This is a genomic window from Algimonas porphyrae (genome assembly GCF_041429795.1).
GTDB lineage: Bacteria > Pseudomonadota > Alphaproteobacteria > Caulobacterales > Maricaulaceae > Litorimonas > Litorimonas porphyrae.
This window is the reverse complement of record NZ_CP163424.1, coordinates 732,236-845,487: the sequence shown is the minus strand read 5'-3', so window position 1 is coordinate 845,487 and position 113,252 is coordinate 732,236. Positions and strand designations below refer to the sequence as shown.

Annotated in this window: 115 protein-coding genes and 1 tRNA gene (2 of these 116 running past the window's edge); 67 read left to right on the top strand and 49 right to left on the bottom strand. The window is 59.7% G+C overall.

The genetic code is table 11. The annotated features are described in order from the left end of the window. Together AB6B39_RS04210 and AB6B39_RS04205 are read right to left on the bottom strand one after the other, a co-directional pair. Positions 1–39, bottom strand: partial view of a hypothetical protein gene (locus AB6B39_RS04210; protein WP_284373294.1) — the 5' portion only. It extends 90 nt beyond the left edge of the window; only the first 39 of its 129 coding nucleotides appear in the window; it begins with the start codon at positions 37–39; its stop codon lies beyond the left edge, outside the window. Further along, entirely contained in the window at positions 39–221 is a 183-nt protein-coding gene (locus tag AB6B39_RS04205; RefSeq protein ID WP_371398694.1) for a hypothetical protein, read from the bottom strand. Before AB6B39_RS04205 ends, AB6B39_RS04210 begins: the two co-directional genes overlap by 1 nt. Before the next feature lie 245 nt (positions 222–466). Between AB6B39_RS04205 and AB6B39_RS04200 the strand changes: the two genes are divergently transcribed. Together AB6B39_RS04200 and katG are read left to right on the top strand one after the other, a co-directional pair. Beyond that, positions 467–1,585: a sigma 54-interacting transcriptional regulator gene (locus tag AB6B39_RS04200; RefSeq protein WP_284373298.1), complete on the top strand. Its 1,119-nt coding sequence runs from the start codon at positions 467–469 to the stop codon at positions 1,583–1,585. A 387-nt stretch (positions 1,586–1,972) separates the two neighbouring features. Beyond that, positions 1,973–4,132 carry a catalase/peroxidase HPI gene (gene katG / locus AB6B39_RS04195; RefSeq protein WP_348520197.1) on the top strand — a complete coding sequence of 720 codons (2,160 nt, stop codon included), beginning with the start codon at positions 1,973–1,975 and terminating at the stop codon, positions 4,130–4,132. Between the two features lie 98 nt (positions 4,133–4,230). On the opposite strand, the gene AB6B39_RS04190 is transcribed toward katG, so the two are convergent. From AB6B39_RS04190 to AB6B39_RS04170, 5 genes are all read right to left on the bottom strand, one after another. Beyond that, positions 4,231–4,491 (bottom strand): hypothetical protein, encoded by a 261-nt coding sequence (locus AB6B39_RS04190; protein WP_284373302.1) that lies wholly within the window; start codon positions 4,489–4,491, stop codon positions 4,231–4,233. A gap of 65 nt (positions 4,492–4,556) precedes the next feature. After that, positions 4,557–5,678 carry an MBL fold metallo-hydrolase gene (locus AB6B39_RS04185; RefSeq protein WP_284373304.1) on the bottom strand — a complete coding sequence of 374 codons (1,122 nt, stop codon included), beginning with the start codon at positions 5,676–5,678 and terminating at the stop codon, positions 4,557–4,559. A gap of 76 nt (positions 5,679–5,754) precedes the next feature. After that, positions 5,755–6,432, bottom strand: a complete 678-nt coding sequence (locus AB6B39_RS04180; protein ID WP_284373307.1) for a hypothetical protein — start codon at positions 6,430–6,432, stop codon at positions 5,755–5,757. Next, on the bottom strand, positions 6,429–7,373 hold the full coding sequence (locus AB6B39_RS04175; RefSeq protein ID WP_284373309.1) for a tetratricopeptide repeat protein: 945 nt from the start codon (positions 7,371–7,373) through the stop codon (positions 6,429–6,431). The genes AB6B39_RS04180 and AB6B39_RS04175 overlap by 4 nt, the downstream gene beginning before the upstream one ends. A 10-nt stretch (positions 7,374–7,383) precedes the next feature. After that, positions 7,384–8,094 carry a MerR family transcriptional regulator gene (locus AB6B39_RS04170; RefSeq protein ID WP_284373311.1) on the bottom strand — a complete coding sequence of 237 codons (711 nt, stop codon included), beginning with the start codon at positions 8,092–8,094 and terminating at the stop codon, positions 7,384–7,386. A gap of 195 nt (positions 8,095–8,289) precedes the next feature. On the opposite strand from AB6B39_RS04170, the gene AB6B39_RS04165 reads away from it, so the two are divergent. Next, a complete protein-coding gene (locus AB6B39_RS04165) occupies positions 8,290–8,697 on the top strand; it encodes a nuclear transport factor 2 family protein (protein WP_284373313.1) in 408 nt (135 codons plus the stop codon). 20 nt (positions 8,698–8,717) lie between these two features. Here the strand turns inward: AB6B39_RS04165 and AB6B39_RS04160 are convergent, their stop codons facing one another. After that, positions 8,718–9,932, bottom strand: a complete 1,215-nt coding sequence (locus tag AB6B39_RS04160) for a vWA domain-containing protein (RefSeq protein WP_284373315.1) — start codon at positions 9,930–9,932, stop codon at positions 8,718–8,720. Between the two features lie 248 nt (positions 9,933–10,180). On the opposite strand from AB6B39_RS04160, the gene AB6B39_RS04155 reads away from it, so the two are divergent. The 3 genes from AB6B39_RS04155 (at position 10,181) to AB6B39_RS04145 (ending at position 16,785) form a co-directional block, all read left to right on the top strand. Next, positions 10,181–11,773, top strand: a complete 1,593-nt coding sequence (locus tag AB6B39_RS04155) for a carboxyl transferase domain-containing protein (protein WP_284373317.1) — start codon at positions 10,181–10,183, stop codon at positions 11,771–11,773. A gap of 98 nt (positions 11,774–11,871) precedes the next feature. Continuing rightward, a complete protein-coding gene (locus AB6B39_RS04150) occupies positions 11,872–13,692 on the top strand; it encodes an acetyl/propionyl/methylcrotonyl-CoA carboxylase subunit alpha (RefSeq protein WP_284373320.1) in 1,821 nt (606 codons plus the stop codon). Between the two features lie 441 nt (positions 13,693–14,133). Then, positions 14,134–16,785 (top strand): DUF4175 family protein, encoded by a 2,652-nt coding sequence (locus tag AB6B39_RS04145; protein WP_284373322.1) that lies wholly within the window; start codon positions 14,134–14,136, stop codon positions 16,783–16,785. A gap of 29 nt (positions 16,786–16,814) precedes the next feature. Here the strand turns inward: AB6B39_RS04145 and AB6B39_RS04140 are convergent, their stop codons facing one another. Further along, the gene (locus AB6B39_RS04140) at positions 16,815–17,420 is read right to left on the bottom strand and encodes an SH3 domain-containing protein (RefSeq protein ID WP_284373325.1); all 606 of its coding nucleotides are present in this window, start codon (positions 17,418–17,420) and stop codon (positions 16,815–16,817) included. Positions 17,421–17,533: 113 nt separating this feature from the next. Between AB6B39_RS04140 and AB6B39_RS04135 the strand changes: the two genes are divergently transcribed. The 3 genes from AB6B39_RS04135 (at position 17,534) to AB6B39_RS04125 (ending at position 21,294) form a co-directional block, all read left to right on the top strand. Further along, positions 17,534–18,553, top strand: coding sequence for a 2-hydroxyacid dehydrogenase (locus AB6B39_RS04135; RefSeq protein ID WP_284373327.1), 1,020 nt, complete (start codon positions 17,534–17,536; stop codon positions 18,551–18,553). A 9-nt stretch (positions 18,554–18,562) separates the two neighbouring features. Beyond that, positions 18,563–19,519 (top strand): MBL fold metallo-hydrolase, encoded by a 957-nt coding sequence (locus AB6B39_RS04130; protein WP_284373329.1) that lies wholly within the window; start codon positions 18,563–18,565, stop codon positions 19,517–19,519. 92 nt (positions 19,520–19,611) lie between these two features. Then, a complete protein-coding gene (locus AB6B39_RS04125) occupies positions 19,612–21,294 on the top strand; it encodes an alkaline phosphatase D family protein (protein ID WP_284373331.1) in 1,683 nt (560 codons plus the stop codon). On the opposite strand, the gene AB6B39_RS04120 is transcribed toward AB6B39_RS04125, so the two are convergent. Continuing rightward, complete coding sequence (locus tag AB6B39_RS04120; RefSeq protein WP_284373334.1) at positions 21,291–21,752, bottom strand: Lrp/AsnC family transcriptional regulator; 462 nt, start codon at positions 21,750–21,752, stop codon at positions 21,291–21,293. The genes AB6B39_RS04125 and AB6B39_RS04120 overlap by 4 nt on opposite strands. 107 nt (positions 21,753–21,859) lie before the next feature. Between AB6B39_RS04120 and AB6B39_RS04115 the strand changes: the two genes are divergently transcribed. Both AB6B39_RS04115 and AB6B39_RS04110 read left to right on the top strand, forming a co-directional pair. After that, a complete protein-coding gene (locus tag AB6B39_RS04115; protein ID WP_284373336.1) occupies positions 21,860–23,098 on the top strand; it encodes a methionine gamma-lyase in 1,239 nt (412 codons plus the stop codon). 75 nt (positions 23,099–23,173) lie between these two features. Next, on the top strand, positions 23,174–23,572 hold the full coding sequence (locus AB6B39_RS04110) for a hypothetical protein (RefSeq protein ID WP_284373338.1): 399 nt from the start codon (positions 23,174–23,176) through the stop codon (positions 23,570–23,572). A 70-nt stretch (positions 23,573–23,642) separates the two neighbouring features. Here the strand turns inward: AB6B39_RS04110 and AB6B39_RS04105 are convergent, their stop codons facing one another. Then, on the bottom strand, positions 23,643–24,212 hold the full coding sequence (locus AB6B39_RS04105) for a TlpA family protein disulfide reductase (protein WP_284373341.1): 570 nt from the start codon (positions 24,210–24,212) through the stop codon (positions 23,643–23,645). A 105-nt stretch (positions 24,213–24,317) separates the two neighbouring features. Between AB6B39_RS04105 and AB6B39_RS04100 the strand changes: the two genes are divergently transcribed. The 11 genes from AB6B39_RS04100 to AB6B39_RS04050 all read left to right on the top strand — a co-directional run bounded on the left by AB6B39_RS04100 (position 24,318) and on the right by AB6B39_RS04050 (position 37,938). Continuing rightward, positions 24,318–25,358 (top strand): helix-turn-helix transcriptional regulator, encoded by a 1,041-nt coding sequence (locus AB6B39_RS04100; RefSeq protein WP_284373343.1) that lies wholly within the window; start codon positions 24,318–24,320, stop codon positions 25,356–25,358. Positions 25,359–25,447: 89 nt separating this feature from the next. After that, the gene (locus tag AB6B39_RS04095) at positions 25,448–27,331 is read left to right on the top strand and encodes an amidohydrolase family protein (protein WP_284373345.1); all 1,884 of its coding nucleotides are present in this window, start codon (positions 25,448–25,450) and stop codon (positions 27,329–27,331) included. Positions 27,332–27,408: 77 nt separating this feature from the next. Then, the gene (argH, locus tag AB6B39_RS04090; protein WP_284373348.1) at positions 27,409–28,839 is read left to right on the top strand and encodes an argininosuccinate lyase; all 1,431 of its coding nucleotides are present in this window, start codon (positions 27,409–27,411) and stop codon (positions 28,837–28,839) included. Beyond that, entirely contained in the window at positions 28,836–30,026 is a 1,191-nt protein-coding gene (locus AB6B39_RS04085; RefSeq protein ID WP_284373349.1) for a hypothetical protein, read from the top strand. The genes argH and AB6B39_RS04085 overlap by 4 nt, the downstream gene beginning before the upstream one ends. 9 nt (positions 30,027–30,035) lie before the next feature. Beyond that, a complete protein-coding gene (locus tag AB6B39_RS04080; protein WP_284373352.1) occupies positions 30,036–30,875 on the top strand; it encodes a mechanosensitive ion channel family protein in 840 nt (279 codons plus the stop codon). 121 nt (positions 30,876–30,996) lie between these two features. After that, a complete protein-coding gene (locus tag AB6B39_RS04075) occupies positions 30,997–32,085 on the top strand; it encodes a hypothetical protein (protein WP_284373354.1) in 1,089 nt (362 codons plus the stop codon). 11 nt (positions 32,086–32,096) lie between these two features. Further along, complete coding sequence (locus AB6B39_RS04070; RefSeq protein ID WP_284373356.1) at positions 32,097–33,221, top strand: hypothetical protein; 1,125 nt, start codon at positions 32,097–32,099, stop codon at positions 33,219–33,221. Between the two features lie 17 nt (positions 33,222–33,238). Next, positions 33,239–35,182 (top strand): AAA family ATPase, encoded by a 1,944-nt coding sequence (locus AB6B39_RS04065; protein ID WP_284373358.1) that lies wholly within the window; start codon positions 33,239–33,241, stop codon positions 35,180–35,182. Positions 35,183–35,474: 292 nt separating this feature from the next. After that, on the top strand, positions 35,475–36,968 hold the full coding sequence (locus AB6B39_RS04060; RefSeq protein WP_284373360.1) for a DUF6638 family protein: 1,494 nt from the start codon (positions 35,475–35,477) through the stop codon (positions 36,966–36,968). Further along, positions 36,969–37,247 (top strand): hypothetical protein, encoded by a 279-nt coding sequence (locus AB6B39_RS04055; RefSeq protein ID WP_284373363.1) that lies wholly within the window; start codon positions 36,969–36,971, stop codon positions 37,245–37,247. Positions 37,248–37,278: 31 nt separating this feature from the next. Next, positions 37,279–37,938, top strand: coding sequence for a DUF1523 family protein (locus AB6B39_RS04050; RefSeq protein WP_284373365.1), 660 nt, complete (start codon positions 37,279–37,281; stop codon positions 37,936–37,938). Here AB6B39_RS04050 and AB6B39_RS04045 read toward each other — a convergent pair. Further along, positions 37,935–38,675 (bottom strand): M50 family metallopeptidase, encoded by a 741-nt coding sequence (locus AB6B39_RS04045; RefSeq protein WP_284373367.1) that lies wholly within the window; start codon positions 38,673–38,675, stop codon positions 37,935–37,937. The two genes, AB6B39_RS04050 and AB6B39_RS04045, sit on opposite strands and share 4 nt — an antisense overlap. Positions 38,676–38,734: 59 nt before the next feature. After that, positions 38,735–39,376: a helix-turn-helix domain-containing protein gene (locus AB6B39_RS04040; protein WP_284373369.1), complete on the bottom strand. Its 642-nt coding sequence runs from the start codon at positions 39,374–39,376 to the stop codon at positions 38,735–38,737. Positions 39,377–39,549: 173 nt separating this feature from the next. Here AB6B39_RS04040 and AB6B39_RS04035 point away from each other — a divergent pair, with 173 nt between their 5' ends. The 3 genes from AB6B39_RS04035 (at position 39,550) to AB6B39_RS04025 (ending at position 40,916) form a co-directional block, all read left to right on the top strand. Further along, positions 39,550–39,867, top strand: a complete 318-nt coding sequence (locus tag AB6B39_RS04035; RefSeq protein ID WP_284373371.1) for an ArsR/SmtB family transcription factor — start codon at positions 39,550–39,552, stop codon at positions 39,865–39,867. Next, positions 39,854–40,402: an SRPBCC family protein gene (locus tag AB6B39_RS04030; RefSeq protein ID WP_284373373.1), complete on the top strand. Its 549-nt coding sequence runs from the start codon at positions 39,854–39,856 to the stop codon at positions 40,400–40,402. The genes AB6B39_RS04035 and AB6B39_RS04030 overlap by 14 nt, the downstream gene beginning before the upstream one ends. A gap of 61 nt (positions 40,403–40,463) precedes the next feature. After that, positions 40,464–40,916 carry a hypothetical protein gene (locus AB6B39_RS04025; protein WP_284373375.1) on the top strand — a complete coding sequence of 151 codons (453 nt, stop codon included), beginning with the start codon at positions 40,464–40,466 and terminating at the stop codon, positions 40,914–40,916. Between the two features lie 60 nt (positions 40,917–40,976). On the opposite strand, the gene AB6B39_RS04020 is transcribed toward AB6B39_RS04025, so the two are convergent. Then, positions 40,977–41,561, bottom strand: coding sequence for a response regulator transcription factor (locus tag AB6B39_RS04020; protein ID WP_284373377.1), 585 nt, complete (start codon positions 41,559–41,561; stop codon positions 40,977–40,979). Continuing rightward, a complete protein-coding gene (locus AB6B39_RS04015) occupies positions 41,558–42,703 on the bottom strand; it encodes a PAS domain-containing sensor histidine kinase (protein WP_284373379.1) in 1,146 nt (381 codons plus the stop codon). The genes AB6B39_RS04020 and AB6B39_RS04015 overlap by 4 nt, the downstream gene beginning before the upstream one ends. A 112-nt stretch (positions 42,704–42,815) precedes the next feature. Here AB6B39_RS04015 and AB6B39_RS04010 point away from each other — a divergent pair, with 112 nt between their 5' ends. After that, positions 42,816–43,199, top strand: coding sequence for a hypothetical protein (locus AB6B39_RS04010; RefSeq protein WP_284373381.1), 384 nt, complete (start codon positions 42,816–42,818; stop codon positions 43,197–43,199). Next, the gene (locus AB6B39_RS04005; protein ID WP_284373383.1) at positions 43,196–43,462 is read left to right on the top strand and encodes a hypothetical protein; all 267 of its coding nucleotides are present in this window, start codon (positions 43,196–43,198) and stop codon (positions 43,460–43,462) included. Before AB6B39_RS04010 ends, AB6B39_RS04005 begins: the two co-directional genes overlap by 4 nt. Before the next feature lie 53 nt (positions 43,463–43,515). Here the strand turns inward: AB6B39_RS04005 and ccoS are convergent, their stop codons facing one another. The 10 genes from ccoS to AB6B39_RS03955 form a co-directional block, all read right to left on the bottom strand. Continuing rightward, the gene (gene ccoS / locus AB6B39_RS04000; RefSeq protein ID WP_284373385.1) at positions 43,516–43,668 is read right to left on the bottom strand and encodes a cbb3-type cytochrome oxidase assembly protein CcoS; all 153 of its coding nucleotides are present in this window, start codon (positions 43,666–43,668) and stop codon (positions 43,516–43,518) included. Beyond that, the gene (locus tag AB6B39_RS03995) at positions 43,665–45,872 is read right to left on the bottom strand and encodes a heavy metal translocating P-type ATPase (RefSeq protein WP_284373387.1); all 2,208 of its coding nucleotides are present in this window, start codon (positions 45,870–45,872) and stop codon (positions 43,665–43,667) included. The genes ccoS and AB6B39_RS03995 overlap by 4 nt, the downstream gene beginning before the upstream one ends. Then, positions 45,869–46,381, bottom strand: coding sequence for a FixH family protein (locus AB6B39_RS03990; RefSeq protein WP_284373389.1), 513 nt, complete (start codon positions 46,379–46,381; stop codon positions 45,869–45,871). The genes AB6B39_RS03995 and AB6B39_RS03990 overlap by 4 nt, the downstream gene beginning before the upstream one ends. Positions 46,382–46,390: 9 nt before the next feature. After that, positions 46,391–47,887 carry a cytochrome c oxidase accessory protein CcoG gene (gene ccoG, locus AB6B39_RS03985; RefSeq protein WP_284373391.1) on the bottom strand — a complete coding sequence of 499 codons (1,497 nt, stop codon included), beginning with the start codon at positions 47,885–47,887 and terminating at the stop codon, positions 46,391–46,393. An 11-nt stretch (positions 47,888–47,898) separates the two neighbouring features. Then, positions 47,899–48,993, bottom strand: coding sequence for a cytochrome-c oxidase, cbb3-type subunit III (ccoP, locus tag AB6B39_RS03980; RefSeq protein WP_284373393.1), 1,095 nt, complete (start codon positions 48,991–48,993; stop codon positions 47,899–47,901). Then, positions 48,983–49,174 (bottom strand): cbb3-type cytochrome c oxidase subunit 3, encoded by a 192-nt coding sequence (locus tag AB6B39_RS03975; RefSeq protein WP_284373394.1) that lies wholly within the window; start codon positions 49,172–49,174, stop codon positions 48,983–48,985. Before AB6B39_RS03975 ends, ccoP begins: the two co-directional genes overlap by 11 nt. Next, positions 49,171–49,908, bottom strand: a complete 738-nt coding sequence (ccoO, locus tag AB6B39_RS03970; protein ID WP_284373395.1) for a cytochrome-c oxidase, cbb3-type subunit II — start codon at positions 49,906–49,908, stop codon at positions 49,171–49,173. Before ccoO ends, AB6B39_RS03975 begins: the two co-directional genes overlap by 4 nt. A 5-nt stretch (positions 49,909–49,913) precedes the next feature. Beyond that, on the bottom strand, positions 49,914–51,617 hold the full coding sequence (gene ccoN, locus AB6B39_RS03965; RefSeq protein ID WP_284373396.1) for a cytochrome-c oxidase, cbb3-type subunit I: 1,704 nt from the start codon (positions 51,615–51,617) through the stop codon (positions 49,914–49,916). 190 nt (positions 51,618–51,807) lie between these two features. Beyond that, positions 51,808–53,166, bottom strand: a complete 1,359-nt coding sequence (hemN, locus tag AB6B39_RS03960; RefSeq protein WP_284373397.1) for an oxygen-independent coproporphyrinogen III oxidase — start codon at positions 53,164–53,166, stop codon at positions 51,808–51,810. Positions 53,167–53,193: 27 nt separating this feature from the next. Next, positions 53,194–54,129: a hypothetical protein gene (locus tag AB6B39_RS03955; RefSeq protein ID WP_284373398.1), complete on the bottom strand. Its 936-nt coding sequence runs from the start codon at positions 54,127–54,129 to the stop codon at positions 53,194–53,196. 145 nt (positions 54,130–54,274) lie between these two features. Between AB6B39_RS03955 and hemA the strand changes: the two genes are divergently transcribed. After that, the gene (gene hemA, locus AB6B39_RS03950) at positions 54,275–55,504 is read left to right on the top strand and encodes a 5-aminolevulinate synthase (protein ID WP_284373399.1); all 1,230 of its coding nucleotides are present in this window, start codon (positions 54,275–54,277) and stop codon (positions 55,502–55,504) included. Between the two features lie 6 nt (positions 55,505–55,510). Here hemA and AB6B39_RS03945 read toward each other — a convergent pair whose 3' ends face one another. The 4 genes from AB6B39_RS03945 to AB6B39_RS03930 form a co-directional block, all read right to left on the bottom strand. Further along, the gene (locus AB6B39_RS03945; RefSeq protein ID WP_371398693.1) at positions 55,511–56,272 is read right to left on the bottom strand and encodes an ABC transporter ATP-binding protein; all 762 of its coding nucleotides are present in this window, start codon (positions 56,270–56,272) and stop codon (positions 55,511–55,513) included. Next, positions 56,265–57,251, bottom strand: a complete 987-nt coding sequence (locus AB6B39_RS03940; protein WP_284373401.1) for a FecCD family ABC transporter permease — start codon at positions 57,249–57,251, stop codon at positions 56,265–56,267. The genes AB6B39_RS03945 and AB6B39_RS03940 overlap by 8 nt, the downstream gene beginning before the upstream one ends. Beyond that, complete coding sequence (locus AB6B39_RS03935) at positions 57,248–58,015, bottom strand: ABC transporter substrate-binding protein (RefSeq protein WP_284373402.1); 768 nt, start codon at positions 58,013–58,015, stop codon at positions 57,248–57,250. The genes AB6B39_RS03940 and AB6B39_RS03935 overlap by 4 nt, the downstream gene beginning before the upstream one ends. A gap of 97 nt (positions 58,016–58,112) precedes the next feature. After that, positions 58,113–60,689, bottom strand: a complete 2,577-nt coding sequence (locus tag AB6B39_RS03930; RefSeq protein ID WP_284373403.1) for a DUF305 domain-containing protein — start codon at positions 60,687–60,689, stop codon at positions 58,113–58,115. A gap of 207 nt (positions 60,690–60,896) precedes the next feature. Between AB6B39_RS03930 and AB6B39_RS03925 the strand changes: the two genes are divergently transcribed. Together AB6B39_RS03925 and AB6B39_RS03920 are read left to right on the top strand one after the other, a co-directional pair. Further along, positions 60,897–61,292 carry a thiol-disulfide oxidoreductase DCC family protein gene (locus tag AB6B39_RS03925; RefSeq protein WP_371398692.1) on the top strand — a complete coding sequence of 132 codons (396 nt, stop codon included), beginning with the start codon at positions 60,897–60,899 and terminating at the stop codon, positions 61,290–61,292. Positions 61,293–61,413: 121 nt separating this feature from the next. After that, entirely contained in the window at positions 61,414–62,421 is a 1,008-nt protein-coding gene (locus tag AB6B39_RS03920) for an SDR family oxidoreductase (protein WP_284373405.1), read from the top strand. Between the two features lie 34 nt (positions 62,422–62,455). On the opposite strand, the gene AB6B39_RS03915 is transcribed toward AB6B39_RS03920, so the two are convergent. Both AB6B39_RS03915 and AB6B39_RS03910 read right to left on the bottom strand, forming a co-directional pair. Then, a tRNA-Leu gene (locus AB6B39_RS03915) sits at positions 62,456–62,541 on the bottom strand. Positions 62,542–62,597: 56 nt separating this feature from the next. Beyond that, on the bottom strand, positions 62,598–64,073 hold the full coding sequence (locus tag AB6B39_RS03910; protein ID WP_284373406.1) for an MATE family efflux transporter: 1,476 nt from the start codon (positions 64,071–64,073) through the stop codon (positions 62,598–62,600). Between the two features lie 126 nt (positions 64,074–64,199). Here AB6B39_RS03910 and AB6B39_RS03905 point away from each other — a divergent pair, with 126 nt between their 5' ends. Continuing rightward, on the top strand, positions 64,200–65,558 hold the full coding sequence (locus AB6B39_RS03905; RefSeq protein WP_284373407.1) for a ferritin-like domain-containing protein: 1,359 nt from the start codon (positions 64,200–64,202) through the stop codon (positions 65,556–65,558). Continuing rightward, entirely contained in the window at positions 65,555–66,250 is a 696-nt protein-coding gene (locus tag AB6B39_RS03900) for a CDGSH iron-sulfur domain-containing protein (protein WP_284373408.1), read from the top strand. Before AB6B39_RS03905 ends, AB6B39_RS03900 begins: the two co-directional genes overlap by 4 nt. Positions 66,251–66,252: 2 nt before the next feature. Here the strand turns inward: AB6B39_RS03900 and AB6B39_RS03895 are convergent, their stop codons facing one another. Further along, a complete protein-coding gene (locus tag AB6B39_RS03895; RefSeq protein WP_284373409.1) occupies positions 66,253–67,308 on the bottom strand; it encodes a bifunctional transcriptional activator/DNA repair enzyme AdaA in 1,056 nt (351 codons plus the stop codon). A gap of 85 nt (positions 67,309–67,393) precedes the next feature. Between AB6B39_RS03895 and AB6B39_RS03890 the strand changes: the two genes are divergently transcribed. Next, positions 67,394–68,020: a ribonuclease D gene (locus AB6B39_RS03890; protein ID WP_284373411.1), complete on the top strand. Its 627-nt coding sequence runs from the start codon at positions 67,394–67,396 to the stop codon at positions 68,018–68,020. A gap of 628 nt (positions 68,021–68,648) precedes the next feature. On the opposite strand, the gene AB6B39_RS03885 is transcribed toward AB6B39_RS03890, so the two are convergent. Continuing rightward, positions 68,649–68,918, bottom strand: a complete 270-nt coding sequence (locus AB6B39_RS03885) for a hypothetical protein (RefSeq protein ID WP_284373412.1) — start codon at positions 68,916–68,918, stop codon at positions 68,649–68,651. Continuing rightward, complete coding sequence (locus AB6B39_RS03880; RefSeq protein WP_284373414.1) at positions 68,915–70,210, bottom strand: Y-family DNA polymerase; 1,296 nt, start codon at positions 70,208–70,210, stop codon at positions 68,915–68,917. The genes AB6B39_RS03885 and AB6B39_RS03880 overlap by 4 nt, the downstream gene beginning before the upstream one ends. Positions 70,211–70,370: 160 nt before the next feature. On the opposite strand from AB6B39_RS03880, the gene AB6B39_RS03875 reads away from it, so the two are divergent. From AB6B39_RS03875 to lptB, 4 genes are all read left to right on the top strand, one after another. After that, entirely contained in the window at positions 70,371–71,744 is a 1,374-nt protein-coding gene (locus AB6B39_RS03875; protein WP_284373416.1) for a DUF1254 domain-containing protein, read from the top strand. Positions 71,745–71,836: 92 nt separating this feature from the next. Continuing rightward, positions 71,837–73,039, top strand: a complete 1,203-nt coding sequence (gene lptC / locus AB6B39_RS03870) for an LPS export ABC transporter periplasmic protein LptC (RefSeq protein WP_284373417.1) — start codon at positions 71,837–71,839, stop codon at positions 73,037–73,039. A gap of 23 nt (positions 73,040–73,062) precedes the next feature. Beyond that, positions 73,063–73,626 carry an LptA/OstA family protein gene (locus tag AB6B39_RS03865; RefSeq protein WP_284373419.1) on the top strand — a complete coding sequence of 188 codons (564 nt, stop codon included), beginning with the start codon at positions 73,063–73,065 and terminating at the stop codon, positions 73,624–73,626. A 2-nt stretch (positions 73,627–73,628) separates the two neighbouring features. Further along, positions 73,629–74,435, top strand: coding sequence for an LPS export ABC transporter ATP-binding protein (gene lptB / locus AB6B39_RS03860; protein WP_284373421.1), 807 nt, complete (start codon positions 73,629–73,631; stop codon positions 74,433–74,435). A 60-nt stretch (positions 74,436–74,495) separates the two neighbouring features. On the opposite strand, the gene gspM is transcribed toward lptB, so the two are convergent. The 12 genes from gspM to AB6B39_RS03800 all read right to left on the bottom strand — a co-directional run bounded on the left by gspM (position 74,496) and on the right by AB6B39_RS03800 (position 84,834). Further along, a complete protein-coding gene (gene gspM / locus AB6B39_RS03855; RefSeq protein ID WP_284373424.1) occupies positions 74,496–74,957 on the bottom strand; it encodes a type II secretion system protein GspM in 462 nt (153 codons plus the stop codon). Then, positions 74,954–76,006, bottom strand: a complete 1,053-nt coding sequence (gspL, locus tag AB6B39_RS03850; protein WP_284373427.1) for a type II secretion system protein GspL — start codon at positions 76,004–76,006, stop codon at positions 74,954–74,956. The genes gspM and gspL overlap by 4 nt, the downstream gene beginning before the upstream one ends. Then, positions 76,003–77,061 carry a type II secretion system minor pseudopilin GspK gene (gene gspK / locus AB6B39_RS03845; protein WP_284373429.1) on the bottom strand — a complete coding sequence of 353 codons (1,059 nt, stop codon included), beginning with the start codon at positions 77,059–77,061 and terminating at the stop codon, positions 76,003–76,005. Before gspK ends, gspL begins: the two co-directional genes overlap by 4 nt. Further along, positions 77,054–77,680: a type II secretion system minor pseudopilin GspJ gene (gene gspJ, locus AB6B39_RS03840; protein ID WP_284373431.1), complete on the bottom strand. Its 627-nt coding sequence runs from the start codon at positions 77,678–77,680 to the stop codon at positions 77,054–77,056. The genes gspK and gspJ overlap by 8 nt, the downstream gene beginning before the upstream one ends. Further along, on the bottom strand, positions 77,677–78,087 hold the full coding sequence (gspI, locus tag AB6B39_RS03835) for a type II secretion system minor pseudopilin GspI (RefSeq protein WP_284373433.1): 411 nt from the start codon (positions 78,085–78,087) through the stop codon (positions 77,677–77,679). Before gspI ends, gspJ begins: the two co-directional genes overlap by 4 nt. Next, positions 78,084–78,581 (bottom strand): prepilin-type N-terminal cleavage/methylation domain-containing protein, encoded by a 498-nt coding sequence (locus tag AB6B39_RS03830; protein ID WP_284373435.1) that lies wholly within the window; start codon positions 78,579–78,581, stop codon positions 78,084–78,086. Before AB6B39_RS03830 ends, gspI begins: the two co-directional genes overlap by 4 nt. Then, complete coding sequence (gene gspG, locus AB6B39_RS03825) at positions 78,556–79,005, bottom strand: type II secretion system major pseudopilin GspG (protein ID WP_284373437.1); 450 nt, start codon at positions 79,003–79,005, stop codon at positions 78,556–78,558. The genes AB6B39_RS03830 and gspG overlap by 26 nt, the downstream gene beginning before the upstream one ends. 8 nt (positions 79,006–79,013) lie before the next feature. Further along, on the bottom strand, positions 79,014–80,231 hold the full coding sequence (locus AB6B39_RS03820) for a type II secretion system F family protein (RefSeq protein ID WP_284373439.1): 1,218 nt from the start codon (positions 80,229–80,231) through the stop codon (positions 79,014–79,016). A gap of 3 nt (positions 80,232–80,234) precedes the next feature. Next, the gene (gene gspE, locus AB6B39_RS03815; RefSeq protein ID WP_284373441.1) at positions 80,235–81,719 is read right to left on the bottom strand and encodes a type II secretion system ATPase GspE; all 1,485 of its coding nucleotides are present in this window, start codon (positions 81,717–81,719) and stop codon (positions 80,235–80,237) included. A gap of 84 nt (positions 81,720–81,803) precedes the next feature. Then, positions 81,804–83,240 carry a dihydrolipoyl dehydrogenase family protein gene (locus AB6B39_RS03810; RefSeq protein ID WP_284373444.1) on the bottom strand — a complete coding sequence of 479 codons (1,437 nt, stop codon included), beginning with the start codon at positions 83,238–83,240 and terminating at the stop codon, positions 81,804–81,806. Positions 83,241–83,243: 3 nt separating this feature from the next. Then, positions 83,244–84,017, bottom strand: coding sequence for a TVP38/TMEM64 family protein (locus tag AB6B39_RS03805; protein WP_284373446.1), 774 nt, complete (start codon positions 84,015–84,017; stop codon positions 83,244–83,246). Between the two features lie 10 nt (positions 84,018–84,027). Beyond that, positions 84,028–84,834 (bottom strand): DUF547 domain-containing protein, encoded by an 807-nt coding sequence (locus AB6B39_RS03800; protein ID WP_284373447.1) that lies wholly within the window; start codon positions 84,832–84,834, stop codon positions 84,028–84,030. 269 nt (positions 84,835–85,103) lie between these two features. On the opposite strand from AB6B39_RS03800, the gene AB6B39_RS03795 reads away from it, so the two are divergent. The 27 genes from AB6B39_RS03795 (at position 85,104) to AB6B39_RS03665 (ending at position 108,789) form a co-directional block, all read left to right on the top strand. Continuing rightward, a complete protein-coding gene (locus AB6B39_RS03795; protein ID WP_284373449.1) occupies positions 85,104–87,164 on the top strand; it encodes an alpha/beta hydrolase family protein in 2,061 nt (686 codons plus the stop codon). A 171-nt stretch (positions 87,165–87,335) separates the two neighbouring features. Continuing rightward, positions 87,336–88,103, top strand: a complete 768-nt coding sequence (locus AB6B39_RS03790; RefSeq protein WP_284373451.1) for a hypothetical protein — start codon at positions 87,336–87,338, stop codon at positions 88,101–88,103. Next, a complete protein-coding gene (locus AB6B39_RS03785; RefSeq protein WP_284373454.1) occupies positions 88,100–88,852 on the top strand; it encodes a hypothetical protein in 753 nt (250 codons plus the stop codon). The genes AB6B39_RS03790 and AB6B39_RS03785 overlap by 4 nt, the downstream gene beginning before the upstream one ends. Further along, on the top strand, positions 88,849–89,616 hold the full coding sequence (locus AB6B39_RS03780; protein WP_284373456.1) for a hypothetical protein: 768 nt from the start codon (positions 88,849–88,851) through the stop codon (positions 89,614–89,616). Before AB6B39_RS03785 ends, AB6B39_RS03780 begins: the two co-directional genes overlap by 4 nt. Next, a complete protein-coding gene (locus AB6B39_RS03775; protein WP_284373458.1) occupies positions 89,613–90,374 on the top strand; it encodes a DUF6090 family protein in 762 nt (253 codons plus the stop codon). The genes AB6B39_RS03780 and AB6B39_RS03775 overlap by 4 nt, the downstream gene beginning before the upstream one ends. Beyond that, on the top strand, positions 90,371–91,141 hold the full coding sequence (locus tag AB6B39_RS03770; protein ID WP_284373460.1) for a DUF6090 family protein: 771 nt from the start codon (positions 90,371–90,373) through the stop codon (positions 91,139–91,141). The genes AB6B39_RS03775 and AB6B39_RS03770 overlap by 4 nt, the downstream gene beginning before the upstream one ends. Before the next feature lie 99 nt (positions 91,142–91,240). After that, positions 91,241–92,605 (top strand): amidohydrolase family protein, encoded by a 1,365-nt coding sequence (locus tag AB6B39_RS03765; RefSeq protein ID WP_284373462.1) that lies wholly within the window; start codon positions 91,241–91,243, stop codon positions 92,603–92,605. Next, entirely contained in the window at positions 92,580–93,764 is a 1,185-nt protein-coding gene (locus tag AB6B39_RS03760; RefSeq protein ID WP_284373465.1) for a dipeptidase, read from the top strand. Before AB6B39_RS03765 ends, AB6B39_RS03760 begins: the two co-directional genes overlap by 26 nt. Before the next feature lie 90 nt (positions 93,765–93,854). Then, positions 93,855–94,607, top strand: a complete 753-nt coding sequence (locus tag AB6B39_RS03755; protein WP_284373467.1) for a hypothetical protein — start codon at positions 93,855–93,857, stop codon at positions 94,605–94,607. Then, complete coding sequence (locus AB6B39_RS03750; RefSeq protein WP_284373468.1) at positions 94,604–95,338, top strand: hypothetical protein; 735 nt, start codon at positions 94,604–94,606, stop codon at positions 95,336–95,338. Before AB6B39_RS03755 ends, AB6B39_RS03750 begins: the two co-directional genes overlap by 4 nt. Beyond that, the gene (locus tag AB6B39_RS03745) at positions 95,335–96,105 is read left to right on the top strand and encodes a hypothetical protein (RefSeq protein ID WP_284373470.1); all 771 of its coding nucleotides are present in this window, start codon (positions 95,335–95,337) and stop codon (positions 96,103–96,105) included. Before AB6B39_RS03750 ends, AB6B39_RS03745 begins: the two co-directional genes overlap by 4 nt. Continuing rightward, a complete protein-coding gene (locus AB6B39_RS03740) occupies positions 96,105–96,875 on the top strand; it encodes a hypothetical protein (RefSeq protein ID WP_284373472.1) in 771 nt (256 codons plus the stop codon). Before AB6B39_RS03745 ends, AB6B39_RS03740 begins: the two co-directional genes overlap by 1 nt. Next, positions 96,872–97,603, top strand: a complete 732-nt coding sequence (locus AB6B39_RS03735; protein ID WP_284373474.1) for a hypothetical protein — start codon at positions 96,872–96,874, stop codon at positions 97,601–97,603. The genes AB6B39_RS03740 and AB6B39_RS03735 overlap by 4 nt, the downstream gene beginning before the upstream one ends. After that, positions 97,603–98,373 (top strand): hypothetical protein, encoded by a 771-nt coding sequence (locus AB6B39_RS03730; RefSeq protein WP_284373476.1) that lies wholly within the window; start codon positions 97,603–97,605, stop codon positions 98,371–98,373. The genes AB6B39_RS03735 and AB6B39_RS03730 overlap by 1 nt, the downstream gene beginning before the upstream one ends. Beyond that, the gene (locus AB6B39_RS03725) at positions 98,370–99,137 is read left to right on the top strand and encodes a hypothetical protein (RefSeq protein ID WP_284373478.1); all 768 of its coding nucleotides are present in this window, start codon (positions 98,370–98,372) and stop codon (positions 99,135–99,137) included. Before AB6B39_RS03730 ends, AB6B39_RS03725 begins: the two co-directional genes overlap by 4 nt. Continuing rightward, entirely contained in the window at positions 99,134–99,907 is a 774-nt protein-coding gene (locus tag AB6B39_RS03720) for a hypothetical protein (RefSeq protein ID WP_284373480.1), read from the top strand. The genes AB6B39_RS03725 and AB6B39_RS03720 overlap by 4 nt, the downstream gene beginning before the upstream one ends. Continuing rightward, the gene (locus tag AB6B39_RS03715) at positions 99,904–100,647 is read left to right on the top strand and encodes a hypothetical protein (RefSeq protein WP_284373482.1); all 744 of its coding nucleotides are present in this window, start codon (positions 99,904–99,906) and stop codon (positions 100,645–100,647) included. Before AB6B39_RS03720 ends, AB6B39_RS03715 begins: the two co-directional genes overlap by 4 nt. Then, positions 100,644–101,408, top strand: a complete 765-nt coding sequence (locus AB6B39_RS03710) for a hypothetical protein (RefSeq protein ID WP_284373484.1) — start codon at positions 100,644–100,646, stop codon at positions 101,406–101,408. The genes AB6B39_RS03715 and AB6B39_RS03710 overlap by 4 nt, the downstream gene beginning before the upstream one ends. Next, on the top strand, positions 101,405–102,148 hold the full coding sequence (locus tag AB6B39_RS03705) for a hypothetical protein (protein WP_284373488.1): 744 nt from the start codon (positions 101,405–101,407) through the stop codon (positions 102,146–102,148). The genes AB6B39_RS03710 and AB6B39_RS03705 overlap by 4 nt, the downstream gene beginning before the upstream one ends. Then, entirely contained in the window at positions 102,145–102,879 is a 735-nt protein-coding gene (locus tag AB6B39_RS03700) for a hypothetical protein (RefSeq protein WP_284373490.1), read from the top strand. The genes AB6B39_RS03705 and AB6B39_RS03700 overlap by 4 nt, the downstream gene beginning before the upstream one ends. A gap of 161 nt (positions 102,880–103,040) precedes the next feature. Continuing rightward, entirely contained in the window at positions 103,041–103,175 is a 135-nt protein-coding gene (rpmH, locus tag AB6B39_RS03695) for a 50S ribosomal protein L34 (protein ID WP_189495645.1), read from the top strand. Between the two features lie 27 nt (positions 103,176–103,202). Next, positions 103,203–103,592, top strand: coding sequence for a ribonuclease P protein component (gene rnpA / locus AB6B39_RS03690; protein ID WP_284373498.1), 390 nt, complete (start codon positions 103,203–103,205; stop codon positions 103,590–103,592). 60 nt (positions 103,593–103,652) lie between these two features. Continuing rightward, entirely contained in the window at positions 103,653–105,416 is a 1,764-nt protein-coding gene (gene yidC / locus AB6B39_RS03685; RefSeq protein ID WP_284373500.1) for a membrane protein insertase YidC, read from the top strand. Further along, positions 105,416–106,081 (top strand): ribosome biogenesis GTP-binding protein YihA/YsxC, encoded by a 666-nt coding sequence (gene yihA, locus AB6B39_RS03680; protein WP_284373502.1) that lies wholly within the window; start codon positions 105,416–105,418, stop codon positions 106,079–106,081. Before yidC ends, yihA begins: the two co-directional genes overlap by 1 nt. A gap of 8 nt (positions 106,082–106,089) precedes the next feature. Next, the gene (gene argB, locus AB6B39_RS03675) at positions 106,090–106,974 is read left to right on the top strand and encodes an acetylglutamate kinase (protein ID WP_284373504.1); all 885 of its coding nucleotides are present in this window, start codon (positions 106,090–106,092) and stop codon (positions 106,972–106,974) included. Between the two features lie 19 nt (positions 106,975–106,993). Then, complete coding sequence (locus AB6B39_RS03670) at positions 106,994–108,061, top strand: DUF1036 domain-containing protein (protein ID WP_284373506.1); 1,068 nt, start codon at positions 106,994–106,996, stop codon at positions 108,059–108,061. Between the two features lie 20 nt (positions 108,062–108,081). Then, positions 108,082–108,789, top strand: coding sequence for a pyrimidine 5'-nucleotidase (locus tag AB6B39_RS03665; RefSeq protein WP_284373508.1), 708 nt, complete (start codon positions 108,082–108,084; stop codon positions 108,787–108,789). A gap of 8 nt (positions 108,790–108,797) precedes the next feature. Here the strand turns inward: AB6B39_RS03665 and AB6B39_RS03660 are convergent, their stop codons facing one another. After that, positions 108,798–109,424 carry a helix-turn-helix transcriptional regulator gene (locus tag AB6B39_RS03660; protein ID WP_284373510.1) on the bottom strand — a complete coding sequence of 209 codons (627 nt, stop codon included), beginning with the start codon at positions 109,422–109,424 and terminating at the stop codon, positions 108,798–108,800. Positions 109,425–109,557: 133 nt separating this feature from the next. Between AB6B39_RS03660 and AB6B39_RS03655 the strand changes: the two genes are divergently transcribed. Beyond that, the gene (locus AB6B39_RS03655; protein ID WP_284373512.1) at positions 109,558–109,848 is read left to right on the top strand and encodes a hypothetical protein; all 291 of its coding nucleotides are present in this window, start codon (positions 109,558–109,560) and stop codon (positions 109,846–109,848) included. Between the two features lie 25 nt (positions 109,849–109,873). Here the strand turns inward: AB6B39_RS03655 and AB6B39_RS03650 are convergent, their stop codons facing one another. Beyond that, positions 109,874–110,653 carry an SDR family oxidoreductase gene (locus AB6B39_RS03650; protein ID WP_284373514.1) on the bottom strand — a complete coding sequence of 260 codons (780 nt, stop codon included), beginning with the start codon at positions 110,651–110,653 and terminating at the stop codon, positions 109,874–109,876. A gap of 134 nt (positions 110,654–110,787) precedes the next feature. Next, positions 110,788–112,143 (bottom strand): ammonium transporter, encoded by a 1,356-nt coding sequence (locus tag AB6B39_RS03645; RefSeq protein ID WP_371398756.1) that lies wholly within the window; start codon positions 112,141–112,143, stop codon positions 110,788–110,790. A gap of 164 nt (positions 112,144–112,307) precedes the next feature. Between AB6B39_RS03645 and AB6B39_RS03640 the strand changes: the two genes are divergently transcribed. Both AB6B39_RS03640 and AB6B39_RS03635 read left to right on the top strand, forming a co-directional pair. Beyond that, positions 112,308–112,661 carry a DUF952 domain-containing protein gene (locus AB6B39_RS03640; protein ID WP_284373518.1) on the top strand — a complete coding sequence of 118 codons (354 nt, stop codon included), beginning with the start codon at positions 112,308–112,310 and terminating at the stop codon, positions 112,659–112,661. A 21-nt stretch (positions 112,662–112,682) separates the two neighbouring features. Further along, positions 112,683–113,252, top strand: partial view of a quinone-dependent dihydroorotate dehydrogenase gene (locus tag AB6B39_RS03635; RefSeq protein ID WP_284373520.1) — the 5' portion only. 489 nt of this gene lie beyond the right edge of the window; the window shows 570 of its 1,059 coding nt (coding positions 1–570); its start codon is at positions 112,683–112,685; the stop codon falls past the right edge of the window.

Below are 113,252 nucleotides of genomic sequence, written 5' to 3'. Positions count from 1 at the left end.
GCCCTTGACGCGCCAGCTATCCTGTTCGCGGTAATCCATTACAGGATCTCCTCATAACAGGCTGTGGCACCGTGCATCGGCATGTAGCCGTAGCTGCCTCCGGTCCGGACGCTCATTGCGGCAAAGCCGCGACGGCGGCGAGCCCGGCGTACGGAGCGCGACGGAGCCGCGTTCCCGTTGATGGCATTCAGATCATTGTCGATGGTGCGGTAGGTCATCATCGTCTCCTTTCTTCGTCTCTTTCTCTTCGTTGTGACCCGGTGATCCGGGCCGCTTGTCTTGCGAAGTTTTCGTCTCCGCTTCGATGATTTGAAAATGGCTTAAACCCGCCGCTCTGTCACGAAAAACTAAACTATTGAAAAAATTGAACTTTTGAAATTTCTTATCGCAAAACGGCAAATGACTTGGTGAAAAATACAAGAAATTTAGCTAGATTTACTACATTGTTTGGCCTATTTATCCAAATATGCCGATCCGGTCCCAACCCATAGGTCAAAGCGAATCTTTCATGGTCCTGATGGACCGCGTATCCGATCTGGCCGCGATGGACCGACCGGTTCTGATCGCGGGCGAACGCGGGACGGGCAAGGAACTGATCGCATCGCGCCTGCATTTCCTGTCGCCGCGCTGGGAACAGGTGAATGTGCGCGTCAATTGCGCGGCCTTCACGCCCGAAGAGCTCGACCGGGAATTATTCGGACAGACCTTTATGGATGGACGGGCCGATACAAATGGCCGCGTCTATGAAGCCAATTCAGGCACATTGTTTCTCGACGCAGTGGAAACCCTGCCAATCCATCTGCAGGAAAAGCTGATGCGCACGATTGAGCATGGCCAGATTCAGGCCACGGGCGAACTGCATGAAGAAGATGTCGATGTGCGGATCGTCGCTGCGACATCGACCGATCTGCCAAGCCGGGTCGCGCAGGGACTGTTCCGTGCGGACCTGCTCGACCGCTTGGCATTTCATGTCATCACCCTGCCGCCCTTGCGGCGGCGACCGGACGACATTTCTCCACTGATTGAGCATTTCGGGCGTATTGCAGCGCGCGACCTGGGCGCAGATCAGTTTCCCGGCTTCACAGCCGAATTGCAGGAACAGCTGCGCAACCATCCCTTTCCCGGCAACGTGCGGGAGCTGAAACTGATGGTGGAACGCAGCACGGTGCAAGCATTCCTCGCGGATGAGAGCCTGAGCGAACCGATCGACAGGGTCGATCTGGACCCTTTCGACAGCCCCTACCGACTAAGTCCAACCGCGCACTCTATAATGTCCGGGCCTATAACATCCGGGCTGAACCCACCCCAGCTGCCAAGCGCGCCCCTCATCCCTGCACCGCAAATGGGCGCAGCCCCGGCACCGATCATCTCGGCGGTGCCCGCTGCCGGGCATGCAACGGAGGTCGAACCGGAGAGGAACGAGGTAGCATCCGGCTTTTCCGAGCGGGTTCTGGCTTTTGAACGGCGATTGCTGGACGAGGCGATGCGCGCGACGAATGATCATCAGGGGCAGGCCGCCAAACGGCTGGACCTGTCCTATCACCAGTTTCGCGGGCTACTGCGAAAACATGGGATGAAGAAGTAGACTGACGCTTCGCGGCATAAGAGGTCTGGCCCCGCCTACCAAAAGGCGGAGCCAGACCAAGCGCTCGCCGACAGCCGTATGATCACCCCCATGACCATACAGATCCGTCAGTATCGCGCCTAGCGATCAAGGCGTCCCACATAGCCGCCCGTTCTGCCGAAACCCGACTGACGGGGCGGCCATGAATGCTGAATGAACAAAGTGAGGTATTGATAGGTTTTGACGATGATACAAGTTGGAACGAACGATTGGACGAATGATACAGACTTCGGTAGACAGATCCCAATCGCCGACTTCGCGCCCCCCTCCGCGCGTTGACAAGAGCGTCAGGTACGCCCCGAACATCCATCTACCCAAGGAATACGCCCGATGAACGACATGTCTCCAATGAGCGGCAAGTGCCCTGTCATGCATGGCGGTGCGACACGCAGCACCGCGACCTCCACCAAGGACTGGTGGCCCGAAGCCCTGAACGTCGAAATCCTGCATCAGCATGATGCCCGGTCCAATCCGATGGACCCCGATTTTGATTATCGCGAGACGGTCAAGACGCTCAATGTCGATGCTCTGAAAGCCGACCTGCATGCGTTGATGACGGACAGTCAGGACTGGTGGCCCGCCGACTGGGGCCATTATGGCGGCTTGATGATCCGCATGTCCTGGCATGCTGCCGGAACTTACCGCACATCTGACGGTCGCGGGGGCGGCTCGACCGGCAACCTTCGCTTTGCGCCGCTCAATAGCTGGCCGGATAACGGCAATCTCGACAAGGCACGCCGCCTGCTCTGGCCGATCAAGAAGAAGTACGGCAATGCTGTCTCCTGGGCCGACCTGATGCTGCTGGCCGGAACCATCGCCTATGAAAATATGGGCTTGAAGACATTCGGCTTCGGCTTTGGTCGCGAGGACATCTGGGCGCCAGAAATCGACGTCAACTGGGGCGAAGAGCAGGAATGGCTGGCCCCGTCGGAAAATCGCTATGTCAATCTGGAAGATCCGGAAACGCTCGGCCCGAATCTGGCTGCCGTGCATATGGGTCTTATCTACGTCAATCCGGAAGGCGTGAACGGCAATCCGGACCCGGCCCGGACCGCGCAGCATATTCGCGTCACCTTCGCCCGCATGGCGATGAATGACGAAGAAACCGCCGCCCTGACGGCGGGTGGACACACGGTCGGCAAGGCCCATGGCAATGGCGATGCGGGCGGTCTGGGCCGGGAGCCCGAAGGCGGCGAGATTCACGATCAAGGCTTTGGCTGGATGAATCCGAATGCTGACGGCAAAGCTGGCAGCCACGTCACATCGGGCGTTGAAGGTGCTTGGACAACTGAGCCGACCAAATTTGATATGGGCTATTTCGACATGCTGTTCGGTCACGAATGGGAACTGACGACCTCACCTGCTGGTGCCAAGCAGTGGAAGCCCGTCAACATCGAAGATGTCGACATGCCGATCGATCCCGACGACGGCACGACCCGCACCATGCCCGTCATGACAGACGCCGACATGGCGATGAAGGTCGATCCGGTCTACCGCGAAATCTGCGAACGCTTCATGGCGGACGAAGACTATTTCCGCGACACGTTCGCCCGCGCCTGGTTCAAGCTGACGCACCGCGACATGGGTCCGAAAGCCAACTATATCGGACCCGACGTGCCGGACGAAGATCTTATCTGGCAGGACCCGATCCCGGCCGGTCCGACCGGCTATGATGTGGACGCACTCAAGGCGAAGATCGCCGCGACGGACCTCACCCCTGTCGAGATGATCAACACGGCCTGGGACAGTGCCCGCACCTATCGCGGATCCGACAAGCGCGGCGGTGCCAATGGCGCGCGCATCCGCCTGGCCCCGCAACGCGACTGGGAAGGCAATGAGCCGGAGCGGCTGAACCGCGTCCTCGCCGCCCTCGAGCCGATCGCGGCTGAGACCGGCGCGTCTATCGCCGATGTCATCGTTCTGGCAGGCAATGTCGGTATTGAACAGGCTGCAAAAGCGGGCGGCTTCAATGTCGAGGTTCCGTTCGCGGCGGGTCGCGGCGATGCAACCGCTGCCATGACAGATGCTGAGAGCTTTGACGTTCTGGAACCGCTAGCGGACGGGTTCCGTAACTTCGCCAAGGACGGCTACGCCTCCAAAGCCGACGAAATGTTTCTAGACCGCGCCCAGCTCATGGGTCTGACGGCCCCGGAACTGGTCGTCCTGCTCGGCGGCATGCGTGTCCTGGGCACCAATTATGGCGGGGCACAGCACGGCGTGTTCACAGACCGCGAAGGCGCGCTGTCGACCGATTTCTTCGTCAATCTGACGGATATGTCCAATAGCTGGCATCCCGTGGGTGACGATCTGTATGAAATCCGCGACCGTCAGAGCGGCGACGTCAAATGGACGGCCACACGCGCCGACCTTGTTTTTGGCTCCAATTCGATCCTGCGCGCCTATGCCGAAGTCTACGCCCAGGACGACAATCAGGAGAAGTTCGCCAAGGACTTCGTCTCCGCCTGGAACAAGGTCATGATGAATGACCGGTTCGACCTGATCGACTAGACTGCGCCCATCGACCCGAGCGCAAAGGCCGCGTCGCTGCAAAGTGGCGCGGCCTTTTCCATCAAGCAGGACAATCTGAGGTCAGCGCCTTGAGCAAACTACGCGAGGGCATTCAATATTCTGCCCGCGATCCAGGTGATGCCGTAAACGCCCGCTGGCAGCCAAGCTGGTAATACCCAGCTGACGAAGAACGCCTCGAAAGCGGGGCCATCCTCTCTGGCTTCGCGCGCGAAGCTTTTCCATTCGCCATAGCTCCAGACCGGAAAATGGAATGCCAAATAGAGGAGCGGAATACTGACAAGAAGTATGTTCGGCGACAGCCCTTTGAAACCCCCAAAAAAAGCCAGGCCCAAGCTCATGAGAATCATGGCGATCGGGAAGATAGGCGTGAAGTACTTTATGCTTGAAAGTCCCCTGCCGTAATTTATCTGGCTGCAGGCGCCTTCGCTTTATAAATAAACTGTCCTGCATCGTTGAGCCGGCGCGAGACCAGACCGCGCCCTTTGAGGCAGTTCAGATGAGCGACGCTTTCGCCGACGGCCATGATGCGGTTGCTGTCATTGATCGGCCGGCGGAACAGGACGGAATAGACTTCCGTGGCGCGTTTCGGATCGCGGCAATGTTCATACAGACGGTCCAGCGCCTTTTCGTGATGCTCGATCAGCTTATTGAGCCGCTTATGCGCGCCTCGGAAGGGAATGCCATGGGCCGGGCCGATCAGTGTGTCTTCGGGCAATTCGGCGATCAGCTTGTGGCAAGAGGAAATCCAGTCATCCAGCGGATTGCCTTCCGGTTCAGTCGGCCAGACGGATACATTGGAACTGATATTGGGGAGCAGCTGATCACCCGTCAGGCACAGGCCGAGCTCTTCGCAATAGAGGCAGGCATGTTCCGGCGAATGGCCCGATCCGATGATAACACGCCACATCTTGCCATTGATCAGCCCCCATTCGCCGTCCGTCAGCCGGTCATAAGCATGCGGCAATTCGCTGACCGCCTTGCCGAAGCCGCCAAACCGTTTCTTGTAAAGCTCGATCTGCTCCGGCGTGAAACCGGCCTTCTGGTAGAATTTGATCCCCGCCGAGGGGGCCGGATGGCCCGTATCGGCAACCAGAAGGCGACAAAGAAAATACTCGCCCCGTGTCATCAGTAATGGCGCGCCGAACTTGCGGCAGATCCAGCCCGCCAGCCCGGTATGATCCGGGTGAAGATGGGTACAGATGACCCGGTTGACCGGGCGACCGCCCATCAGGTCCCGGAAATGGCCCTCCCACTGGCGCTTGCTCTCCGCCATGGCAATGCCCGTATCGACCACGACCCAGCCGTCCCCGTCACGCAGCGCATAGAGATTGATATGGTCGAGCCCCGCCATTGGGAGAGAGAAGCGCAGCCAGAACACACCGTCGGCCAGCTCTCGCACCTCGCCCGGCTGCGGGGCTTCGTCGGTGACGAAGTCGAGCATGCGCGAGGAGCGATCTGTCGGTAGCAGCGATGCATCCTGGGGACTGGCGGGCGTCTTGGCTTTGAGAATGGCAGGCTTTTTCATGGGTCTGTCTTAGTCCGAAACCGCCAATGCCGTCCATCGGCAGTCTTGCCTGCGATCCATGCAGGGATAGACTCCGTCAGACTATTGCGTGTTCACCTGCTTTGGAGCGCGAAATCCAGGGATAGAGCATCAGCGCGATCAGGACCGGGGCGAGTATGTTGAGCGGCACAGCGAACATATCCGTCAGGCCGTGGACGGGGCCTGTCCATTCCAGACCCGTCACCACGACCAGATAGAGACCGAAGATAAACGCAAATTGCGTATTCTGTCGCGTCCAGGAAACAGGATCATGGCGATCAGCCCGAACGCCACCTGACACGGCCCAAAGGAAGACAAGGGCGAATGCACACCCCGTGACCAACGGAGATACCCAGGTCAGATCCCATTGCACGCCGCCCGTATCGCCGTAAAAAATGTTCCGTTTGTCAGCAATGAGTGGAAGGTAAAGCGCATTGGCGAAGGGCAGAGCGTGCCAGACGATCAGAAGGGCCGCGAACGGAGCCTTCGGATTGCGAAACCCCATCCACAGGATCGTTACGCCCAGAATGGCCTGATAGACCAGAAAGAGCCAATCCCCTTCCCAACCCACACCGCGATACATGGTGTTGAACCACTCCACGCCCCAAGCATAGCTGTTCTGACCGGATAGGGTGCGCATCATGGGGAGCCATGTCGTCCATAGGCTCAACGCCGTCATGAACAGGATAATATTCCGCATCATGACGGGACGCGATGAAATGAGCAAACGGATCATGGGGTAGGGTCTGCTTCCCCGGCTATCCGCGCCAGACCTGCGAGCGCGCGCTCATTGTCCGGATCACCGCTCAAAGCCTGCTGGAAGGCGGGGTCGGCACCCTCAACATCGCCCTGTTCAAGCCGGGCGCTGCCCAGCAAGGCGTAAGCATGCGCGACCGGCGACAGGCGTTTTTCATCAAGGCTGGGCCTGCGGGCGATATACTCTGTCAGCATGCGCTCTGCCGCCGCCAGGTCGTCGACAGCATAGACGCGCGCGGCAGCCTGCAGGTAAAGCCGTTCCATGACGAGCCAGTCATCGGGCATGTCCGGCTCCGGCCATTGGTCCAGAAGGGTCCGCGCCTTATCGGTCTTGTCCGCCAGGATAAGCCGTCTGACATATTCCGACCGGACGGCATGATCCTGCGGCGTCAGGGCGAGAACGTCGCTCAGCGCCGCCATGATGACATCGGTATCCCCCTCGGCTTTGGCGGCCATGACCTGCATTTGCGCAGCCCGAACCGGATCGAGCGACCTCAACTCAGCAATGCGTAAAGCCGCTTTGTCCCGACTGCCGCCAGCAATGGATGGGGCGTTGATCAAAAAGCCGATTTCGTCAGTCCGGGCATCCAGATTATCAGGCTCTATGGCGAGGGCGTCAGCCAGTGCGCGACGATAGGTTCTGGCCGCCGACAGCGCTTTGAGGCCGCCCGCATCGTTCAGCCGCGCCCGGTAGACAGACGCCAGAGCCATATGCGCCGCTGCGCAGCCATCGGCCCGGTCTGTCAGCGCCTTGGCCTGCTTTTTCGCCTGTTTGAGATCACCTTGCGTGATCAGGGCCTCAATCGCTTGGCGCTCAGTTTCGACGCCCTGACAGTCATCTGCCAAAGCCGGGCTCGTCAGCACAACCAGGATACTGAGGGCCAATATCAATCGCTGACTCTGTATTACTCGTCGGCTCATAGCTATTCTCTCATTTCCGGTGGTGAGGCATTTCAGCGGGGCCCAATCCACGCGCCGCAATGTCGCGCAATCTGAAGCGCGCGAACAGATAGGCATGCCAGAGATTGGCAAATTCCTGCATGCGATAGCTGATCTGCGCGGTCTGCTCCGCATCCGCGCCCCCGGACGCCAGATCGCGTACATCCATTTCCAGCGCGGACACCTGTCGGATCAATGCGGCCATCGCAGCCATTCTGTCGATCAGATCCGGGACCGCGCTCATGAACGGCTTGACGGTCAGAACCAGCTGCCGATCGATATCGTTGAAGGTTGGCGCTGAAGCGTGAAAAATCGGCACTAGAATACCCGCGTCCATGAGGTGCCGGATGAACGATGGCGCGACATCTGCCGCCGCAGCCATATCCTCGATTGTATTATATTGCCGGTCTGAGGAAGCCCCGGACCCAACGGACCGATGCAAAGACAGGGCAACTTCGGGTTCGACACCTTTCCGGACCAGCTCCAGAATGCGCTTCAGCTGCGCAAGAGGCAATTCCGGTGCAACCCGCTTGATCCGCTCAATCGCCCTCAATCCTTGCAGATGGATGTCGCTGTAGAGCGCGGAATTTGCCGTCGGCCGAACGGGTTCGGGTAACAAGCCCTCGCGCACATAATAACGTATGGCGCTGGCCGGTAATTGGCAGGCGCCCTCCAGATCTCTCATCCGAAAAGTATTTTCCATAAGTAAAAACTATCACTTATCACTTTATAGTCAAGCAGTGATCAAATTCGGCTGCTCGCTGGAACGATTTCTCCACCGTGCGAGTGTGATCATCAGGGCGCACCCCCGGCATCAGGAACCCGCTCAATCGCCCGAATAAGCTTGCGCCCAAAGGCAAGTTCAATAAACTCGGGATCAACAGGGGCAGGACATATCATGACACAGACAAGCGTTAATCTCGCGCTCGTGAAGACGGTCTATGAGGGCTTTGCGGCGGGCGACATGCCGCGCGTTCTCGGCACGATGGCGGACGACATCGTCTGGAACGAAGCACAGGGCAATCCCTATGCCGACCAGAACCCCTATGTCGGCCCGGAGGCGATCCTGACAGGCCTGTTTGCACGTTTGGGCGGGGACTGGGAGAATTTTACGGCCACGCCGTCAGAATTCATCCTGTCCGATGATACGGTCATCGTGTTCGGAACCTATACGGGCCGCTTTATTGCGACTGGCAAGGCGATGAATGCGCCTTTTGTCCATCGCTACACCGTTCGGGACGGCAAGATCGCAGCCATGCAGCAATATACGGATACGGCTGCCCATGTGGAGGCAATGGGCGCGTAGACCGCCTCTGGTTCGGCGATTTATCGGCTGAGCCGGATATCCGATTTGACCATTTCGCCGATCATGGCGAAGCGATCTGAAATATTGCCGGACGTCGCCTCCATGAAGAGGTCGGGTGAGGAGGCGCAATTCCGCATGGCTGAGCGCGCCCGCGTGCTGCTCGTATCATAGAGCACGGTAATGACCGTGACACCGTTCGACGCCGCCGCGTCGCAGATCGACTGCAAATTGCTGGCGGCCTGATCCATCGTCAGACGGTCCCCCGGGCCATAGCTGGGACGGGTCTGTTCTCCATCGCTCAGCATGACGATGAATTTCTGCTTGCCGCCGCTGAATTCAGACGCGGCAAATGGCGGGTTGGGCGAAATGAGCTGATAGCCGATTTCGGCACCGAGCGAGGTATTCGTCCCGCGATGCGGACGCATGGCCAGAAGCTGCGCGATCACGGCGGCATGATTATCCGTCAGCGGCTGTACAACCAGCGAGCGCGGCACATATTGCCCGCAATCCGTCCCGCCCGCGCCCCATTTGCTGCGGGCCGATCCGTTCGGTGTCTTGTCGCTCACCACGAAGGGCCAGCGGCGGCTGATGGTGCAGCCGACCCAAGGCACGCCCCGGACACCCCCGACGGCATACTGACCATCCAGTGTCATGAAGACTTCCTCCGCGAAAGGCACGAGACCGAACTCGATCTCCGCATCATCACTCGCGCTCAGATCCCGGACGAGATTGACCGCCGCCGTGCGCATGGCCACATATTTGCTGTTCATCGAGCTGGAATAATCGAGCACCAGAACGATCTCGGCATCGACCACGCCGCCTTCCGCCATCGCTTCGGAGAGCGCCGTGACAGGCAGCGTATCAAAGCCGAACATGTGCATCATGACGGGCTGATAGGTCATTTCCCCGGTGCCGATGACGAGGCCGCTTTTGTCGATGTTCAAGGTAATATCCGTCGGGATGCCCGTCAGGTTGGCGATATTCGCCTCTGCGACGCGTTCGCCGTGAAGCCGGCGCGCGTCATCGGACTCGCTATCGAATGAAGCGGCTGCGAGAACACCACTGTCGACCGCATTCTGCAATTGCGACTTCAGCGTCCCCATGCGCGTATAGTCGATCGCCGCGCCGATCGCGCCCAGCAACAGCAGCGCAGCAACCGCCGTCATGCTGGCGACATTGCCCTTATCCGATGACCGGTAATCGGTCCGGGTCTGGCTGAGCCATTGTCTGATCATGTAAAGTCCGCGCCCTTCCGGAAGACAAACGCAATGCGTCCTCCACTCCGGCACACAATAGACAGACAGTCTTCACGAAGCGTTCGCGGTAATGGTTAAGCGGGCGTGAAGCCGGACCAGGCGCGTATCCAAAAGAGACGATGACAACAGAGGCGCATGTCCGCATTTCGCGGCTTCGTGGCACAGTCTGCCATAGGCTTTGCAAATCCCGCATTGCCTTGCCCCTGCGCGCCCCCTAGTCAGCGCCCATGCCTGTCATTCAGTCCAAGATCGATACGACCTCGCCGGAGTTTGCCGAAAACCGTGCGGCCATGGAGGCCCTGACCGATGATCTGCAACGTCTGGTCGCCCATTACGCGCAGGGCGGTTCCGAACGCGCGAAGGAAAAACACGTCTCGCGCGGCAAGCTGTTACCGCGCGAGCGCGTCGAACGGCTGCTCGATCCGGGGTCGCCTTTCCTGGAGCTGTCGCAGCTCGCCGGCCATGACATGTATGAATTCGAGGTGCCGGGCGCGGGCATCATTACCGGTATCGGTCGGGTGTCAGGCCGTGAATGTATCGTCATCTGCAACGACCCGACCGTAAAGGGCGGGACTTATTTTTCCATGACCGGCAAGAAGCAGCAACGCGCGCAGGATATTGCGCGCGAAAACCGCCTGCCCGTCATCTACCTTGTGGACTCCGGCGGCGGCTACCTGCCGCGCCAGGCCGAAATGTTCGCTGACCGCTTCCACTTCGGCCGATCCTTCTACAATCAGGCGCAGATGAGCCGCGAAGGTATCGCGCAGATCGCCTGCGTCATGGGCAGCTGTACGGCGGGCGGTGCCTATGTGCCCGCCATGGCGGATGAGAGCATCATCGTCGCCAATCAGGGCACGATCTTCCTCGGTGGACCGCCACTGGTGAAGGCCGCCACGGGCGAAGAGATCGACGCGGAAAGCCTGGGCGGCGGCATGCTCCACGCCAGCCAGTCCGGCGTAGTGGACCATCTGGCCGCCAATGATGATCACGCGCTGGCCATTGTGCGCGATATTATTGCAACGCTTGAGCCGGTCGAGCCGCACTTCCTGCCGACGGGCGAGGGCGACGATCCACTCTACCCGGCACACGAGCTGGGCGGCGTCGTCCCCGCCGACATTCGCAGGCCCTATGACTGCCGCGAGATCATCGCGCGCATCGTCGATGGCTCGCGCTTTACCGAATTCAAGGCACTCTATGGTCCGACGCTGGTCTGCGGCTTTGCCGAAATCCACGGCTATCCGGTCGGCATTCTCGGCAATAATGGCGTGCTGTTCTCGGAGTCCGCCATGAAGGGCGCGCATTTCATCGAGCTCTGCTGCCAACGGAAAATCCCGCTCCTGTTCCTGCAGAACATCACCGGATTCATGGTCGGATCCAAGGCGGAAGCAGGCGGTATCGCCAAGCACGGAGCCAAGATGGTTCACGCCGTCGCCAATGCGCAGGTGCCGAAATTCACCGTCGTCGTCGGCGGCAGCTACGGTGCGGGCAATTACGGCATGTGCGGACGCGCCTATGAACCGCGCCTCATGTTCATGTGGCCCAATGCCCGCATCTCCGTGATGGGCGGCGAACAGGCCGCCAATGTCCTGGCCGATGTCGCACGCGGCTCAGGCGACTGGGACGCCGACCAGCGCGAAGCCTTCATGAAACCGATCAGAGACAAGTATGAGGCGGAAGGCCACCCCTATTATGCCAGCGCGCGCATCTGGGATGACGGCATCATCGCGCCGGAAGACACGCGGACGGTGCTGGGTCTGGGGCTCGCAGCTACTGCTAACGCGCCAGTGCCGGATATGAGCTTCGGCGTGTTTAGAATGTGAGGCGACATTTTTGATCCGGGGGATCAAAATTTCGCCGAAGCGCGCGTCCGCGCGGCAAAAGACTCAATCTTTCTCCGTATGAGAAAGAAAGGATCGAGATGAAAAAGATCGAAAAGATATTGATCGCCAATCGTGGCGAGATCGCCTGCCGCGTGATCCGCACGGCGCGCGAGATGGGCATCGCCACGGTTGCGGTCTATTCCGACGCCGACCGCGACGCGCTGCATGTGCGCACCGCCGATGAAGCCGTGCACATCGGCCCGGCCCCGGCTGCCGAGAGCTATCTCGTCATCGACAAGATTATCGACGCCGCGACCAAGATGGGCGCGGACGCGATCCATCCCGGCTATGGCTTCCTGTCGGAAAATCCCGCCTTCGTCCGCGCCTGCGAAAAAGCGGGCGTCACCTTTATCGGCCCGTCCGCGGAAGCCATGGAAGCGATGGGGCTGAAAGATGCCGCCAAGGCGCTAATGATCGAAGCGGGAGTTCCCGTCACGCCGGGTTATCAGGGCGAAAATCAGGACCCGGATGTCCTCGCCGGCCAAGCGTCCGAGATTGGCTATCCTGTGCTGATCAAGGCCGTCGCGGGCGGCGGCGGCAAGGGCATGCGCAAAGTCGACAAGGCCAGCGACTTCAAGGACGCGCTGGCCTCCTGTCAGCGCGAAGCAACCGCCTCTTTCGGTAATGATCATGTTCTGATCGAGAAATACATCCTATCGCCTCGCCATATCGAAGTGCAAATTTTTGGCGACAGGCACGGGCACGTCATCCATCTGTTCGAGCGCGACTGCTCGCTGCAGCGCCGCCACCAGAAAGTCATCGAAGAAGCCCCGGCCCCCGGCATGACGGAAGACGTCCGCGTCGCCATGACCAGCGCCGCCATCCGCGCCGCCGAAGCGGTCGATTATGTCGGTGCTGGTACGGTTGAATTCATCGTAGACGGATCGGGGGAGCTTCGTACTGACGGCTTCTGGTTCATGGAAATGAACACCCGCCTGCAAGTGGAACATCCGGTAACGGAAGAAATTACCGGGCTCGATCTGGTCGAATGGCAGATTCGCGTGGCTCAGGGTGAGGCGCTGCCCGCACAGGACACGATCACGCTGGAGGGGCACGCCATCGAGGCACGGCTTTACGCCGAGGATCCCGACACGGATTTCACTCCAAGCGTCGGTCGTCTGCACCATTTCCGCCTGCCGGGCGATGACGTACGGGTCGATACGGGATTCGAGCCCGGCGACATGGTGTCCCGTCATTATGACCCGATGATCGCCAAACTGATCGTTCATGCCCCGAGCCGCGAACAGGCGATCGACCATCTGCGCCGTGCCACGAGCAGAACATCGACCCACCCCGTCAAGACCAACGCAGCGTTTCTGCAGGCCCTGCTCAGGACGGACCGCTTCCGCGCGGGTGATGTCGACACGGACTTCATTGCCGATCATGATCTGAGCAGTCGGGCCCTGCGTTTGGAGAAACTGGCCAAACGGGTCGGCCCGAAGGAAACAGGCGGGCCGTTCGGCTCCGTCTCTGGCTGGCGGCTCAACGGGCCCACGCGACAACGCATGCATGCCTATGTCGACGGTGTCGTTACCGAGCTCCCCTTGCGGCCCGGCAAAGCGAAAGCCGGGATCGTACGTGTCGGCGACAGGGCCGTGAAAGTCGGCATGCCGTCCGACCTGCTCGACGCCGCTCTCGGGGCCGACACGGTCAGCGCCCCCATGCCCGGGAAGGTGATCTCCATCCTTGTCGCACCAGGCGACGCCGTCACAGCGGACCAGCCGCTCGTCATTCTCGAAGCGATGAAAATGGAAATGACCCTCAAATCCCCACGCGACGGCATCGTCGCCGAAGTTACGGCCAAAGCGGCCCAACTTGTCGATGACGGAGAGGCACTGGTCCGTCTGGAAGAGAGCTAAGCCCCTTTTTTTCGCTGAGCGTCCACCCTCTTTGCGGCCACGTCAACCTTGCGCCGTCTGTAGTTGGCATGAGGGAGCCTGATCTCGGTGCTGCGGGCGGTGGAATGCGCCTTTGAGCGGGTCGCCCGTCGTTACGGGCTGTTCGTGAGACCGTTCCAGCCGATACACTGATCCTGAACAGACCCGCTTGCGAGTGTGCTTGGCTTTCGCGACGAAACGACACTCTCCTTTTGCTCCGATCACGGGGCAAAGCCTGCGCCTCGTGTCATTCCTGACGATGAGGGTTCAGATCCAGTCTGATGCCGGATACCGCCTCCGGTTGGAGAAGGGCGTCTGCCTGCAAACCAAATCGTTCCCGGCATTTATCGCCGGGGACAAGTAGGCAGGTGTGACTGAAATTTTATGGGACAAGTCTGACCGGGCTGGGCTAGGGATTTTCTCGTGCCGACTGTCTCGCCGGAATTGCCGCCTCGATTGACCCGCCTTGCCCGGCTGGCGCGCGCTCGGCTGATCTGGGAATGTTACGCGCCCACACTGGCTCTGTCTGCACTGGCTTTGTCCCTGTTCATCGCGGCGAGCATTCTCGGCCTATGGGAAGTAGTTGGCGATCCTTTGCGGGCCCTCGCCTTGCTGGTCGTGCTGGTTCTGATCGGGCGCGGCGCGGTTGCGGCATCGCGCCTGCCCATACCGACCCGGTCCGATGCGCTGCGGCGGCTGGAAGCCACCGCCGGTCTGTCGCATCGTCCACTCGATACGTTGCAAGATCAGGCCGTTCTAGCCCCCGATCTGTGGCCCGCCCATCGGGAACGCGCTCGCGATCAATCTGCAGCGATCCGGCGCATCGGGCGCACGCCAGCGCTCTCCCCGATCGACCGGTATGGTTTGCGTTTTGTGGCGCCGATCCTGATGATTCTGGCCCTGTTTCTGGCTTGGGGATTCGGCACGGAGCGGCTGCGCCGGTCAATCATGCCGACCATATTGCCGCCAACTAACCCTTATAGTGTCACCTTTGAAGCCTGGATCGATCCACCGGATTATACAGGCCGCCCGCCCATCTATGCGCAAGGCGACCTGACCCTCCAGGCACCGGTCGGATCGATGCTGGTGGTGCGCGCATCCGGCGCACGCGGCCTGCCCCGTCCCCGCTTTACCGGGCCGAATGGGGCGCGCTTCCTGACCCCGGAACGGCTCGGCCGGAACGGGACGGAAGTCCGCACGCTGATTGACGGGTCCGGGACGCTGGACTGGCGGATCGGACCGCGACTGAAACGCTTCACCATCGATGCCACACCGGATGCACCGCCCGTGATCGATTCGACCAACCCCCCCGAGACCGACAAGCGCGACCGCCTCGTCCTCGTCATGGACGCCGTCGATGATTACGGGGTGGACCGCGTCCTGCTGGAAATGGTCGAACTGACGGACGGCATGAATGCCGAAACAGCGTTTGACGGGCCCACTACAACCGTCGACACGGACACGCCGCCGTTCGCCCAGGCATCCGACCGGTCCCTGAAACTGGATCTGACCCGTCACCCGCTGGCAGGTCGGAAAGTCATCGCACGACTGGTCGCCGTCGATGGAGCCGGACAGCACGGCGTCAGCGAGCCATTCTACACGACGGTGCCGGACAAGATTTTCGTCGAACCGCTGGCCAAGGCGATCATCGAACATCGCGGCCTGCTGCTCGCCGGTGCGGGGGACTATGCCCCTCCGCCGCCTGGCCATCCCGACATGGACGCGTCGGACGGCAGCTTCGACACCTATCAGGATGAGTGGCGCATGGGCCGCGCCCCGGCTCCCATACAGCGCGCAGCCTTGCTGATCGAAGCCGTCACGGTCGCGCCCGATCCGGCCCTGTTCAACGACCCTGTCGTCTATATCGGACTGCGCCATGCCGGGAAATCGATCCGCTATGCCCGCTCGGCAGAGGCGCTGAACGGCCTGCCGGATCATCTGTGGAAGCTGGCCATCCGGGCGGAATTCGGCGTCCTGGGCACGGCCCTGCAGGAAATGCAGGAGGCCCAGCAGGCGCTGAACGAAGGCATTGCGCGCCGTGCCCCGCAACGCGAAATTGATGCGCTGTTCACCCGCTATAATCAGGCTGTGGACGCCTATATGGAAGAGCTGCGCCGAAATGCGACTATTGCCGATAGTGAAGGCGGTGGCGGCGACGGGCCGGCCCTTGGATCGGTCGACCAGATCCAGGAACTGCTCGACGCGATCGAGGAAGCCAACCGTATTGGCGACACGGAAGGCGCGCGCCGGGCCCTGACGCAACTGGCCGAACTGCTTGAAAATCTGCAGCTGCAACTCTCACCGGGCGGCGGCGGCGAAGGCGGCGAGCCCTCCGGCGATAGCGAGATGAGCGAAGAAATGCGGCAACAGCTCGAAGAACTGGCCGAGAGCCTTGGCGAGCAGCGCGAATTGCAGGACGAAACCCGTCAGGCCGAACGCGACGAATTCCGCGAACAGATCGGCGAAACGCCCACAGGCGAAAGCCAGTCCCCCGAAGCGCTGGCACAGCGCCAAGCCGAAATCGAAGCGATGATCGAGGGGCTGCAGGACCGTCTGGGCGATGAGTCCGGCGACCAGCCGGGATCACAGCCGGGCGATGCGCTCCAGGATGAGGGCGGCGCTGGTGAACAACAAGGTGGACAGGAACAGGGCGGCGATACGCCCGGTGAGGGAGAGGCGGAGCAAGGCGGACAGGGCTTTGGCGCCGATGAGAATGCCGACGAGGCCTTTGGCCGCGCGCGCGATGCCATGCGCGACTCCGAAGCTGCGCTGGGTCGCGGCGATTTGCGCGGATCGCGTCAGGCGCAAGCCGAGGCGATCGACGCGCTGCGATCGGCGGGGGATGCCTTGGCCCGACAGCTGGAGAATGACGCAAGTGCGGATGGCGAGGCGACGGATCCGCTGGGCCGCCAGACCGGCACGCTCGATTCTGACAATGCCGAAGCCGACATTGATCCGCGCGACAATGCGGAGCGGTCGCGCGAAATCATCGAGGAACTACGCCGCCGCGCTGCCGAGGCCGAACGCAATCAGCAGGAACAGGACTATCTGGAGCGGTTGCTGAAACGCTTCTAGGGCTGACGCGCGTGTTGGAAAAAAGCGGCTCAGTCGAGCGGCTGGGCACCCCAGAGCAGACGCTGCGGCACGTAACCCTTAAGACCCCCCGCCGTCCGCACACGACAGATACCGTTTGTCTTGCAATCTTCCAGCGCCACCAGCGCGCCCCGTTCGATCCGCGCCAGCTGGCGCGAATCCGCCTCCGTCTTGGCGCGCAACACCGCCTCCCCCGTCAGCATGGCAAATCGCTCGCCCGACAGGGCTGGCTTGCGAACCCACGCCTCATCACCATGAATGTCACGAACCTTGCGCCACATCTCGGTTTCGGCAACTACGATCAGCGGCAATCCACGGCGTCGGTACTGATAGGCGACGGGATGGCTGCGCGAGGGTCCCGTGCGTGCATTCACCTTGCCGAACTTCAGGCTGACATAGCGCGGCACCGGAAAGCCCGACGGCGTCTGATCGGCAGAAACACGGTAGAACCCGGATAAAGGCGCTGGTACAGGCTGCACCACAACCATCGTCTGCGCTGTTGGCTGCGCCACCGTCTGCGGCGATCCATCCCCGGCCACCACAGCAGCCGCTAAGCAGGTCGCGACAACCAGCCCGATAGTGGCGCTGACAAGACTGGACGGGAATCGGATCCGCATGGGACAGACATTACCGATCAGCGTTAAATCCGCGTTAAACAGTCGCGATCTGGCGGTTCAAACCTTCGCTTATGGGTCTTGCTCCGCTGGCGCTGCCGGGCCACAAGAGACCTATGGTAACATCCCGCTCCCCGATCCCGAATCCGCGTGTGGTTGTAACCCGACGCCTTCCGGATCCTGTCGAAGCGCGCATGCGCGAACTGTTCGATGTCGTGCTGCGAACCGACGATACGCCGATGAGCCAGACGGCGCTGCAGGAGGCGATCGCGCATTGCGATGTCTTCGTCCCGACCGTGACCGACACAATCGATGCCGATGTCATTGCCGCCGCATCGGACCAGCTGAGCCTGATCGCCAATTTTGGGGCTGGTACCAATCACATCGATGTCGCCGCCGCGCATGCGCGCGGTCTCACCGTGACGAACACGCCAGGTGTACTGACCGAAGATACGGCCGATCTGGCCATGGCGCTGATCCTGGCCGTGCCGCGACGACTGGTCGAAGGGGACCGACGGATGCGCGCCGGTGGGTTTGATGGCTGGGGCCCGACGCATATGCTCGGGCACCGCGTCCGGGGCAAACGGCTCGGCATTCTGGGCATGGGCCGGATCGGCAGCGCCGTCGCACGCCGCGCCCACGCCTTCGGGCTGTCCGTGCACTACCATAATCGTCAGCGCGTCCCAGAAACCATGGAACGGGCGCTGGATGCGCGGTGGCATGATACGCTGGAAGATATGCTGACGGAAATCGACATCCTGTCGATCAATGCGCCGCTGACGCCCTCCACCCGGCACCTGATCGACGGGCGCACGCTCGCCCTGATGAAACCGGACAGCTATCTGGTCAACACGTCACGCGGCGAGATCATCGACGAAGCCGCGCTGGCCGACGCGCTGGCACAAGGCCGCCTCGCTGGAGCCGGTCTGGACGTCTATGAGGACGAGCCGCGACCGCACCCCTCACTTCTGGGTCTCGAGAATGTGATTCTCGCCCCCCACATCGGATCGTCTACACATGAGAGCCGCCGTGAAATGGGTGAAAAGGTTCTCATCAATATTCGCGCCCATATCGACAATCACGCCTGTCCAGACCGGGTTCTCCCGCCGGGCGCGCGCCTCTCTCTTGCTTCCTAGGAGCCACCCATGACCCGCATTCTTCTGCTGTCCGTCGCCACACTTGTGATGAGCAGTGCGTCTCCGCTTGTCGCAAGCGCCCATGATCAGCATTCCCACACCGTCGAGCGCCCGGCCCCGGAAGACCCGCAACTGCGCGTCGAAAAAATCACGGATAATCTGCATGTGCTGTTCGGATCCGGCGGCAATATCGGTGTCAGTTCCGGTCCGGACGGTGTCGTGTTGATCGATGACAAGTTCGCCCGCAACGCCGAGGAAATCCTCTATCATGTGCAGCAAATTGCCGGCGAGAACGACAATCTCCTCTTCGTTATCAATACCCATCTGCACGGCGATCACACCGGGTCCAACCCGGAGATGAAAGAGGCCGGCGCCATGATTATGGCGCATGAGAATGTCCGGACACGCATGGGCACCAGCTATATGAACAAGGCTTGGGGCCGGATGAACGAGGCCAAGAACGAAGACTTCTGGCCTGTCGTGACATTCACCGATCAGGCGAGCCTGCATTTCAACGGCATTACGGCCCGCTCCATTCACGTCCCGTCAGCCCATACGGACGGCGATACGATCGTCCTGTTCGAAGAACCCAATGTCGTCCATATGGGCGACAATCTTTTCCTCGGCATGTTTCCCTTCGTCGATGTCGATAGTGGCGGATCGATGCAGGGTATGATCGCGGCCCACGACAAGGTTCTGGCCATGGCCGACGCCGACACCGTGATCATTCCTGGACACGGACCGATCACGGATCGCGATGGGCTCACCGCAGCACGCGACAGGCTGCAGGCCATCTATAACCGCGTCAGCGAACACAAGATGGCGGGCAAGTCCCTGCAGGAGATCATAGACGCCGAACCGCTCGCCGATATGGCCGATCTGGACGGCTTCATCGATCAGGGCGGAATCATCACGGCCGCCTGGCGCTCCATGGGCGGCGACTTCGAGGGCCCGTCTGCGGAGTAGGTTGTAAAACGATCTGATAACATCAGCCTGATGACATCAGACTGTCACGACAATCCGTACAGTAACGACTGATCGCAGGATGGGAGAGACGGATGCGGATTTCGAGACGGGGCGCGCTGCGCAGTACGCTACTCGGCGGTCTGGCCACAGGGCTGAGCGCCTGCACCACGACCGGCACTGGCACGCGCGCGGAGCCGAACGGAGCGCAGTTCGACCATGGCGTCGCGTCCGGAGAGCCGTCTGAAAATGGCTTCCTGATCTGGACGCGGATCACATGGGTCAACGCGCCAGCGGGTGCGGTTGATCTGCGTTACGAAATTGCGACGAATGCGGACTTTACCGACATTGCCTATCGCGGCGACACACGCACCAGCGCCCAGCGTGACTGGACCGTCAAGGCCGAGACGCGGTCGCTCCGGTCCGGCGAGACCTATTACTACCGGTTCCTGATCGGCGACGCCGTATCCCCAACCGGGCGAAGCCGGACCTTGCCGACAGGAATGGTGAGCGCCGCTCGCTTCGCCGTCGTCTCCTGTTCCAATTACGCGTTCGGCCATTTCAATGTGTATGACGCGATTGCGCAACGCGATGATGTCGACGCCGTCATCCATCTGGGCGATTACATCTATGAATACAGCACGGCCGGTTATGGCGGCGCAGTGTCCAGACAGATCGGGCGGGAGCATCAGCCGGACAAGGAGATCGTGACTCTGTCCGACTACCGGACCCGTCACGCCCAGTATAAATCCGATGCGGGCAGCCAGGCCATGCATGCGGCCCATCCGCTGATCCCGATCTGGGATGACCACGAAACGACGAATAATAGCTGGGAAGGCGGCGCGGAAAATCACGATCTCGGCGAAGGGGATTGGAATGAGCGTCGCAGTGCGGCCTTGCGAGCCTATTATGAATGGATGCCTGTGCGCGACCCGGCTCGCGGTCAGGCTGCGGAAGAACTGATCCGTGATTTTCAGTGGGGTGATCTGGTCACGTTGGCGACGCTGGAAACCCGGCTCATGGCGCGCTCGGAACAGCTCGATTATGCTGTGATAGGTGCGGAGCTGGCGACCCCGGAGGGCCTGGAAAAATTCAAGACGGTCGATCTGGTTGACCCTTCGCGTGAATTGCTGGGACGACCGCAGTCCGAGCGCCTGACCCAGACCATGACGGAATCGGTTGCATCCGGCACACGCTGGCGCGTGCTCGCCAATCAGATCATCATGGCGGAAGTCACCACTCCCAACCTGACACCGATTGCGGATTCACCGGCCATTGCGGAGCTGGAAAAGGTCGTGCCGCAAATTCGTGACTTCATCGCCCTGACCACGCTCGACATTCCGCTCAACCTCGATGCGTGGGACGGCTATCCGGCTGCGCGGGAGCGGTTTTACGCCGCCATGGCAGAAGCCGGAGCGACCGACCTGATCGTGCTGACGGGCGATACGCATGAATGGTGGGCGAATGAGCTGCGCGATAATAGCGGGCGCCGTATGGGTGTTGAACTCGGCACGAACGCCGTGACCTCACCGGGCTCATCGAGCTATTTCGGACCCGAAGCCTCGACCTACTCGGCGCTGCTCGCAGAGCGCAACCCAATGGTTCGCCATCATGATCCGGATGGCAAAGGCTATATCGACCTGTCACTGGACAGGGACGAGGCGAAAGCCACCTTCATCGCCGTCGATAATATCCTCAGCCTGGATTATGCTGCTGCGCCACGCGCGACATTCGACATCATCCGTACAGATGCCTCACTGGCACTGAACAAGCGCTAGCGACCAACAAAAGGAAAGGCCGCACGGCGTTTGACCTGCCCATAGGCGAAGCTTGTATCGATCGATGCGATCCCACCGATCCGCTGCAGATCATGGCGCACGAAGCGTTCATAGTCGGACAGGTCCGCGACCATCACGCGCAACAGATAATCGGCCTGCCCCGTCATAACGTGGCATTCGACGATATTGTCATTGGCGCGGACCTTCGCCTCGAACCCATTGACCGTATCTTCGTCGTGACGCTCCAGCCGGACGCGAATGAACACGGTGATCGGTAGCCCATAGAGATCGGGGTCGATCTCAGCGTGATAGCCGCGAATGACGCCAGCGCTTTCCAGAGCCTTGAGGCGGCGAAGGCAGGGCGAAGGCGACAGGCCGACATGATCGGCCAGCTGCCGATTGGTCATGCGCCCATCGCGCTGCAAAGCTCTGACAAGTCTCCGGTCTATCGCATCCATTTTTGACACTTCATGCTAATCAATGCCTTAACTAGACAACATTAGCACGATAATGCTGCTGAAAATAGCACATAAGCCACTCGACGATTTCCATCGGAGCCTTCGGCATGCGCGATTCAAACTCACCATCCGGCTTTGCCACACGGGCCATCCATCACGGTTACGATCCGCTCGATCATGGCGGATCGCTCGCCCCGCCCGTTCACATGACATCGACTTTCGTATTCGGGTCCGCAGATCAAGGCGGCGCGATTTTCGCCGGAGAGGCACCCGGCCACGTCTATTCGCGCATATCCAATCCGACACTCGATCTGCTGGAGCAGCGCATGGCGTCGCTCGAAGGGGCGGAAGCCGGACTGGCCACAGGATCGGGCATCGGTGCGATCACGGCCAGCCTCTGGACAATTCTGCAGCCAGGCGACGAAATCATCGTCGACGAAACGCTCTATGGATGCACTTTCTCCTTCCTGCATCACGGGCTGGAAAAGTTCGGCGTGATCGTCACTCATTGCGATCTGACCGAACCGGATACGCTTCGCCGGGCGATCAGCAACCGGACGAAAGTCGTCTATTTCGAAACTCCCGCCAATCCGAATATGCGTCTGGTCGACATCGATGCCATCGCGAAGATTGCCAAGTCCGCCGATGCGCTGGTCATGGTCGACAACACCTATGCGACACCCGTGCTGACGCGTCCGATCGAACGCGGCGCGGATCTGGTCGTGCATTCGGCAACCAAATATCTGGGCGGACACGGGGATCTTGTCGGCGGCATCGTCGTCGGCTGCAAAGAGCTGATCGACGAAATCCGGTTGTACGGACTGAAGGACATGACGGGCGCCGTGATGGCGCCGATGACGGCCATGCTGATATTGCGCGGCCTCAAGACGCTGGAACTGCGGATGGAGCGCCACTGCTCCAGCGCTCAGACGGTTGCCGAGGCGCTCGCCTCGCATCCTGCCGTCGCAAGCGTCCTCTATCCCGGACTGTCCAGTTTCGCGCAACGCGAGTTGGCGGATCTGCAGATGACGACTGAGGCCGGACCGGCCTATGGCGGCATGATCGCCCTGGAACTGCATGGCGGTATCGAGGCCGGGAAAGCCCTGATCGACGGCCTGTCCATGATCCATTGCGCCGTGTCGCTTGGCGATGCCGAAACGCTGATCCAGCATCCCGCCTCTATGACGCATAGTCCCTACACGCCGGAAGAGCGGATCAGGCACGGTATTTCGGACGGGCTGGTCCGCTTGTCGGTCGGACTGGAAGCGGTGGACGATATTATCGCCGACCTGATAGTCTCGCTGGATGCATTGAGCGCGCCCAGTCTCCTCGCAGCAGCCGAATAGGCGCAGACTGGATTGGTTTCGCGATCCGGCACAGAACCTGCATGGCAACGCTTCCCCACGATGGAGACTATCGCCATGAAAATTGCCCTTATCGCTGCTGCGTCGACCTTTTTGGTGGCCTTGCCGGTCGCCAGTTACGCGCAATGCGGGCCGTCCACGGCCAGCTCATCCAGCGTGAGCTGTGAAAATGGCGTCAGGGTCGTCCGGCATACTTATGCTCCACTGCCATCGGTCTCGCCCGCCACGGCTGCGCAAACCCGTGTTCAGCGCGAGCGGATCGCTCTTGAACGGGCGCGTCTGCGCCAGCAAGCCGCTCAGGCTGAGCGGCAGGCCCGCCAGGAGGATGAACGCATTCGCAATCAGGGCTATCTCTACCGCGATGCGAACAGCCCGCTGCGTCAGCGGACGCGCCCACTAGGCTATGGGACGCGTGGAATCAGCAATCAGCGCGTGGCCATCATCACCCCGCGTTAGGGATGAGCCGAGACGTAATCCCTGACTGATATTTTCCCTGGCCGACGCTGTGCGCCGGGCGGCGTGGGCATCACTGTGCGATCAGATAATCGATCAGGGCCAGCGCTTCCGTACTCACCCACTCCGCCTCACCGGGCAAGCGCGCCACTTCGCGACCGGACCGGTCATACAGGATCGATGTCGGCAGACCCGGCAGGTCCAGTTGCGCATTCACGCTGTAATTCGGATCATGAATAATCGGGATCGCCGATAGCTCCATACGCGCATAAAATGTCTCTATCTCCTCCATGGTTCGGTCGAGGCTGATCGGCACGACGGCGAAATCTTCGCCCCCACGCATCCGCTCCAACTCATCCAGGCTCGGCATTTCGACGACACAAGGCGCACACCAGGTCGCCCAGACATTGACCAGCACAACTTTGCCGCGGACATCCTCCAGCGTCATCGTGCCTGTCGGCGTCTGAAATGTGGCGCCGGATTGCAGGGGTGGATTATCGAGTACCGTCAACTTCGTCAGGCTATCGACACCGAAGCGTTCCAACGCACCTTCCGGCGCCTGGCAAGCCTTGACGAGCGTCAGCGCAACAGCCAGCAAGCCGGCCAAGATCATCAGTCTGATGGCATTCGTCAGCGTGAACATGAAAGCAGGATAAAGCGTGACGCACGGTAAGGCCACAGCTGACCCGCAGGCAATTTGGCGCAATGCGACGCAGCCCGTGAGGGCGTACGGCCAGAGCCTCAGGTCATGATGAGCCTCTTCGATCCCGCGATCCGCTTCTCTGCGATCCTTATACTGGTTCTGATCGCCTTTATGGCACAGCGTGATCTGCTGCCATCGCGCAGCCGCGTGTTTCTGCAGCTTGCCTGCGTAAGCGTTATCGGGTCCTTGCTCGACTTCACGCCTGACTACATCGCGACGCAATCCTGGATTACCCGTCTGGCCGGCCTGGTTTCCGCGTTCGACCTGCCCCTCATCTGGCTCTTCATCATGACCCTATTCAGTCGCGCGGTTCGCGTCGGACCAATCGCGGCTCTGATCGGGATCAGCTACAGCCTGCCGAAGTTGACCTCCCATATCGGACGCAGTTTCGATCTGTCCCTGCCGATCTGGCATGCTGCTCTGATCGCCAACATCTTCGGGCTGATCATCCTCATCCACATCGTGACGCGCCTGCTTCTGGACCGCCGCGACGACATGCTCAACCGACGTCGACGCTCACGCCTTCAATTTGCCGTCGCTCTGGTTCTGTTCTCGGCCGGCTCCACACTGGCTAATTATCTCGTGCCACTAGACGCCTTGCCTACGGCACGCGGCGCACTCGTCTGGATGGGTACACTTTATGCGTTCGTCCACCTGATCCATATACCGGAAGATGCGCTTCTGTTTTCCGCAACACGCGCGGCCTCGCCTCCGCCGGAGGACAGGCTGCCGGACGCGCTGAGGCGACGTATGGTAGTGCTTGAAGCAGAGATGACACAGCGAAAACCCTATCTCGAAGCGGGATTGAGCATTGGCGATCTGGCGAACCGGTTAGGCATCAGCGAAACGCAACTGCGCGAGACGATCGGCGACGGGCTCGGCCACGACAATTTCAGCAGCTTCATCAACAGCTACCGGATTGCCGACATCAAGCGGGCGCTGCGCGATCCGGATCAGGCCCATTTGCCGATCCTGACGATCGCATTGGATCACGGCTTCAGCTCTCTCTCGCCGTTCAACCGGGCGTTCAAGACTCATGTCGGGGTTACGCCGTCAACTTTCCGAAAAAAGCCCTCTGCTGGGTGATAAACGGAAATCGACCAGCTTTTTCCGACAAATCGACGCGACCGACCTGACCGACCTGCTATCGCTATCTGGCCTGATAAGGAGGCGAGATGATGAGACATTCAGGACCCGCTCGGTGGGCCGCGCCGCTTATATGTGCTGCTCTGATCTGTAGCTGTGGCCCGTCAAAGGCCGACAGCCCTGACCTCATCATAAGCGATGTCAGCCTCTTCGACAGTGAGACAGGTAAGGTCGTGCCAGACCAGTCTGTCTTCATCGAAGATGGCGTCATCGTGGCCATTCGTTCCGTATCGGACACTGAATCGGCCCCGCAGATTATTGACGGCAATGACCGCCTGCTGATCCCCGGCCTGATCGACACCCATATTCATATGCGACATCAGGTGATCGCCACCCGGACATTGAGCGAAAAGGACTGGCCCAGATTGGCCCAGACCTATCTCGACCATGGGGTAACGACGGTTGCCGAAATGGGTCAACCTCCGGCTTGGGTCCCGACCTTGGTCGCATGGCAGAACACGCCCGTCGCGCACCGTCCAGACATGGTGCTGGTTGCTGGGTCCATCGGCTCCACCCATGATTGGGACGAGACGCCGCCGCCCCACCACGTTCTCGTCGCCTCACCCGATGAGGCGCGCGCGCAGGTTCGGCGCTATCGCGACCAGGGCGCGCGGCGCATCAAGCTCTACTGGAAACTGGAACGACCTGAACTCACTGCGGCCATTGACGAGGCCGCCAAGCTCGGCGTTACGCCTTATGGGCATATCGATAATGGGTTCGTGAACATTGCAGATGCCATCGATGATGGTCTGCGCAATTTCGAGCATGTCTTCACGCTGACCCGCAGTGTCAGCAGTCCCGACCCGATGATTGCTTTGATCCGTCAACAGACAGAGTTGCGCGACCATGAAACGCTTGATGAGTGGACACGGGGGCTTACCCTTTATCATGACGTTATTGAGCGCACACCCACGCTACGGGCCGACATGGACCTGCTGATTGACCGTCTGGCCGAAACCCGTTCGAGCATAAGCACAGCGCTGAACGTGCTTGCCGCAAATGCGGGGCAGAGCGACGTCTATTCGGGCTTTGATCCTTACCCCCCGCGCAGCGAGCCTGATATCCGTCCAGACTTCGTCGATCCGGACTATGCCCGCGCCGCCTTTCTGAATGTGATGGTGCAGGTCCGGCGCGCGCATGAGGCCGGTGTCATGATCCGTTTGGGCACGGATGCCAGCAATGGTGGCGAAGCCGCGCTGGCCGAATTGCAACTGCTTGCCAGGAGCGGCATTCCCATCGCCGATGTCTTACGGATCGGGACCATCAACGGAGCGCGGGCTCTGAACATCGATGACCGGGCCGGAAGCATTGCCGTAGGACGTCCTGCCGATATGGTTCTGTTTGAGCAGAACCCATTTGCAGATCCTGTTCATTTCAGGGCTGGCGTTACCGTGGTGAAATCCGGGGTCGTTCATGTTCCAGCTACGCGCCCTGTCGAGGCCTGGCTGGCGGCTTATCGCGCTGAAGGGCTGGCCGGTGCGACGCAATGGCTGACAGATAATCCGGACGCCCGGCTCCACCCCAGCGACATCGCCGCAGCGATGAGCGGATATATGCATGACGGCAACATCGTCGCGGCCCAGCACATGATCGATCAGCTTCGCCATCCCGCGACGCAACTAAACGGCGAAGCGGTTGAAGATTATTTCAGCAAGCGGTTCATGCGACGGGCAGCCTATCGCCTGCTGGAAGAGGGTGAGCTTAATAAAGCGACACAACTCTTCCAGCTTCGTGTCGACCTATTTCCGCAAGATGCCGACGCCATCTACGGGCTGGGAGACGCACGCGCGACCGCTGGCCAACATGAGGCGGCGATCACCGCCTACCAGTCATCGCTCGCGCTAGACCCCGATAATGAAAACGCCGTGATCATGATCGAGCGGCTTCGCGGCCTGATCGCGGACACAGAGTAGAAGACCGCTTCACCTGACAGGCTGCACCCGCTACACGCATATCGAACTGGTCCATCGGGCCCTTATCCGAGCGCGTCATGAGTGAGACTCCCCAAGGCCCGAATGACAGGGCCGAGCAAGGCCAGAGCATGTGGGGCGGTCGCTTCAGCGCGCGACCGTCCGACATCATGCAGGCGATCAATGCCTCGATCGGCTTTGACCGGAAACTGGCGGCCGAAGATATTGCCGGGTCGAAGGCCCATGCGATGATGCTGGCGCGGCAGAACATTATCTCCAACGCTGACCGCGATGCGATCCTGTCCGGTCTGGACGCCATTCTTGCCGAAATCGAAGCGGGCGACTTTCCTTTCTCCGAAGAGCTGGAAGACATTCACCTGAATGTCGAAGCGCGACTGAAAGAGCGGATCGGCGATGCCGGCGGACGACTGCATACGGGACGCTCGCGCAACGATCAGGTCGCGACCGATTTCCGCCTCTGGACGCGCAAGTCACTTGATCTGTTCGATCATCTGCTCGGCGACCTGATGGCGGCCTTGCTCGATCAGGCCGACGCCCATGCGGACACCATCATGCCAGGCTTTACCCATTTGCAGAGCGCCCAGCCCGTCACTTTCGGCCACCATATGATGGCCTATCTCGAAATGTTCGCGCGCGACCGCTCCCGGATGCGCGATTGCCGCACCCGCATGAATGAGAGCCCCCTCGGCGCAGCGGCGCTGGCCGGTACGCCCTATCCGATCGACCGGGACATGACGGCAGAGGCGCTGGGTTTCGATCGCCCGATGGCCAATTCGCTCGATGCGGTCTCGGCGAGGGATTTCGCACTGGAAGCGCTGGCAGCCGCATCGATTTGTGCGACGCATTTGTCGCGTCTTGCCGAGGAGATCGTGATCTGGACCAGTGCCCAGTTCCGCTTTATCGCTCTGTCGGATGCATTCACGACCGGATCCTCCATCATGCCGCAAAAACGCAATCCAGACGCGGCAGAGCTCGTGCGCGCCAAGGTTGGGCGTATCATGGGCAGCCTGACGGCGCTGATGATCGTGATGAAGGGCTTGCCGCTGGCCTATTCCAAGGACATGCAGGAGGACAAGGAACCGGTGTTCGAAGCGTTCGAGAGCCTGGAACTCGCCCTGCGCGCTATGGCGGGTATGGTTCGCGACATGGCCCCGAACGAAGCCCGTTTGGCCGAGGCCGCAGGCGCGGCCTTCAGCACGGCGACCGATCTGGCCGACTGGCTTGTGATGCGGCTGAATATGCCGTTCCGCGACGCCCATCATGTCACTGGACGGATCGTGGCGATGGCAGAGAATAAAGGATTGGCGCTGGACGGGCTTGAACTGGCGGACATGCAAACGGTCGAACCGCGGATTACGAACGATGTCTTTTCTGTACTGTCGCCCCTTGCTAGTGCGACCAGCCGCATGAGCTATGGCGGCACGGCACCGGACCGGGTCTGTGAACAAGTCGCCCGCTGGCGCGCGCAGTTGGATATGCCGACACCTTGACCGAACCCGTCATTGTTCCGTTCCGCCCTCTAGGCAAATATGACTGGCCGAGCACGCCTGTCGATCATGGTATCGACCGGGTTCGCACCGCATTGCTGGAACGCCTGCGCGGGCGGCGCGAGCAGTCCGCCGTCGATATGGAGACGCTTGTTTCGGTAGAGCCGTCCTTGCTGGATCGTCTAGCACCGCCCCCCGCCAGCCATCCCCTGATGGCCGAACTGGATCTGACCTTGCAAGACTGGGCGGCGTCTTCCAATGCGGTGCAGCCCTTACAGATGGTCGTTCTGCCGCCCTGCGAGCGGGACGACATATTGAGTGTCTGGGCCCGGCAGAACGATCTGGAATTGTTTTCAGCCGACCGCGATCCGGCGGAACTGGAAGGTTTGAACGATCCCGATCAACCGCCCCTGATCATTCCGCGTCTGGAAGACCGGTTCCTGCGAACGCCGCAGGGCCTGAGCGCCGTCCGCGAACTGATCCGGGGGCTGGCGGGCTTTCGACGCCGCGCGCTGATCGGATGCAATAGCTGGGCTTGGCAGTTTCTACGCAAGAGCTGCGAGATCGATCTTGTGTTGAGCGAGCCGATCACCTTTCGCGCCTTCAACCGGCACCGCCTGCGGAACTGGCTGGGCCGTCTTGCACTCGGCACACTGCCGGATGATGTGTCGGACGAACGCGCCGAACGGCTATGCTTTCGCGCGGTCGATAGTGGCGCAGACGTGTTCGGAAACGGTGACGGAGACGACGAGATTTCCGCCTATATGACGGATTTGGCCCGGCGCAGTTTCGGCATTCCCTGGGTCGCCTGGCATCTCTGGCGAGACGGGCTGCATCTGGCCAGACCCGCCGACACCGACGACGCGACCGACGCATCGGACGCAGCGCCGAAGGAGGATCCGTCAAACCCCGAAACCATCTGGGTCACCCGACCACGCAGCGTCTCCCTTCCGGACCGCAGCGACCAGAATGCGCTTCTGGTCCTGCATGCCCTGCTCATCCATGGCGGGCTGACGCAGGCCAATATCGACCGGACAGTGCCGCTCATATCCTACACCAATGTGCTGAGTTCCCTGCTCCGCGATGGCCTGATCGACGAGACGGACGGGCTTTACCGCTGCATTCCTGCCGCATATCCGACGATCCGGGACGGACTGCGCAATAATGGCTACCCGCTGGACGTGTTGTAGGAGGCCAGAATGGACGAGACACTCGACGCGACACAAGAAAAAGCGGCCAGCCTGTTCAACGAATTGCAGGATATCAGCTTCGTCCAGATCGCCCTGATCCTGCTTTTGAGTTTCGCGACCATCTGGGTCGTCCGGCGGACCATCCCGTTCTTGGCCGATCGGGGTCCGAGCCGGCTCCGCCTTTATCTACTTCGCGCCGTTCCGATCCTGCGCATGGTCATTATCCTGACGGCCCTGCTCTGGATCATCCCGCTTATCTTCAACATTACGCTACAGAATTTTCTGGTTATTGCCGGTGCGGCCAGTGTGGCGATCGGTTTTGCCTTCAAGGATTATGTCAGCAGCCTGATCGCCGGTATCGTCGCCATTTTCGAGCGGCCCTACGGCCCCGGTGACTGGGTCGAAGTGGACGGCGACTACGGCGAAGTCATCAGTCTGGGTATGCGGGCCATCCGGCTACGAACCCCATCGGACGACATCATCACCGTGCCGCACGATTCGATCTGGTCGAACAATATTTCCAATGCCAATTCCGGTGCGCAGACGCTTATGTGCGTGGCCCATTTCTATGTGGAGCCTAGCCACGATGCCGCCGCCGTTAGAGCCCGGCTGACCGATATTGCCCTGACGAGTGCATATCTGGACTACCGGCGCCCTGTCCTCGTCGTCCTGAAAGAAACCGAGTTCGCTACCCATTACCAGCTCAAGGCCTACCCGTTCGATATGCGCGACCAGTTCAAATTCATAAGCGATCTGACGGAGCGCGGCAAAAACGCGATAAAGGCCGCTGGCGCGAAGCCTGTGAGCATGAATGCGCTTGCCGTAATACAGGATCGTGGCGCAGGATAGACCATGAAGACTAAGGCAGGTTTCGCGAAATCCTCACCGAGTCTTATTGAAAATCGATAATAATCATCCTACATTATCCGTAGACGCCAACGAACAGACAGACCCGGGAGGAGAAGAGACCATGTCGACACTCGACGCACAGATTGAACAATCCAAGAAAGAGGTTCTGGAAGCACAGAGCAAGATCGCCGAGCTGTCCTCACGGATCGATACGGCGCGTTCCAAGATGAGTCAGGGCACCGATATTTCACTGGATATCGAAACGGCATCGCTTGACGATGTGCACGCCCATACGGAGCTGATGAATGCCAATATTGCCGAGCTGATCATGGGGCTCGACGATGTGACATCCGGCTTCTCCAAGGATTTCGATGCAATGCGCTCCAAGACGGGATGGGAGACCTTTGTCGGTTTCTTTTCCAAGCAGCGCGCGGAGTCCTTGCGCGCCGAGCGTATCCGCGCCGCGACGATCGAAGACAAGCTGCAGGACCTGATCGCCAAGTCCAACACGATCCAGGCCATGCTGCAGGAACAGCTGAACGAACTGGGTCGGCACAAGAATCAGGTTGAAGGCAATCTGCAAAAGACGCTCGCCGACCGCGAGGCCGCCGTCGAAACGCTGGAACAGATCAAGACGGAAATTACCGCGCTCGATCCGCAGATCATCGAACTGGAGAACAAGCTGTCCGTCGCGACCGATGCCAAGGAGCGCTCCAAGCTCGAATCCCAACTCGCCACTGTCAATTCACGCCATAATGAGCTGGCGCAGCTGGAACAGGTCAAACTGTCCGAAAGCCAGACGCTGGAGCGCTATATCGAGAAGGGCAAGACCTGGATGGATAGCCTCCAGAACCAGATTGCGACCCAGATGGTGCTGCTCAACAAGCTGCAGACCGACACGAAGCAGCGTGTCGTGCTCTATGATGCATTGTCCAAGTCGTTGAAGACCGCCCAGCAGCAGGATGTGGCACACAAGATCAACGAGATCGGCGTCGCCACGGACAAGGAAGCGCAGGTCGCCATGGCCGCGATCGGGTCCGCCACCAATAACAAGATGGCGGAAATGATGGAAAGTCATGAAGAGCATATCGTCTTTGCCCGCAAGGTTCTGGAAGAAAAGGCCAAGGCCGATGAGCGTTTCGCCCGCCGGTTCGAGGAGATCGTCAAGAAACATGACGCCAATGCCTATGGCGAGGGAGCGCAGGGCTAGGCCCCATACGCGTGGATCTGGACCTGACATATGAGCATCGTGTGCTTGACAGTGCGCGGGCAGCCCGGCGTTATTTCGCCAAGTTCGACCGCATCATCGGCCATCTGCAACAGGTAGCACGCCTGTCAGTCGATGAGGGACAGTTGAGCGAAGCGGAAGGAAGCATTCTCGCTCGCTATCTGTCCGACCTGTCCAGCAGCTTCACGGCCCTGTCCTACAAATATCTGATGACCAACCGGTCGCCCAAATCCGGGCGGATCAGCATCGATAAGACCGATAGCGGTTTCCCAGTCTTTTCAGAAATCATCCAGCTCGCGACCGATGCCAGCCAGGCCGAGAAGCACCTTAAAGCGCTGCCGGAGCAGGACCGTCTGAAGAAGGATATGGTCAGCCATATTCTGTCCGAGCAATCCGCGCCGACGACTCTGCAATATGCCATGGCGCAGCGCATCTATTACGAGACGCTGGATCGCGGCACGCCCTTTCTGAGCCAGAACCACCCCGAAGCCGTTTGGGTTGGCAAAGACGTCAAAGGCCGCAAGCGCCGCTACATTATTCATTGGGCGGTCTATGATTCAAAGACCAACATCCCGGTCGTCTATTTGATGGAACTGGACGATACGGGCAGCCGGGCTCTGCCGCAGGATGAACGGCGCTGGCCACGCGTACAGGACGCGCTGATGGCGCAATCGGTATCCGAGCTGAAATTGCTGACCATCGCCAAGGGGTTTGACGCGGACTTCCACTCGCTCCACCCCAAAAGCCTGCGCCGCTTCCATCTGGGCCCGATGCACAGCCATGCCTTTACTGAACAGCATGGCCCGATACGGAATGTTCTGGCCGATGCGATCGGTCAGGAAGGACTCGACTGGGCACTCGCCTGGACAATGGAAACGCTGGTGTCCGACGGCCAGACCTGGGTCAAGACAGGTGTCTTCAAGGAAAGCTGGCGGCAGACCTTCAAGCTTGATGCCCCGGGTCTCGACGGCAAGATGCAGGGCGCCACTGACATTAGCCGCTCGCTGATCCTGCCGCACCGGGCCTATCAGGTGATGGAGGAGAAATATGCGCATCACTTTGAGGGCGTGCGCAAATATGTCGTCGGCCAGAACGATAAAATCCTCAGCTACCGCTAATTTGAAACAAGGAAATCATGTCCGCACCGTCTGATCTCATGGAAATCAAGGAAGCCGCGATCCGCGACAAGATCCCGGCCGCGCAATCCATGCTGGACGGGTTCGACCATACGCCGCGCCTGGCCAAGGGCAGAGAGATCGCCCCTGCTGCCGCGCGCTCGCCAGGCATTCCGGGGCGCCGCCGTTTTCGCACGACGACGCCGGGCCTGGTGACACAGAGCACGGCCCGCAGCGAAGGCGTCAACCTGATCGACCGGGTCGCAGACACATCACCCGAAGACGATCTGATCAGTCCGGTTCAGGCCGGCGTACTGCACGGTCTGCGGCGCGCGATGGCCACGGCACTGACGGTCGTGGACCAGTATGCGGATGCGACGGGCCTCTCCGCGCTGATGAAAGCCAATCTGGAAGGCAAGCTGCCGAGCGGGAAGACGGCTGAATTCAATGAAGGTCTGGCCGCCGGATCCGTGATCGCCCTGCATGTCTTTGCCAACATGGCGAGCTTTCTGCTCTCCACCTTGCACGACACGTCGGAACTCACCGTCGATGTTGGCGACGTGGAAGAAGTGCTGACGGACAATCCGCAGGCCGCCCTGACCGGCGCACTGTGGGAGCTGGATCAGGATCTGGCGACCTTTGCCGATAGCGAAGACAAGCTGATCCCGGTCGTTACCGCCTTCCTCGAACAGCTGATGGACAAGGCCGCGATGCGGGCCGCCAATCTGCCGCGGCTCGAGGCATTCATTGCCGTTGCCTACCGTGTCGAGGCGGATGATTTCGAGATCAGAGGGTTTGAGGCCGCCAGCCGCGCCAAATCGTCCAAACTGATCATGAGCTTCAAGAAGCCGCACGAAGTTGTCGGCAACCACATCGCCAAATATCAGGCGATGAAACTGTCCAAGATGCTGATGGCGTATGATTTCGACCGGAAGCTGAACCCGTTCGCGGATCTTGGCGGGTTCATCTTTACCTTCATGGGCGACGGCCTGCCGGGGACGGGTAAGACGATCCTGATCCAGATGATGGCCGGGCTGATCAACGATTACTGTCAGACTGCGGACTATCCGTTCCGCTACGCCAACCTGTCGACTGAGAGCATTGACAGCTATCAGGGCAAGTCCGCGCAGAACGCCAAGGCCTTCATTCGGGAGATTATCGACCCGAACGTCATCGGCTTTGGCACGATCGACGACATCGACCAACTGGCCGGCATTCGTGGCGACCGGCAAAGCAGCGCCGGCCAACTGGAAATTACCGCTGTGTTGATGGAAAGCTTCGCCGGAGCCAATACGGTCGTGCGCGGCAATTGCACTTTCGGGATGTTTTCCAACTATCCGGAGAAGGTCGACGATGCGCTGCGTCAGCGCGCATCGGCCCGCTTCCTCGTCGACGGTCCGCAGACGCAGGACGACTACATCGACATTCTCTATCTGCTGATGGGCAAGAACCACGACATTCCGGTCGGCGATCATGATCTGTTCGAAGCGCAGGCCATCAAGAAAGCGGTCAAGGCCAGCTATGAATCCTATGCCCGCCCTAAGGAAGATGCGCTGCAAGCGGTGTTCGACCAAGTCAAAAAAAGCACCGGCAAGCTCAACACCATCGCCAAGCTCGGCACCTATCTGAAAGCCATTCAGGAGGCCGACCCCCGCTTCACGGGCCGCGCCATCAAGAACATCACCGACGCCGTCAAAGTCCGCGCTATGGATTTCGAATTACCCGATGAATGGATGGAAGAGCCGGAGCTGTTCCTGCGCAAGGATTATGACACGAAACGCGCCATGATCGCGGACCTCTCCAGCGAGATCACGGTCGACATGGTCATCCAGGAAATCAACCGCTACGCCGACAGCGAATTCCGCTACGCCGATAAGAGCGACGAAGTCGCGATCGAAAATGCCGTGCGGGATATGGAACGGATGGAGGAAGCGAAGAAACGGTATTTAGGGAGGAAGGGGTGAACTTCCTAACCTATATATTTGTAGGAGCACTGCCGTTCTATTGGACGGGATTTTGGGCATACCATCTAGATTTCGTGTTCAATAATGCAAACCACGGTACCGCCAGAGCTGTCGCTGTATATTCCCTGACTAATCCGGTAATTCTGTTCGTTGTGTATTATAGCGCTCTCTCTGTTCCCGGCCTCATGAAAACAGAGCACCCAAAACTCCACAACAGTGTTTCCGGTGCGGTAGTTCTTACAATAATAGGCTTGCTGTTTTTCCTTGCCGTACGCGCACGGAATCGAACCTCATGATGCGGCTCATCAAAGCCGGGTTGATGTATGGAAACCTCTATGAGGTGTCATCAAAGGCGATGGTCGAGCGGTACAATCGTGCGCTGGAGTTTCTGATCGGCAAGCGGACGGGTCTGACCGAATTTCACATCGATATTGCGGGCTATTCGCCGGAGGTGGCGCATGAGCTGGATGACGAACTTTATCTGAATCCGCTGGGCGCGAACCAGATGTTTATTCTGCTGTCGCTCGACCAGAAGACGGCGCCGCTCCTGGGTTCGCAATTCTCCACCTCGCGCTCCATCCTGCGGCGCTATATCGATGATAATGAGGCGCAGCTCTTCGCCCTGACGGCGCGCGAGGCGGTGGCTGGCGAATTGCTGGATTCCGTGTTCAAGATCGACAGTCCATCGGACCTGCTGGACCTGAACCGGATCGAAGTTTCGGCCGACACGACGCAGTCCCATGTCGCCGAGGCCGAAGCGCTGACCGGACAGATCGACCGGTTTCTGCGTGAGCGCGACGCCTGGTGGGACGATGTGCTGATCGCGGAGATGATCGAGTTGGCCAAGCGCACAGGCAATATTCAGCGCAATCCGGTCAAGCTGGACAGCCAGGTTTTCACGCAAGGCAACTATTTCACCACTCATTTTGGCGGCGTCTATATTTTCCGTGACGCCCAGACGCCGACTCTGATTTCACGCAACCCCGTTGCCGGGATTGAGGATGTCGACATTGCCCAGACTCTGACGCTGAATGACCGCAAGGCGATCTCAGACTGGCTCTATGAGGAAGGTCTGACCGAGCTGATCGTGCAGCGACCCAATTCCGATAATGCGCTGATCATCCGCCAAAAACTGGATTTCATCGTCGCATCGACCGCGGCCGATCAGGGGCATGATCTGTCAGACCTGACACGTCAGAATGTCCGGCAACTGGAACGGCGCTACGCCAATGAGCTGCCGGACGAATATGTCGGACTGATGGAAGTGTGGCGCTGGGCCTCCATGGGAGGACGGGTGCCAAAACTGGGTCCGGATCATCCCGCCTTCTTCTACGCGCTGCGTGCGTCGCGTCACCCGGATCGCGACCTGGTCAACATGCTGCTATCCGAATTATCCGGTCTGGATTTCCGGCAGCTTTTCATCTGTCACAAGTCGCTATTCTACGAGGCTTACCGCGACTGGTCCGACAGCAAGAAAGATTTCGTCGTCCGCTTCCTCGAACATGAATATGCCATCGACAAGGCGGGGGCGCGCGAAGCCCTGTTCGGGCCCGAACCGGCCATGGACGAGCCCGCCGCGCCGCGCACACGCGGGCGCAAGAATCCGGAGTCCCGCAACCCCTGGGCCCAGCCAGAAGATAAGCGGTCCCGCGACCGGGATGATGACGACGATGATGACGCGGACGAAGACGATGACGATTGGCGGCATCGCTCCCGACAACGCAGAGCTTATGATCGTCGCCAGCGTGACAAGGATCGGTCGAAAAAGAAGAAAAGGAAGCGCTAAATGTTCGGGCTTGTTCGCAATATTGTCCTGATCTTCCTCATCCTGAGCGTGGCCTATGTCATCCTCAGCGTCACCGCACGGTTCAAGCATAGACGGGAGCTGGAAGCCGAATTCGACGCCCTGCCTGACATTCGCAGGCAGGTGATGGACCGCGATCAGTTCATTGCCGAAGGCATGAAGGCCTATGTCCGCTCCTACCGCCCGAAGCTCTTCCTGGGCGTCTTTATCATCCCATCGATCGTCATTTTCGGGCTGGTCTGGCTCGCTCAATATGGCTGAGCCAGACCAGCCCGCATAAGAGAGACCTGACATGAAATATATACGCCATATACCTGCCTTCATCCTGTTCATCGTCGGCGCGGTGCTACTGAATTACTATCTGCCGGACCGGGACGTCGTTCAGATCGTCGGAACGGAAGTAAAGCGGATCGACGTAGAATCCGGTGCACCGTTCTGGGACCGGGCCGATATCGGCACCATCGAAGGCGCCACACGTGACGTCCGTTTCATCAATGCGGAACGGGCCAATGGCAGCACCATCGTCTACCGCAATGAAGATACGGGCTGGGGCTTCCCGCCTTATTTCAAATTTGACAGCGGCGACGTGACCGCGCTGGCCCAGAGCCTTGCCAAAGGTGAAGAGCAATGGGTGGCCGTCCGCCATTATGGCTGGCGCATCAAGATGTTCTCCATCTTTCCCAATGCGACATCGATCAAGCGGGTTTCGGGACCGGATGTGTTGCTGATCCCCTGGTTCAACATCGTCTTTATCGGGCTGTTGCTGGCGCTCTGGTTCTTCATCTGGCGGGCGATCCGTAGCTGGAAAGCCAAGCGCATTGACCCGACGCTCGACGCTGTCGGCGATACCATCGGGGACGCCGCGCGCGATGTGAGCGAGAGCGTGGAGGCCGGAAGCGGTCGGGTCCGCAGTCGCTGGCGCAAGATTTTCGGCTCGCCCAAGTCGCGCTAGTCAGCCTCTTGCCTGACTGCATGGCGTCGGGCCCAGCGGTCCGATGCAACAAACCCTATAACCAGGATCAGAACTGAGAGCGCAACCATGACCGCGCCCCAGAACCAGTAAGGCCCGACCCACAGATCGGCCAGCACGCCCGTATCCGTACGGTGAAGGTTGCCCGCAACCTCCGCATTGCCCATGAAGAAGTACCCAAAACCCGTCAGCGCGTTCAGGCACAGCGCGATGGCCACCACATGCGCTGTGAGCAATGTTGCGCGGTCTGGCAGTTTCCATGCCATCAATCCGAACATCATAGCTCCAACAGCTAGCGTCCCCAGCGTGAAAAGATCCGCAGCCCAGATCAACGACAATCCCATCAGCGCGGCCATGACGGCGAGGGCCGCTCGCGGCCAGTGCAGCCCGCGCGTTAGCCCAATCATCAGAACCCCCAACAGGCTTGGGCCCAGCAGGCCCAGCATGATGACCGTGGCCTGCGAGAAATCGCTGACGACCCCAACCAACGCGACACCAGAGAAGTTTGGAAAAACGGTCAGATCATAGAATGTCCCGCCCGTCAGGATCGCCCCTAAACCATGCCCCAGCTCATGCGCCCAGGTGGAGACGAATAAAACCGGAATTCGGACCAGCGGGAATTGCATGACCACGAAGACGACCACCACCAGCCCCCAGAACTGGGTCGGGCTCAGGCGGTCGGACGGATCAAGCTGTCGCGGCGAGGGTTTCGCATTCATGCATCCTCATCACGATCACGGATCGGGGATGCAAGTGCATTCGAGATAGCGCCTTGCGCTCAGGCCGCCGCCATCAATCCCGCACGACGGCGAAGTCCATCGAACTGGGTGATACAGGCTGTATGAATATCCGGCAGATCGATCAGGCCCAGCTCCTGCAGATCCGTCAGGCGACGGCTGACCGTTTCTCGCGACAGGCCGAGATAGTCCGCAATATCGAGGCGCGACATGGGCAGGCCGACCTGAATGGGTGCGCTGTCTTCATGCCCGTCCCGGCGGCCCCTTCGTTCGGCCAGCATGACAAGGAAAGCCGCGACACGGGCTTCGGACGATGTTTTCGTCAGCGTCATCATGAGCGATTGTGTGTCTTCGACCTTGCGCCAGCTATGGGCGAGCAGTTTCGCGCTCAGGACCGGATCGGATTCCAGGGCAGCAATGGAAATGCTCTGCACGCCGGCGCTCGTAACCGTGACGGCCCCGTCCTTATACTCGCCGTCAGGTGAGAGGCCGAAAAACTCTCCTTCCGTACAGAAGCCCGTAATCTGACGACGGCTGTCTTCCAGAAGCCGGAATGTCATGACGACACCACTATTGACCCGGAAGATACGCATCGCCGTATCGCCCTGATGATAGATCGGCGTTTTGTCCGGATAGACCCTGACAGCGCCCAGAATGGAATCAGCGTGTGACGAAAGTGGCATTGATGTCCCCTGCAATGAGACTTTGGTGCCAGAAATGTGCCCTTCATATCAGTTCGGAATTCTACGTACGTAGAACTACGCAGACCTCCCCCGTCACTTTAATTGTTCAACTTCAGGGTTGAGTCTTATCCTCATATTTGTTATTTAACCATATGGTTGAGTATAAATCCGACATGGACACGCTGTTCAGGGCGCTGTCAGACCCCGCGCGGCGGCATATTCTCATGGCGCTGAGCGAAGGACCCGCAACAGTCGGACAACTGGCCGCACCGCTCGATATGAGTTTCGCCGGAGCCTCCAAGCATGTGCATGTGTTGGTGGAAGCGCGACTGGTGGAGAAGCGCAAAATCGGTCGCACACAGGTTTGCCGTTTGAACGCTGCCCCAATGCGGGACCTGCGCAACTGGCTTGATCAATATTCACGTTTCTGGAGCGACCGTCTGGATGCGCTCGAAAGCGCTGTGAAGGACTATGAGAATGACCGACACTAACCTCATCGCGGACGGACGGCTGGAGTTTCGTCGCACCCTGCCCAGCCCGGTCGAGACCGTCTGGCGCTTTCTCACGGAAGACGAGCTTCGCGGACAATGGCTATGTCGCGGCGATGTCGAACCCCGCGCAGGCGGACGGATCGCGTTCAAATTCGACCCGGAAAAGCTGGGCGACAAACGCCCGGACGACGTCCCGGAGGGGCGCTATACGGCTGATTTCGAGGGCACGGTCGTCACCTATGATCCGCCCAGGACGTTGGCCTTTCTCTGGCCCGGCGCGGGGCCTGATGGGGAAACACTGGTCACGATGTCACTCAAAGAGGTGGCAGATGGGACCGAACTTCATCTGGTTCATGAACGGATCACGAGCGACAGCGACATGGTCGGTTCGGCTGCGGGTTGGCACACTCATCTGGAACGACTTGAATGCCGCTTGTCGCGGGCGCTCGCTCCAAACTTCTGGACCCGGCACGATACGCTCGAATCGGAATATCGCCAGACGATCGCCGCTCTAAGGGCGAAGTCGTTCTCTTGACCCGGACGGAAAACGCCCCAATCGTCGCGACCCGAGCGCACGCCTTTTTGAAAGATACAAGATGACACAGACTTGGAAGACCGGGCGCGGCAAGATGGGATTCATGAAACCGCTACTTGGTCAGTGGCTTGCGATCGACCCGGACACACCGATGGGCAAGGTCGTCTGCATTCGGACCTATACGACCATTCTCGATGGCAAGTTCATCCGCCTGCAAGCGGATTGGGACATTGGCGAGGGTCGAAAGACCTATTCGGAAATCGCCCATTACGGCTTGAACGCTGACAAGGTTCCCGCCTTCTGGTCCTTTACCAGCGATGGCGGCCAATCCTACGGGGTCATGGCGGATGTGACGGAGATGCATGACACCGCCAAAGGCTTTCATGCCGATATGCCATCCGGTCTGGCGCGCTTTGGCGTCTGGCCGACGGATGACGGTATGATCTGGGCGGCGGAGGCAAAGACCCGTACAGGCTGGCAGTCGATGATCCGGCACGATTGTCGAAAAGTCTAAGGCGCTAACGAAGTCCGTGCCAGGCTTCGCGCGCAGTCTGCTAACGCATGTCCGCAGTCCCTAGTTTTCGGACTCCAGCACAATCCGGACCAGTTCTGCCAATGAGCCGATAGACAGTTTGGATTTAAGCCGCGCGCGATGCGTTTCGACCGTCCGCACCGAAACCCCCAATTCATGGGCAACGATCTTGTTCGGCTTTCCTTCGGCAAGCCGCTCGGCCACTTCCCGTTCGCGTGGTGTCAGCACGGCCAGCCGGTCCTCGCTTTCGGGCACCGTTTGGTCAGCGGGGGCTCCGGCCTTGTCGATGGCATTCAAAATCCGGTTCGCGACAAAAGGCTTTTCGACGAAGTCATTGGCCCCGCTCTGCATGGCCTTGACGGCGAGCGGTATGTCACCGTGCCCGCTAATCATGATCACTGGAACCGATGCGGAACGCTGCCTGACATGGTCCAGCACATCCAGACCGTCCCGACCCGGCATTCGCACATCGAGGATCAGCACGGCATCCGTCAGCGCGGCATCCGCCTCGATATAGGCCTCACCGGAGGCGAAGGTCAGGACCGTGTGACCGACCGTTTCCAGTAACAGGCCCAGCGACTCCCGAACTTGTTCATCATCGTCGATGACATGGATCGAAAGGCTCATGCGGGTCGATCCACATTAACAGCCTCGGCACACGTCTGTACACGCGGCAGGGTGAAACTGAACGTCGCGCCGGGGCCGTCATTATCCGTCGCCCAGATACGGCCTCCATGCGCGTGCACGATTGACCGACTGATCGACAGACCGACGCCCAGCCCGCCACTTTTCGTCGAAGTAAAGGCTGTGAACAGGTCCGTGATGACGGCATCGGACAGGCCTTCGCCGGTATCGGACACGCTGATCCGGCTCATGTCCGGATGTTCCGCGTCCGGGTGAATAGAGAGGGTCAGGCATTTAACCGGCTGATCGATCATGGCTTCGCACCCGTTCCGGACAAGGTTGACCAGCACTTGCTGTATCTGCACCGCATCACCCTTTACGCGCAGCGCGTCCGGATCGATCCGGCGGTCGATGGCGATCGGCGTGTCCCGAAATTTGGACAGGGACAGCATCATCGCTTCGTCGATCATATCGCCGAGATGAACCGTCTCGGACTGAACATCGCCGCGTTCGATGAATGTCCGCATGCGCGAAATAATTTCCGCCGCGCGGTGATTCTGTTCCAGCGCCTTGTCGAGGATCGACAATAGTCGGTCGTCGGGAGGATCCCGCCGGGACGCCAGAATGCGGCCCGTCTCGACATAGTTTGCCGCGGCCGACAAGGGCTGATTGATTTCATGCGCAATTGCTGCGCCCATCTCGTTCATCGCCGCGACCCGGGAGAGATGGAAGTGGCGGGCTTGAAGCTCATTGAAATCGGTTTCGCGTTGCCGCTCATCCGTCAGATCCCGGATGATGCCGATGAACAGCATGCCGTCACGGTGTCCCATCTCCCCCACGGCCAAGCTCATGGGGAAAATCTCGCCGGACTTGCGCTGCCCTTCGACTTCGCGCCCAATGCCGATGATCCGGTTTTCACCGGTTTCGAGATAGTTGCGAATATAGCCGTCATGCGCAGAATGGTAGGGTTCGGGCATAAGCCGGGATATGTTGTGTCCGATCAGCTCTTCCGGCGTGTAGCCGAAAATCGCCTGACCCGCCGGATTGATCAGCCTGACAAGACCGCGCGAATCGATAACAACCGCTCCATCGACAAGCGTGTTCATTACGGCATCGAGGCTGGATGTCGGCAGATCTGATGTCATGGCCTTCATATCCATGGGGGCGGTATCGACCGGCTAATGGCACACAACGTGACAGACGTCACTTTCGCAGTCGGTGCAAAGGCTAGTCACACTCGACCCCAAAGGCCTGTTCATGTCGTTACGCCCTGCACAACCTGTCATCTATATGATCGACTGCCAGTCGGCGGCCTTGGCCTCCATGCGTCCCCTTTTGGAGGCCAGTGGCCGTCCAGTCTGCGACGTGACGGATACAGACGCGTTTTCACGCGATGTTCTCTCCCATCGCACAGTGCGTGAATGCGACACGGTGATCATGGATCTCGATCACGGGCAGACGCCGATTTATCGTTTCCTCAATCTGGTAATGGGCGAAACCGAGCGGCCCCAGATCCTGCTGATGACAGGCGACGGCGCACCTGTCGGCACCTCGGACAGCTTCAATCAGGACCGCCTGCACATCTTGCAGCATCCGGCTTCGCCCTCGCATCTGCTTGACATTCTGGATGATAATTCGTGATCGCTTCTGCTGCCCTGTCCAGCACCGTATCGGCTTTGGCAATTGCTCTGGTCGGTTTCGTGATCGCCCTTCCGATCCTGCCAAGCCCGAACGGGTCCACGTTCATCGAGGCACGGCTGTGTACGTCCGGACGGACCATACGCATTGAGTTGCCTGGACAGAATGACCCTGAACCGGACGCCCCCATGCCGTGCCATACCGTTTGCGCACGGGACGACGATGGCGGAGACAACGACAGAGATGATCCGGACGACGACGCATAGCTGACGTCACGGCCTGCCACGCCTGTCGAATAGTCCTGCCTGAAACTCCCTCACTACGTCAGGGGAAAGTCATCATCGCTCAGCATTCGTTCCGCGTCACCATCCGGATCGTCGAACTGCCCGGACCGCAGGGCCCAGACGAATGTGGCCAGAGCCGTCAGGCCCAGAACCAATGCAATCGGGATCAACCAGAGTAGAGAATTCATGCCGCACACTTGCCTGTGCGCGCCGGCGACACATAGGTCTGCCCGGGATGCGCCGGACCTTCATAAGCGCCCTCACGCCGCAACCGAAGCGCATTCAGTGTCACGATCAGCGATGAGGCCGACATGGCAAGCGCTGCGACCAGAGGTGTGACATGACCGAACACCGCCAAGGGCACAGCCAGCATATTATAGCCTATCGCCAGACCGAAATTCTCCCGCACGCGGGCTCTAGCAGAACGCGCGACCCTGAACGCAAAGGGCAGTCCGGCCAATGTGTCCCCCTGAAGGACGATATCCGACGCAGAGCGGGAAATTTCCGTTCCGCTCGCCAATGCAGCCGACGCGTTCGCATGTGACAGAGCGGGCGCATCGTTGATCCCGTCTCCGACCATCAGCACTGATCGTCCCTTATCTTGCAACGCTGATATATGGGCCAGCTTCTGCGCGGGCTTGACCCGCGCTTCGACCATTTCGATCCCAAGTTCCTGCGCAATCTGGGCGGCTGTGTCCGGCGCATCGCCTGTCAGCATGCGAACCGATAGACCCATGTCTGAAAGATCCCGAACCACCGTCCTCGCCTCGGGCCGGGTCCTGTCACTGACGGGAATATGAACCGGCGCCTGATCCCCGATTCGCGCCCACAGACCAGTATCGATTTGGTCGCCCGCACCGACGAAACTCGTCTGTCCGAGACGCACCGACTGTCCGTCGACCTCTCCCATCAGCCCTTCGCCCTCGACTTCCGTGATCTTCGCAACATCCAGATCCGCAGCATAGATGTGGAGCGCTTCGGATAAGGGGTGTGACGATTGCCTTGCCAATGTTCCGATCCGCGCCAGATCGTCATGGTCGATTGCCGTGACATCGGGCGTGATCTGTCCTCGGGTCAGCGTTCCCGTCTTGTCGAAAACAACGTGAGAGATCGTCGCCAGCCTTTCCAGCGCATCGCCGGAACGGACTAGAATACCGCGAGAAAACAGCCGCCCCACAGCCGTGACCTGAACGGCGGGCACCGCCAGCCCCAATGCGCAGGGACAGGTGATAATCAGGACGGCAATGGCATTCAGAATGGCCGTTCGCGGCGTTCCACCCGCAATCAGCCAGCCGACCAGCGTCAGCAAGGCCAGGCTGTGAACAACCGGAACATAGGCCCGGGCCGCCCGATCTGCGAGGCGGACATAACGCGCCTGCGTCTGCTGCCCCGCTTCGACCATGGCCGTAATGTCGGCCAGAAAACTGTCGCTGCTGGCTTTCAGAACACTCACTGTAATCGCATCGCTGCGATTGATCGTGCCCGAATAGACTATGTCGCCGACACGCAGAGCCTGCAGAGCCGTTTCACCTGTCACGAGAGCCGCATCGATCTGAGCGTTGCCGGACAGGATGATCCCGTCGGCCGGTATCCGTTCCCCGCGCGCCACGATCAGCTGATCACCCGGTCGGACCTGTGTCGCCGGCAGTGTTTCAACCTGCCCATCAGTGCGCAGGCGCTTAGCATCGGTCACCTGCAACGCCGCCAATTGCCGCGCGGCCATCCCGGTGCGGGCCCGCAACCGGGCATCGAGAAAACGACCGATCAGCAACAGGAAAATCAGCATCAGTGCGGCATCGAAATAGGTGTGAACATGGCCGTGCCACGTCTCGTAGAGGCTCAGACCGCAAGCCAGCAGGATCGCAAGCGAGATCGGAACATCCATATTCGTCGTGCGAACGCGCAACGCCTGCCAAGCTGACAGAAAGAAGGGGCGGCCCGCATAGGCGGCGATCGGTAGTGCGATCGCTGCAGATACCCAGTGCAGCAAGGTCCGGGTGGACGCCGCCATATCCGCCCCGCCGGACCAGACGGCGATGGACAGCATCATGACATTCATCAGGCCGAAGGCGGCAGCCGCCATGGCCATGAGCAACATGCGACTGGCCTGAGCATCACGCTGATCGCTATCATTCTGAATATAGGGCGCAGCCCGGAACCCCATCTCCTCGAGCTTGCGCGCAAACAAATCGGCTGCGTCTGCCGGACCGTTCCAGACCAGATGCAATCGCGATGTCGTCAGGTTCATGCGGGCCTGCGTGACCTCCGGCAGGGCCTGCAGTCCATTCTCGATCTTCGCCAGACAACCACCGCACCGGGCCCCGTCAACGACGAGGTCGACTGAAGCCGAACCGCCTGCAATGCGAACAAAGGGGGCGAGGGTGACGCTCATCGCAGATCGAGGTCGCGCCGGAATTCAAACCGATCTTCGCCGTTTACGGCGCTGACTTCGAGCGTCCATTGTCCCAGCAATCCCGAAATATCGGCGCGGGCTATACCGTCACCGTGCGTTTCAAGGTCGATCCTATGGTCCAGTGTGGAATCGACGGGATGGCGGAGACCCCCAGTAAACGTCGTTCCTGTTATTACCGCCCCGCCGCTATCGCTGAGCTGAACGACAAGCGTGCGATTATCCACCTCACCGGAAACATTGACCGCCGCGCCCCAACCCAGTTCCGATTGCACGGCGCGGTCACTCAGGGTCGTATTGTAGTCGAGCCCCTGACGATAGGAGCGTTCGACATCTTCACCCCGAAAGGAGGTCACGGCCAAAGTCGTGAAAACGATACTGGTCGCAATGATGATCCCGAAAAACCCGACCATGAGCAGCAGCACATGGCGGCCTGTCAAACGCCAGCCGGCATCCTGTTCATCAGGGTTTATGGAAACCGTGTCTGCCATAACCACCTCCTAATTGGAATCGCCTGCCACAAAGACGGCGTTGCGGCTTGCCGCGTCTCCGACGTCCGGATCGGACAGGCGGAAAACGAATTCCGAGCGTGTATCGATCAGGTCCAGATCATCCTCGACCAGCGTTACGCGAAAATCGACCGCTTCATCGGCGGGCACGTTCAAGATCAGTCCCGTCTGTCCGGCGACGCGGATGGACGGGCTCGGGAGGCCTTCGGCGCTGAGCACAAGGCTGCGTTCGAACGTCGCTTTGTTCAGCACTTTGATCGTGTAACCATTCTGGACACTGCCATCTGACATCAGCACGAAGTTCGGCTGCCGGTCGCGCAGGACGTTCATATCCAGCGTCGACCGACCGATCAGCGCGCTGAGCATGATCAGTCCAACGGCGGCAAACAGGACGGCGTAGATGACGGTCCGCGACCGGATCAGTCGAAGACGGGGCTTCTGCCCATTCATCCGTCGAACGACATTGTCATCTGTATCATAGGCGATCAGCCCTTTCGGGCGGTCGATCTTGACCATGATCTCATTGCAGGCATCGATACAGAGCGCGCAGCCGATACATTCCAGTTGCAGCCCGTCGCGAATGTCGATCCCGACGGGGCAGACAGCGACGCACTGACGGCAATCGATGCAATCTCCCCGCCCTTCCCATGTCGCGCCTTTCTTGTGCGCACCGCGCGGTTCACCCCGGTCATAGCGATAGGTGACGTTGAGCGCTTCTTCGTCGATCATCGCTGCCTGAATGCGTGGCCAGGGACACATATAGGTACAGACCTGTTCACGCATAAACCCGGCCAGCGAATAGGTAGTAAAGGTCAGCATCGCGGCGAAAATATAGCTGGTCGCGGGTGCGTGCCCGGTGAAAAAGTCGCGCGCCAGGGTCGGTGCATCATGGAAATAGAGAATCCACGCGCCGCCTGTCGCAGCAGCAATGACAATCCAGATCAGGTGTTTCGCTGTCTTCTTGTAGATTTTCGACAAGGACCAAGGCGCCTTGTCGAGCTTGATCCGGGCGTTGCGATCGCCTTCGAAAAAACGTTCGACATGGATGAACAGATCCGTCCAGATCGTCTGCGGACAGGCATAGCCGCACCAGACTCGCCCGAACAGCGCCGTTGCCAGAAACAGGCCGAGCGCGGCGAGGATCAGAAGACCCGTAATGTAATAGACTTCCTGCGGCCAGATTTCGATGAAGAAGAAGTAGAAGCGCGCATTCTCGAAATCGATCAGAACGGCCTGATCCGGTTGACCCGGACCACGGTCCCACCGGATCCAGGGCACGATATAGTAAATGCCCAGCAGAACGATCAACGCAACCCATTTAAGGTTACGGAAAAAGCCGTGCGCGAGCTTCGGGTAGATCGGCTCGCGCTTTTTGTAGAGACTTGCTGGGGTCGACGGTGTCGGATTGGGCGCGCGCGAACGCTTGACGCCGGGCGCAGCTTCCGTCCGCTTGCCCGGCTCTTGCCGATTGTCGATCAGGGTCGTCATGACCCCGGCGCTTATGGTGTCTCAGGCTCGGGCCCTGTGTCCTCCGTCACACTCTCGTCTTCGGTGCTGCTATCGGCTGAGGGCGTATCGGGCGTAGGTGCGTCCATCTGTACGGGAACAGCGACGGGCGTTGAGGCCTCCCCGCCACCCAGCGCATGAACATAGACCGCCAGCGCCGTGATGATTTCGGGATCAAGCCGTTCGTTCCAATTCGGCATGACGCCTTGGCGACCGGAATAGAGGGACTCCACGATATCCGCCCGCTCACCGCCATAAAGCCAGACCGCATCGGTCAGATCAGGCGCCCCCTGGCTGCGATCACCTTTGGCGTCATCCCCATGGCAGGATGCACAATTGGTCGCGAACAGGGTCCTGCCATTGGCGATGGCCTCGACATTCTCGCTTCTGCCGGAAAAGCTCATCAGATAATCCGTCAGGTCGTTGATCTCGGCACGGGTCAGCAAACCGTCTTCGCCAAACGCCTGCATGATGTTGAAGCGCGTGTCGAAATGTCCCGAGCGGATACCGACTTCCAGCGTATGGTGAATGTCCTCGAAAGTTCCGCCCCACAGCCAGACATCGTCATTCAGGTTGGGATAACCTTTGAACCCCTGCCCGCCCGTTCCGTGGCAGGTCGCGCAATTATCCCCAAAAGCGGAACGCCCGGCAGCCATGGCGAAACGGAACAGGTCTGGGTCTGCGGTGATGTCGTCCAGATCGGCGTCCGTCAGACGGTCGGCAAACAAAGCGCGCTCAGTGCGCATCTCCACAATTTCCTCAGCGACTTCGACGCGGTCTGAATAGCCGAGGAATCCGGTGAAATAGCTGTTGAGAAGCGGGATGGACGGCATCAGGGCCGCGTAACCGACGCCGAAAACGATTGTGGCGTAGAAGATCCCCAGCCACCAACGCGGCATTGGTGTGTTCAGCTCTTCGATACCGTCCCAGCTATGGCCCGTCGTATATTGTCCCGTCGGCTTGTCAAAGCGCGGCGCATGAGCGCCATGTGCATCATTGGGCAAGGTCGGCTCCAGATTGGGATCGACCCCGCGTTGCACGACAGGCTTCACCTCATTATCAGGCGGCGCTTTCTTGTTATCGCTCATTGTATACCTCCCCGTCACTCAGCTCGGGTCTGTCTTCGGCTTGCAGGGGCAGCTGTGCCGCGCGGTCGAATTTTTCGCGGTTTTTCGGCCACAGCGCATAAAGGATGGCGAGCACGAACACGGTCGTAAAGGCGATCGTCCCCCCGATCTTGATGACATGGGCAATCTGATCGTAGCTCATCGGAGGTTCTCGTCGAGATCGGCTTCATATTCGGAGAAATCCACCAGCGTCCCGAGCATCTGCAGATAGGCGATGATGGCATCCATCTCCGTGATCTTGTCGGGATTACCGTCGAAATCGCGGATCAGTGCGTTGGGATAGCGGGCGACAAAGCCGTCATAATCATCCGCCATATCGTCCAGCTGCGTCTGCAGGTCCGATTGGGCCAGCGCCACCATTTCATCCGTATAGGGAACACCGAGCGCCTTGTTGGCAGCCAGGTGCTTGTCGATATCGTCAAACTGCAGCTCGGATTCCGCCAGGAACCTGTAAGGCGGCATGATTGATTCCGGCACGACCGCACGCGGATCCTGCATATGGAGATTATGCCATTCATCGGAATATTTGCCGCCGACCCGCGCCAGGTCCGGTCCCGTTCGTTTCGATCCCCACTGGAACGGCCTGTCATACATGGACTCGGCGGCCAGGCTGTAATGGCCATAGCGTTCCACCTCGTCGCGCAAAGGGCGGACCATTTGCGAGTGGCAGAGGTAGCAGCCTTCACGAACATAGATGCTGCGTCCGGCCAGCTCAAGCGGTGTATAGGGCCGCATGCCTTCCACCTCTTCGATCGTCGAGTCGATGTAGAAAAGCGGGGCGATCTCCACCAGGCCACCCACGGAGACGACGCCGATAATGCCGAGCAGAAGCGGGAAGGATTTCTTCTCGAGATATTTGTGCAGTTTGTAGAACATCGAACTTACTCCGCCGGCGCGAGCGTGGGTGAAACGGACGCACTCGGCATAACGGGCTTCCTGGCTGGATCATCGTCGAGCAGAGACTTTGCGTTGCCCCGCCCCAGGATTGTCATGCGGATATTATAGGCCATGATCAGCGTTCCGGTCAGGAAGAGCAGACCGCCCAGCGTCCGAACCGCATAGGACACATGCATGGCGGAGACCGTCTCAATGAAGCTGTATTCCAGGAAGCCAAGCTCGGTATAGGCGCGCCACATCAGGCCTTGCATGATGCCCGCCACCCACATGGACGTGATGTAAAGAAGGATTCCCAGGGTCGCGACCCAGAAGTGCCATTCGACCAGACGCGTGGAGTAGAGGTCTTTCTTCTTCCACAGCCACGGCACCAGACAATAGAGCGCACCGAAGGTGACGAACCCGTTCCAGCCCAGCGCGCCGGAATGGACGTGCCCAATGGTCCAGTCCGTATAGTGAGACAGCGCGTTGACGTAGCGCACCGACAGGAGGGGGCCTTCGAAAGTGGCCATGCCGTAAAAGGCGACAGAGACGACCAGCATGCGCAGCACCGGATCGGACCGCAGCTTGTCCCATGCGCCCTGCAGCGTCATCAGCCCGTTGATCATACCGCCCCAGCTGGGCATCCAGAGCATAATCGAGAACACCATGCCGAGGGTCTGCGTCCATTGCGGCAGAGCCGTATAGTGGAGGTGGTGCGGACCGGCCCAGATATAGATGAAGATCACGGCCCAGAAGTGGACGATGGAGAGCTTATAGCTCCAGATCGGACGGTTCGCCCGCTTCGGGATGAAGTAATACATGATGGCCAGGAAGCCCGCAGTCAGGAAGAAGCCCACCGCATTATGGCCATACCACCACTGCGTCATCGCATCTTGGACACCTGCATAGACCCCGTAGGATTTCGCGCTGAACAGATCGACGGGCAGGGCCAGATTATTGACCAGATGCAGGATCGCGACAGTGACGATGAAGGCCAGATAGAACCAGTTGGCCACATAGATGTGGGGCTCCTTGCGCTTGGCCAGCGTGCAGAGGAACACCAGCAGATAAACGACCCAGACGATGGTCAGCCAGATATCGACATACCATTCCGGCTCGGCATATTCCTTGCCGTCCGTAATCCCCATCAGATAGCCGGTCGCGGCCAGCACGATGAATAGCTGGTAGCCCCAGAAGACAAACCAGGGCCAATAGCCGCCGGCCAGACGCGTCCGCGACGTGCGCTGCACGACATAGAAGCTGGTCGCGATCAGGGCGTTCCCGCCGAAGGCGAAAATCACGGCCGATGTATGCAGCGGACGAAGGCGACCGAAATTGGTCCAACCAAGCTGTTCGAAATAGAAGATTTCCGGCCAGGTCAGCTGCGCCGCAATGATCACGCCGACCAGCATTCCGGCAATTCCCCAGAAGGTCGTGGCGATCACACCATATTTGATGATCTTGTCGGCATAGCGTGCATGATCGATCGTCGGCGATCCTGTCCCGACGCGCCCGAAAATGACGATAATCGCACCGAGAAGTGCAAAGAACATCATCGCCCCATGTGCTTTCATCGGCAGCCCGGCCATGGTCCCGAAGCCCGGGCCCGCCGCGGCGAAAACTGCCCAGATTGCGCAGGGCACCAGCACGAACAGCATGGCCAGCAGAGAATTATCCGGTTTGACGTGCGGGTTGGCAACTGTGCTCATGGTCATCTCGCAAGTGTCGGACTGATCAGGCCCGTCATGAATAAGGCGACGCTGTCAGGCCGTCCGGTTTGCACCGACCCCTTCCCCGTCAGCCCTCCCTTTGGCGAAGCGGATGGCGGGGAATGTGATTGTGGTCACAGGCGTGACAGATCGGGGAGAAATCGGCGCGCTTGTCGCCTCTGACTGTCCCTCAAACTGCGACGGAGTATCGTCCGGACCGCGAAAGCAGATAATCATCGAATCGGGACGCGATGGTGCGCACGAACGGACGACCCAGTTGCGTCACATGAAAGCCGGATGCATCGGCCTTGAACAATCCGTCTTCGTCACGGTGGGCGATCAGCGCTGCCTTTGCCAGAACTCCGTCTGCCCGTTCGCCGAACCGCGTTCGTAAAGAGGCAGAATCCAGCCGGAAGTCGCACATGAGCTGCTCGATCGCGGCTGCCGTGACCCGATCGGAATCGGACATGATGATGCCGCGTTCGATCGGCAGGCTGTCAGCCTCAAGGGCGCGCTGATAGGCCTGAACGCTTTTCACATTTTGCGCATAGCCTTGCGCAAACTGACTGATCGACGATGCTCCCAGCCCGATCAGCGTATCGCATTCGTCGACCGTATAGCCCTGAAAATTACGACGCAACGTTCCCTTGCGCGCAGCAACCGACAGCGCGTCATCGGCTTTGGCAAAGTGATCGATGCCGATCGTCTGATAGGCGTTGCGTTTCAGGATCGACGCCGCAATGCGCGATTGCCGGAAGCGGTTCAGCGTGTCCGGCAAGGCGCTGTCCTCGATCAGGCGCTGATGCGTTTTCATCCATGGCACATGCGCATAGCCGAACAGGGCGACCCGGTCCGGATCAAGCTCGACAACCTGCGTCAGGGTTCTGCGGACCGTATCATCCGTCTGATAAGGCAGACCATAAAGCGCATCGATATTGACCGACGCGACCCCGCCATGGCGCAGAGCCGTGATGATGTCGCGGGTCTTTTCATAACTTTGCGGGCGGTTGATGGCTGCCTGAACGCGCGCATCGAAGTCCTGAACGCCCAAGCTCGCTCGCGTGACGCCAAAGGCACAGAAGCTTTCAACATCTTCGACCGTCATATCGGTCGGATCGAATTCCAGACTGATTTCCGTGTCCGCGTCCAGAATGAACGCCGCGTCCAGCTGGGCGCGCAGACATGCCAGGTCGTGAGCCTTCAGCAGGCTGGGAGAGCCACCACCCAGATGCAGGCGGGCAACAGGTTGGCGCCTCCCAATGCGCGCCGCAACCTGTTCGATCTCACGATAGAGCAGGTCCAGATAGCGTCGCACCGGCTCATAACGCTGCACATGTTTCGTATGACAACCACAGAACCAGCAGAGCCGATCGCAAAACGGAATGTGGATATAGAGCGAGACCGCATCCGTTTCCGGGATGGCACGCAACCAGCCCGCAACGACCTCCCCATTCACCGCCTCGGTGAAGTTGGGCGCGGTCGGGTAGCTTGTGTAGCGCGGAACAGGGGCTGAATAGTTCAGGATCAGTTCGGCCGGATAGGTCGTCATGGCAGCAGCCTTGAATGCAGGTTTGTCCTAGAAATTGCGGATATAGGCCGGGACCGGCGACAGCATGGAGGGCTGTCCCGGATCGAGCCGGAAGCGGACATAGTCTTCGCGGATATGAGCCCGGTGAGCCCCCAGCTTGCGGAGCGCGTGACCCGCATAGGCCTTGAGCAGACGCTCGAACGATCCACTACCCGACCACTGCGGTTGCGCCTTGAAATGCCGCCGCAACAGTCCGTTGAAATACATCGCCCCGTTGCGCACTGCGCTGTCATGGGTCGTGCATTCCATCACCATCGAGACACAAAAGCCCTGATTAACGACCCGGTGCGGCGAGGTGTGCGGCCAGCAGACCAGCGTGTCGTCTGGCAGATCAAAGATTTGCGCCGATGCATCATAGGATGAGCGGTAGGGCACATCCTGATCGCGCTCGCCCAGCACGATCGCTTCATAGGCTTCGTCCGGCAGGAACGCTTCCGTCGTCGGATAGACGAAGACCCGCTTGCGACCACGCACATGCCAGAGCAGCGTTTGCGTCGGGTCGCAATGGTACGGCACCTTGGCCGCAGGCGAGGAAATCAGAATACCTCCGCGGCGATTGCGTTTGCGCGCCGTCTGTCCGGTGTTGGCCTTCAGCTCTGCATAGGCCGCATCCATCAGCGGGCGATAGGCGGGATCCGTATTCATGGCTTCGCGGATATTGATCCAGATGGCGCCGGATTTGGCGATCTCAACCATTTCCGCACCTGTCGCGCCTGCCGGGTCGACCGTGCAGTGACGGTCCGGAAAGTCTGGATCATCCGTCATCGTGCAGACATCGATCAGATGTTTCGGGTGACGATCGAGCAGCGCCGCCAGGGCATCATCTGTGAACAGGCCTGACGCACCCAAGCGGTGCGGAAAGGTCTGGATCTCAGCGCCATATTGCGCGCGTTCTTCATCGGACCAGCGGGTGAGGATCGTCATGGCAGTCTCCCGGTTTTGCGCAGTTTACTGCACCAGATTGCGGGCCGACTGGGTGACACGGGTCACATTTCAGGGTGAGCAAAGCGTTAAGCCCCACGCTAGGACAAACCGCCATGAGAGCTGGGACGGGGGCTGGGGACCGATCATGACACGCAAATATCGAAAGACGTTCCAGAGCGCAGTGGACAATGTTCGCGATGAGGGCCGCTACCGCATCTTTCAGGATATTCGCCGCAAACGCGGGGCCTTCCCGGAAGCAATCTGGTATCCGGACGGGACCACGCAGCACGATATCGTTGTCTGGTGTTCCAACGACTATCTAGGCCAAGGACAGAACGCATGCGTCATCGAAGCCGTCAAATCGGCTGTCGACGCAACCGGAACGGGCTCAGGCGGGACACGCAACATTTCCGGCACGACTCATTATCACGTTCAGCTGGAACGCGAACTGGCCAGCCTGCATGACAAGGACAGCGCCTTGCTGTTCACATCGGGTTATGTCTCCAACGAGGCGACACTAAGCGTGATGAGCCAGATCCTGCCGGGCCTGATCATCTATTCGGATGCGCTCAACCACGCCTCCATGATTGCCGGGGTTCGCGGGGCACGTTGCGAGAAACGCATTTTCCGGCACAATGATGTGGCTCATTTACGCGAACTTCTGGCAGCAAGCGACCCCAATGCGCCGAAGCTGATTGCCTTTGAGAGCGTCTATTCCATGGACGCCGATGTGGCACCGATCAATGCGATCTGCGATCTCGCGGACACTTACAATGCGTTGACCTATTGCGACGAAGTCCATGCCGTCGGCATGTACGGTCCTGGCGGCTCCGGTCTGTGCGGGGCATTGGGGCTTATGAACCGGATCGACATCATTCAGGGTACATTGGCCAAAGCCTATGGCATGATCGGCGGCTATATTGCTGCAGACGCCGTCATCACCGATGCTGTGCGCAGCTTGGCATCAGGATTTATCTTTACGACCTCCATTCCACCGTCAACAGCGGCGGGCGCGCTACGATCCGTGCGTTACCTGAAACAGAAAGACGATGTCCGCATCGCCCATCAGGAACGCGCCGAGGCCCTGAAAGCCCGCTTCAGGTCTGCCGGCCTGCCCTTCATCGACGGTCCGACCCATATCGTGCCCTTACTGATTGGGGATCCGGTGCGCTGCAAGGCCGTTTCGGACTTTCTGATCGAAGAGCGTGGCCTGTACGTTCAACCGATCAACTACCCGACAGTGCCCAAAGGTACGGAGCGGCTTCGTTTTACGCCAAGCCCGTTCCACACGGAGGTCATGATGGATGAACTGATGGACGCGCTGAACGAGTCCTGGAAGACGTTCGACCTGCCACGCGTCTCGGTCGCGGCCTAGACATCATCAATCGGGCAGACCGTTAAGCGCCACCTGCCGTCCCGCAACATGCGCCGTCACCCCGTAAAGAGCGGATACGGACTCTCCCGTCAGAACCGATTCTGTCGGCCCGTCTGCGACCAGTTCTCCGGCTTTCATCAGAATCATCCGGTCGGCATAGCGGGCAGCCAGCGCTATATCGTGCAGCACGACGAGAACGCCGAGGCCCCGCCGCGCCTTCTTCTGCAGCAGATCCATGATCCTGAAGGCCTGCGCCGGATCGAGGGCTGCAACGGGCTCATCGGCCAGCAAAAACGTTGTCCGGGCGGCGAAAGCCCGGGCGCAATGCACGCGCGCCATTTCACCGCCTGACAGGCTGTCAACGCGTCGATCCGAGAATGCTTCAAGCGCGCACTCGCTCAGCGCCATATCGACCGCGTGCGCATCATCCCGGCCCAGACGTCCCACCGCCGCACCATGCGAGAATTGGCCCAGCGAAACGACGTCGCGTGTCCGGGCGGGCCAGGCCAAGGCCGTCGATTGCGGCAGATAAGCAATGTGTCGGGCTCGCTCTGACGGGGCCATGTCCGGCACTGACGCTCCGTCCAGGGTCACGGATCCTGTTGATGGGACCAGCCCGAGCATCGCACGCAGGGTCATGGATTTCCCTGCACCGTTCGGGCCCAGCAAAACGACGAATTCCCCACGGCTCAGCTGCAGCGAGATATGGCTCACAACCTGAGCGCCGCCCGCCACGACACTGAGCCGACTAACGGACAGCTCAGCCACGACCCGGCCTTGCCTGTGCGGCGATCCATGCGAAGATCGGCGCGCCGATCAGTGCAGCAACGACGCCCAGTTTCAGTTCCGATCCGGTCGGGATCAACCGTACGCCAATGTCGGCTATGACCAGCATCACCCCGCCCAGCAAGGCCGAGGGCAGCACCGTGCGGGCCGGATCGCTATCAACCCAGGGCCTGACCAGATGCGGCGCTACGATCCCGACAAAACCGATCGCACCCGCCAGAGAGACAGCCGCCCCCGTGGCAAGCCCGGCCCCGACCACGACGGCGATACGCTGCCGCTTCAGATCGAGCCCGATACCGGCCGCCGCTTCTTCGCCCAGCGTCAGCGCCGACAGGCCGCGACGGCTGAGCCACAATATGGCGAGTCCGGCGATCAGAAATGGCAGGACCCGTACAATGTCTTCGATACTGCGATTGGCAACCGAACCGAGCGTCCAGTTGACCATATCAGCCAGCGTAAAAGGGTTCGGCGCAAGGTTGAGCATCAGCGCCATCAACGCGCCGGCAAAAGCCGACAAGGCGACACCGACCAGAATGAGTGTCACGACGGACTGGGTCCGGATGGCCAGCACGGCGATCAGCGTCGTCGCGATCAATGCGCCTATGACCGCTGCAAGAGGCAGCACCCACGCGCCGTAGGGCGTCAGCCCGTAATAGAGCGTCACCGTCGCCAGCAACGCCGACGTCGCCGACACCCCCAGCACGCCCGGTTCGGCCAGCGGGTTTCGCAGCAGACCCTGCAAAGCCGCACCGCTCGCACCCAGAGCCGCGCCCACGAGCCAGGCCGTCAGGGCTCGCGGCATACGGATCGACCAGATAATCGTCTGATCGCCCGGCACGCCGCCGCCGAACAGCGCCACCAGCACACGGCCCGGAGCCATCGGCGTCGAGCCCAGCAGACAGGCCGCCAGCACCGCGAGCACGGAGAGACTGATCAGGCCGAGATCGAGTAGCGACCTCATGGCTGCAGCCTGGCCTGTGCGGCCGCATTCAGCGCTTCAAGCGCGTCCACCGCAAACCATCCGCCGCAGGACACCCAAGCACTGTCGAAGTCGATCCGCGGGCGCCCCTGCAGTGCAGCCTCTGCCACCGGGTGGCGCATCACGCCCCACGCATCGAGACTGCGACCGGGGTCGTCGAAAAAGGCGGCGGCAAACAGATCGGGCTGTACATCCACCATCCGCTCCAGTGGCAGGCTACGCCAGCCGGGTGTGGTTTCGAAATTCGTCAGACCTGCACGCGTGATCAATGCGTCGATCAGCGAGCCCGGCCCTGTTGTCGTGCCAGACGGCGTTATATAAAGCAGCCGCGCCGCATTGTCCGGCGATTGTAGCGCAGCCAGCCGCAGGTCTATGTCCTGAATGACAGCGGCAGCTTCCTCACTCGCCCCCAATGCCGCTCCGACCTCGCCAGTGATCCGACGGATGTCGGCCAGATCACCTGCCCAGCCGATCTGCACGACGGGTACACCGGCACGTTCGAACAGGCGCGTCGCATTCGGGCCCCCGCCATAGGATCGCACGATCAGGTCGGGTTGCAACACCAATGTGTCTTCCGCCACGGGTCGCACAGTCGGCACGCCTTGCGCCGCATCGCGCATATAGGAAAAGGCTTTGGTCGCATCCGGCGAGAGTGCCAGAATACGGTCCGGGTTCACCAGCTTCAGTACATACTGATCCGCACAGAAATCGAGACTGACGATCCGCTGCGCGGTTGCCGTATTCACAGAGACGTCCGTCCTGTCCGCCGAGCAGGCGCAAAGGGTTAGAACGAAGCTGACCGTCAGCGACCTAATGATGGCATCGCTGACGCCCATCGTCGGATCAACCCAGACGCGCCGCCATGGCCATCAGCGTGTCCTGCAAGCCTTGCAGCCTGTTTGCCGCCGCAGGATCCGCCGCCGACAGGTCCAGACGGGCCGCCAGAGCGCTGAGCTGAGCGGCCAAGCCCGCATCCGACCGCCCTGACTCCAAAGCGCGTGTTCCATTGGCCACAGCTTGGCGCAATGCGGCTGAGCGCTCGAAGCTCAGCCCGCCATCGCGGTCGAGCTGATCCAGATAGGATAGGGCAACAGCCGGATGATCTGAGGGCCAGGTAACCGGGAATTGCTGCTGCGGATTGAACAAAGCGCCCTGATCGGCGATCCCGGCCGCGGCAATTTCGTTTGCGCTCATATGGTCGCTCGGTGCCAGTTCGAACACGTCCAGCCCACGTACGATTTCCGTGCCGTAGATCTTCCCGTCATACCAGTAGGTCGACCAGTAGCCGCCCAGAACCAGTCGCTCCTCATGCAGCGGCCCGCGGTCGAAATAGGCGATCTCGGTCGGGTTGGCACTATCGGTGAAATCGATGACTGACAGGCCACCCTGATACCAGGCCTGGACGAAGATGTCGCGGCCCGGAACCGGCACGACGGAGCCATTATGCGCGACACAGTTTTCCTGTTCGCTCTGCGGGGCCGGGATCTTGTAATAGCTGCGGAACTCCAGCTTGCCATCGACGATGTCGTAGATCGCATTGGCGCCCCAATCCGTCGGATCGGACGGACGGCAGCGTGGACGGCTACCGCCGCCCCATTCATCCGTGAACAGCACTTTGGTGCCGTCATTATTGAAGGTCGCGGAATGCCAGTAGGCAAATTTCTTGTCCGCGACCGCATCGATGCGGGTCGGCTTGTAGGGATCGGAAATGTCGAAAATCACGCCATTGCCGGAACAGGCCCCAGCCGCGATCTGCGCTTCGGGAAAGACGGTGATATCGTGACAATGGTCGGTCCGGCTGCTGCGCTGCGTATCCTCGCCGTGATCGCCGCCCTGCCACAGCCCGGCAATCTGGCCAGATTCCGCGTCGGCGAAGACGGTCGGACTATCGACAATCCGTGCATTCGCGGGATTGTCGACCGGGATCTCGATCACATCGATCCGAAACAGAGCCGTGCGGTTGTCGCCCGGCACAGACCCGACGCAACCGGCCAGCTCCTCACCGTCCCGGATCGAGGCGGTGCCGGAATTATAGACGATGATCTTGCCGTCACTGTCGGGACCCGAGACGACGGAATGGGTGTGCGAGCCGCGACAGGTCTGAACCTGTCCGACCTGCCGGGGCAGGACCGGGTTGGAAATGTCGAAAATCCGCAACCCGCGGAAGCGCTCCGCACTGACATCCTCCGAAACGCCTTGTCGGCCGCAGTCGACGCGACCCCGTGTCTGCTCGACCGACATGATCAACAGATCGCCCACGATCGACACATCGCCCTGCCCGCCCGGACAGACGACCGAACTGATCAGCTCCGGCGGTCCCGCCTCATTCAGCGTATAAATGTTGAAACCATGATAATTGCCGACCACCAGCCTGTTGCCGGAAAAGGCCATGTCGGTATTGGAGAAACTCAGTAGCGGTGAGCGTTCGCCCCATTCGTTCTTGTCATTCGATTGCGCGTCGTCGCGGTCGACCGTCGCCTCCGTCTCTGCATCCGATTCAGCCGCCGCAACGGGAGGCTTCATCATGTCGTCGCCCTGGTGATCTGCATGATCCGTCATTGTCATGTCGGACGCAGCATCCTCCGACATCTCGTCTTTATCGTCCGCCTTATCCTTCGGCTTGATCGGCGGCAGTCCGGACGGATTGGCCGGATCGAAAAACCCCGCGGGTTTCGGCAAAGAGGCCAGCTTGGTCAGGTTGGAAATGGCTTCTCCGGCATCCCGGAACCCCGGGTTCAGCGCAGCGCGCGGATCGCTGGACAGTCCTTCCAGCAGCTCGTTCATCCGTTTGATTTCCGCAGACTGGTCATTGACGATATCATTGACGAATTCGAACAGGACCGGGTCATAGGCGGACCCTGGCTGGTCCAGCAGCGTATCGACCATATCGATCGCCCCTTCATGGTGACGGATCATGAGCGTCAGGAACATGGCGTCGAACGCAACGCCCTCGGCGGCACCGAGTGCGGCCATCTGTTGCGGGCTCGCCATGCCCATCATGTCATGCGACATATGCGTATCATGGTGATGAGCACCATGAGGCGCAGCCTCGCCGCGTTCTGCCAGCCAGTCCCGCATGAATTCGATCTCGTCGGCCTGGGACGCATCGATCCGACCCGCAATGTCGACAATGTCGTCAGTATTTGTGCGCGCACCCACCAGCGCCGCCATCTCGACGGCTTGCTGATGATGCGGGATCATGTCCTGCATGAAACGGACATCGTCACGGGAATAACGCGTATCGGCAATCGTCGCCGCTTCGTCCGCATTCAGGGCTTTGGAGGGCTGGCCCGGCGCGCCGGGCTGAACGATTACGACGTCCTGGGCCAAAGCCGCAGCGCCGATCGTCGACAGGGCGAAGACCGAGACCGCCGTCGATGTCAGTAATTTCGAGATATGCCCGCTCTTGAATGTCGTCATGATCGCCCGTCCTGTCTCGCTATTCCGGTATGCGGCCCAGCATGGCTGAGCCCCGTCATCCGATAGGAGAGCTGCCCCCCGGTTAGCAAGATCGTTTTCGGAAAAGGAAAGCGTCCAAGAGATGCGTTTCAATGACAGGCGCGTGAAATGTGCGCCGTTTGGACTTGAAGGCTTACGCTATCGCGCGTTCGTCACTATTTCATCACGGTGACGGCCTTGCACGACATTGAAGTCTTTTATGACGGGGATTGCCCTGTCTGTCGCTGGGAAGTCCGGTTCTATTCGCGAATGGATCAGGACCATCGTGTGCGATGGACGGATATTGAGACGCTGCGGGACGAAGCGCTACCGGCACAGAAAACACGCGCTGACCTGTTGGGGCGGTTTCACGTGCGTGACATCGCTGCACCGAAGGACGACCACGGCACGGATACGGAGTGGCATATTGGCGTAGAGGCCTTTGCCAGAATCTGGCAGGTCCTGCCGGGTTTTCGTCACGTCGCTTTCCTGTTCGAAGTCCACGGCATTCGACAGCTCACACTCATTGCCTATCGCCTGTTCCTGAAATGGCAGAGCTGGCATCGCCGCCGTCGGTCACGCTAAGATGCCGGCCCTGCGAAACAGGGACGGCTTCACGTTTTCGACAGACGAACCTGGCTCACCTTGATCTGAGACGGCCAGCGGTCAATGTTACCCCAATCACGCACACCCCCGGAGACATGCCATGCTACACACTGCCGGAATGAATCGCCGCCACCTCATGCTCGGTGCGGGTGTGCTCGCCGCAAGCTATGCAGTCGCCAGTGCGGCCAAAACCGACGACAGCCCTGCGCTAGAGCCGATTGATCTGAGCGGTGTTTCGATCCTGATAACGGGGTGCTCTTCCGGTTTCGGACGCCTTGGCGCGGAGCATTATGCCCGACTTGGCGCCAAGGTCTTCGCCACCATGCGCAACCTGCCCAGACCCGAAGCGACGGAGCTGGAAACGCTCGCCGCCCGCGAAAACCTCGACATCAGCGTTCTCGAAATCGACATTACCAAACAGCATCAGGTTACGGCTGGCGTCGCAGCGGCTCTCGACGCAACAGGCGGTACGCTGGATGTTCTGATCAACAATGCGGGCATGGCTCTGTCCGGACCGATCGAGGCGCAAGACATGATCGCGACCCATCTGCTCTTCGATACGAATGTCTATGGTGCACAACGCATGATCCGGGCAGCCCTGCCAGCCATGCGCACACAGGGACACGGCCTGATTTTCAATGTGACGTCACAGCTGGGACGCGTGATTATACCCGGCATCGGGCAGTATTCGCCGACCAAATTCGCGCTTGAAGCCCTGAGCGAACAACTGGCTTATGAAGTCGCCTCACACGGCATCGAGGTCACCATCATTCAGCCTGGCGGCTATCCGACGGAGATCTGGGCCAAACAGGTGGACCCCTCAAAGGCCCTCAAATCCCGCCTGAGCGACGATGTGTTGCAGGCTTACCCGCGCATGACCGCAGGCATGGGCACCCAAAATAATGGCGGCGGAAACACCGATCCCATGGATATTCCACGAGCCATTGCGAAAACCATCGCACAGCCCGCAGGGTCCAGACCGCTTCGGATCGCGCTGCATCCGGTCGCCCGCCCGCAAGAGGCGATCAACACCGTTTCAGCTCAAGTGCAACGCGCCATGCTCGAGGACTCACCCTACGGACCGGCCGTCAAATCCGTCCTGGATTGAAGGCGCACACATTCAGACCGGTGATATAGGGTGATGGTGCGGGTGAGAGGACTTGAACCTCCACGCTCAATGAGCACCAGAACCTAAATCTGGCGTGTCTACCAATTCCACCACACCCGCACGGTCGTAGCGCGGGGCGCATATGACACGGATATGCGGCGCGTCAACGCTGTGGATCAGCTTTTGCGGGCGGTCATCGGGGCGCGGTTGAGCGCCCAGTAGCGCGCGATTAGGCCTGACAGGAAATTGGATACGGCGATCCCGATAAAGGCCCCGAACAGCCCACCCTGCCAGGCGCCGAGGGCAACCAGGGGCGCATAGAGAATGAGTGACCGGATGAAGGTGAAGATGAAGCCGTATTTCGGACGGCCCAGTGCATTGAAGCCCGCCGCGGTCACGAACACAAAGCCATAAGCGAAAATAGTGATCGGCACGATATAGAAATACGGCACGGCCATTTCGATCAGGGCCGGGTCGTTGGAGAAGAGACCGAGCATCGGCTTGGCGATCAGGGCGAGCACGACCGCCATCAATGTACTCCAGATGATGCAGATGCGGTAGGACACGCGGAACGCCTCCTCGACCCGGTCTGTCCGTCCGGCCCCGCCATTCTGCCCGGTCACGGACCCGATACAGGCGGACAAGGCATAAAGCAGGCCGACGCTGAGCAGCTCTAGGCGTGAGGCCAGGCTGAATGCCGCCAGACCGACTTCCGACGTCATGCGCGTCACGGCGACCGTGGCAAAGAACGTCCCAACTGGAACGATGATATTGGTGCCCATGGCCGGAACACCGACAGAGGCGATCGTGGCCCAGGCATGCCGTAAGGTCGCCAGACGGATGCCTTTGAAATCGATCGCCCGGCGTACGAACCGGACCAGATAGAGCCCGTAAATGGCGGCAACCGTATTGCCGATGACGGTCGCAAGCGCTGCCCCTGCCACTTCCATGCGCGGAAACGGGCCCAGACCGAAAATGAGGAACGGATCGATCACCATATTGAGAATGGCCCCCAGGATCATGATCGAAGACGGCAGCAACGCTTCGCCGTGGGCACGCAGCGTATTGTTGCACATGGACGCAATCGACACGATGACCAGCCCGGGCAAAGAGATGGCCAGATAGGACAGGGCCTGGCTCCGGACTTCGCCGCTCGCGCCCATCAGCCGGGTCACACTCGGCATGGTCAGGATCATCAGCGTGACCAGACCCGCCATGACGACCAGCGCGAACAGGATCGCCGCCGCACCGTGACGACGCGCCCTCTCGACCTCGCCTTCGCCGAGCGCGCGACTGATCGCACTCATCGTTCCGGCCCCCAGCCCGATATTTGCGCTATTGCCGATGAAAGTGAGCGGAAAGGCGATGCCCAGTGCGGCCAGCGCGATCGTCCCGGCTTGCGGATTCGTCTCCCCGCCCAGATTGCCGAGGAAGAAGCTATCGACCAGACCCGTGCTGATCAGAGCGATAACGGCGAGCGAGAACGGGCCGAGCATGCGCAAAATGTGCCCCTGGATCGATCCTTGGGTCAGGTCGATCTTGGCACCGGACGGTTTGACGCCCACCGCAGGGACCGATGCCGGATCCAGGGCTGAATCCAGAGTCGCATCCGGGGCCGGATGGCCGGGTTCACTATGCGTGGGGGAAGTCACGCTTCGCCATGCCCGGAAAGGTCCCGGCAGGGAAGCGCTTTCCTTGCGATCACATTTTTAAAATGCCGCAATCGGGCTGGCCGTGCTATAAGCGAAGCTGGCATCAGATTGGACCAAGGACCCGCAATGGATGAGATGGCCCCAGAGGCGACCAGAAAGGCAACTGGAGAGGCAAGCAGAGAAACCGTCGACATTATCGAACGGACGCCTTTGATGGGGTCCGACCACATCACCTCGCGCGAACAGCTGATCGGCATGCTGGGCGAAGCTGCCGAAGTCGAACACACGCTGATGTGTACCTATCTTTACGCGGCGTTCAGCCTGAAGACGGACGAGGCTGACGGTCTGACAGATACGCAGCGCGCGGCGGTCCGACGCTGGCGACGGTCGATCATCCGGGTTGCGGTCGAGGAAATGGGGCATCTGGCCATTGTCGCCAACCTGTCCGTCGCAATCGGCGGTCCGGCACATTTCAACCGTCTCAATTTTCCGATCGCGCCCGGTCCCTTGCCTGCTGCCATGTGCGTCCGCCTTGCCCCGTTCACGCAGGACACGCTGCAGCATTTCATCTTTCTGGAACGCCCGCTCGACAGTAACGAACCCGATGGTGAAAGCTTCGGCAAGGCCCGGGATTATCAGCGCGGCCCCCTGCAGCAGACGAAGCTCATGCCGGTCACCTATGATTACGAAACGGTCGGCGAGCTTTATGACACGATCATCCGCAGTTTTGAATCATTGCAGGTGCGCTATGGCGAAGGCCACCTTTTCGTCGGTGACCGGAGTCGGCAGATCGGACCGGAGATCAGCCCACTGCCGGGGCTGATGACAATCTGTCATCTGGATCACGCCCGCGAGGCGGTGAACACGATCAAGGAACAGGGCGAAGGGGCCGACGCCCATTCGGACAACAGCCATTTCGACCGGTTCTGCAAAATCCGCATGGAGTGGCAAGAACTTCTGGAAGCGGATCCGGATTTCGTCCCTGCCCGCCCCGTGGCCAACAATCCCGTTATGCGCAGACCACCCACACCTGATGGCAAGGTCTGGATCACGCATGATATCGGCGCCCGCGTGCTCGACTATGCCAATGCGCTCTATATCCAGCAATTGCGCCTGCTCAGTCAGGCTTTTGGCCGGCCGGGTGAAGCTTACGAAAAACAGGTGCTGATCAATGCCGCCACTGATCTGATGTACGCGATGACACCGGCGGCCGAAGCGTTGACGACCTATCCCTGTCATGACGGCGCGGACTGCAATGCGGGCATGACCTTCGCAATGGTCCGCGGGATGAGCCCCCTGCCCATCGGAACAGAGTGGCAGGTCCTGAATTGCCGCTTCACCGAATTGACTGATGAAGGTCCCAATCTGCGCGGGCTTCATCCCAAAGTCGACCGTTCGCTCGACATGCTGGAAGGGGTCGCCGCGACCTTTTCGCGCCATGTTGACATCATCTGTTCCGATCCCGACACGGAGTGTGACGCATGAACCAAACGACCCGAAAGACCGATATGGACGCCATCGTCAGTGACGACGCCGAGCGCGTCGAGGGCAAGGACGTCACGCTCTATTTCGACGGCAAGCGCTGCATCCATGCACGCTACTGCGTCACGGGGGCACCGGATACGTTCGTGGCCAATGTCGAGGGCGACTGGCTCTACCCCGACAGGTCGGACCCGGATCACCTACTGCATATTGCCAAGCAATGCCCGTCCGGCGCGATTCAGATCGTGCGCAAGGATGACGGGCTCGACGAACATCCGCCGCAGGTCAATACGGCGCGCATCTATGAGAACGGACCCTATGCTGTTCATGCCGAAATCATTCTGGACGGCAAGGCCGACGGGACGCGGCGAGTGCTGTGCCGCTGCGGGCTGAGCGCGAAAAAACCTTATTGTGACGGCAGCCACAAGGGCGACAAGGATGATCAGGACCCGTTCATCGCATCCGGCGAACCGGAGACTCGCGACATGACCATGATGGAAGAACGCGGCGGCCCCCTGCGGATCAATCCGCAAATGGACGGACCCCTCATGGTATCGGGTCCGGTGGAAATTCTGGCTGGAACCGGGCGCGGGATCGAACGCACCCAGACCTGCCGCCTCTGCCGTTGCGGCGCGTCGCAGAACAAACCCTTCTGTGACGGCTCCCACGCGCGGGTCGGCTTCAAGACAGACTAGGGTCAGCCCGGCCTGTGGGCCCGCTCCAGTGCGAGCAGCTTCTCTTTCCGGTCGAGCCCGCCGGCATAGCCGCCCAGTCCGCCGTCAGAGCCGATGACGCGGTGACAGGGAATGACGATCGCCAGACCATTGGCCCCATTGGCAGACGCCACGGCCCGGACCGCCTTGTCATTACCGATGCGCGCTGCCAGATCGGCATAGCTCCACGTTTCACCGTATGGAATGGTCTGTAAGGCGGCCCAGACGCCGGATTGGAAATCCGTTCCGGCGGTTTCGATGGGAACGGAAAATTCCGTGCGCCGACCCGCGAAATAGTCCGCCATTTGCTGCGCGACCCTGTCCGTCATATCCGTGCGCCCCGGCACGATCGGTCGACCGTGAATGCGGCGCAGCCGTTCGAACTGACGCGGCAGTTTCACCCGGTCCGTAAATTCGATGAGGTAGAGCGCTCGCGCATCCGTGACGACGATCATACGCCCTCCGCCCCGCTCTGGCGGCGTGTCGAGCCAGTCGACGAACAGCGGATCCGCCTGCCCTTTCGTCGGTGCCGATCCAAAGGTTTTCGCAAAGGCCGCCCGGAAGCCGGACGCGCTCTCGAACCCGGCATCCAGCTGCGCCTCGATTACGCTCTCGCCCCGGGCGATCGCCTGTGCTGCGCGCCCCAGGCGGCGCAACCGGGCATAGTCCGCCACACTCATTCCCAGCCGGCCCTTGAACTGACGGCGCGCCGTGCTGGGATCGATCCCGGCCTGACGCAAGGCCGCCTCCGTCACGCCGCCCTCTTCCTGGGCTTCGACCAGTTCGATGATCCGCCGCATCAGCATTGCCTCATCCCCCATGGGATGACAGCGTTTGCAAGCGCGATAACCAGCGCGGAGCGCCGCATCCGGACGGGCGAAAAATTCGCAATTCTCGAACTTCGGCGCGCGCGCCGGACATCCTGGGCGGCAGAAAATGCCGGTCGTCTTCACCCCAATCATCGCGTCGGCCAGCGGGGCCGGCAGCGGCGTCCGCGACAGGAAGGCATCATAGAGCTGGCGGTCGGTCAGAGCTTGCATGATCGCAGTCCTAGCATGTGCGAAATCTGCATGCCGCCGAAAATCGGGCATTGTTGTCAGACGCCCGAGCCTTTAGGCCGCGTGGATGACGACCTATCTGCACAAACACGACCTGCCCGACGATATCGATTTTGGCCGCGCCGTCGCCATCGACACGGAAACGCAAGGCCTGTCCCTTATTCGTGACAAGCTCTGCCTCGTTCAACTCTCGGCAGGCGATGGAAATGCCCATATCGTTCAGATGGACCGCGACGCCTATGACGCGCCCAATCTGATCGCGCTGCTGCAGAATGAAGACATCACCAAGATCTTTCATTTCGGTCGCTTCGACGTCGCCATCATGCAGCGTGATCTGGGCGTCGACACGCACAATATCTTCTGCACCAAGATCGCCTCGGGCCTGGTTCGCACCTATACGGACCGGCATGGTCTGAAGGATCTGACGCGCGAATTGCTGGGAGTCGATCTGTCCAAGCAGCAGCAGAGCAGCGACTGGGCTGCTGACGAGCTGACACAGGCGCAACTCGATTATGCGGCGTCCGACGTGCTCTATCTGCACCAGCTGCGGACAATCCTGACGGCCCGGCTGGTGCGCGAAGGTCGATTGGATGTCGCGCAGAGCTGCTTCGATTTCCTCAACACACGCTGCCGCCTCGACCTGATGGGCTGGGACGAAATCGATATTTTCAGCCATCGCATGCGCCGCGACTAGGCCGCTCCCGTCCATCACTGCTGACTCACGCGCCCACGTCCCACCGGGCATCTGGGCCGCGGCCATTATCCGTATCTCTCGCGTGAACGACACGAGCGCGGACCTTCCCCGCTGATGGGGAGTAGGAAACAAAACCATTTACAGCAGACAAGGTCCGCACGCCTGACAGACACACCCGGACCCGAAGCGCCGTGATTCCGCGGGCCTGCAATAGGCTCACCACGGACGGGGATAGACGGGTGCGGGACTTTCGGCCCCGGCCCACCGGCCCGCTCTTGACTGAAGGGCGCATGGAAGCAGGGGTGTAAAGCCTGCCATTATCCCACTCGTATCTCGCTTCAGCCTCATCATCGATCGCTTTGCCGGATGGAGCGGTGCGCGCCGTATGAACTCGCGCACGACCCAGCCTGCCAAACCCCCGCTCATACCAAGAGCCATACACTCTCTCGTGTCCGAAGCGGGTGAGGCTAAGAAAGCACGAAAAATGGCAGGCTGGGACCGGATTGGTGCAATTTGAGACAAGGCGTTGAAACAACGCCCGTCTTTGACGCTACAAGCGGGGATTGGTTTGTCCCATCCTGTCCGCTCAGGCCGACCCTCGTCTCACACTGTCCAACCATCGCAGCGGTTACGCAATCCCGGCCTGGAAGGCGTGGGTCTCCTCATTGCTGCAGAGCAGAAGCTCCATGGTGGCGTCGCAGCCCCCCGCCTGGCCTTTGAGCGCGGAGCGGCGACACCGGGCGCGGCGTTCCAGTTCGTCGAGATAGAGTTGGCCATAGCGCGCAATGATCGGATCGCCCGGATGGATCTTGGTCACGTGGCCGCAGCCATTGCAGATCATTTCGATCCGTTCGGGCGGACCGAGATCGGACAGTTGCAGGCGCGTCTTCCAGCTCATCGCGCATCCTCCCAGAAGTCTTCGGCCTCCGGCACGCGGGTAAAGGCGATCTTGCCGCCCGCGTTTCCGCCGGGTGGCGGCGTCCACGGACCCAGCGTCAGGAGGGACTTGTTGGCCGCCAGATTGACCTGATCGATGATCCGAGTCACCTGCTCCCACCGTTCCCGGTCCGGGTCTTGCGCAACCAGCAGGTCCAGCTGCCGCCCCTCATCCGATTCGAGCCCGGAAAAGCTGACCATGATATGGGCGATATTGACGAAGGGCAGTTTAGCTGTGCGTTGCGCCAGCCGCTGCCAGATCCCGTCCAGCGCCTTGAGGCAGGTCCGGTCGTCATGGGCGCCGTGCAGGTCGATCGTGTCGGCCCAGCGCATCGGATCCCGATCACCCGGTCGGCGCCGGATCTTCAGGCTGACATAGAGGCTGTTGGCCCGGAAGCGTTCCCGGCGCAGGCGCCGCGCCGCCTTGGTCAGCAGCATACGCGCGCAGCCATAAGGTTCGTCCAGACCGCGCCATGCCGCCGGCAGGACACGGCCATGGCCGATCATGGACCGCTGGGTTTTCGATGTGATGACTTCGTAACCCTGCATGGCCTGCCAGAAGCGTTCCCCGGCCACATTGCCCCAGATCCGGCGCAATTGTTTCGGCGAGGTCGCCAGCAGATCATTCATGTCGTGAATGCCTGCGATCTCCAGGCGGGTCAGCATGCCGGAGCCGATCCCGGGCAGGCCACCAAGCGGAATATGCGTCATCGCACCGGGCAGGTCCTCGGGCCGCCAGACAGTCGCGCCATCAGGCTTGTCCTCCTTGCAGGCGATCTTGGCGATATGAGCATTCGGACCAAAACCGATCGAGGCCGTCACGCTCGCCCCGATCCCTTCGGCCAGAGCCGTCTTGATCCGCGCCGCCGTACCGAGCGGATCGCGAATATGATCCGGCCCGAGACGGCAGGACAGTTCGTCGATGGACATGACCTTGTGGATCGGCAGGACCTGCTTGATCGCGGCCTGCGCATTGTGATGCATCTTGCGATAAAACCACGGGTCCTGCGCCACGAAGATCATATCCGGGCAGATTTCCAGCGCATCGCGCTGGCTCAGCACGCTACGCATGCCGGCCTTCTTCGCTTCGCGCGACGCCGCAATGACGCCGCCCGCCCCCATTCCGTCTGCATCGGAGCTAGGCGTAATACCGACGGGTCGCCCGCGCAGTTCCGGGCGGCGCTGCTGTTCGCAGCTCGCAAAGAAGCTGTCGAAATCCAGATAGAGATGTTCAATCGTTTCGGGCTTGCGCACGGAGTGTCGTCCTTGATCGTCCTGCCTTGACCATCGCCGGGCCCAATTCCGGTGATGCGGCCTGCGCTGATGCGCGACGTGTCTTAGAACATAAAGTGAACAGAATAAAAGCGGATTCTGACTCCGCATGTTGATAAGATGACTTGATGAGGGGACGCCGATGCAGGGATTGAACAACCAGATACGCGGATGGGTCGTGTTTGTCTGTGCGCTATGCATGACGGCCTGTGCTGGCGGGACGGACCGCGACCGGTTTCGCGCAGCCGCCCTCTATGCCTACGGTCCCTATCAATATGCGCTGAATATGGACCGGGTCATGCAACGCAATAGGGCCGCCGGGGTCGGGCTGAACGAGATGGCTTATCTGCGCGATCTGGCCGATCATCGCTCCCGCAGCGTGACCGCTCCCAACGCAGACACGATCTATGGGTCCGCCGTACTCGACCTGTCGGGCGGGCCGGTCAAACTGATCGTGCCGGAGGCGGGCGAGCGCTATGTGTCGGTCATGCTGATGGATATTTTCTCCGACGTGATCGCCACGGTCGGTACGGGCCGGAAGGCTGATGGGGACGCTGAGAAGACCACTGACATGACGGGTCGGTACTGGATCGTCGGACCGGACTGGACGGGCGATACGCCGCCCGGCATCACGCCGATCCGCGCGCCCGGCGCGGATGCCTGGCTGCTGGCCCGCGTTTTCGTCGCCGGGCCGGGCGATCTGGAAGATGCCCGCGCGGTTCAGTCCCGTATTGGGGTCAAACCGGTCGACCCTGCGCCCTTGTCCCCCTTCCCCGTGACACCCGATCCGGACGCCAGCGCGCGGAACGCGCTCGACCTCGTCAACACCCTGCTGGGACGATCCCCCGATCATGTGCATACGCAGCGGGCCGCCGCCTTCTCCGACATTGGCCTGCGCCCGGGCCAAAGGGATGTGTGGGACACGCTCGGCCCGGCGACGCAGCTGAAATGGCGCGCGGCCTTCGACCGCATGCCGGACGCGCTGGAGGCAGCGCTGCTGGCCCGCTCGGAGGCCAGCGGATGGCGTCCGGCACCAGACAATCTGAGCCGCTACGACACGGATGACGCGACGCGGGCCGCCGTCAGCCTGATCGGTTTCGGCGCAATGCAGGTGGAGGATGCGTCCTATTTTTCGTCGAACACGGACGCGCAGGGCCGCCGCCTGAGCGGGATGAATGATTATGTCATGACCCTGCAACCCGACGCGATTCCCGTCGATGGCTTCTGGTCGCTCAGCGTCTATGCGGTCGAGGCCGATGGGCGGCGCTTCTTCATCGACAATCCGATCAACCGTCATGCGGTGAACAGCGCCACGCCGGGCCTTGTTCTGGATGATGACGGACAGCTGCCCTTGCAGCTCAGCCCGGATCGGCCTGCCAGTGACGCCAACTGGCTGCCGACACCGGACGGAGATTTCGCGCTGATCTTCCGGACCTATCTCCCGCAGGCCCCGATCCTGTCCGGCGACTGGACGCCGCCGGATCTGATCCGCAGTCCGGCCAGTGCCACCCCTTGACGCGCCATGTCGATTTTCACCCTTACAAACCCCTCATTGACGCATAGTGCCACTACCCAAGGCGGGCCGACTTCCCTATAGGCGGGCGCGACATGGTCGATTTGTCTTTACAATCCCCTCTGCCCGCGCGGTCACATGCGGCGAGCGATGCGCTGGGCCTGTGGGAGCCCAAGCGGACGCTGACGCTGGAGGCCGCCCGCAAGCACACGCAACGCATCGCCTTTTTGCGTCAGGCTCTGATCGCCGCCTCGATCGCGCTGATGGGGCTGTTGGCCTTCTATTTTGCGACGCAGAGTTCGGACGTCGTGATTGCCGATGACCCGGACACGTCGGTTCGCATGATCAATCCGCGCTATAGTGGTCGCACGGGCGACGGACTGCCATTCTACCTGACATCGGAATCGGCCACGCGTCAGCTCGAAAACCGCAACGAAGTCGCGCTGAACCTGCCCGTCTTGGAATTCATCCGGGCCGAAGGCTCGGAAAGCTCCTTCGTGGAAGCCGATACCGGCACCTATGACGATGTGAACAAGATCCTCAATCTGCGGACCAATCCGGACCGGACCGATGGAGAACCACAAAATGTCGTACTGGAAACCGATGACGGTTATCGCTGCCTGACGACGCATGCGCGGATTTTTGCCCGCGAAAAGCGGATTGTCGGCGACGAACCGATCCGCTGCACCGGGAATTTCGGCACTGTGACCGGACAGACTTACGAAATTGTCGACAATTACCGCACCTTCATCTTCAAGGACGGCATGACGGGCGTCATCAATCGCAACACGTCGGCCACCGAACTGATGCGCGGCACACAAGCCAGCGAGACTGCGACCTCCGGGCGCCTGTTCGGCTTTGACGGGGACGGCCCGATCGATGTGACGGCACGACAAGCCACCTATTATGGCGGCACGACCGATCTTGGGGGCGACGTCGTCGTCATTCAGGAAGGTTCGACCATCTATTCGGACGAAATGACGATCCTGCGCGATGCCGCCGAACCGAATTCCGTCGGCTCGGTCCGGCTCGGCGCGATCCGCGAAATTACCGGAACCGGAAATTTCCGCTATGTCACCGAGGATAATGATGTGCGCGGGGATGTCGGCGTGTATGAGCGCGATATTACACAGGTCACGGTCACGGGGAATGTGACCGTTGTCCAGCCCGGTGGCAATGCAGTCTCGACCGACCGCCTGGTCTATGACACAGTCACCGAAACCATTCGCTTTTCCGGCCAGTGCCAGGGCCGGGGGTGCCAGAGCGGCGACCGGGTCGCTCTGACCATCGAACAATAGTCGTTTACGAAACAGGACCTGACATGCGTTTCATTTCAGCCCCTCTGGCAGTCTTCCCGGCCATTGTCCTTCTCGCCCTGTTCCTGGCCAGTTCGGCCCAGGCCCAGTTTGCAGGCGCGTCGGGCGGCAATATTCAGCTCTATGCCGACGATGCCGTATCCGTGAAGGGTGTCACCACCCTGACCGGGCAGGTTGATGCCCGACAGGACGATGTCCGGATCCTGGCCGATGAAATGGTGATCTATTCCAAAGCAGCCGCCAATGGCGCGACGGGCCCGGCTGTCGGCACAGTGGCGGGTGACATTGAGCGCATCGTTGCGACCGGTAATTTCTACTATATCACGCCCGAGCAGGAAGTGCGCGGCAATCGCGGCATCTACACCGCCGCGACCGATACGTTCGAAGTGACGGGTGACGTCATTCTGGTTCAGGACGACAGTGTGGTTCGCGGAACCAAGCTGATCTATGATCTGGCGACCGAGCGGGCCCGTGTCATTTCCGATTGCCAAGGCCGCAAATGCGGATCGGACGGTCGGGTCGCGATCCTGATCAAGAACACACAAGCCGTCACGGATGCAGGCTCCTGATCATGGCGGATTCGCTTGACAGCCCGACCGTGGACGCACCCCTGTCGCAGGGCGGCTCTGCGCCTGCTTCGACCGTCATAACCCCGCCTGCGACCGGGCTGGCGGCCAATAATATCGGCAAAGCCTATCGCGGACGCGTCGTCGTCAAGGACATCACTCTGACCGTGCAGCGCGGCGAAGTCGTCGCCCTGATGGGGCCGAACGGTGCCGGCAAGACGACCAGTTTCTATATGATCATGGGACTGATCGAGGCGGATCGCGGATCGATCTCGCTGGATGGTCAGGACATCACCAAGCTGCCCATGTATCAGCGCGCGCGCCTCGGCGTCGGCTATCTGCCGCAGGAACAGAGCATTTTCCGGGGCCTGTCGGTCGAGGAAAACATCAAGGCCGTCGTGCAACTGACGGAAAAGGACCGCAGCAAATGGGACGACAATGTCGATGCCCTGCTGGACGAGCTGAATATCGGTCATATCCGAAAATCGCCCGCTCTGGCCCTGTCCGGCGGGGAACGTCGACGCGTCGAGATCGCGCGGGCGCTGGCTTCTCGCCCGTCCTTCATTCTGCTGGACGAGCCGTTTACCGGCATCGACCCGATCGCGATTGCCGATATTTCCGAGCTTGTACTTTATCTGAAACAGCGCGGCATCGGCATTCTGATTACGGATCACCGCGTGCGCGAAACGCTCGACATTGTCGATCGCGCCTCGATCCTGTTTCAGGGCGAAGCCCTGTTCGAAGGAACCCCGGAAGAGATCCGGGCCAATAAGGATGTCCGGCGCGTCTATCTGGGCGAAAAATACGCCTGACGCGACACTGCCCGACGAGGCTTGGCTGGGCGTGCCCGGCACGACCTACACCCGAAATCGCTATCTCACCGTGAATTGCGCGCTGAGACGCCCATTGGCGTCCGCGCTGATGACGGCGCGGTCCAGCGTCGCTGCGTAATCGCCCAGCAAATCGTCGAACAGGCCGAACAGATTGTCCGTCTGGGCATCGTCGATCCAGACCGCGAACGCCCCGTCATCGGCGGGCTGGACGCGCGTCAGCTTGATGCTGCGCGATTGCGCCGTGCTGATCAGGACCGTCCGGTCGAAGGGAATTTGCGCGCCGGGCGTCGCAGGACCCTGTGACGGCGTGACCCGACTGACCAGGGCCAGCTCCTGCTTGGCCCGGTCCAGCGCGATTTGCGCGTCAGCGCGGGCGGACTGAATTGGCAGAACAAGCAGGAAAATCAGGACGAACAGGCCGACCAGTCCGGCCAGAACGCTCAGCAGTAGCCGTTCACGAGGCTCACGCCCGTCCCACCAGTTTCGGATCGAGGCGATCATGACGCTTCACCCAGCGCCAGAGAGGCATCGCCGATGAAACGCCCTCCCTGTTCGCGGACACCGCCCGTCACGAAAACTGCACCGGATTCGGCGACTGTGCGTTCGAGCGCCCCTGCCGCTTCGAAACCCGGATAGATGAGTCGCAAACGCAGGCTGTTTTCGCGCGCTTCGAAGGACAGGCGTTCGACCATGATATCAGGGTGGCGCGACAGGGCGGCGAAAAGACTGTCCGACAGGGCCAGGAAGTTCGCCGCATCCGCCTCTGCCGTGGTCGAGAGGCGCGCCAGTCGTGACAGATTATCCGGGGCGGGCTGTCCCGTCCGTTGCGTATAGAGGGCCTTCGCCTGATCGCGCAGCGCGTCCGCCTGCTGCAGCTTGGCACGGCTATCGGCCCAGGATAATCCGAGGCCCAATACGCAGCAGAGCAGCGCGACGGCGGCAATCCGCGCCCAAGGTCCGGCCTGAATGTTCGCGCGGCGGCGATAGGCGCCACTGCGCAGATCGACATAGCCATCACCATCCAAGCGGTCGAAAATAGCGCGTGCGATGGTGTCGTCATCCAGCTGCGTGACGGACCCGTCCACCCAGGCGCGGTCGACACTCATACCCTGCGGCCCCGGCGTGACGACCCGGTCCAGCAGACCGATATCCTCACCAGCCAGACCGGCCAGCGCGTCGAAATCCGCCAACATCCTGTTCGGGTCGAGCGCCTGCAGTACGCTGTCCATATCGGACCGGGCGACCATCAGGGTGAGGGCCGGGTCCCCGGGCCCGACGACGATATGCAACGCGTCCGGATCGGTCGCCAGTTGATCTTCATGGGCGAACCGGGCGACATTGATGCGCTCAGCGCCTTTGATCCGCTCCGGCACATCCGTCAGAAAGGCACGAACAGACTGGCCCGGCATAATGACGGCATAAGGCGGCCCGAGCAGCGGGGTCAGCGTCACGACATCACCGCGTGTGGTGACGATCCCGTCACGACTGCGACGGGCCAGAAGCGCATCGCCCCCGGCATGGTCCGGCAGGATGATGAAACTGTCGATCACCGTTCTGCATCCTCTTCGTTCAAGCCCGCCTGATTATCCAGACGCGCTAGGGCCAGTGACGGAAATTCGTCCCATCCGTCACTGCGATATGTGAGCGTCGGACGCCCCGTGTCCACCCCTTCATAGGCCAGAAACTGCGCCGTCTCGACACCCGAATAGCGGATCAACGTCTCTGCCGTGATGCGTTGCGGGGCAAAGACGATACTGGCCAGCTGCGTGCCCGCCGTGTCGAAGCCTTCCAGTATCGGGCTGGCCAGCAAGGCTTCCGACGAGCCATAGCCGCTGGATGGCCGCCCTTCGATCAGGGATGTCGCCAGCTGGAACGCCTCCGGATCGGATCCCAGCAGGGCCGCCAGCACCGGAGCCTGCCAGAGCTGTGCGCCGTCAATGTTGAACACGGTCGGCGCGCCGACCGTTCCGATGCAGAGATAGGGCAGAAGCTGCTGGAACAAAGCCTCATCCATCCCGTCAATAGACCGCAATTCCGTAACGGATTGCAGGGCCGTATTGGCTGTGCGGTGGGGACCACCCTGCGTGTCGGAGCGCGAAAGATAGACCCCATCTTCCGCCCCCAAAGATCGCGTCTGCGAATCCGCATCGACCCAGTCCATGATTGAGGCCGCAATACGCTCGGCGCGCGACCCATCCACACCCAGAGCGGTCATGAGCGCGGCGAAGATCAACTGCTCCGTATCCTGAGCTTCGCCATTTGTGTCAGTGAGCGCGCTGAGGCGCATACATTGCGTTCCGTCGGCAATGCGCAGCTCGATATTGCCATTGTCGAACGGCAGAAGGGCTGGCTCGGCTGTCGCCAGCGCGGCGTTCAACTGGGAACCCTCGACCGAGCGGAACTGATCCAGCTGCAACTGGACGAAATCACGAGCGCCCTGCGCGTAGAGATCGGTCTGGGCTTGCGCCTCTAGGGAGGTCGCGCGAGTGATGGCCGTGCGCACCGTTGCCAGCAGACCCAACGCCACCGCGCTCATCAGGGCCAGCACGAGTAATGTGCTGAGCAGGACGGTACCGTCCTCGCGATTGGATGCGTCCCTAGACATCGGAAATTTCGAACAGATGACGGGTCGTGGTCCCGTCCGTGTGTGTGAAGGTGACAAAAACGGCGACCGCCTCGCTGAGGGGGACGGTCTCCGTCGTAGTAAAGGATTTGGCTATCGTCATGATCTCCATTCGTTCCACACCGATCAGTACGACCCGGTCGATAGGCGGTTCGACGTAGGCGGGATTTTCATGCGGAAGGAAGGCCCGGATCAGCTGACCGTTTTCCACACGCCACGCGACCCGCAACAGGTCGCCACGCGGAAAGGCCCCGTCCGGGTTAGGTCGCCCCCGGCGCGTCACGATCAGCTGATCCGGTTGGGCGACCTGTTGAGTCGGATCGATGAAGCCGCCCAGCCCGTCGCGATTGGTGCGCTGCACGGACGCGCCGATATCGTCGGCCAGCAGGCGGCGCGCCGCCGCTAGACGCTCGACATTCTCGATCCGCGCCTGCGCCTTCTCGCGGGCATCCAGCGTGGTGGAGAGCGCGATCAACGCGCCGACACTGATCAGCGAAAAGATGAACATGGAGACGAGGACTTCGACAAGCGTGAAGCCTGCATCACCCCCGGCTGAAAGCTGCGTGGAGCTGCCGCCGCATATGGGGCGCGCCTCGCTCACGGCCTGTCCTCAGCTTCGCCTTCGGGCATGGCCACGACCCAGAGGGCTTCATTGCGGAAGGCGCGCCGTTCGATCAGGACACGGTCTGAGCCCTGTTGCGTGACGCGGACCCGGATTTCAAGAAAATCAGCCAGTTCGGTGGCGACCGTCTCAATCGTGACATCGAACCCGATGCCACCGGATTCGATCGCGTTTCGTTCGACCCCCAGTTCGCGCGCGATCGGCCCGATGCGCGACAGCACGACGGCATTGTCGGCCACAAAGCCCGCATGTGTCTTGAGCTGCAAGGTCGACGCGCCGGACACGGCCAGTGTCGCCGCGCGGTTGAGCCCGACAATGGCGAGGCTGAAGATCGCCAGGCTGACCAGCACTTCGATCAGGGTAAAGCCGTGGTCCCGCGCCGTCATCGATCGACAATCCGGATGATCCGCCCGCGCGGGTCAGACTGCAATTCGTAGCTCGCTTGGCGGTCCTGCAGGATCAGGGTGAAATCAGGCACAGAACCGTAAGGTTCGAACAGCAGGCCCGGAGCCGCCAGTTCGGGAATATCGACTCGCTCTCCGCCCCGCTCCAGTCGCAGCTGCGCCGCATTCGGCCAGGGCAGATCGTCCGTCTGAACCCAACTGAGGCCGTCATGGCGAAAGAGAGCAAGCCCGCCCGCATAAGGCCCAAGCGCGCGAACCTCCCCGGCGATGGCTCCGTCGTCCAGAAACCTGTCGAGCTGCATGGCCATGGCTTCGGATGCGCGATCTGTTTCGCTGCGCGGCTGCGGCAGGTTCATGACCACGGCCCCGACCATCAGGGACAAGATAGCCAGCACCGCCAGCAGCTCGACGAGGCTGAAACCGCCCTCACCGTTCCGGTCGGATATCAGCCTATTGCCAGTTGCCAATATCGGCATCAGCGCCCTCTCCACCTTCCTGACCATCCGCGCCGTAGCTCAGAATGTCGATGGGACCGTTCTCACCCGGATTGCGGTAGATGTAGGGATTGTTCCACGGATCGTCGCGCAGCTGCTGTATATAGCCTTCTGCGGGATATTTATCCGCATCGACTGTCGAAGGCGCTTCGACCAGCGCTTCCAGCCCTTCCTGCTCCGAGGGATAGCGGAAGTGATCGAGCCGATAAAATTCCAGCGCGGTTTCGTAGGACGCGATGTCTGCACGGGCCTTGGTGATGGAGGCATCGCCCAGTCGCGGCAGAACGGCCAGCACAACACCCGTCGCCAGCAGACCAATGATCGCCATCGTGACCAGCACTTCGGTCAGGGTGAAGCCGTCTTCGCCCGTGCGGGGTGTTCGTTGCGGTCTTGAGTGTATCGCCATGGTCACGCCTAAAAGCTGAGAGTGTTGAGCTGCAGTATGGGCAGGAAGATCGCCGCCGCAACCAGCAGCACGATCCCGCCCAGAAAGATGATGATGAAAGGTTGCAGAAGGCTGAGAAAAATATCCATGGCCGCTTCGAACTCGCCTTCCAGATAATCCGCCGACTTGGCGAACATCGGCCCCGTATTGCCAGAGGCTTCGCCCCCCAACACCATTTGAACGACCAGCGCCGGGAAAACCTGCGTCTGTTTCAGCGCCGCGCTGACGGCAGCCCCTTCGCGCACGCGCAGGACGGCATCGCCGACGGCGGCGTGCATGACCGTGTTGCGGAGCGTATGCCGCGCCGTTTCCATAGATGCGAGCGCCGGCGTGCCGGCCGAGATCAGCCCCGCCATCGTCCGCGAGAAACGCGCCGCCTCGAGATTGCGGATGATCCGCCCGATCACGGGCATGCGCAGCTTGAACGCGTCCCATTGCCGTCGCCCCGGACTGGAACGCTTCCACAGGATGAACCCCATCCAAAGACCGGCCAGGACAAGCCCGATCAGCCACCATTGCGCCATCAGAAAGTCCGAGGCGGCAATCGTCGCGCGCGTCAGCGGCGGCAGCTCTTCGCCCAGAACGGTGAACTGTTCGGCCACTCTCGGAACGACCAGCGCCATCAGCACGATGGTCACGACCAGAGCCAGCAGCAGGAGCACGATCGGATAGGCCATTGCGCCCAGCACCTTGCGACGCAGCGTATCGGCCGCTTCCATATCGTCGGCCCGGCGTTCCAGAACGGGTCCGAGCTGCCCGGCGGTTTCGCCCGCCGCGACCATGGCGGAAAAGAGCGGATCGAAGACTTTCGGATGACGCGACAGCGCTTCGGACAGGCGCGCTCCTTCCATGACCTGGGCGCGCGCGTCGAGCAACACAGCGCGCAAGCGCGATTTTTCGAACTGGAGCGCAGTAATGCGGAGCGCTTCCTCAACCGGTGTCGACGCCGAGATCAGAATGGCGAGCTGCCGCGCCGCGCGGGTGATATGAGTGGATTTGATCCGGCTACCCCCGCCATCGGCTTCGCCGTCACCGGATGCGGTCTTCGACCGCGACGGTTTGATCTGGACTGGTGTCAGGCGGCGCGCCCGCAACTGATCGCGAGCCGCCCGCGCTGAGGTCGCCATCAGCGTCCCTTTGCGACGCTCCCCTTGCGCATCGAGCGCGGCATAGTCGAACGCCTCCAAACCCTATGCCTCGTCCGTGCGGCAGACGCGCAACACTTCGTCGCTGCTGGTCAGTCCGGCCAAGACCTTGTCCGCCCCATCCGCCAGCAGGGTCTGACGCGCCGCGAAGGCCTGTTTTGCCATCTCGCTTTCCGTCGCGCCTTCATGGATCATGGCGCGCAGGGTCTCGTCCATTGGAACAATCTCGTAAATCCCCAAGCGACCACGATAGCCGACACCCGAACAATGCGAACAGCCAACGGGCTTGTACATCGTCACGCCGCGCCCTGTCAGTCCCAGCTCCGCCAGTTCCGCCGCGCTGGGATCATAGGGGGCCTTGCAATCATCACACAGGCGTCGAACCAGACGCTGAGCAATCAGTGCCGTCAGGGTCGACGACAGGAGAAACGGCTCGACGCCCATATCGCGCAGCCGCGCCACGGAGGCGATCGCACTGTTGGTATGGACGGTGGACAGCACCAGGTGACCCGTCAGCGAGGCCTGCACGGCAATTTCCGCCGTTTCCGGATCGCGGATTTCGCCAACCATGACGACATCCGGGTCCTGTCGCAGGATCGCGCGGAGCCCCGCCGCGAAACTCATCCCGACGGCGTTGTTGACCTGAGTCTGACCGATTCCGTCCAGCGCATACTCGACCGGGTCTTCGACCGTCAGAATATTGCGTGACCCGTCATTGAGCCGTGACAGCGCCGCATAAAGTGATGTGGTCTTGCCTGAGCCCGTCGGCCCGGTGACAAGAATGATCCCGTTAGGACGGGCCAGCGCATTGGCAAATGTATCCTGCACCGCCGGGTCCATGCCCAGCTCTTCCAGCGCCATACGCTGATTGTCCTTTTCCAGTATCCGCATCACGACGCGTTCGCCGTGCCGCGACGGCAGGGTCGAGACGCGCAGGTCGATCGCCCGCTCCCCGAGATTGAGCGAGAAGCGCCCATCCTGCGGTATGCGTTTCTGCGCAATGTCGAGGCGGCTCATCACCTTGACGCGACTGGTCAGGGCCGGGGCCAGACGGGCCGGAAGCGACAGGGCTTCGGACAGGGTTCCGTCAATGCGGAAGCGTACTGCCAGCCGTTCTTCATAGGGTTCGATGTGAATGTCGGAGGCCCGCGAGCGGATCGCTTCCTGCAGCACGCCATTGATCAGGCGAATGATCGGCGCATCGTCCGAACTGTCCAGCAAGTCGGACGTGCGCGGCAGACCATCGGCCAGTGCCGACAGATCCTGCGGCGCGCCCAGCGCGTCTTCGGACGCAGATGACAGGTCCGCTTGCGCATAAAGGCCGGAGAGCGTCTGTTCGAACGCTTCGGGCGTCAGCGTTTCGCGCGCAACCGGATGACCGACGACGCGCCGCGCTTCAATCAGCGCGTCCCTGGATGCAGAGGGCCGATGCGCCAGCGTGACCGTTCCGCCCTCGCCCGGCACGGCGATCACCCCGTGCTGACGGGCGAAGCTGTAAGCCAGTAGGGGTCTTGACGCAGGCGCGGACATTCACCCGTTATAGCGCTGCTTGCGCCGCGTGACATTAAAGTTTTGTGTCGTGCGCAGGCCAACCTGCGGTCGCTGGGTGTCTTCCTACTGAAACTTCGTCCAGAACCCGGCCAAGGCGCGGGCCTTGGGTCCGAAGATGGCGTCGGTGAAATGGCTGGAGGCGGCACGTTTGACGGCTTCCGTCCGTGTTGGATAAGGTGAAATCATGCCGCTGATCTGCGACAGTTTCAGCCCGCCCGCCATGGCCAGGCTGATCGTGTTGATCATTTCGCCCGCCTGTTCGCCGACGACGGAAGCGCCGATGATCTTGGACTTGCCGTTGAGATAGAGTTTGACGCCGCCCAAGGTGGAGCGTTCGGCGATGGCGCGGTCGTTTTCGTCGAATTCGAAGTGAAGCGTCTTGGCGGCCTCGTCAGGCCCCGCGCCGATCGTGCCCAGTTCGGGCTGGGTATAAATCACGGCGGGCATGCGGTCGGTCGTCGCCTTGGCGAAGATCCCGCCCAGTCCAGGCGGCATGAAATAGAGGTTCTTGATCAGCGCGCCGGCATGAAAACCTGCCGCATGGGTCAAGCCACCCTTGCCGGCGGCGATGTCGCCTGCCGCGTAGACACGCTTGTTCGACGTTCGTAGCGCAGCGTCGGTTTCGATCCCGCGGCGGTCATAGGTCACGCCGCCCTTTTCAAGCGCCAGCCCTTCGACGTTGGGCGCGCGGCCCGCGGCGACCAGGAGGTGTGAGCCCGTAATCGACTCGCCCTCTTCAAATTCGACCGTGATCTGGCCTTTCGCGTTCTGGCTGATCTGTTTGGTTTTGACGGGCGCGCGAAAAACGACGCCTTCGGACCGGAGCTGATCCAGCAGGACCGCCGCATGATCGGCGTCACTACGGCCCAATGGCTCGGCAATATCGATGATGGTGACATCGGACCCCAGACGGCGGAAGCTCTGACCCATTTCCAGCCCGATGGGGCCCGAGCCGATGATCATGAGATGTTCCGGCAAGCGGTCAACGTGGAATATGGACTCGTTGGTAAGATAATCGACCGTGTCGAGGCCCGGGATCGGGATGATGCTGGCCCGCGACCCGGCGGCCACGACGATGCGCTTGGCGCGCACGATGTGATTTTCCGATTCCACGGTGCGTTCGTCCGTGAAGGCGGCGTCTTCCTTGATGACGGTGACGCCGAAACCTTCATAGCGTTCGACCGAGTCGACAGGGGCGATCTGGTCGATCACGCCCTGTATGTGGGCCTTCACGACCTCGAAGTCGATTTCGGGTTCGGAGGGGGCAATGCCGTAGTCGCTGCCGTGTCGGCGGTCATGGGCGACCTTGGCGGCCTTGATCAGCGCCTTGGATGGGACGCAGCCCGTATTCAGGCAGTCGCCGCCCATGGCTTCGCGTTCGAACAGAACGACGGACCGGCCAAGATGTGAGGCACCATAAGCCACGGAGAGACCGGCCGAGCCCGCACCGATGACACACAGATCAACCGCGTGAACCGTCTTTTTTGAATCTTGGGACATGATCTAGCCCTCGGTGCCTGCGGTCGCGCCCGCTGATTTTTTCTGGAAGAATTTCTTGTAGAGAATTGGCAGGAGGCTCAGCGCGATCAGGCCGAGGATCGGGCCGATCACTTTCGGCTGCAGCATCAGGCCCGACAGTTGAACATCGCCCCCCGTATCGAAAATGGCTCCGACGCCAGCGCCGACACTGGCATAAACGAAGGACCCCGGGATGATGCCGAAGAAAGTCGTCAGCACGTAATTTCGGATTTTCACATCGAACAGGGCCGGAACAATATTGACGATAAAGAAAGGAAAGGCCGGAATGAGACGCAGGATGAACAGATAGGACAGTTCATTCTCTTTCAAGCCCGCTTCGAACTTTTTCATATAGGGTCCGGCCTTTTTCGATAGCGCGTCGCCAAAAGCGTAGCGTGCCGCCAGAAAAATGGCCGTCGCGCCGAGAGTCGCGCCGATCACCACGGCCAGCCCCCCAACGATCGCGCCGAACAGGAAACCGCCGAAAATGGACAGGAAGCTCGCGCCCGGAAAGCTGATCCCGACCAGTATGGCGTAAAGGGCGATGAAGCCGAGCAGGACGAGCACGAAATTATCCGCTACCAGCGCACTGAGCGCGTCTCGATTATCCCTTAGACTGTCGAGCGACACATAGTCCGGTCCGCCCAGCGCGAAGAACAGACCGAGCGCTACGGCGATAATGCCCAGCGGCAGCAGGCGCTTCCAGAGGGGTTTTGACACTGCGTCGGCAGGCGGCATATCGTGCATTGTCTCGGTCATGATCTATCGCTTAGCCACCCTGTTTGGGCCGGTTCAAATCCCAGTTGTAATGACTACCTTGGAACTTGGCCCCGGATATCAGGGCTGCGCGCTTTTCGCCCGTCGCATGCTGGGCCAGATGGGCGCGCAGATCGTCTTCGGTCTGACCGAAATCATCGGCAAACCATTTGTAGATTTTCGAGACCGCGATGCGGCCTTTGGCGTCGATTGTCACGCCCCGGTCCGCATTGATGAAGGCGGAAGCGGCGTCGTGCCAGTCCGCTTCCATACCGTCCGCCGTCCACAATTCAGGGCGAAGGTTCGGGCAACCGATCGAGGCGCAATTGACCATATAATGAATGTAGGGCGTGGCGAAATCGACACGTAGAATGTCATGCTCGATGTTATCAAGGCTCAGCACCTCGCCCTCGACGGTGACGACATCACGTTTCCACGGGCCGGAGCTGAGAAAGCCGAGCGAACGGATCGACTTGACCGGATAATCGTCCAGAACGACGTCCAGCGTGATCGCATTATAAAGATTGGCCCAATAGGCTGTAGCCTCAGCATCGCTCATTTCGGACGGTGTCAGCGCCGCCTGTTCGGCGATGAAGGCCTTGATCGTGTCGTGATCACCATTGGTTTTTACGGATGCATAATCAAACAGCATCACCCCATCCGGCCCCGGCGTCATATTGCGCGCCAGCACGTTCGCATAAGCCTCGGTCATGGAGGTCTGGGTTTCGGTCATTCCGGACGTCTCCGCGGCAAAGGCGATTGATGAAAGCGCAAGAGGGGCGGCGATAAAAGCCGCACTGATGAGAAAAGTCTTAATCATACCGTTCGTTCCAAAATGATTCTGCGCGCCCCTTAGCCCCCGGGTTCGATCAGCGCTCTACACGAGATTTCACATCCACGAGAGGGAAAAGGGAGAATGAGAGGGAAAAGGAAGAGTGAGAGGACAAGGGTCGTCGGGCGCGAGGCGGGCGCGGACAAACGGCCCGCATCCACTTCAACTTTACTTTATGTTCATCCGCATTCTCTGGAAATCATGCGTAATATCTGTGAAGGTATAGCCACCTGTCACTGAACCTCAGAGATTATGATATGAAGACACTCCCCATGCTTGCCGGACTGGTTTCCGTTCTGGCCCTCGCCACCGCGCCCGTTCTGGCGGCACCGATGGAAATTGAAGATCTGGCAAAGATCAAGAGTGCCGGCAATCTGACCGTGGCGCCGGACGGTCAGACGATTGCCTTTACCGTGTCGAAATATCCCGACCTGCATGCAGGTGACGAAGACGGCTTCTCCAAGAGCCAACTCTACATCAAGCGCACAGGAGCCGAAGCGGTTCTGTTCACATCCGGTGAAAACAGTGTCAGCCGCCCGCATTTCAGCCCCGATGGCGACACGGTCTATTTCCTGACCCGCCGCGGCGAGGACAAGCATAATGCGCTCTATTCTCTGTCTCTGAGCGGCGGCGAAGCGACAAAGGTCTTCCAGCACGAAACCGGGATCGGCGACTACGCCATCTCCCCGAACGGTCAGACGCTCTACTTCGTCGCGACGGAAAAGGACGAGGACAAATCGAAACTCAGTAAAAAAGGGTTCGATGCCTATGCCTATGAAGAGGACCAGACCCTGGCCGCCCTCTGGACAGTATCGCTCGACGCGGAAGACGCAAAAGCTGACACTCTGTTTACCGACAAACATGTCACGGGCGTCGAACTGTCATCCGACGGCCGCAGCCTGGTCGTGGCCGCTGTCCCGACCGCGCTGGTCGATGACAGTCTGATGAAAACACGTCTGCATGTGCTGGACGCCGCGTCCGGGCGTCTGCGGGCCGAGGTCGCGACACCCGGCAAGCTTGGCAGTTTTGTGATTTCTCCGGATAATCAGCGCATCGCCTTTCAGGCCGGAACCGACATTCATGACACCTCGACCGGTGTTCTCATGCTCGCCAATATGAGCGATGGCAGCTTCCGCCAGCTGACGCCGGATGCGCTGCAGCATATCACCGATGTGGAATGGCTCGACAATGATTCCATTCTGGCCAACGCCCACCGCGGCGTGGAAAGCGCGCTCGTTTCCTACAGCCTGAGCGGCGACGAAGAACGTATATTCGCCACGCCGGCGGATGTGGTGGTGCGCAATGTCGAAGTCGGCCAGGGCGGCAAGCTCTTCTTCACCGCCGACAGCCCGAAACACCCCAGCGAAGTCTTCAAGGCCGAAGGCGGGGCGGTGCAGAAGCTGACCGACAATAATGGCTGGCTGGCGGACATCGATCTTGCACCGCAGACGACCTTTACCTTTACGGCGCGCGACGGGCGCGAGATTCAGGGTCTGCTGATCACGCCGACGGGGACCCAGCCCGCCAATGGCTGGCCGCTGATCATGACCGTGCATGGCGGCCCAGAAGCGCATGATTCGGATGGCTGGCTGACCGCCTATTCGCGGCCCGGCCAGTTCGGGGCGGGTGACGGTTACGCCGTCTTCTACCCGAACTATCGCGGATCCACCGCGCGCGGCGTCGCCTTCGCCAAGGAACACCAGAATGATTATGCGGGTGCGGAGTTCAACGACCTGACCGACGCCGTCGACGCGCTGGTGGCCGCCGGGATCGCGGATAAGGACCGGGTCGGCATTACTGGCGGGTCCTATGGCGGCTACGCCTCCATGTGGGGCGCGACCGCGCAGACCGACCATTTCGCAGCCGCCGTGCCGTTTGTCGGCATTTCCAACCAGGTGTCCAAATTCGGCACCAGCGACATCCCGAACGAGATGCATCTGGTCCACTCGCTGAAATGGCCGTGGGAAGATAACTGGATGAACCTGATCGAGCGCTCGCCGATCTTCCATGCCGGCAAGTCGACCACGCCGACCCTGATCATGCATGGCGAGCGCGACACGCGCGTCCATCCGAGTCAGTCCATGGAGCTCTACCGCTCCATGAAAGTGCGGACCGATACGCCCGTGCGACTGGTCTTCTACCCGCGCGAGGGCCACGGCAACCGCCGGGCCGCGGCGCGGACGGATTACGCCTACCGCCTGATGCGCTGGATGGATACCTATCTGGCCGAAGGGGCCACACGGAATGACCCCATGCCCGAGTTTGACCTGAACCTGTCCGAAAAGCTCGGCTGGGATAAGAAGGACGACGACGAGTAGGCGCAACGCCCCACTCACCCATCATCAGACCCCGCCCTCCACAGGGCGGGGTTTTTTGTAGGTCCGTGACGTGGACCCAAGAAACAGGTTGGCGGTCAGCCCGCCCGCATGGCAGAGATTGTCCGAATAAGCTGCATTGCACGGGCGCAGGCTTATCAAGGGGCTTCACGCATGATTTTCCACCGCATCAAAGCGCATGTCGAGAATGAGAACTGGTTCGCGGTTTTCGTCGATTTCCTGATCGTGGTTGTTGGCGTCTTTCTCGGTATTCAGATCGGGAACTGGAATGAGGCCCGTGTGTCTCATGTTCAGGAAGCCCAGTATCTGGAACAGTTACGCAATGAAATCGCAGCCAATGCGGAAATGGCACGCATGCAGGCAACTTTTGTTGATCGTGTGGTCGAAGGCGGACGGCATGGTCTTATCTTCCTGGAGAGTGATGAACCCTGTCAGTCGGATTGCGAACACCTTATCATTGACCTTTTTCATGCCTCCCAGGTCTGGGGCACGGGATTCTTTAGCGAAAAATATCAGGAGACCAATCGGCGCGGTATCCCGACTCATGAGCCACTGCGCCTGATCGTTCAGGATTTTTATTCGTACATTTCCGGGTGGGACACCGTCAATGCCACGCCTCCGCCCTTTCGCGAGCGCGTTCGGGGCTATATCCCGGTCGATGCCATGACCGAACTCTGGTCGAATTGCTACGAAATCACGGATATGGCCAACGAGCTTCTGACGTTTGGCTGCGTCGAGGCCCTGTCAGAGATTGATCTGAGTACGGCTCTCTCTCGGATGCAAGCCGATCCGGAATTGGCCAACTCTCTCCGCTACTGGGTGAGTCAGAATGAGTATGCGCGGCTGAATTACCCCACGGTGATTTCGCGATCAGATGCCAGCGTCGAGGCGATCAATGCCCATCTAGGCCAAACCCCATGATCCTGCGCCGCATCAAAGCGCATGTCGAAAACGAGAACTGGTTCGCCGTTGGGGTTGATTTCGCCATTGTCGTGATCGGTGTGTTTATCGGTCTACAATTGGGAAATTGGAACGAGGCACGGGCCGAGCGGGCCATGGAACGGCAATATGTCATTCAGTTGCTGGACGATATGCAAAGTTCACGCACAATGATCGAAGGTCGCAATCAGTGGTTGGCTCAGCAGGTTGACGATCAACGCTCATTGCTCGACGTCATTGAAATCTGCGAGGTCTCGCCAGCCGATCAGGCCGGTGTTGCACGGGCTTTGAGCTCACTCGGAAAATATGTCTTCGCCATTGTTGATCGACAACTGATCGATCAGTTGAGCGCTTCAGGTCAGTTTTCCATTTTGCAAAACATCGCGCTTCAAGAGGGGCTCAATGGCCTGACACGACAATCCGATAATCAGATGCGATCGGAATCACTCTTCGCTGCGCAATCAGTGCCATTCGTCAATCAGGCGCGACATTTTTACTATTTTGACAGCGATGAGGGCGTCGACAGCGACCCTTGGGAAACATGGGAGAACCTACGATTCGACCTTGAGCAGGCCTGTAAAGACCCTGAATTCATTACCGCGATCGGCAACACACGCGAGACCACACACTATTTGCATCGGTGGAATGAGCAAATACTCGGACAGGTCAAAGCGCTCGAGGCCATTTTGGAGGTTGAAATTGAGGCCCGCGGCTGGAGAGACACCCCATGATCCTCCGCCGCATCAAAGCCCATGTCGAAAAGGAAAACTGGTTCGCGGTCGGAATCGACTTCTGCATCGTCGTGATCGGTGTGTTCATCGGTATTCAAGTGGCGAATTGGAATGAAGTGCGGGCAGTTCGTGCCGAAACGGACAGAACGCTCGAACTTCTCGTCCCGGCAAACAAATTGTTTGAGGAAAACGCCGAGGATTTCAAAGCCTATTACGCAACCACAAAGGCTTATGGTGAAACAGCCTTGAGAGCGTGGGAGGATCAAGAAGCGATCTCCGATGTCGACTTTTTAGTCGCGGCCTATCAAGCAAGCCAGATCATGGCGGGAACAAGTGAGATTGAAGTTTTCGCAGAGATGATTGGCGCGGACAATATTCGCAATATCAAAGATGTCGACCTGCAGCGCCGCCTTCAGAATTATATCATCAACCCATCTAACCTCAGTCGAACCGATGATGTCGACACCCCGTACCGGCAGAACGTGCGTCGTGCCATCCCATTCGACATACAGGAGAAAATTCGGATAGAGTGCGGCGATCGGCGCGATGACATTTTAAGAGCTGTTCGTCTTCCTGCAAATTGTAACATCGACCTTCCGATTGAGCGCGCCCGCATCGCGGCTGAAACCCTTAGAACGCGGACAGATTTGCGCGATGATTTGCAATGGCACATGGCAAGCATTCAAAGCGTCCTCGCCGACCTCGATAACGAAATCGCTAGAAATCAAGCGCTCATGTCGACCATAGAAAGTTATCTGCAGTGATCTTCCGTCGCATCTCAAAATCCCTCAGACGACAGGACTGGGTCACCGTGCTGATCGAAATCGGTATCGTTGTGATTGGCCTGCTGATTGGTCTGCAGATCAATAACTGGAACGAGGCGCGGGTCGAAAAGCAGGCTGAATATAAGTTTCTGGAACGCCTGCATGCAGAGATCATGGCGACTCAAGACGATCTTAGCGGTTTTTCGAAAATAGTCGAAACACGCGCGTCCGAGTTGGAAGCGACCGTCCGTGTTGTTTTTGGAAGCGATCAAGAGGTGGAACTTACAGGCGATCAATGTATGGCCATGTTCTTGTCTCATGCCTACAATTTTCCGCCGACAGACTTGCCAACAATTAGCGAGATCCTGTCATCGGGACAGTTCAACGTCATCAGCGATGATGCGCTTCGCGCGGCCTTGAGTCGAATGGGCCAAATCAATGCCCGGGCCGAAAAGACGTCCGATCTGTTTAATGCATCACCCTTAAACCTTCCCCGTGCCTACCCTGAGCTCATCAGGGTGGACTATGTCCTGAATGCGGACGGGATGGAAACGGCTGCAGACAATGGCTCGATGGTTCAGTGCGATCTGACCGGCATGCGCTTGTCACAAGCTTTCAGGAATGACCTAACGATCAATCTCGAGCGTTACATCGCATATGAAGCTCTTGTCGTTGACCGGTTGCGGACACAGTTTGACATGATCCATACGGAACTCGATCGCGTCCTCGGGCACACGCACGAGGGAAACGCGCCATGATCCTCCGCCGTCTCTCAGAATCCCTCCGCCGGCAGGACTGGATCACCGTGCTGATCGAAATCGGTATCGTCGTGATCGGCCTGCTAATTGGTTTGCAGATCAACAACTGGAATGAGGCACGGGCGGATCGTGCGAAGGAGGCCGCATTTCTTGAGCGTCTGGCGGTCGATGTTGATCGCGCAAGGGGGCAATTGGCGGGATTTGTCGAAGCCCGTGAAGACCGGTTGCGGACCATCGCGCGCGTTGAAAATATGTATTTTGGCGACGGAGATATTGAACCGCTTGGCGAGTGGGCTTGCAGGCAATTTGCCACCATGCATCTCATCACCCATCCACCCGTCGCCGTCCCCAGCATTACAGAAGCCTTTGCGGGCGGCAGGATTGACCTGCTTACAGAGGCAGACCTTATTCAGGCGCTGATCGTCGTGGAACAGAGCGAAGATCGTTTGCGCGACGTTATTGATAGCATGCGTGTGGATCTTCCAATGCTAAGCCAGAAATATCCAGAAGCCATCAGTTGGAGACGCGCAACGGATTTCGGCGAGAATCTAGACGAGGTTTTTGCGTCAGGGGGATACCAAATGGCTGCGGATTGCCTCTTTCTGAAAACGACTCCGGAACAGGCATTCCTGAGCGATGTTGTGAATGGCTATCAGAAAAATCAGTGGTATGTGAATTTCCTGAAGCGTCATTTGGAACAACTCGACGAACTGGCGGCAGTGCTGGACGGGGAAACCGTTTCCAACAGTCATGAGGGGGGCAAATAGAATGATCTTCCGCTGCATTTTGAGTATTGAAACGAACTTTGGCGAGTTTCGCGAACGGCTGGGTAGACTGGTTGGCCCAAACCCCAGAGGAGATATGCGATGATCCGTAGTTTTAGTTTCATTCTGGCCTTGGCGGTCAGCCCGCTCGCAAATGCCCAAGATGCACCATCGTCGTCTGAAAACGATGTCAAAATCAGCATTTATAATAACGTGTCGATCATTGACGGAACCGGTAGCCCCGCGCAGCCAGATCGAACTCTCGTGATTGAGGACGGGAAAATAGCCGCAATCATCGCCTCAGATGGGTTCGACGCAACCGTTTATCCAGGGGCCGACATTGTGGATGCGGGCGGTCAAACCGTTATTCCCGGACTCATCGATACTCATGTGCATTTACGCCCAGTGCTAAGCGGAGACGCTGGTGATAAAATCATTCAGCGGTTTCTGTATAGTGGTATTACATCCGTGCGCGACATGGCGGGAGATGCCCGTGTACTAGCCAATCAATCCCGCGCCTTTGATCTAAATATCGCACCGGGTCCGAATGTTTATTATTCGGCCCTGATGGCCGGACCCTCATTTTTCACGGACCCCCGCCCAGCCATGTCGGCGCAAGGTAAAACAGCCGGGGACGTCCCCTGGATGAAGGCTATCACGGCCGACACCGATATGACAATCGCGGTGGCGCAGGCAAAAGGCACGTCCGCTACAGGCATAAAAATATATGCAAACTTATCGGCACCAGAGGTGCACCGAATCGCGGCGGAAGGGCGCAAGCAGGGAATGAAAGTCTGGGCGCACAGCATGGTGTTTCCAGCGCGTCCTAGCGAGGTTGTCAGCGCCGGCGTGGACAGTATTTCCCATGTGTGCCGTCTGGCTTTTGAGTCAACCCACCATACGCCCCAGGTTTATGATCATGGCGTGAAGCTTGATTACAACCGCCTTGATCCGCGTCACCCCAAAATTCGCACCATATATTCCGATATGAAAGCGAGAGGAACCATATTGGATGCAACCGTGTGGCTTTACTCGGTTTTGGAAGAGCGCCAAGCCAAAATTCCTGACGCCGAAAGAAAACGGGCGATATGTCCATCCGAATACGCGGTTGCGCTCACTCGCTTGGCTCATGAGATGGGCGTGGATATATCAACGGGGACGGACGCGAGCGCCCCTCTGGAAGACGCATATCCCGCTCTTCATAAGGAAATCGAAACGCTCGTCCACAAAGTGGGCATGACGCCCCTCGAAGCCATTCGTTCAGCAACCCTGATTGGTGCCAAAACGATTGGCGAAGAAAACGAACGCGGGACTATTGCTGTTGGGAAGTCAGCCGACCTAGTATTTTTAAATGCAGACCCGGCGGACGATATCGCGAATTTACGTACCGTGAGACGCACTTTGAAAAAAGGGTTCGTGTTCCTTCGATCAGATTATGAGGATGCAAAAAATGCTCCCACTCAATAGGCGCACATTTGTAACACTGGCCGCAGCCGGAACTGGCGTAGCGACATTACTGAGGGTGCCGGGCGTATCTTCTGCTTTGGCTTCTTCAGCCGACTCCAGCGATCAAAAGATATTTCCGAAACTTCAAGACGCGCTAGTTCTCAACAATCTGGGAGGCATTTATAATCCCAATTTGGAGGTTCAAACCGAAGATGCGATTGATCTTGACCCGCGCGCGCTCAAAGATGCGCTCGCTTCCGGAACGACGATGATAAATAATACTATCGGGTATGTGGCGGGCGACAAGGAACCGTTTGAATTTAGTGTACGATCGATTGCTCACTCTAATCGTGTTATTGAAAATCACTCCGATCATCTAGTGAAAGTGCTGTCGAGCCACGACATTTTGCGCGCCAAAAAAGAGGGGAAAATTGGTATCCTGCAGGGCTTTCAGAACGCGGCCATGATGGGCGAGGACGCAAGCCGCGCCGCGATATTTGCGGGGCTGGGCGTAAGGGTAATTCAACTAACCTACAACATCAAAAACCAGATCGGGTCAGGATCGATGGTGCCGGAGAATGGCGGGATCACGGACTTTGGACATGATGTGATTGCAGAACTCAACGCCAACAAAGTTGTGATTGATTTGAGCCATAGTGGCAAGCAGACCTGTCTTGACGCGCTCACATCATCAAAAGTACCGATATGTATCACGCATACCGGCTGCCGCGCACTCGCCGATCTGCCCCGCAACAAGACTGATGATGAGTTGAAAGGTGTGGCGGACCGGGGTGGGGTTGTCGGCATCTATTTCATGCCGTTTCTGCGCGAAGATGGTTTCGCTTCTGCTACGGATGTCGTGGCGCATATTGAGCATGCGATTAATATTTGCGGCGAAGACCATGTGGGAATCGGCACGGACGGAGGCACAACCGCCATTGACGATCTGGACGCCGCACGTGAGCGTACAGCAAAATCCATACGCCGTCGACGCTCGCTTGGCATTTCGGCAAAAGGCGAAAACATAGGCGTCGTGCCATTTGTCCCTGATCTCTCAGGCCCTACACAGTTTCAAAAGCTCGCCGACATGCTGTATGCGCGCGGGCATGGCATCGACCGAATTGAAAAGATCTTGGGTCGCAATTTTTTCAGTTATTACAAAAGTGTTTGGGGAGCCTAACCGTCCGCAAGTTTTTTGTCACATTGATGCGCGGCAAGCTTTGCTATGTTCCGCGATCGTTGCAATCGGTCTAGGCGAGGAACGTTGCTGATGATCCTCCGCCGTCTCAAAGCCCATGTCGAGAAGGAGAACTGGTTCGCCGTCGGGATCGATTTCTGCATCGTTGTGATCGGGGTGTTTGTCGGCATTCAATTGGGCAATTGGAACGAGGCGCGGCAGGACAAAATCGCCGAAGCCGGTTATATAGAGCGGCTTGACCTGGAGATGGACGTGATCCGCGCGCGTCTCACGGATGGGGAGGCGGTCTACCGGAATTCGGTCGAAAACATCGATCTGTTACTGGATGCCCGACGCGCTTTTCATCGGGGTGAGCCGGATGAGATTCCGGACGACGATATCCTTCAGTCAGCCGCCAGCAGTGTCACCTCCGGACGCGTGCCCGCCGGGTCTCCGGCTGCTTTCAAGGAAATGGTCGCCAATGGTGCATTGGAAACCTTGCGGAGTGAAGATTTGCGACAAGCTCTGTTCGCGTATGACGAGTTTTCAGCCGTTGCTCGCGACAGTTGGCGAACCATAAGGGAAGCGCAGACCTGGTCCGCAAATCGGGTGACCGGGTTGATCGATTATGACCTTAACACCGATGTCGCACCTGCAACGAGCGATATCGGAGACGCGCTAAGATTCGCCAGTTTCGATCGCGATCTTCTCCTGAATGACTCTGATGTTAAGAAAGCTCTGAACATACTGATCAGGACCCAGATCAACCAGCAATATATTGTCGCGCAACAATTGGCTTTGGCGAACGATATTGAGGTCCTGCTCGCTGAAGAGAGAGCCCGATGATCCTCCGCCGCATCCGCGTCCATGTCGAGGCCGAGAATTGGTTCGCGGTCTTCCTAGACTTCGCCATCGTCGTGATCGGTGTGTTCATCGGTATTCAGGTGGCGAACTGGAATACGGCGCGGGCGGACGATGTCCGGGGAGAGCGACTCAAGGCGCGTCTTCTTGTAGAGTTCAGGGAGATCGAATCTGAACATTTGCGTCACCTGCGCGATACGATGCACTGGCGCGACGCCTCTATCGCCTTTGCACAGGATGTACTGGCCGGTCGCGTTACATCCGATGATCCCGACTTGGGAAGCCGGATCGAGGACATAAGCGGCTTCCGCTCCGGTCACGGGCCCGCTACGACTGTCCAGGAGATCGTGAGCCAAGGCGACATGGACCTGCTGCATCCACCCGCCCTGAGGGAAGCCCTCATAGCCTACAACGTCGCCGCCGAACGGCAGCGCCAAGCCTTCTCGGGCGCTTGGTCCCCTCCCGCCTACGACAGTCCCTTGCTCCGCCTCGAACAGCTTGCCGCAGTCCCCGCATCCGACCGCCCCGAAGCCTATCAGTCCACTATGGACGCAATGCTCCGCTCTCCCGACCTCTATGTTCAAACGGGTGCACGGCAGATCGTGCATGAGAGCTCGCTCGTCTGGCACGAATATTCGCGTGTAAAGGCCTGCGACGTGTTGGAGCTTCTGGGCGATACCTGCCAACCTTCGCCATATGTCGAGACCACCCCATGATCCTCCGCCGCATCCGCGCCCATATCGAGGCCGAGAATTGGTTCGCGGTCTTCCTAGACTTCGCCATCGTCGTGATCGGTGTGTTCATCGGTATCCAGGTCGCGAACTGGAATGAAGACCGGGCCGTCGAGAGGGATCAAAGAGCGATGCTGGAACAGTTATATGCCGATTTGGCGCCGCGCCTTGAAGGGTGGCGTGAAGGCAATGAAGTCTACGCGATCGAGGAGGATGCCAGTGAACGGTTCGTGCTTGATGCCCTGCTGGCGGGCACCCTTGATGAAACAGACAAAGCCCGATTTGAGTCCGGTTTGATGGCTTTGGTCAGGTGGCAACTGATTGATGTGTCGCTGCTTCAACGCCGGATGGAGTCCACGGAACTCTTCTCTGAATTTCAGGGCACGGCGTATGAGGACATTCTAGTCAATCTGTACAGCAACTGGGCACGAACCGAAGACTTCGTGAGCCAATATGAAAATCGGGGTCATGACGCGCGCAATATCATATTTAATCGGATTTTCATGAAACCCGGCCCGTACAACCCGCGAGGCTTCACCGCGATAACGCCGGAGTATGTTTTCGATGAACTGGTCCAGGACAGGGAGTTTCGTCATGCCGTCGCGCAACTCTATCACTACAACAATCAGGTGCGAGCTCAGGTCTATCAGGCATTTGTCGCGGTGGACGACACAGTTCTGAAACTGGAAGCGGCTTTGTATCCGGATGGAAACACACCCGACCTCAATCCCGCTGAACCGGAAACGGACTGATGCGCCTGCGGCGAATAACCGAACATATCAGGGACCAGAACTGGACCGCCGTTGCGCTTGATTTCTTCATCGTCGTCATCGGCGTGTTCATCGGTATCCAGGTCGCGAACTGGAACGCGGCGCGGGCAGAGCGCGCGCTGGAAACTGTCTACATGAAGCGGCTTCACCAGGAGATCATAGACCTGAATGCGGTCCGGGAGATTCGCACCACGGAGCGTGAATTTGCCTCAAATCTATTGCGCAGCGCGCTAACGAAGCTCTCGACGCCAGATGGCGAGGCCCTTTCAAAAGCGGAATGTTATGTCTTGGCCGACACGCCTCCTGTGACCAATCCAACCGATGAACTTCCATTGATCATTGAGCTCTTATCGTCGGGCCGGTTGACGATTTTCACAAACCGCGAGCTTGAGGAGGCCTTGGGACGGTTTCTGATCATTCGCTCACGGGTGCGCGACTCCCGGGATGGCATCCAGAAAAGACTGCAGAATATCGATCAGGATTATTCGGAGCTTTTTGTCTTCAGTGGCGCCTTGTCCACAGTGAAAATGGAAGCCGGAACCGATATCGAACGCTACCTTCAGTCAGCGCCTGTGTCCTGCGACGAAACGGCGATGCGCCAGAACCAGACCTATCTGAATGATCTCGTCAGATTTGAAATTGACTATGATGGCTATGTTGATGGCAACGCGATGGTCAGCACCGCTGTGACGGAGATGCATACCGTTCTCGATCAAATCCTCAACATTGATCACGAAGTGCCCGGCCCATGATCTTCCGCCGCATCAAAGCCCATGTCGAAAAGGAAAACTGGTTCGCGGTTGGGATTGACTTCGCTATCGTCGTGGTTGGTGTGTTCATTGGTTTGCAGGTCGCGAACTGGAACGAGGTCCGCAGCGAAAATGAAAGGGTTGCCTCTCAGCTTGCGAGTTTTCGAGCAGAACTCATTCTGGCCCGAGATTACTTCGTCGCAGCCCAAGCATACTTGGATGACCGGATAGAGGGCGTAGCGACTTTAAGGCACCGGCTTGAACAGGACGACGACTTTCCCGAGGAAGAGTTTAATCCTTTAGTTGCTTCCGCCGTTAGAGGGGACTCATTCAACATGGCATTTCGCGGCTATGAGGAGCTCACCACAACAGGCGCGATTAGCAAAATTACTGACGCACGCTTGCGCGACCTGCTCCATCAATGGGACGCACAGCTCACCTTTATCAACAATACTGACGTGGTGATCGCAGATATACGCGCCAACTTGGTCACGCCTGCCGTTTTATATGGAACCAATTTTGCTAACGCGCTGCAAACGGATGGGCGCTACTCTGATTTTACCGTGGCCAACAGGTTCGAGTTCGACATTGAAGACATTCGCGCCAATCGAACACTTGATGGCGCTCTGGCTTACCAGCAAGTGCAAACCAAACTGCAACTCAATACAATCAATGACTTTATCGCCACAACGGAAGCTCTGATCGTCGCTTTGGGTGAAAAGGACACGTAATGCTGTTTCGCCGCATCAAAGCGCATGTCGAAAACGAAAACTGGTTCGCCGTCGGTGTGGATTTTCTTATCGTCGTGGTTGGCGTCTTCATCGGTATTCAGGTCGCGAACTGGAATGAAGAACAGAGCCGCAAGGCGCAGGAACACTCTTACCTCATCCTGGTGCACGAAGAACTGGTTCAGAACGCGGAACGGGCGGACCGCTTGCTTGATTACTATACCAAAGTCACGGACGCAGGGGAGCGGGCGCTCGTTTTCTTGAAGAGTGATGACACGTGTGAAGCGAATTGCGAGGATCTTCTGATTGACTTCTTCCACGCCTCGCAACTTTGGACCGTCATATTTGACCAAACAGCTTTCCGGGAGGCCGTCGAGCTTGGATTTCCGTCTGACAACGCTCTGCGTGAAGAGCTGTTCACAACCTATGATCTGACCAGCAGCTTTAGAGTGATCAACCAGATGTCCCCGCCCTTCCGGGAGACGGTTCGCGAATATATCGAACCGGGAGCCGCCCGGATTTTGTGGAGTGGATGCTGGGAAGTCGACGTGGCGGACGTCACTGAAACGCTGACACGGGGGTGTGAGGAACAACTGAAAACCGTCGATTCCGCCAGGATGCTTCGGGATATTAAAAGCAACCCTCGCCTTGAGGGGATGTTGCGATACTGGCTCAATCAGAACATTTTCGCGATGATCAACTACCCGACGGTGAGGGACCGAACGATCGCAACGGCGGACATGGTCGCCACCGAAATCGAGCGAGTCCGATGATCTTCCGCCGCATCAAAGCTCACGTCGAAAGTGAGAACTGGTTCGCCGTCGCGATCGACTTCTGCATCGTCGTCATTGGCGTATTCATCGGTCTTCAGGTCGCAAATTGGAACGCTGCGCGTGGCGATCATGCGGCGGAGGTGCGCTATCTCGAAGCCTTGCTGAGCGACGTCTCCGCATCGATTACCCATTTGGAAGATAGGCTCGCCGACATGGAAGCGCAGCAAGTGTTTCGGCAAAAGCTCTATGCGTATAGCCGCGTACCCGACGGGACACCCTTACCGGAGGATATTGATGATCTGTTGCAGGGCGGATTATTCTTCATCGTCCGGGTGGATGTAAGCCAGAATGCGTTTGAAACCCTGACAAATTCAGGGCAAATTTCCTTGATTCAGGACCCCAACCTCGTAAGCGCACTCCAAGAGTTGGACACGGCCATTGAAGGCGCAAATGGGTGGCAGGAAGAAATCCTTCTGTTCACCTATGACTTCTCCGACCACTTCATGATTGAAGAAACGAATATGGAGCCGGTCTCGCAAGTCGCTGCCTTGGGCGTTGGCAATCTCATCGAATGGATCGAGGACGGCGAACATCCCGAGACGCTTTCACCCGCTCTGAGATCACGGCAATTCCGCAATATGCTGATCTACCAAGCGGCCATTTCAAGTGGGCGCATTATTTCGACAAAAGCCCTCTTGGACCAATATCGCGACGCAAAAGCTTTGATCGAGAATCGCCAGTCAATCCTTGGGCTCGCCCCATGATCCTCCGCCGCATCAAAGCCCATGTCGAAAAGGAGAACTGGTTCGCGGTCGGGATCGACTTCTGCATCGTCGTGGTCGGTGTTTTCATCGGTCTTCAGGTCGCGAACTGGAACGACGCGCGGGCGGACGTCAGTCGCGGTCAGGATTACCGCCAACGCCTCGCTGAGGACATGGTGATCAACCGTCAGAACCTGCAGGGGCGCCGTTCCACCTATCTCGAGCAGTCTGAGTACGGCACTTTCGCCATCGAAACGAACGGCACGCCGGTCACCGATGCAAACGCTTGGGAGATCGTCCGCGCATATTTTCAGGCCAGTCACGCCTTCACTTTGACGCTGCAGCGCGGCACCTATGATGAAATCATCAGTTCGGGTCACCTCGCCCTATTGGATGATCAGGCCCTCGTGAATGATCTGGCTGCACTTTACACGTTTGCCGGTCTATCCACGATCAGCACGATCCCGGATTATCGCGAGCGGGTCCGGCGAATAATCCCGCTGACGCTGCAGGCCTATTTCCAGTCGGCGTGTTACAATGTGACCGATCAGGACATCCATCTGCTCATCGCCTGTCCGCCTCCACCGAACGCCGAGATTGATCTGATTGCGCTCGCCTCAATTCTACAATCCGATAGCGAGCTAGAGCGCGATTTGCGCTATATGATGAGCCTGTCGCAGGTATCCGCAGGCATGGCCGCGAACCAGACGAAACGCGTCGACGCGATATTCGCGCGGCTCCCGCCGCCGAAAACGGGGGGGCGTCAGCCATGATCCTGCGCCGTATCAAAGCCCATGTCGAAAAGGAAAACTGGTTCGCCGTCGGGATTGATTTCGTCATCGTCGTGATGGGCGTGTTTGTTGGCATTCAGGTCGCGAACTATAATGAGAGCCGCGCTGAAGATCGCCGTGAACGCGCCTATCTTGAACGGCTTGATGCGGAATTCGGCTATGTTGATGGGCGTCTCGATAGAGTTATCGCCGCATCTGACACAGCCGAGTTGGCGCTACTGCGTCTCCTCCAGCTGCATGATGAAGGGCCGGACCGCCTCAGCGACGATGAGGGCAAGACACCCGCAGCACTGATGAACGAAGTCGTGGCGGGTGTTTTTCCGGCGACATCGCCGTCCGTCTTCGAAGAATTGGTCTCTGACGGAGAGCTGTCCGTGATCGATAATTCTGATCTGCGCTCGGATCTCTACGAATTCGACGCCGTCAGCGAGGTCGCGTTACAGGCCTTCCAACTCTATCTGAACGACATGCGGGATCTCCGACGCATACTTTATAGCACGCTGCGGGCCGATCCCGCCAACGCGCGTGCAGACGGGCTTCCCTCCTATGGCGATATCGAAACGCTCGCCTTCACGCCAGACACCTTCTTCGAAAACCCCGCCTTTGTGCAGCAATCCATGATGGTGCTCGGGACCATCGACAATAACCGGGAGCTGGCCGAGCAGCAGAAGCGGCTCGTGAGCCGGATCGAGACGCTGATCGCGGAGGACCTCAGCCGATGATCCTCCGCCGCATCAAAGCCCATGTTGAGAACGAGAACTGGTTCGCGGTTGCGATTGATTTCTTTATCGTCGTTGTTGGTGTCTTCATCGGTCTTCAGGTCGCGAACTGGAATGAGGCGCGGAGTGAAGTCGAACGCGAGCGGATTATGCTCGTTGAATTGAAGGGTGAGCTGGAGGCCGCGATCCATATCACGAAAGGACGAATCGATTCATTCCGTCAGGTCAGCGAAGCGGGACGACGCTCACTCGTATTTCTTCAGAGCAATCGCGACTGTGGGGACCAGTGCTGGCCTGTCTTGATAGATTTCTTTCACGCCTCACAGTGGCAGACGACGGCCGTCCCCCGCGATATTTTTCAGGAAATGCGTCGCGAAGGACTCCCGACATCCCGTGAAATCGTTGATGCCATAGCCGCATATCATCTTCGTAATGACATCCTGATTATTTCAGGGAATGTTCTGCCTGAGTATCGCAGTCTTGTCCGCCAGCGGATCCCGGTGGACATTCAAGAGGTCTACTGGGAGGACTGCTACGAAGTACAGAGCGGTCGTGAAACCCTTTCACTTGATTGTCCGGAACAATTTCCACCCGAACTGTCCAAGCGCACGGTTGACACGATCCGTTCTGACGGCCGCATGGCGCTGACATTGACAGAATGGATTGGGTTCATTGTCTCCTATCCGCAAGATTTACGTCAGGAGATCGACCTGGCTGAAGCGGCCATCGCCGAAATCGACCTCACATTGGAGCGCATGCGATGATCTTCCGCCGCATCAAAGCCCATGTTGAGAATGAGAACTGGTTCGCGGTGGGGATTGATTTCTTTATCGTCGTTGTCGGTGTCTTCATCGGTCTTCAGGTCGCGAACTGGAATGAGGCTAGAATCCTGAAGACCGAGGAGGCAGCATTCTTAATGCGTCTGCATCAGGAAACCGTAAGCGCCGAAGCCCTGATCCTTGGAAGCATTGGGCGTCAGAACCGTCGTTTTCAGGCATTTGAATCCGGCTTGACAAAGTTGGCAGCGGAAGTCCCGGATCCTCTCACCACTGATGAGTGCCAAGGGTTGAGTGCATCGGCTATTGTCTCGTCTGCAGTGCCGATCCTGCCAAGTGTCGAAGAATTGCAACAGAACCGCGGCATGGATCTCATTTCAGATGCGGAGCTGAAAAGAGCCTTGTCTTCAATTTCACAGGCTGCGCGCTATATCGATGATCTTGTCGAGAAACGCGGCCGTTACATTTCCGACCCCAGCCAAAACTATCCTGACCTCATGCAACTCCGACATTATATTGACGAGCGTGGAGAGGTGCGTGTTGCCGCCACCTGCGACCACTTGGAGATGCGAAGAAACCAGCGCTTCCTGAATGCCATGACGATGAACCTCGATTTTCAAGATGCACTGCAACAACGTGTGGTTCTTATTGAGAGTGGTTTTTCTGATTTGAGACATCGGCTTGATCAGTTGGTCGGCGAAACACCAATAGCTGAGCCCCCCGTATGATTCTCCGCCGCTTCAAAGCTCATGTCGAGAATGAGAACTGGTTCGCGGTCGGCATTGACTTCTGCATCGTCGTGATTGGCGTGTTCATCGGTATTCAGGTCGCGAACTGGAATGAGGTTAGGGCGGAGCGGGAAAGGCTAGCCACTCAACTCGACGGTTTTAGCACTGAACTGACTATGGCCCGCGATGACTTGGTGTCGCTTGAGGCCTATGCCCTGCAGCGTGCCAGCGACGCCTCTGCACTCCGCAAACGCCTGTCCGAGGACGGGCCGGCGTTGACCGAGGAGGACTTCAACAGGCTTGCCATGTCGGCACTTCGCAGCACGTCACTCACTGTCACTTACCGCAATTTCGATGAGCTCTCATCATCGGGAGGCTTAAGCCTGCTAAACGACGAGGCATTGCGAGATCTTATGTCCCAATGGGATACACAGCTCTCGACCATCAGAACAATCGACGGGACGAGCGAAGAATTCAGAGCGACAAGTGTTGTGCCGGTTTTTATGTCCACATTTGTTCTTGGAAACAGTTTCAAGACGGATGATCGATATACCAATTTCACGCACACGGACCGCTTTGAATTTGACCTCCAATCCGTAAGGCAAAATCTGGAATTCGATAATGCTTTATCCCTTCGTCAGGTTCTTGCGGCGCAGCAAGCCAATATGCTCACCGACTTTCGTGACATATCCGATGAATTGATAGCCGCGCTGGAGAAAAGTCAGCCATGATCCTACACCGCATCAAAGCCCGTACTTTACAGGTCAAAAGCAGGCGAAGCCCTGTCCTCCCTGCTTGACTTCACCCGCTCACCCTCATAATGGCCGCGTCTGTTGTTTCGGAGACGGGTTTGTCCGCCTGCGCTAACGCCACCTAATTTTCGAGTAGTCCGATGAAACGTACTTTCCAGCCGTCCAACCTTGTCCGCGCCCGCCGTCACGGCTTCCGCGCACGCATGGCGACAAAGAATGGCCGTAAGGTTCTGGCGCGTCGTCGCGCCAAGGGCCGTAAGGTCCTGTCTGCATAGACAGATTTTGGATCGGGCCTCTCGCCCGTGACTCATAATCAAGACATTGAACTCGGGGCGCTGACAAAGCGGTCCGAGTTTTTGTATGTCCGGGAGGGCGATTACGCCGCCCGCGGGGCTATTGTGGTACAATGCCGCGCCAACGCCGACCATCAGGTCATTCGCTATGGCGTGACGGCCACGAAACGCATCGGCAACGCCGTTATCCGCAACCGGGCGAAACGCCGCCTGCGGGTCATCGCCCGCGAGCTTTTGCCCGAACTCGGCCATGCAGGGCATGATTATGTGCTGATTGCACGCGACCGCACCCCGATTCGGGACTGGAAAAGGTTGCAGCAGGACGCGCGCCGGGCCTTGCAATCCGTGCCCAGTCCGGGGCAAAGCCCCACGCAAGACAATCGCCACAAGAACCGCTAGCCGCGCGTCCGGGACCTCTGTCTTCGCGCGCCCCATCCCACCCACTGTCGAGCCTATTTCATGACCGAACAGCGCAGACTCATCCTGGCCTTCGTCCTGTCCGGACTGGTGCTGATGGCCTATTTCTTCTTTTTCGTGCAACCGACGCAGGAAGCAGCCCGCGCCGACGCTCAGGCCGAGATGGAACGCCTCGCCGCAGAACAACCTGTGGCGGAACAGATCGTCACACCGGCGCAACCGCGCGAAGTTCTGGTCGCGACGGGTACGCGCATTCCGGTCGACGCGCCGGGCATTCGCGGCAGCCTGCTGACCACCGGGTCGCGGCTGGATGACATCACGCTGAACGATTATGACAAGACGCTGGATCCGGCCGACGGACAGGTTGAGCTGCTCTCCCCCATGGGCGGGGAACGCGCCGGGTTTGTGGCCGATAACTGGACGTTGCCCGGCACGGTCGGCGACACGCTCGGGATCGAGACGCCGTGGGCGGTCGTGTCCGGAACGACACTCAGCCCCAATATGCCGGTCGTGCTGCAGACATCGGTCGGGGGCGTCGATATCGAACGGACCCTGAGCGTCGATGATCATTTCCTGGTTACGGCCAGCGATGTGCTGACCAATCGCGGCGCACAGCCCGTGACCCTGACGCGTCGCGGTGTCGCCCGGCAGGTCAATCTGCCGGAAGGGCTGCTGAATTTCTTCATTATTCAGGAAGGTCCCGTCTCGGTTCAGGACGACAGCTATCACGACCATACCTACAAAAAGGCCGCGAAGGAAAACTGGTCCAATACGGGCGCAGCGGGCTGGGCCGGGATCACCGACCGTTACTGGCTTCACGCCGCCATCGCGCCGCAGGACGGCAATACGACGATCGACTATACGCACAGCCTGATTGACGGGAATACCGTCTGGGATTCAGCCTATGCGACCGACGCCATGACGCTGAGCCCGGGTGCGAGCCTGCAATCGACAGCCTATCTCTATGCCGGCGCCAAGGAACGTCCCGTGCTGGAAGCCTATGAGGACGAGCTTGGCATTATCGGCATGAGCCGCGCCATCGACTGGGGCATGATGGGCATTCTCGTACGTCCGATCATGTGGTCACTCTCCTGGCTGGGCAGCATGCTCGGTAATTACGGCCTTGGCATTCTGGCGCTGACCTTCTTCATCAAGCTACTCATGTTCCCGCTGTTCAACAAACAGTATCAGAGCCAGGCCAAGATGAAAAAGGTCATGCCCGAGGTCAAGAAGCTGCAGGAGCGCTACAAGGACGACCGCATGAAACTGCAGCAGGAAATGATGGGCCTGTACAAAAAGGAAGGCGTCAATCCCGCCGCAGGCTGCCTGCCGATCATTCCCACGATCTTCGTCTTCTTCGCCCTCTACAAGGCCGTGTTCATCGACATCGACCTGCGCCACGCGCCGTTCATCGGCTATATTCAGGATCTGTCTGCGCCGGAATCGATTTCGATCCTGAACGGCTTCGGCTTCCTGCCTTTCGAGGGACGTCCGACAGGCATTCTCGCCTTTATTGCTCTCGGCCCGCTGGCCCTGCTTTACGGCATCACGATGAGCCTGATGTACACGCTGACCCCGCCATCAGGCGATCCGATGCAGGCCAAGATCTTCAAGCTGATGCCGTGGCTGTTCATGTTCATTCTGGCCAGCTTCCCTGCCGGCCTGCTGCTCTACTGGTGCTGGAACAATGTGCTGTCCTTCTTCCAGCAATGGTACATTACCCGGAAGAACAATGTAGACACGCCGGTCGATGCCTTCATCCGCAAGATTACAGGCAAGCCGGATCCGGCGGACGCGGCGGAATAGTGAAGCCTGTCCTGACAGAACGCACCTATCAATCTGAAGAGATCGAAGCGGGCCGCCTGCTATTTGCGCGGCCCGTCACCTTCATGAAATCGGCCGTGTCGCTGGCGACGCTGCCGCCCATGGGGCCGCCAGAAGTCTGCTTCGCCGGGCGATCCAATGTCGGTAAGAGCACGCTGATCAATGCGCTGACCAATCATGCGGGCCTCGCCCGGGCTTCCAACACGCCGGGCCGGACGCAGGAACTTAACTATTTCGACGCCCAGGGCCGCCTGAACCTGGTCGATCTGCCGGGCTATGGCTATGCCAAGGCGCCCAAGCACAAGGTGCAGGCATGGACCCGTCTGACGCGCGAATTTCTGAGGGGGCGCGCCACATTGCGCCGCGTCTTCATGCTGATCGACAGCCGCCACGGGCTCAAACCCGTCGATCTGGAACTGATGGACATGCTGGACGAAACCGCTGTGACCTATCAGCTGGTTCTGACCAAGGCCGACAAGCTGAAAAAAGGCCAGCTGACCCGAATGCATGAAGAGACCGCTCAGGCCATCGCCAAGCGTCCTGCCGCCTTCCCTGCCATCGCTCTGACCAGTTCTGAGAAGGGTCTGGGCATCGCGGAACTCCGTGCTGAGATTGCCAGCTTGGCGCTGCCGTCCGAACCCGTATAACGCGGTCGATGAATCCGTCAGACGACATACCGTTTCAGGATCGCCGAAAGGTCGACTCGGGCTGGAACAGCGCCTTCACCTTGTCCCGGGCCCTGCCCTTCATACAGCGCCATGCTGGGGCGACCATTGTCGTCAAATTTGGCGGCCACGCCATGGGCACGCCGGAACTGACGGCTGAATTTGCCAAGGATATCGTGTTGCTGCGTCAGGTCGGATTGCGACCCGTCGTCGTTCACGGCGGTGGCCCTCAGATCGGCTCCATGCTGTCCCGTCTCGATATCAAGACCGAGTTCAAGGACGGGCTGCGCGTGTCCGACATGGAAACGGTCGGCGTGGCCGAAATGGTCCTATCGGGCGCGATCAACAAATCGCTTGTCTCCGCCATCAACTGCGCTGGCGGTCGCGCCGTCGGCCTGTCCGGTCGCGATGCCCGCCTGATCACGGCGGCCCCCAAGGGCGAAGGGCTCGGCTTTACCGGGATCCCGGCAGCAACCGATGTGCGCGTTCTGAATACATTGGCGGATGCCGGTTTCATTCCCGTCGTCTCGCCCATTTCCGCCGATGAAACGGGGGATGGCTTCAACATCAATGCCGATACGGCGGCGGGATGCCTAGCGGCGGCTCTGACCGCGACGCGACTGATCCTGATGACCGATGTGGCAGGCGTGCTGGACACGGATAAACATTTGCTGACCGATCTGTCCCGCGCCGATGTGCAGGGGCTGATCGATGACGGCACGGCCCAAGGCGGGATGATCCCCAAATTGCAGACCGCGATGGACGCTGTTGGCGACGGCGTCGAAGCAGTCGTCATTCTGGACGGTCGGCGGGCGCACGGGTTGCTGGTCGAACTGTTCACCGATGACGGGGCGGGTACGCTGATCCATGCGTAAGGGGTTTGCAGCACTAATCGTGGCCGCAGCCGTCCATGGTGGCCCGACCGCCGCACAGGATTCCGTGCCGATCGAACAAGCGGAAACCGCGTCTGCGTCCGACGCCCCGATTACGGATCCGACCCTGATCGGTCCGACGACGGAATGGCAGGTCTGCAACGAGACGTCCTATGTCGTGCGGACCTCCAGTGCGTTTCTGCGTAGCGGACGGATGATCGCGAAGGGATGGGACGAGCTGCTGCCTGGTCGCTGTATCACGCTGATCACGCCCCAGACCGGACCTCGCTTTCTATTCGCGGAAAGCCTCGACCTGCATCAGGGCGGTGTGCGCGAATGGAAGGGTACCACACCGCTCTGCGTTGCCGATGAAGCGGACTTCGAATCCGATGCGACAGAGGATTGCCGCCTGACCAACAAGACCAGCCGGGACCATTTCGCCGTCCGCCCGGGCGAACCAGTGACCAAACTGGTCGAGCCGGGTGACTACGGGTCGGAACGCTCCGTCATTGCCGCGCAGCAACGCCTGCTGCGTGATGCGGGCTATGACATTACGCGCATTGACGGCATGGCCGGGCGCAAGACCTCGCGCCTGCTGCGCCGGTTCCGAGATGATGCCAGCCTCGACTCCGGTGTCTCTGGCGAACCGCTCATGCGTGCCCTGATGACGGCGGCAGCCAACCGCCAGGCGGGCATCGGACTGGAAGTCTGCAATCAGAGCAGCGCGACCCTCTGGGCCGCCGTCGCGACCCGCGAAGACACGCAGTGGCGATCGCGTGGTTGGTGGCAGGCGACGGCCGGGGAATGTACACGCCCGCTGGATATACCGCTGACGGATACGGAAGCGCATCTGTTTGCCATTCAGGAAGCGCCGGAAGGGCCCGACCTGCGCCTGCGGACATCCGCCACGACGCCGTCGCAATTCTGCATCGCAGAAGCGCGGTTCGACGCGCTCGGAAACGATATGTGTCTGGAACAGGGCTATACGGTCGCATCCTTCCGACCCATTCCGACCGATATGCCGGGCGCACGCGTGCGTCTGTCCGATTCCGACTTCGCAACGCCCGCGCCCGCCGGACTCAGGCGCTAGAGCGCCGCGCCAGATCGATCATGGACCTACGCGACATTCGCACCTGGATCTTCGATCTGGACAATACGCTCTACCGCGCAGATGTGAGCTTCTTTGCCGATATCGGTGAGAAGATGACCACTTTCATTTCGCGCCATCTCGCCTTGCAACCCGATCATGCGCGGGAGTTGCAGGAGGAATATTTCCACGACTATGGGGCCACCCTGTCGGGACTGATGGATATTCACGGCATGGATCCGGCGGAATTTCTCGATTATGTTCACGATGTCGACCTGTCAGTCCTGACGCCTAACCCCGCCTTGCGTGCCGCGATTGCCGCGCTGCCCGGACGCAAACTGATCTTCACCAACGGATCGCGCGGACATATCCGCAATGTCGCTTCGCACCTGAATCTGCTGGATCTGTTCGATGGCGGCTTCGCGATCGAAGATGCCAATTACATTCCCAAGCCGAAGCGCCCGGCCTACGAGACGTTCAACACCGTTTTCGATATCGATCCTGCGACCTCGATCTTTTTCGAGGACACGTTACGCAATCTGGAAATCCCGAAACAGATGGGTATGCGTACCGTTCTGGTCGGCGAGGAGCCCGACTGGGGCCGGACGGACAATCTGACGATCAACCGCCCAACCGGAACGGCCCGAAAGGCCAGCTTCGTCGATGCGGTAACGGATGATCTGGCGGGTTGGCTGACCGAACATGCATCGGGCCTGGTCGCCGCAGAATAGACGCGCGCCTACTGCCCGATCCAGACGATGCGGGCGATCCAGACGATTTTCTGACGTGGAATGATGCGATCATCATAGTCGGGATTGATGCTGAGCAGTTCAACCTGTGTCTCGCTCATGCGGTGCAGTTCCTTGGCCATGACCTCACCTTCGATGGTCTTGACCACGACGCGGTCGCCGCGCCGGATCGGTTCGTTCGGACTGACGACAACCCGGTCACCAGCCCGCATGACAGGTGACATGCTGTCCCCGGCAATCTGCAGGCAGTAGGTGCCCGGCGTGGACACGCCGGGAACGCGGACATCATCCCATCCGCCGCCGACTGGAAATCCGCTATCATCGAAATAGCCGCTATCGCCAGCCTGCGCGTGACCGATCAGCGGTACGCTGGGACCGCGCGTATAGCTGCCATCGGCGAACCGGGCGAAGTCCTCAAAGGTCATTTCCACGGTCGCCAGAACCTTGGACAGGCTTTCCGTCGATGGCCAGCGATCCTTGCCCGACGGGCTCTGTCGCTTCGATTTGTTGAAAGTCGTCGGGTCGAGCCCCGCCTGTCGTGCCAGACCCGATGGCGAGGTCGATAAAGCGGAAGCCAGCCGGTCCAGCGCGTTCCATATATTCGTATGAGATAGCATTAGAGCGATCATTAGGAAGATATGCCTATTCGGTCAAGTCGACTATCGTCCAGACAAAGCCGCCCGAGGCCGAAAATCTGGACATAAATCTAAAATAGAGTATCATAAAAATACACAACTTACGGGGCAAGAAATGGATTACTGTAAACTCTACGCCGAGGCTGGCGCTCACTGGCAGGAAAGAGGCGTCAGCGATGCGCTACGCAATATGTCGACATTCAGCGACCATATGAAGCGTTTCGGCTACAAGCACATGCCCAAATTATTGTTGATCGAGGATGTGGATCGGGAAACGGTCCGGGTCCATTTCAAGAAGGGGTTTCTAAGTAGTCGTCCTGCTTTGCCGGCGATGAATGTTTCGAAGAACTATGCCGGCGGCCGCATCGAGCTGCTGAGAGACATCTATCCCGCCATGCGCCGGTAGGTGGAAACTCGGCCTTGCTTCCCGATCACCCCGGTGTTGCGGCTGATCCGGCCAGCAGACCGCCATCGATCGTCATTTCCGACCCGGTGATGTAGCGCGCCTCATCTGATGCGAGGAGCAGAGCGAGCGCAGCCACTTCTTCGGGCGTGCCAAAGCGCTGCATCGGTGTGTCCTTGACCAGCGCCGCCATGGTCGCTTCGCGCGTGTCGGGATCGCCGAGCATCGGTTCCCACATGGGCGTGAGGATCGCCGCCGGATGCACCGAGTTGCAGCGAATATCGAGCCCTTGTTGCGCGCAGTAGAGCGCGACCGTTTTCGTATGATTGCGGATGGCTGCCTTGGAAGCGGCATAGGCGGCAGCACCGGGAATACCGACTAGACCCGAACGCGACGAGATGTTGACGATCGCGCCGGCATTGCGGGGGCGCATGGCACGGATCGCATAGCGACAGCCGAGAAAGGTGCCGTCCGTATTCACGGCATGAACGTCGCGCCAGGCCTGCAGGCTGGCATGTTCAGGGTCATGCGCAACGGGGTCATTCTCGAACCCTGTCACGCCAGCATTATTGATGACGATATCAGTCTGCGGACAGATTTCGGACAGTCTGTCCCAGTCGCTTTCGGACGCGACATCGAGCTTCAGCGCAGACGCACCCAGCGTATCGGCCAAGGCGATGACACCCGCGTCGTTAATATCAGTCAACATCAGACTGGCACCTTCCGCATGGAAAGCCCGCGCAATGGCTTCGCCGATTCCCCGCGCCGCGCCTGTGATGACCGCATGCTTTCCCTGCAATCGCGCCATTATGCAAATCCTTGAAAAAACCCCGCCGCAGCGCTGTCGCCGGGCGGGGAGTTTGTATCGCACAATTTGGGGAGGTGCGAGGGTTCTGTGCGATGTCCCGAACGAATTCGGGACATCGGATCGGGTCGGCGCGCCTAAGGCGTGACGAATTCGGGATAGGCCGGGACCCCGATTTCCGCCTGGTCCAGACCGACGATTTCGTCTTCTTCGCTAGGCCGCAGGCCGATCGTGACTTTCAGCAGGATCCAGACGATCGCCGACACGACGCTGACGAAGACAGCTGTCGCGACGACCCCGATCAGCTGCGGCATGAAGCCGACATCGGGGTTGGTGAATGCGACGACGAGGGTCCCGAAGATACCAGCGACAAGGTGAACCGGGATCGCCCCGACCACATCGTCGATCTTCAACTTGTCCAGCAGAGGCACGGTCAGGCAGGCCAGGATCGATCCGATGGCACCAACGACAATAGCCACTTCGACGCTGGGCGTCAGCGGTTCGGCGGTGATGGCCACCAGACCGGCCAACGCCCCGTTGATTGCCAGCGTCACGTCGATCTTGCCGTAGCGCAACTGTGTGTAGACGATGGCCGCGATAACGCCGCCCGCTGCCGCCATATTGGTGTTGACGAAGATACGCGAGACATCTGCCACGTCGCCGATCGTTCCGGCCGCCAGTTGCGACGCGCCGTTAAAGCCGAACCAGCCGAGCCACAGAATGAACATGCCCAGTGTGGCGAGCGGAATATTGCTGGCCGGAATCGGATGCACTTTGCCGCCGACATATTTGCCCAGACGCGGGCCGATAATGATCGCACCGACCAGAGCGGCCCAGCCGCCCGTGCTGTGAACCAGCGTGGACCCGGCAAAGTCGGAGAAACCCATATCATCCAGGAAGCCCGTGCCCCATTCCCAGCTGGCGACAACCGGATAGATGAAAGCGGTCAGAATGGCCACGAAGATGAAGAACGGCCAGAACTTGATCCGTTCGGCTACGGTTCCCGACACGATCGACGCGGTTGTGGCGCAGAACACCATCTGGAAGAACCAGTCGGAGGCGACCGAGTAACCCGTATCGAGTGCAGCGCCCTGAAGGGCGGCTGTCGCAGCATCGTCCGCTCCGGCCAGACCGACCGGTTCGATTGTATAGCCGGGCGTGATGAAGGCGCTGAAATTCACATAGTCGTTTGCAGCCATATACAGCACGTCATAGCCGAAGAACCAGAACATCAGGCCCGCCAGAGAATAGAGCATGATATTCTTCAGGCATTGCATGGAGACGTTCTTGGTCCGCACGAAACCGGCTTCCAGCATGGCGAAGCCCGCGGCCATCCACATGACGAGGAAGCCCCCGATCAGAAACAGCAATGTGTTGAAGATGAAGGCTGAACTGTTCGTCGCTTCGACGACGGCTGTCATATCCTGCGCAAAACCCGTGTTCGGCAATGCCAGCAACACGGCCGATCCAAATATAATGCCTGTCCGGCGCATGGTGATCCCTCCAGTTTTATTCATTCAGCACACCCAAAAGACATTCCCGCGTCTCCAGCGAGCGCGAGACGCGGTGCGCGCGGGGATTGGTCAAATGCGGGCAATCTTTGTGCGCACTCCCTCGCCTCTTGCCCTGATCCTGTGCGCCCGCTAGCGGCGGGTTCATGAACGATCCTGACATCTACAAGATTCTGACGTCCGAGCAGTGGCGAACGCTGGCGCGCGATGGATCGACGGTCGGCAGCCCGCTCGACCAGCAGGACGGCTTCGTGCATTTTTCAACGGCAGCGCAGCTCTCCGGCACCTTATCAAGGCACTTCAAGGGTGCAGGCGAGCTCGTTCTGGCGCAGATTTCGACAGCTGGTCTGGACGGAGCGGTCCTGCGGTGGGAGCCAGCCCGCGACGGATCGCTTTTCCCGCATCTCTACGCCGCCTTGCCAAAGACCGCCGTGCGTCAACACTGGACATTGCATCCGGATGGGCAAGGCCGCTATGCGCTCCCCGACCTGACGAATTGATCTCACAGCGATGCGACTGTTATGAGCCTGCTATACAAGACCGGAACCCGCCTGCTGCGCAGCCTTCCGGCGGAATCCGCCCACCTGACGACTGTGCGTCTGCTACGCGCGGGCCTCGGACCAAAAGGCGCGTCCATCGACCGGGCCGAGCTGCGGACCTCTGTCGGCGGGCTCGACCTGCCCAATCCTGTCGGGCTGGCTGCCGGGTTCGACAAGAATGCCGACGTGCCGGATGCCATGCTCGGCGCGGGTTTCGGCTTCGTGGAATGCGGCACGGTCACACCCCGCCCGCAGGCCGGCAATCCCAAACCCCGCCTGTTCCGCATCCCGGAGCACGACGCCGTCATCAACCGCATGGGGTTCAACAATGCAGGGCTCGACGCATTCGCTGCCCGCTTGCGCTCACGTCAGGGGCAACACGGTCTTGTCGGAGCTAATCTGGGCGCCAACAAGGATAGCGATGACCGCATTGCCGATTATCTGGAGGGGCTGACGCGTTTATGGGGTCTGTCGGACTATTTCACCATCAATATCAGCTCCCCCAACACGCCCGGCCTGCGCGAACTGCAAGGGGCAGACGCCATGGATGCC

Excerpts from the sequence above, each read along its gene's own strand:
- AB6B39_RS04205 (WP_371398694.1), bottom strand. The coding sequence starts at position 221 with ATGATGACCTACCGCACCATCGACAATGATCTGAATGCCATCAACGGG.
- AB6B39_RS04200 (WP_284373298.1), top strand. The coding sequence starts at position 467 with ATGCCGATCCGGTCCCAACCCATAGGTCAAAGCGAATCTTTCATGGTC.
- katG (WP_348520197.1), top strand. The coding sequence starts at position 1,973 with ATGAGCGGCAAGTGCCCTGTCATGCATGGCGGTGCGACACGCAGCACC.
- AB6B39_RS04190 (WP_284373302.1), bottom strand. The coding sequence starts at position 4,491 with ATGAGCTTGGGCCTGGCTTTTTTTGGGGGTTTCAAAGGGCTGTCGCCG.
- AB6B39_RS04185 (WP_284373304.1), bottom strand. The coding sequence starts at position 5,678 with ATGAAAAAGCCTGCCATTCTCAAAGCCAAGACGCCCGCCAGTCCCCAG.
- AB6B39_RS04180 (WP_284373307.1), bottom strand. The coding sequence starts at position 6,432 with ATGATCCGTTTGCTCATTTCATCGCGTCCCGTCATGATGCGGAATATT.
- AB6B39_RS04175 (WP_284373309.1), bottom strand. The coding sequence starts at position 7,373 with ATGAGCCGACGAGTAATACAGAGTCAGCGATTGATATTGGCCCTCAGT.
- AB6B39_RS04170 (WP_284373311.1), bottom strand. The coding sequence starts at position 8,094 with ATGGAAAATACTTTTCGGATGAGAGATCTGGAGGGCGCCTGCCAATTA.
- AB6B39_RS04165 (WP_284373313.1), top strand. The coding sequence starts at position 8,290 with ATGACACAGACAAGCGTTAATCTCGCGCTCGTGAAGACGGTCTATGAG.
- AB6B39_RS04160 (WP_284373315.1), bottom strand. The coding sequence starts at position 9,932 with ATGATCAGACAATGGCTCAGCCAGACCCGGACCGATTACCGGTCATCG.
- AB6B39_RS04155 (WP_284373317.1), top strand. The coding sequence starts at position 10,181 with ATGCCTGTCATTCAGTCCAAGATCGATACGACCTCGCCGGAGTTTGCC.
- AB6B39_RS04150 (WP_284373320.1), top strand. The coding sequence starts at position 11,872 with ATGAAAAAGATCGAAAAGATATTGATCGCCAATCGTGGCGAGATCGCC.
- AB6B39_RS04140 (WP_284373325.1), bottom strand. The coding sequence starts at position 17,420 with ATGCGGATCCGATTCCCGTCCAGTCTTGTCAGCGCCACTATCGGGCTG.
- AB6B39_RS04135 (WP_284373327.1), top strand. The coding sequence starts at position 17,534 with ATGGTAACATCCCGCTCCCCGATCCCGAATCCGCGTGTGGTTGTAACC.
- AB6B39_RS04130 (WP_284373329.1), top strand. The coding sequence starts at position 18,563 with ATGACCCGCATTCTTCTGCTGTCCGTCGCCACACTTGTGATGAGCAGT.
- AB6B39_RS04125 (WP_284373331.1), top strand. The coding sequence starts at position 19,612 with ATGCGGATTTCGAGACGGGGCGCGCTGCGCAGTACGCTACTCGGCGGT.
- AB6B39_RS04120 (WP_284373334.1), bottom strand. The coding sequence starts at position 21,752 with ATGGATGCGATAGACCGGAGACTTGTCAGAGCTTTGCAGCGCGATGGG.
- AB6B39_RS04115 (WP_284373336.1), top strand. The coding sequence starts at position 21,860 with ATGCGCGATTCAAACTCACCATCCGGCTTTGCCACACGGGCCATCCAT.
- AB6B39_RS04110 (WP_284373338.1), top strand. The coding sequence starts at position 23,174 with ATGAAAATTGCCCTTATCGCTGCTGCGTCGACCTTTTTGGTGGCCTTG.
- AB6B39_RS04105 (WP_284373341.1), bottom strand. The coding sequence starts at position 24,212 with ATGTTCACGCTGACGAATGCCATCAGACTGATGATCTTGGCCGGCTTG.
- AB6B39_RS04100 (WP_284373343.1), top strand. The coding sequence starts at position 24,318 with ATGATGAGCCTCTTCGATCCCGCGATCCGCTTCTCTGCGATCCTTATA.
- AB6B39_RS04095 (WP_284373345.1), top strand. The coding sequence starts at position 25,448 with ATGATGAGACATTCAGGACCCGCTCGGTGGGCCGCGCCGCTTATATGT.
- argH (WP_284373348.1), top strand. The coding sequence starts at position 27,409 with ATGAGTGAGACTCCCCAAGGCCCGAATGACAGGGCCGAGCAAGGCCAG.
- AB6B39_RS04080 (WP_284373352.1), top strand. The coding sequence starts at position 30,036 with ATGGACGAGACACTCGACGCGACACAAGAAAAAGCGGCCAGCCTGTTC.
- AB6B39_RS04075 (WP_284373354.1), top strand. The coding sequence starts at position 30,997 with ATGTCGACACTCGACGCACAGATTGAACAATCCAAGAAAGAGGTTCTG.
- AB6B39_RS04065 (WP_284373358.1), top strand. The coding sequence starts at position 33,239 with ATGTCCGCACCGTCTGATCTCATGGAAATCAAGGAAGCCGCGATCCGC.
- AB6B39_RS04060 (WP_284373360.1), top strand. The coding sequence starts at position 35,475 with ATGATGCGGCTCATCAAAGCCGGGTTGATGTATGGAAACCTCTATGAG.
- AB6B39_RS04055 (WP_284373363.1), top strand. The coding sequence starts at position 36,969 with ATGTTCGGGCTTGTTCGCAATATTGTCCTGATCTTCCTCATCCTGAGC.
- AB6B39_RS04050 (WP_284373365.1), top strand. The coding sequence starts at position 37,279 with ATGAAATATATACGCCATATACCTGCCTTCATCCTGTTCATCGTCGGC.
- AB6B39_RS04045 (WP_284373367.1), bottom strand. The coding sequence starts at position 38,675 with ATGAATGCGAAACCCTCGCCGCGACAGCTTGATCCGTCCGACCGCCTG.
- AB6B39_RS04040 (WP_284373369.1), bottom strand. The coding sequence starts at position 39,376 with ATGCCACTTTCGTCACACGCTGATTCCATTCTGGGCGCTGTCAGGGTC.
- AB6B39_RS04035 (WP_284373371.1), top strand. The coding sequence starts at position 39,550 with ATGGACACGCTGTTCAGGGCGCTGTCAGACCCCGCGCGGCGGCATATT.
- AB6B39_RS04030 (WP_284373373.1), top strand. The coding sequence starts at position 39,854 with ATGACCGACACTAACCTCATCGCGGACGGACGGCTGGAGTTTCGTCGC.
- AB6B39_RS04025 (WP_284373375.1), top strand. The coding sequence starts at position 40,464 with ATGACACAGACTTGGAAGACCGGGCGCGGCAAGATGGGATTCATGAAA.
- AB6B39_RS04020 (WP_284373377.1), bottom strand. The coding sequence starts at position 41,561 with ATGAGCCTTTCGATCCATGTCATCGACGATGATGAACAAGTTCGGGAG.
- AB6B39_RS04015 (WP_284373379.1), bottom strand. The coding sequence starts at position 42,703 with ATGACATCAGATCTGCCGACATCCAGCCTCGATGCCGTAATGAACACG.
- AB6B39_RS04010 (WP_284373381.1), top strand. The coding sequence starts at position 42,816 with ATGTCGTTACGCCCTGCACAACCTGTCATCTATATGATCGACTGCCAG.
- ccoS (WP_284373385.1), bottom strand. The coding sequence starts at position 43,668 with ATGAATTCTCTACTCTGGTTGATCCCGATTGCATTGGTTCTGGGCCTG.
- AB6B39_RS03995 (WP_284373387.1), bottom strand. The coding sequence starts at position 45,872 with ATGAGCGTCACCCTCGCCCCCTTTGTTCGCATTGCAGGCGGTTCGGCT.
- AB6B39_RS03990 (WP_284373389.1), bottom strand. The coding sequence starts at position 46,381 with ATGGCAGACACGGTTTCCATAAACCCTGATGAACAGGATGCCGGCTGG.
- ccoG (WP_284373391.1), bottom strand. The coding sequence starts at position 47,887 with ATGACGACCCTGATCGACAATCGGCAAGAGCCGGGCAAGCGGACGGAA.
- ccoP (WP_284373393.1), bottom strand. The coding sequence starts at position 48,993 with ATGAGCGATAACAAGAAAGCGCCGCCTGATAATGAGGTGAAGCCTGTC.
- AB6B39_RS03975 (WP_284373394.1), bottom strand. The coding sequence starts at position 49,174 with ATGAGCTACGATCAGATTGCCCATGTCATCAAGATCGGGGGGACGATC.
- ccoO (WP_284373395.1), bottom strand. The coding sequence starts at position 49,908 with ATGTTCTACAAACTGCACAAATATCTCGAGAAGAAATCCTTCCCGCTT.
- ccoN (WP_284373396.1), bottom strand. The coding sequence starts at position 51,617 with ATGAGCACAGTTGCCAACCCGCACGTCAAACCGGATAATTCTCTGCTG.
- hemN (WP_284373397.1), bottom strand. The coding sequence starts at position 53,166 with ATGACGACCTATCCGGCCGAACTGATCCTGAACTATTCAGCCCCTGTT.
- AB6B39_RS03955 (WP_284373398.1), bottom strand. The coding sequence starts at position 54,129 with ATGACGATCCTCACCCGCTGGTCCGATGAAGAACGCGCGCAATATGGC.
- hemA (WP_284373399.1), top strand. The coding sequence starts at position 54,275 with ATGACACGCAAATATCGAAAGACGTTCCAGAGCGCAGTGGACAATGTT.
- AB6B39_RS03940 (WP_284373401.1), bottom strand. The coding sequence starts at position 57,251 with ATGAGGTCGCTACTCGATCTCGGCCTGATCAGTCTCTCCGTGCTCGCG.
- AB6B39_RS03930 (WP_284373403.1), bottom strand. The coding sequence starts at position 60,689 with ATGACGACATTCAAGAGCGGGCATATCTCGAAATTACTGACATCGACG.
- AB6B39_RS03920 (WP_284373405.1), top strand. The coding sequence starts at position 61,414 with ATGCTACACACTGCCGGAATGAATCGCCGCCACCTCATGCTCGGTGCG.
- AB6B39_RS03905 (WP_284373407.1), top strand. The coding sequence starts at position 64,200 with ATGGATGAGATGGCCCCAGAGGCGACCAGAAAGGCAACTGGAGAGGCA.
- AB6B39_RS03900 (WP_284373408.1), top strand. The coding sequence starts at position 65,555 with ATGAACCAAACGACCCGAAAGACCGATATGGACGCCATCGTCAGTGAC.
- AB6B39_RS03895 (WP_284373409.1), bottom strand. The coding sequence starts at position 67,308 with ATGCAAGCTCTGACCGACCGCCAGCTCTATGATGCCTTCCTGTCGCGG.
- AB6B39_RS03890 (WP_284373411.1), top strand. The coding sequence starts at position 67,394 with ATGACGACCTATCTGCACAAACACGACCTGCCCGACGATATCGATTTT.
- AB6B39_RS03885 (WP_284373412.1), bottom strand. The coding sequence starts at position 68,918 with ATGAGCTGGAAGACGCGCCTGCAACTGTCCGATCTCGGTCCGCCCGAA.
- AB6B39_RS03875 (WP_284373416.1), top strand. The coding sequence starts at position 70,371 with ATGCAGGGATTGAACAACCAGATACGCGGATGGGTCGTGTTTGTCTGT.
- lptC (WP_284373417.1), top strand. The coding sequence starts at position 71,837 with ATGGTCGATTTGTCTTTACAATCCCCTCTGCCCGCGCGGTCACATGCG.
- AB6B39_RS03865 (WP_284373419.1), top strand. The coding sequence starts at position 73,063 with ATGCGTTTCATTTCAGCCCCTCTGGCAGTCTTCCCGGCCATTGTCCTT.
- lptB (WP_284373421.1), top strand. The coding sequence starts at position 73,629 with ATGGCGGATTCGCTTGACAGCCCGACCGTGGACGCACCCCTGTCGCAG.
- gspM (WP_284373424.1), bottom strand. The coding sequence starts at position 74,957 with ATGATCGCCTCGATCCGAAACTGGTGGGACGGGCGTGAGCCTCGTGAA.
- gspK (WP_284373429.1), bottom strand. The coding sequence starts at position 77,061 with ATGTCTAGGGACGCATCCAATCGCGAGGACGGTACCGTCCTGCTCAGC.
- gspI (WP_284373433.1), bottom strand. The coding sequence starts at position 78,087 with ATGACGGCGCGGGACCACGGCTTTACCCTGATCGAAGTGCTGGTCAGC.
- AB6B39_RS03830 (WP_284373435.1), bottom strand. The coding sequence starts at position 78,581 with ATGCCGATATTGGCAACTGGCAATAGGCTGATATCCGACCGGAACGGT.
- gspG (WP_284373437.1), bottom strand. The coding sequence starts at position 79,005 with ATGGCGATACACTCAAGACCGCAACGAACACCCCGCACGGGCGAAGAC.
- gspE (WP_284373441.1), bottom strand. The coding sequence starts at position 81,719 with ATGTCCGCGCCTGCGTCAAGACCCCTACTGGCTTACAGCTTCGCCCGT.
- AB6B39_RS03810 (WP_284373444.1), bottom strand. The coding sequence starts at position 83,240 with ATGTCCCAAGATTCAAAAAAGACGGTTCACGCGGTTGATCTGTGTGTC.
- AB6B39_RS03805 (WP_284373446.1), bottom strand. The coding sequence starts at position 84,017 with ATGACCGAGACAATGCACGATATGCCGCCTGCCGACGCAGTGTCAAAA.
- AB6B39_RS03800 (WP_284373447.1), bottom strand. The coding sequence starts at position 84,834 with ATGATTAAGACTTTTCTCATCAGTGCGGCTTTTATCGCCGCCCCTCTT.
- AB6B39_RS03795 (WP_284373449.1), top strand. The coding sequence starts at position 85,104 with ATGAAGACACTCCCCATGCTTGCCGGACTGGTTTCCGTTCTGGCCCTC.
- AB6B39_RS03790 (WP_284373451.1), top strand. The coding sequence starts at position 87,336 with ATGATTTTCCACCGCATCAAAGCGCATGTCGAGAATGAGAACTGGTTC.
- AB6B39_RS03785 (WP_284373454.1), top strand. The coding sequence starts at position 88,100 with ATGATCCTGCGCCGCATCAAAGCGCATGTCGAAAACGAGAACTGGTTC.
- AB6B39_RS03780 (WP_284373456.1), top strand. The coding sequence starts at position 88,849 with ATGATCCTCCGCCGCATCAAAGCCCATGTCGAAAAGGAAAACTGGTTC.
- AB6B39_RS03770 (WP_284373460.1), top strand. The coding sequence starts at position 90,371 with ATGATCCTCCGCCGTCTCTCAGAATCCCTCCGCCGGCAGGACTGGATC.
- AB6B39_RS03765 (WP_284373462.1), top strand. The coding sequence starts at position 91,241 with ATGATCCGTAGTTTTAGTTTCATTCTGGCCTTGGCGGTCAGCCCGCTC.
- AB6B39_RS03760 (WP_284373465.1), top strand. The coding sequence starts at position 92,580 with ATGCAAAAAATGCTCCCACTCAATAGGCGCACATTTGTAACACTGGCC.
- AB6B39_RS03755 (WP_284373467.1), top strand. The coding sequence starts at position 93,855 with ATGATCCTCCGCCGTCTCAAAGCCCATGTCGAGAAGGAGAACTGGTTC.
- AB6B39_RS03750 (WP_284373468.1), top strand. The coding sequence starts at position 94,604 with ATGATCCTCCGCCGCATCCGCGTCCATGTCGAGGCCGAGAATTGGTTC.
- AB6B39_RS03745 (WP_284373470.1), top strand. The coding sequence starts at position 95,335 with ATGATCCTCCGCCGCATCCGCGCCCATATCGAGGCCGAGAATTGGTTC.
- AB6B39_RS03740 (WP_284373472.1), top strand. The coding sequence starts at position 96,105 with ATGCGCCTGCGGCGAATAACCGAACATATCAGGGACCAGAACTGGACC.
- AB6B39_RS03735 (WP_284373474.1), top strand. The coding sequence starts at position 96,872 with ATGATCTTCCGCCGCATCAAAGCCCATGTCGAAAAGGAAAACTGGTTC.
- AB6B39_RS03730 (WP_284373476.1), top strand. The coding sequence starts at position 97,603 with ATGCTGTTTCGCCGCATCAAAGCGCATGTCGAAAACGAAAACTGGTTC.
- AB6B39_RS03725 (WP_284373478.1), top strand. The coding sequence starts at position 98,370 with ATGATCTTCCGCCGCATCAAAGCTCACGTCGAAAGTGAGAACTGGTTC.
- AB6B39_RS03720 (WP_284373480.1), top strand. The coding sequence starts at position 99,134 with ATGATCCTCCGCCGCATCAAAGCCCATGTCGAAAAGGAGAACTGGTTC.
- AB6B39_RS03715 (WP_284373482.1), top strand. The coding sequence starts at position 99,904 with ATGATCCTGCGCCGTATCAAAGCCCATGTCGAAAAGGAAAACTGGTTC.
- AB6B39_RS03710 (WP_284373484.1), top strand. The coding sequence starts at position 100,644 with ATGATCCTCCGCCGCATCAAAGCCCATGTTGAGAACGAGAACTGGTTC.
- AB6B39_RS03705 (WP_284373488.1), top strand. The coding sequence starts at position 101,405 with ATGATCTTCCGCCGCATCAAAGCCCATGTTGAGAATGAGAACTGGTTC.
- AB6B39_RS03700 (WP_284373490.1), top strand. The coding sequence starts at position 102,145 with ATGATTCTCCGCCGCTTCAAAGCTCATGTCGAGAATGAGAACTGGTTC.
- rpmH (WP_189495645.1), top strand. The coding sequence starts at position 103,041 with ATGAAACGTACTTTCCAGCCGTCCAACCTTGTCCGCGCCCGCCGTCAC.
- yidC (WP_284373500.1), top strand. The coding sequence starts at position 103,653 with ATGACCGAACAGCGCAGACTCATCCTGGCCTTCGTCCTGTCCGGACTG.
- argB (WP_284373504.1), top strand. The coding sequence starts at position 106,090 with ATGAATCCGTCAGACGACATACCGTTTCAGGATCGCCGAAAGGTCGAC.
- AB6B39_RS03665 (WP_284373508.1), top strand. The coding sequence starts at position 108,082 with ATGGACCTACGCGACATTCGCACCTGGATCTTCGATCTGGACAATACG.
- AB6B39_RS03660 (WP_284373510.1), bottom strand. The coding sequence starts at position 109,424 with ATGCTATCTCATACGAATATATGGAACGCGCTGGACCGGCTGGCTTCC.
- AB6B39_RS03655 (WP_284373512.1), top strand. The coding sequence starts at position 109,558 with ATGGATTACTGTAAACTCTACGCCGAGGCTGGCGCTCACTGGCAGGAA.
- AB6B39_RS03650 (WP_284373514.1), bottom strand. The coding sequence starts at position 110,653 with ATGGCGCGATTGCAGGGAAAGCATGCGGTCATCACAGGCGCGGCGCGG.
- AB6B39_RS03645 (WP_371398756.1), bottom strand. The coding sequence starts at position 112,143 with ATGCGCCGGACAGGCATTATATTTGGATCGGCCGTGTTGCTGGCATTG.
- AB6B39_RS03640 (WP_284373518.1), top strand. The coding sequence starts at position 112,308 with ATGAACGATCCTGACATCTACAAGATTCTGACGTCCGAGCAGTGGCGA.